The sequence below is a fragment of the Thalassotalea fusca genome (assembly GCF_053485835.1).
The window spans coordinates 57,672-143,177 of record NZ_JBQRUN010000009.1 but is presented as its reverse complement, the minus strand read 5'-3'; the positions used below and the strand labels follow the sequence as shown (position 1 = coordinate 143,177).

General features: G+C 42.3%; 83 protein-coding genes (1 of these 83 cut by a window edge). 59 read left to right on the top strand and 24 right to left on the bottom strand.

Going from position 1 to position 85,506, the window contains the following annotated elements; translation table 11 throughout:
* Nucleotides 1-1,000: IS110 family RNA-guided transposase (locus tag ACSLUK_RS12995; RefSeq protein ID WP_448549093.1), on the bottom strand; the 1,000-nt coding region annotated here is incomplete at its 3' end.
* A 238-nt stretch (nt 1,001-1,238) separates the two neighbouring features.
* On the opposite strand from ACSLUK_RS12995, the gene ACSLUK_RS12990 reads away from it, so the two are divergent.
* The 11 genes from ACSLUK_RS12990 (at nt 1,239) to ACSLUK_RS12940 (ending at nt 6,974) form a co-directional block, all read left to right on the top strand.
* The gene (locus ACSLUK_RS12990; RefSeq protein WP_448549092.1) at nt 1,239-1,472 is read left to right on the top strand and encodes an RH3 domain-containing protein; all 234 of its coding nucleotides are present in this window, start codon (nt 1,239-1,241) and stop codon (nt 1,470-1,472) included.
* Complete coding sequence (locus ACSLUK_RS12985) at nt 1,459-1,710, top strand: type II toxin-antitoxin system RelE family toxin (RefSeq protein ID WP_448549091.1); 252 nt, start codon at nt 1,459-1,461, stop codon at nt 1,708-1,710. Before ACSLUK_RS12990 ends, ACSLUK_RS12985 begins: the two co-directional genes overlap by 14 nt.
* A 136-nt stretch (nt 1,711-1,846) precedes the next feature.
* Entirely contained in the window at nt 1,847-2,080 is a 234-nt protein-coding gene (locus ACSLUK_RS12980; RefSeq protein WP_448549090.1) for a CDGSH iron-sulfur domain-containing protein, read from the top strand.
* 515 nt (nt 2,081-2,595) lie between these two features.
* Complete coding sequence (locus ACSLUK_RS12975) at nt 2,596-2,958, top strand: hypothetical protein (protein ID WP_448549089.1); 363 nt, start codon at nt 2,596-2,598, stop codon at nt 2,956-2,958.
* Between the two features lie 50 nt (nt 2,959-3,008).
* Nucleotides 3,009-3,413 (top strand): GNAT family N-acetyltransferase, encoded by a 405-nt coding sequence (locus ACSLUK_RS12970; RefSeq protein WP_448549088.1) that lies wholly within the window; start codon nt 3,009-3,011, stop codon nt 3,411-3,413.
* 295 nt (nt 3,414-3,708) lie between these two features.
* Nucleotides 3,709-3,885, top strand: a complete 177-nt coding sequence (locus tag ACSLUK_RS12965) for a hypothetical protein (protein ID WP_448549087.1) — start codon at nt 3,709-3,711, stop codon at nt 3,883-3,885.
* A 146-nt stretch (nt 3,886-4,031) separates the two neighbouring features.
* Entirely contained in the window at nt 4,032-4,409 is a 378-nt protein-coding gene (locus ACSLUK_RS12960; RefSeq protein WP_448549086.1) for a hypothetical protein, read from the top strand.
* 198 nt (nt 4,410-4,607) lie between these two features.
* Nucleotides 4,608-5,207 (top strand): class I SAM-dependent methyltransferase, encoded by a 600-nt coding sequence (locus tag ACSLUK_RS12955; protein ID WP_448549085.1) that lies wholly within the window; start codon nt 4,608-4,610, stop codon nt 5,205-5,207.
* A 57-nt stretch (nt 5,208-5,264) separates the two neighbouring features.
* Nucleotides 5,265-5,492, top strand: a complete 228-nt coding sequence (locus tag ACSLUK_RS12950) for a hypothetical protein (protein WP_448549084.1) — start codon at nt 5,265-5,267, stop codon at nt 5,490-5,492.
* A 193-nt stretch (nt 5,493-5,685) separates the two neighbouring features.
* Nucleotides 5,686-6,345, top strand: a complete 660-nt coding sequence (locus ACSLUK_RS12945; protein WP_448549083.1) for a DUF1801 domain-containing protein — start codon at nt 5,686-5,688, stop codon at nt 6,343-6,345.
* Nucleotides 6,346-6,476: 131 nt separating this feature from the next.
* On the top strand, nt 6,477-6,974 hold the full coding sequence (locus ACSLUK_RS12940; RefSeq protein ID WP_448549082.1) for a DUF3016 domain-containing protein: 498 nt from the start codon (nt 6,477-6,479) through the stop codon (nt 6,972-6,974).
* Between the two features lie 107 nt (nt 6,975-7,081).
* On the opposite strand, the gene ACSLUK_RS12935 is transcribed toward ACSLUK_RS12940, so the two are convergent.
* Nucleotides 7,082-7,405: a hypothetical protein gene (locus ACSLUK_RS12935; RefSeq protein ID WP_448549081.1), complete on the bottom strand. Its 324-nt coding sequence runs from the start codon at nt 7,403-7,405 to the stop codon at nt 7,082-7,084.
* A 285-nt stretch (nt 7,406-7,690) separates the two neighbouring features.
* On the opposite strand from ACSLUK_RS12935, the gene ACSLUK_RS12930 reads away from it, so the two are divergent.
* Nucleotides 7,691-8,176, top strand: coding sequence for a DUF3016 domain-containing protein (locus ACSLUK_RS12930; protein WP_448549080.1), 486 nt, complete (start codon nt 7,691-7,693; stop codon nt 8,174-8,176).
* A gap of 22 nt (nt 8,177-8,198) precedes the next feature.
* On the opposite strand, the gene epmB is transcribed toward ACSLUK_RS12930, so the two are convergent.
* On the bottom strand, nt 8,199-9,212 hold the full coding sequence (gene epmB / locus ACSLUK_RS12925; RefSeq protein ID WP_448549079.1) for an EF-P beta-lysylation protein EpmB: 1,014 nt from the start codon (nt 9,210-9,212) through the stop codon (nt 8,199-8,201).
* A 39-nt stretch (nt 9,213-9,251) separates the two neighbouring features.
* Here epmB and efp point away from each other — a divergent pair, with 39 nt between their 5' ends.
* Nucleotides 9,252-9,821 (top strand): elongation factor P, encoded by a 570-nt coding sequence (gene efp / locus ACSLUK_RS12920; RefSeq protein WP_448549078.1) that lies wholly within the window; start codon nt 9,252-9,254, stop codon nt 9,819-9,821.
* 471 nt (nt 9,822-10,292) lie between these two features.
* On the opposite strand, the gene ACSLUK_RS12915 is transcribed toward efp, so the two are convergent.
* Nucleotides 10,293-12,614 carry a S9 family peptidase gene (locus ACSLUK_RS12915; RefSeq protein WP_448549077.1) on the bottom strand — a complete coding sequence of 774 codons (2,322 nt, stop codon included), beginning with the start codon at nt 12,612-12,614 and terminating at the stop codon, nt 10,293-10,295.
* Nucleotides 12,615-12,792: 178 nt separating this feature from the next.
* Here ACSLUK_RS12915 and ACSLUK_RS12910 point away from each other — a divergent pair, with 178 nt between their 5' ends.
* The 4 genes from ACSLUK_RS12910 (at nt 12,793) to panP (ending at nt 17,265) form a co-directional block, all read left to right on the top strand.
* Nucleotides 12,793-13,740 carry an ABC transporter ATP-binding protein gene (locus tag ACSLUK_RS12910; protein WP_448549076.1) on the top strand — a complete coding sequence of 316 codons (948 nt, stop codon included), beginning with the start codon at nt 12,793-12,795 and terminating at the stop codon, nt 13,738-13,740.
* A gap of 1 nt (nt 13,741) precedes the next feature.
* Nucleotides 13,742-14,515 carry an ABC transporter permease gene (locus tag ACSLUK_RS12905; RefSeq protein WP_448549075.1) on the top strand — a complete coding sequence of 258 codons (774 nt, stop codon included), beginning with the start codon at nt 13,742-13,744 and terminating at the stop codon, nt 14,513-14,515.
* Nucleotides 14,515-15,204 carry a tRNA (guanine(46)-N(7))-methyltransferase TrmB gene (gene trmB, locus ACSLUK_RS12900; protein ID WP_448549074.1) on the top strand — a complete coding sequence of 230 codons (690 nt, stop codon included), beginning with the start codon at nt 14,515-14,517 and terminating at the stop codon, nt 15,202-15,204. Before ACSLUK_RS12905 ends, trmB begins: the two co-directional genes overlap by 1 nt.
* Before the next feature lie 420 nt (nt 15,205-15,624).
* Complete coding sequence (gene panP, locus ACSLUK_RS12895; RefSeq protein WP_448549073.1) at nt 15,625-17,265, top strand: pyridoxal-dependent aspartate 1-decarboxylase PanP; 1,641 nt, start codon at nt 15,625-15,627, stop codon at nt 17,263-17,265.
* A gap of 258 nt (nt 17,266-17,523) precedes the next feature.
* Here panP and panC read toward each other — a convergent pair whose 3' ends face one another.
* The 7 genes from panC to sfsA all read right to left on the bottom strand — a co-directional run bounded on the left by panC (nt 17,524) and on the right by sfsA (nt 23,687).
* Nucleotides 17,524-18,375, bottom strand: a complete 852-nt coding sequence (panC, locus tag ACSLUK_RS12890) for a pantoate--beta-alanine ligase (RefSeq protein WP_448549072.1) — start codon at nt 18,373-18,375, stop codon at nt 17,524-17,526.
* 7 nt (nt 18,376-18,382) lie between these two features.
* Nucleotides 18,383-19,177: a 3-methyl-2-oxobutanoate hydroxymethyltransferase gene (gene panB, locus ACSLUK_RS12885; RefSeq protein ID WP_448549071.1), complete on the bottom strand. Its 795-nt coding sequence runs from the start codon at nt 19,175-19,177 to the stop codon at nt 18,383-18,385.
* Nucleotides 19,178-19,208: 31 nt separating this feature from the next.
* The gene (gene folK / locus ACSLUK_RS12880) at nt 19,209-19,700 is read right to left on the bottom strand and encodes a 2-amino-4-hydroxy-6-hydroxymethyldihydropteridine diphosphokinase (protein WP_448549070.1); all 492 of its coding nucleotides are present in this window, start codon (nt 19,698-19,700) and stop codon (nt 19,209-19,211) included.
* A 38-nt stretch (nt 19,701-19,738) separates the two neighbouring features.
* Nucleotides 19,739-21,172 carry a polynucleotide adenylyltransferase PcnB gene (pcnB, locus tag ACSLUK_RS12875; RefSeq protein ID WP_448549069.1) on the bottom strand — a complete coding sequence of 478 codons (1,434 nt, stop codon included), beginning with the start codon at nt 21,170-21,172 and terminating at the stop codon, nt 19,739-19,741.
* 154 nt (nt 21,173-21,326) lie between these two features.
* Entirely contained in the window at nt 21,327-22,220 is an 894-nt protein-coding gene (gene gluQRS / locus ACSLUK_RS12870) for a tRNA glutamyl-Q(34) synthetase GluQRS (protein WP_448549068.1), read from the bottom strand.
* 11 nt (nt 22,221-22,231) lie between these two features.
* Nucleotides 22,232-22,672 carry an RNA polymerase-binding protein DksA gene (dksA, locus tag ACSLUK_RS12865; protein WP_448549067.1) on the bottom strand — a complete coding sequence of 147 codons (441 nt, stop codon included), beginning with the start codon at nt 22,670-22,672 and terminating at the stop codon, nt 22,232-22,234.
* Nucleotides 22,673-22,949: 277 nt separating this feature from the next.
* Nucleotides 22,950-23,687, bottom strand: coding sequence for a DNA/RNA nuclease SfsA (sfsA, locus tag ACSLUK_RS12860; protein WP_448549066.1), 738 nt, complete (start codon nt 23,685-23,687; stop codon nt 22,950-22,952).
* Between the two features lie 195 nt (nt 23,688-23,882).
* Between sfsA and pepB the strand changes: the two genes are divergently transcribed.
* Nucleotides 23,883-25,175: an aminopeptidase PepB gene (gene pepB / locus ACSLUK_RS12855; protein ID WP_448549065.1), complete on the top strand. Its 1,293-nt coding sequence runs from the start codon at nt 23,883-23,885 to the stop codon at nt 25,173-25,175.
* A gap of 71 nt (nt 25,176-25,246) precedes the next feature.
* On the opposite strand, the gene ACSLUK_RS12850 is transcribed toward pepB, so the two are convergent.
* The 3 genes from ACSLUK_RS12850 to ACSLUK_RS12840 form a co-directional block, all read right to left on the bottom strand.
* Nucleotides 25,247-25,654: a hypothetical protein gene (locus ACSLUK_RS12850; protein WP_448549064.1), complete on the bottom strand. Its 408-nt coding sequence runs from the start codon at nt 25,652-25,654 to the stop codon at nt 25,247-25,249.
* A 116-nt stretch (nt 25,655-25,770) separates the two neighbouring features.
* Nucleotides 25,771-26,310: an RNA 2',3'-cyclic phosphodiesterase gene (thpR, locus tag ACSLUK_RS12845; RefSeq protein WP_448549063.1), complete on the bottom strand. Its 540-nt coding sequence runs from the start codon at nt 26,308-26,310 to the stop codon at nt 25,771-25,773.
* Nucleotides 26,311-26,337: 27 nt separating this feature from the next.
* The gene (locus ACSLUK_RS12840; RefSeq protein WP_448549062.1) at nt 26,338-26,817 is read right to left on the bottom strand and encodes an acyl-CoA thioesterase; all 480 of its coding nucleotides are present in this window, start codon (nt 26,815-26,817) and stop codon (nt 26,338-26,340) included.
* 184 nt (nt 26,818-27,001) lie between these two features.
* Here ACSLUK_RS12840 and hrpB point away from each other — a divergent pair, with 184 nt between their 5' ends.
* The 4 genes from hrpB to ACSLUK_RS12820 all read left to right on the top strand — a co-directional run bounded on the left by hrpB (nt 27,002) and on the right by ACSLUK_RS12820 (nt 33,665).
* Complete coding sequence (gene hrpB, locus ACSLUK_RS12835) at nt 27,002-29,530, top strand: ATP-dependent helicase HrpB (RefSeq protein WP_448549061.1); 2,529 nt, start codon at nt 27,002-27,004, stop codon at nt 29,528-29,530.
* Between the two features lie 70 nt (nt 29,531-29,600).
* Nucleotides 29,601-30,665, top strand: coding sequence for a CNNM domain-containing protein (locus tag ACSLUK_RS12830; RefSeq protein WP_448549060.1), 1,065 nt, complete (start codon nt 29,601-29,603; stop codon nt 30,663-30,665).
* A gap of 4 nt (nt 30,666-30,669) precedes the next feature.
* The gene (gene mrcB, locus ACSLUK_RS12825; protein WP_448549059.1) at nt 30,670-33,027 is read left to right on the top strand and encodes a penicillin-binding protein 1B; all 2,358 of its coding nucleotides are present in this window, start codon (nt 30,670-30,672) and stop codon (nt 33,025-33,027) included.
* 242 nt (nt 33,028-33,269) lie between these two features.
* The gene (locus ACSLUK_RS12820; protein WP_448549058.1) at nt 33,270-33,665 is read left to right on the top strand and encodes a hypothetical protein; all 396 of its coding nucleotides are present in this window, start codon (nt 33,270-33,272) and stop codon (nt 33,663-33,665) included.
* A gap of 90 nt (nt 33,666-33,755) precedes the next feature.
* On the opposite strand, the gene hemL is transcribed toward ACSLUK_RS12820, so the two are convergent.
* The 4 genes from hemL to ACSLUK_RS12800 all read right to left on the bottom strand — a co-directional run bounded on the left by hemL (nt 33,756) and on the right by ACSLUK_RS12800 (nt 38,310).
* The gene (gene hemL / locus ACSLUK_RS12815) at nt 33,756-35,042 is read right to left on the bottom strand and encodes a glutamate-1-semialdehyde 2,1-aminomutase (protein WP_448549057.1); all 1,287 of its coding nucleotides are present in this window, start codon (nt 35,040-35,042) and stop codon (nt 33,756-33,758) included.
* 29 nt (nt 35,043-35,071) lie between these two features.
* Nucleotides 35,072-36,079, bottom strand: coding sequence for an aspartate carbamoyltransferase (locus ACSLUK_RS12810; RefSeq protein ID WP_448549056.1), 1,008 nt, complete (start codon nt 36,077-36,079; stop codon nt 35,072-35,074).
* Between the two features lie 126 nt (nt 36,080-36,205).
* Nucleotides 36,206-36,631 carry a CopD family protein gene (locus ACSLUK_RS12805; protein ID WP_448549055.1) on the bottom strand — a complete coding sequence of 142 codons (426 nt, stop codon included), beginning with the start codon at nt 36,629-36,631 and terminating at the stop codon, nt 36,206-36,208.
* Nucleotides 36,631-38,310 (bottom strand): chloride channel protein, encoded by a 1,680-nt coding sequence (locus tag ACSLUK_RS12800; protein ID WP_448549054.1) that lies wholly within the window; start codon nt 38,308-38,310, stop codon nt 36,631-36,633. Before ACSLUK_RS12800 ends, ACSLUK_RS12805 begins: the two co-directional genes overlap by 1 nt.
* On the opposite strand from ACSLUK_RS12800, the gene ACSLUK_RS12795 reads away from it, so the two are divergent.
* From ACSLUK_RS12795 to ACSLUK_RS12780, 4 genes are all read left to right on the top strand, one after another.
* Entirely contained in the window at nt 38,259-39,134 is an 876-nt protein-coding gene (locus tag ACSLUK_RS12795) for a DUF6776 family protein (protein WP_448549053.1), read from the top strand. The two genes, ACSLUK_RS12800 and ACSLUK_RS12795, sit on opposite strands and share 52 nt — an antisense overlap.
* Nucleotides 39,135-39,187: 53 nt before the next feature.
* The gene (gene erpA, locus ACSLUK_RS12790; protein WP_448549052.1) at nt 39,188-39,529 is read left to right on the top strand and encodes an iron-sulfur cluster insertion protein ErpA; all 342 of its coding nucleotides are present in this window, start codon (nt 39,188-39,190) and stop codon (nt 39,527-39,529) included.
* A 509-nt stretch (nt 39,530-40,038) separates the two neighbouring features.
* Nucleotides 40,039-41,130 carry an efflux RND transporter periplasmic adaptor subunit gene (locus tag ACSLUK_RS12785; RefSeq protein ID WP_448549051.1) on the top strand — a complete coding sequence of 364 codons (1,092 nt, stop codon included), beginning with the start codon at nt 40,039-40,041 and terminating at the stop codon, nt 41,128-41,130.
* A gap of 23 nt (nt 41,131-41,153) precedes the next feature.
* Nucleotides 41,154-44,294: an efflux RND transporter permease subunit gene (locus tag ACSLUK_RS12780; protein WP_448549050.1), complete on the top strand. Its 3,141-nt coding sequence runs from the start codon at nt 41,154-41,156 to the stop codon at nt 44,292-44,294.
* Nucleotides 44,295-44,347: 53 nt separating this feature from the next.
* Here ACSLUK_RS12780 and ACSLUK_RS12775 read toward each other — a convergent pair whose 3' ends face one another.
* Both ACSLUK_RS12775 and ACSLUK_RS12770 read right to left on the bottom strand, forming a co-directional pair.
* A complete protein-coding gene (locus tag ACSLUK_RS12775; protein WP_448549049.1) occupies nt 44,348-46,132 on the bottom strand; it encodes a lipase family protein in 1,785 nt (594 codons plus the stop codon).
* Between the two features lie 95 nt (nt 46,133-46,227).
* Nucleotides 46,228-47,652, bottom strand: a complete 1,425-nt coding sequence (locus ACSLUK_RS12770; RefSeq protein WP_448549048.1) for a hypothetical protein — start codon at nt 47,650-47,652, stop codon at nt 46,228-46,230.
* Between the two features lie 263 nt (nt 47,653-47,915).
* On the opposite strand from ACSLUK_RS12770, the gene ACSLUK_RS12765 reads away from it, so the two are divergent.
* Nucleotides 47,916-49,319 (top strand): M20/M25/M40 family metallo-hydrolase, encoded by a 1,404-nt coding sequence (locus ACSLUK_RS12765; RefSeq protein WP_448549047.1) that lies wholly within the window; start codon nt 47,916-47,918, stop codon nt 49,317-49,319.
* An 83-nt stretch (nt 49,320-49,402) separates the two neighbouring features.
* Here the strand turns inward: ACSLUK_RS12765 and ACSLUK_RS12760 are convergent, their stop codons facing one another.
* Nucleotides 49,403-50,575: an HD-GYP domain-containing protein gene (locus ACSLUK_RS12760; RefSeq protein ID WP_448549046.1), complete on the bottom strand. Its 1,173-nt coding sequence runs from the start codon at nt 50,573-50,575 to the stop codon at nt 49,403-49,405.
* Nucleotides 50,576-50,641: 66 nt separating this feature from the next.
* Nucleotides 50,642-51,649 (bottom strand): GGDEF domain-containing protein, encoded by a 1,008-nt coding sequence (locus ACSLUK_RS12755; RefSeq protein WP_448549045.1) that lies wholly within the window; start codon nt 51,647-51,649, stop codon nt 50,642-50,644.
* Between the two features lie 292 nt (nt 51,650-51,941).
* On the opposite strand from ACSLUK_RS12755, the gene ACSLUK_RS12750 reads away from it, so the two are divergent.
* The 10 genes from ACSLUK_RS12750 to ACSLUK_RS12705 all read left to right on the top strand — a co-directional run bounded on the left by ACSLUK_RS12750 (nt 51,942) and on the right by ACSLUK_RS12705 (nt 61,319).
* Complete coding sequence (locus ACSLUK_RS12750; RefSeq protein WP_448549044.1) at nt 51,942-52,574, top strand: tetratricopeptide repeat protein; 633 nt, start codon at nt 51,942-51,944, stop codon at nt 52,572-52,574.
* A gap of 187 nt (nt 52,575-52,761) precedes the next feature.
* Complete coding sequence (gene rnr / locus ACSLUK_RS12745) at nt 52,762-55,188, top strand: ribonuclease R (protein ID WP_448549043.1); 2,427 nt, start codon at nt 52,762-52,764, stop codon at nt 55,186-55,188.
* Nucleotides 55,189-55,208: 20 nt separating this feature from the next.
* Nucleotides 55,209-55,961, top strand: coding sequence for a 23S rRNA (guanosine(2251)-2'-O)-methyltransferase RlmB (gene rlmB, locus ACSLUK_RS12740; RefSeq protein WP_448549042.1), 753 nt, complete (start codon nt 55,209-55,211; stop codon nt 55,959-55,961).
* 133 nt (nt 55,962-56,094) lie between these two features.
* On the top strand, nt 56,095-57,192 hold the full coding sequence (locus tag ACSLUK_RS12735) for an ABC transporter substrate-binding protein (protein ID WP_448549041.1): 1,098 nt from the start codon (nt 56,095-56,097) through the stop codon (nt 57,190-57,192).
* Between the two features lie 173 nt (nt 57,193-57,365).
* Nucleotides 57,366-57,773 carry a 30S ribosomal protein S6 gene (gene rpsF / locus ACSLUK_RS12730; protein ID WP_448549040.1) on the top strand — a complete coding sequence of 136 codons (408 nt, stop codon included), beginning with the start codon at nt 57,366-57,368 and terminating at the stop codon, nt 57,771-57,773.
* A gap of 7 nt (nt 57,774-57,780) precedes the next feature.
* Nucleotides 57,781-58,089, top strand: coding sequence for a primosomal replication protein N (priB, locus tag ACSLUK_RS12725; protein WP_448549039.1), 309 nt, complete (start codon nt 57,781-57,783; stop codon nt 58,087-58,089).
* 9 nt (nt 58,090-58,098) lie between these two features.
* Complete coding sequence (gene rpsR, locus ACSLUK_RS12720) at nt 58,099-58,326, top strand: 30S ribosomal protein S18 (RefSeq protein ID WP_074500237.1); 228 nt, start codon at nt 58,099-58,101, stop codon at nt 58,324-58,326.
* Between the two features lie 20 nt (nt 58,327-58,346).
* Complete coding sequence (gene rplI / locus ACSLUK_RS12715) at nt 58,347-58,799, top strand: 50S ribosomal protein L9 (protein WP_448549038.1); 453 nt, start codon at nt 58,347-58,349, stop codon at nt 58,797-58,799.
* 217 nt (nt 58,800-59,016) lie between these two features.
* Nucleotides 59,017-59,502, top strand: a complete 486-nt coding sequence (locus ACSLUK_RS12710) for a hypothetical protein (RefSeq protein ID WP_448549037.1) — start codon at nt 59,017-59,019, stop codon at nt 59,500-59,502.
* 146 nt (nt 59,503-59,648) lie between these two features.
* A complete protein-coding gene (locus ACSLUK_RS12705; RefSeq protein WP_448549036.1) occupies nt 59,649-61,319 on the top strand; it encodes an EAL domain-containing protein in 1,671 nt (556 codons plus the stop codon).
* On the opposite strand, the gene ACSLUK_RS12700 is transcribed toward ACSLUK_RS12705, so the two are convergent.
* Complete coding sequence (locus ACSLUK_RS12700; protein ID WP_448549035.1) at nt 61,270-62,217, bottom strand: 1-aminocyclopropane-1-carboxylate deaminase/D-cysteine desulfhydrase; 948 nt, start codon at nt 62,215-62,217, stop codon at nt 61,270-61,272. The genes ACSLUK_RS12705 and ACSLUK_RS12700 overlap by 50 nt on opposite strands.
* Nucleotides 62,218-62,337: 120 nt before the next feature.
* Between ACSLUK_RS12700 and ACSLUK_RS12695 the strand changes: the two genes are divergently transcribed.
* The 12 genes from ACSLUK_RS12695 (at nt 62,338) to ACSLUK_RS12640 (ending at nt 73,416) form a co-directional block, all read left to right on the top strand.
* Complete coding sequence (locus tag ACSLUK_RS12695) at nt 62,338-63,240, top strand: MSHA biogenesis protein MshI (RefSeq protein WP_448549034.1); 903 nt, start codon at nt 62,338-62,340, stop codon at nt 63,238-63,240.
* Nucleotides 63,240-63,848 (top strand): PilN domain-containing protein, encoded by a 609-nt coding sequence (locus ACSLUK_RS12690; RefSeq protein WP_448549033.1) that lies wholly within the window; start codon nt 63,240-63,242, stop codon nt 63,846-63,848. The genes ACSLUK_RS12695 and ACSLUK_RS12690 overlap by 1 nt, the downstream gene beginning before the upstream one ends.
* Nucleotides 63,845-64,570 carry a hypothetical protein gene (locus tag ACSLUK_RS12685; RefSeq protein WP_448549032.1) on the top strand — a complete coding sequence of 242 codons (726 nt, stop codon included), beginning with the start codon at nt 63,845-63,847 and terminating at the stop codon, nt 64,568-64,570. The genes ACSLUK_RS12690 and ACSLUK_RS12685 overlap by 4 nt, the downstream gene beginning before the upstream one ends.
* On the top strand, nt 64,563-64,886 hold the full coding sequence (locus tag ACSLUK_RS12680; RefSeq protein ID WP_448549031.1) for a hypothetical protein: 324 nt from the start codon (nt 64,563-64,565) through the stop codon (nt 64,884-64,886). The genes ACSLUK_RS12685 and ACSLUK_RS12680 overlap by 8 nt, the downstream gene beginning before the upstream one ends.
* A gap of 14 nt (nt 64,887-64,900) precedes the next feature.
* Entirely contained in the window at nt 64,901-66,571 is a 1,671-nt protein-coding gene (gene mshL / locus ACSLUK_RS12675) for a pilus (MSHA type) biogenesis protein MshL (RefSeq protein WP_448549030.1), read from the top strand.
* Between the two features lie 6 nt (nt 66,572-66,577).
* Nucleotides 66,578-67,474 carry an ExeA family protein gene (locus ACSLUK_RS12670; RefSeq protein WP_448549029.1) on the top strand — a complete coding sequence of 299 codons (897 nt, stop codon included), beginning with the start codon at nt 66,578-66,580 and terminating at the stop codon, nt 67,472-67,474.
* A gap of 1 nt (nt 67,475) precedes the next feature.
* The gene (locus ACSLUK_RS12665; RefSeq protein ID WP_448549028.1) at nt 67,476-68,654 is read left to right on the top strand and encodes a tetratricopeptide repeat protein; all 1,179 of its coding nucleotides are present in this window, start codon (nt 67,476-67,478) and stop codon (nt 68,652-68,654) included.
* 2 nt (nt 68,655-68,656) lie between these two features.
* The gene (locus ACSLUK_RS12660) at nt 68,657-70,375 is read left to right on the top strand and encodes a GspE/PulE family protein (protein ID WP_448549027.1); all 1,719 of its coding nucleotides are present in this window, start codon (nt 68,657-68,659) and stop codon (nt 70,373-70,375) included.
* A 54-nt stretch (nt 70,376-70,429) separates the two neighbouring features.
* Complete coding sequence (locus ACSLUK_RS12655) at nt 70,430-71,671, top strand: type II secretion system F family protein (protein WP_448549026.1); 1,242 nt, start codon at nt 70,430-70,432, stop codon at nt 71,669-71,671.
* The gene (locus ACSLUK_RS12650) at nt 71,671-72,177 is read left to right on the top strand and encodes a hypothetical protein (RefSeq protein WP_448549025.1); all 507 of its coding nucleotides are present in this window, start codon (nt 71,671-71,673) and stop codon (nt 72,175-72,177) included. Before ACSLUK_RS12655 ends, ACSLUK_RS12650 begins: the two co-directional genes overlap by 1 nt.
* A gap of 130 nt (nt 72,178-72,307) precedes the next feature.
* Nucleotides 72,308-72,940, top strand: a complete 633-nt coding sequence (locus ACSLUK_RS12645; RefSeq protein ID WP_448549024.1) for a type II secretion system protein — start codon at nt 72,308-72,310, stop codon at nt 72,938-72,940.
* 32 nt (nt 72,941-72,972) lie between these two features.
* Nucleotides 72,973-73,416, top strand: a complete 444-nt coding sequence (locus ACSLUK_RS12640) for a type II secretion system protein (RefSeq protein ID WP_448549023.1) — start codon at nt 72,973-72,975, stop codon at nt 73,414-73,416.
* 76 nt (nt 73,417-73,492) lie between these two features.
* Here the strand turns inward: ACSLUK_RS12640 and ACSLUK_RS12635 are convergent, their stop codons facing one another.
* Nucleotides 73,493-75,166: a PglL family O-oligosaccharyltransferase gene (locus tag ACSLUK_RS12635; protein ID WP_448549022.1), complete on the bottom strand. Its 1,674-nt coding sequence runs from the start codon at nt 75,164-75,166 to the stop codon at nt 73,493-73,495.
* 205 nt (nt 75,167-75,371) lie between these two features.
* Between ACSLUK_RS12635 and ACSLUK_RS12630 the strand changes: the two genes are divergently transcribed.
* From ACSLUK_RS12630 to mreD, 10 genes are all read left to right on the top strand, one after another.
* Nucleotides 75,372-75,884 carry a type II secretion system protein gene (locus ACSLUK_RS12630; protein WP_448549021.1) on the top strand — a complete coding sequence of 171 codons (513 nt, stop codon included), beginning with the start codon at nt 75,372-75,374 and terminating at the stop codon, nt 75,882-75,884.
* A 75-nt stretch (nt 75,885-75,959) separates the two neighbouring features.
* Complete coding sequence (locus tag ACSLUK_RS12625) at nt 75,960-76,457, top strand: prepilin-type N-terminal cleavage/methylation domain-containing protein (protein WP_448549020.1); 498 nt, start codon at nt 75,960-75,962, stop codon at nt 76,455-76,457.
* Nucleotides 76,423-77,043 carry a type IV pilus modification PilV family protein gene (locus ACSLUK_RS12620; RefSeq protein ID WP_448549019.1) on the top strand — a complete coding sequence of 207 codons (621 nt, stop codon included), beginning with the start codon at nt 76,423-76,425 and terminating at the stop codon, nt 77,041-77,043. The genes ACSLUK_RS12625 and ACSLUK_RS12620 overlap by 35 nt, the downstream gene beginning before the upstream one ends.
* Nucleotides 77,043-77,807, top strand: a complete 765-nt coding sequence (locus tag ACSLUK_RS12615) for a PilW family protein (RefSeq protein ID WP_448549018.1) — start codon at nt 77,043-77,045, stop codon at nt 77,805-77,807. Before ACSLUK_RS12620 ends, ACSLUK_RS12615 begins: the two co-directional genes overlap by 1 nt.
* On the top strand, nt 77,797-78,252 hold the full coding sequence (locus ACSLUK_RS12610) for a type II secretory pathway component (RefSeq protein ID WP_448549017.1): 456 nt from the start codon (nt 77,797-77,799) through the stop codon (nt 78,250-78,252). The genes ACSLUK_RS12615 and ACSLUK_RS12610 overlap by 11 nt, the downstream gene beginning before the upstream one ends.
* A gap of 208 nt (nt 78,253-78,460) precedes the next feature.
* A complete protein-coding gene (locus ACSLUK_RS12605) occupies nt 78,461-78,976 on the top strand; it encodes a hypothetical protein (RefSeq protein ID WP_448549016.1) in 516 nt (171 codons plus the stop codon).
* Between the two features lie 182 nt (nt 78,977-79,158).
* A complete protein-coding gene (locus ACSLUK_RS12600; protein WP_448549015.1) occupies nt 79,159-82,740 on the top strand; it encodes a DUF6701 domain-containing protein in 3,582 nt (1,193 codons plus the stop codon).
* 321 nt (nt 82,741-83,061) lie between these two features.
* The gene (locus ACSLUK_RS12595) at nt 83,062-84,102 is read left to right on the top strand and encodes a rod shape-determining protein (protein WP_448549014.1); all 1,041 of its coding nucleotides are present in this window, start codon (nt 83,062-83,064) and stop codon (nt 84,100-84,102) included.
* 80 nt (nt 84,103-84,182) lie between these two features.
* Complete coding sequence (gene mreC / locus ACSLUK_RS12590) at nt 84,183-85,037, top strand: rod shape-determining protein MreC (protein WP_448549013.1); 855 nt, start codon at nt 84,183-84,185, stop codon at nt 85,035-85,037.
* Nucleotide 85,038: 1 nt separating this feature from the next.
* A protein-coding gene (gene mreD, locus ACSLUK_RS12585) for a rod shape-determining protein MreD (RefSeq protein WP_448549012.1) crosses the window boundary here: on the top strand, nt 85,039-85,506 show its 5' portion. It continues 12 nt past the right edge of the window; only the first 468 of its 480 coding nucleotides appear in the window; its start codon is at nt 85,039-85,041; its stop codon lies beyond the right edge, outside the window.

Genomic DNA, 85,506 nt, shown 5'->3' with positions numbered 1-85,506 from the left:
TCAACATAAAATAAACGCAGCGCCCGAGCTTATGCGCAAGTGCAGAGAGTGCTTTTGCTTTACTCATTCGCTTTTGTAATTTTTCAATATATTGGTTGGCATTTGAATTATGCCGCAACAGGAGAACAGCGGCTTCAGAGAATGCCCATTTGAGATGGGCGTTGCCGATTTTATTTCCTTGAGTACCGTAGGTTTTGCCAGCAGATTCGGCCTTGCACTTCACAAGGCGTGCGTATGACGCAAACTTTTGTACAGAAGGAAAGCGGTCGATATGACCAATTTCATAGATAATCGTTAATGCGAGAATACGACCAATACCATTAACCGTTTGTAGAATACGTAAATGAACGGGGTTATGCTGCTTTGCCATTTTTTCAATATAATGCTCAAGGGGCTTGAGTTCTTTTTGGTAATAGTCGAGCAGCGCCATATCTAAATTAATCGAGCGTTGGACCACAGGATCAGGGAAGTAATGGCGCATTTTTTCTCTGTCACAGACATTTTTTAAATTAACATTGTGAGCAGGGAGATTGTATTGACTTGCGGTATTAGCAACATGAGCCTTTAAGTCGGCACCATGGCGAACGATTTTGGTTCGTCGCCTTAGCAAGTCGCGTGTAGCGCGCATTTCTTTGTCGTAAACGTAGGCTAAAGGAAAGTTGCCACCGCGGATAAGTTTAGCGATTTTATAGGAATCAATTTTATCGTTTTTTGCCTTGCCTCCATGTATAGCTTTCATATAGAGCGCATGACCGAGAATAAAATCAATGTTGTGCTGCTGACAAAAGTCACAGACCCAATACCAGCAATGCATACATTCAACGCCGACAACAATATTGCCGAGGTAAGGATTTAACAGCTGCAGTAAAGTATCGGGGTTATCTTTAATCTTTTGGTGTACGAGGATGACGCCTGTATCATCAATAATACAGACATAAAGTAGTCTGGCATGTAAATCGATACCACAGTAATACGGATGCATGTTATTGTAGAAATTCATTGAGCTTTCTCCTATTGGTTTGCTTACCTTGAAGCTTAGTCAATGGCTAGCTTCAGGGAGGAGGCTCAATGAGTATCAAGTCAATCAATAAGGACGTAAAATCATAGGCTTGGCGCAGGGTGGCAGTGTAGCCTATAATTTTCTGCCTATTATTAAAGCGTTAGTTGCCCCTCGAGCTTGGTGATGTCATGATGTTATGGTGCTATAGTGTTATTCATTATTTAGGTGGAGCAAAATTATGAGTAATTTATCCAAACGTTCAACCGTGTATTTTGAACCAGAAATACATCAAGCACTTAAAATTAGAGCCGCTTCAACTCATCTTTCAATTTCGGAAATAATTGACGAAGCAGTTCGTCTATTGATGCGAGAAGATCAAGAAGATTTAGCTGCTGTTTCAGAGCGAGAAAACGAACCTGAGATTTCATATGAAGATTTGCTAAATGATTTAAAATCACATGGCAAAATATAAGGTTACTTTCAAGAAGTCGATAACTAAAGATTTACGGACTATTCCTAAAAGCGATATTAAAAAGGTCCTTCATAAAATAGATTCGTTAGCCGAAAACCCTAGAGGTGAAGGCTGTGTCAAGCTATCTGGAAAGGATAGCTATCGAGTAAGGCAAGGTCTTTATCGAATAATATACGATATTAGAGATAACTTGCTTGTGGTCAGTGTTGTTAAAATAGCGCACAGATCTAGTGTGTAGAAGAGTAACTAACAAGAGAATGAATCATGATTCGCCATAGTTTCTCATTTTTAGTTGCAAACAGCGCAATAAAATTGCCAAACTAGCTCATACGCTATTGAAGCGCTATGATTGTATCAAATTATGGTGAACTATTATGACTAAACCAATACGAGCTTCCGATTCTCCTTTTGCAGTAGAAGTTGAAGAAGGTAAAGATTACTATTGGTGCTCTTGCGGCAAAAGCGAGAAACAGCCTTTTTGTGATGGTTCTCATAAAGGTTCTGAATTTTCGCCAGTAAGATTTACCGCTACAGAGTCTAAAAAAGTGTTTTTTTGTGGCTGTAAACTAACTGCATCACAACCAATGTGTGACGGCAGTCATAAATAACCATAACAAAGGTTTTAAAGTTAGACTCGCAACTGTTTGCTCGGTTCCGCTCCACATCTTAGCAAACTATTTCAGGCATTATGCCACTATGGAGATTCTTACAGTGAATTTTTTGAAATGTATTAGTTTCCAAAAGCCTTGCTTATTTCTATTAAAAATACCTTTAAGCTCACTAGCCCCATTTTACTTTTTATATTGTGTATGGAAGTTACATTCGACTTTTTTCAAGGGAAGCCAGTCTCACTATTCTTAACCTTGGACTTCATTTTAAATTTGTTATCTCAAAGGCTAATGCTTGTTATTTATACAATTGTATTTCTATTTTCATTCTGGACTAATATCGTGCCTATTCGAAAGCAGGTGTAGCTGCATAACGAGCCAATTAATTAGATTCACCAAAGCTGTTATACTATTTGCTGAGCAGTTCGCCTGACAGTCAATGACTCACTTATTATTGGATAACACCAATTTTCAATCGCACCGAGTGGTGCAAACTGACCATTAAGGACAATGAAATGAAAAAATTAGGAATGTTAATTTTATCATTAACAGCATTCGCATCTTCAGCCGCTGAAAATTTGGAATTGAATCTCAACCTTTATTTAAACAACCAGTTGGTAAAATCTCAGGTTGTGAAAGCACAAGAAGGTAAAATGTATACAGTTAAGGCAGATAAAATTATTAAATTTGACGTTACTCCAACACTAAAAGATAACATTGTAACCTTAACATCAGTCATGCATAAATATGAAAACGGAACTTACAACAAATATCAAGAACCTAAGTTAATGGTTAAGCTTAACGAAGCAGGAACCATCGAAGTTGGTGCTGAGAATGTTGAAGTTTATAAAATTCAAATTACTGCAAAAAAAATATAGCAAGACGATAAGCGTAGCGTTGATATGCCTGAGGGGAGCTGAAAAATCACATGGAAATTCGTACTATTTCTTGGGAGCAAACAATCCCGCTTCGTCACAGTGTGCTTTGGCCAACTAAACCGCCTGAATATTGCCATGTAGAAGGTGACCATGATGCATTGCATTTTGGTGCTTTCATTAATGATGAACTTGTTTGTGTTGCTTCGGTATATTTGGCGTCAGATAAAGCTCGCTTGCGTAAATTTGCTACTAAAGTTGATTTTCAAAGCAAAGGAATAGGCTCTAAAATGTTAACGTTTATTCTTCACTCGCTTAAAAGCACTGATGCAAGAGTTTTTTGGTGTGATGCTAGAGAATCAGCGCTAAGTTTCTATCAGCGTTTTGGTATGCAGCCGTATGGGGAGCGTTTTTACAAAGCAGATGTATCCTACTTTAAAATGGAGGTTATTTTATAGTTTATCATAATGGCTTATAACAAGCGCATTAGAGACGGGCTGTTAACAGTTGGCTCGGTTCCGCTCGCATAACATTTTAGCCAACATTTACTCGCCTCCAAGAGGCGTGATGCTTTTCGAGAATTCGATGAATACATTTCAAAAATTTATAGCAATAGAAAGCACCGTTGTTATTTCCATCTTCCTATACACGGGAGGGTATTTTCATGCACTAGCGCATTTAATCCTCACAATTTACTTAATTAACCACTTGAAAGGTGTTAAAACTGATTTCGTAAATAAGGAGTGATGTCAGATGGAAGTCGTTGGTGTTATTTTGGTGATAATAGTAATTTTAGGGCACTTTGTTGAGGGCTTTGCCGCTTTCAATTTAATTCAGTTTTTTCGCGGCAAAGAAACGCCTTTAGAGAAGTTGGCCAAACGTAATAGGAATAAAAAAAGCAAAACAAAAAATAGAAGCAAGCGTGAATAACAAGCGATGCATAGATGGGAATCGTAATAGCTGGCTTGGGGTATTTGAGTCTAATGAAATATGAGCAAAAATAGGCAGAATTAGGTGAGTTTTTTGTGGGTAACACCGGATCCGAAAATTCTGGCTCACGCAAATATAGGTAATCTATGAATAAGCAATTCAGAGATAGTAAGTACTTAAATGAATCAGGTTCTAAAACTGGAAACTGGTATATGAATCGCCTCGATTACTTTAAGTTTCATGAATATCCCGAATATAAGAAACATATGTCTTTTGCTTTAATTATTGGCATCTTTTTGTATTTTTTAGGCATTACGGTATTAGCTCATAGCTTTATGGCTTCCATTCCATTTTTTTATCTAGGTTATGTAGCAATTCTAACTTTTAATTTGTTACGTACTAAAACGTGCTTATATCGAGGTTATATTCTTTACCCTAAAAGAATCATTAATTTTTTCAGAGCGAGGGCAGTTGAAGTGGATTTAAACGACTTTGATTCAATTGCAACTATGAGCAAAAAATAAGACACAACACATATGAGCATTAACGCTGTTTATTGGGGATTGTGTGCTCTATCAATACTGGAGCCCGTTGCTTACACTTTATCAACAAATTTGGCATTGATGCCTGCTTTCTGCAAGATATAATCGAATCATTACGCTTTTGTTTGCCGTTATTGTTCAAGGTAACTGAAGGACTTTAGTAATACTTAATGGGCACATATGGATCCTAAACTGACAGGTTTGGCGTACGATCAAATTACACATTTGTGGCAACGCGACAATTTTGATCGCAACAATGGTATTGCTCAACATAAGCGAGCAATTACTTTTGCGAAAAATCGCGGTAATGCACTTGATATAGGCTGTGGTTGTACTGGTCGGTTTATTGATTTGTTGATTGAGGAAAAGTTTAGCCCTGTTGGCATTGACGTATCTGCAAAGATGATACGTTTAGCTAAACAACGCCATCCTAATGTGCCATTTCATTGTCAGGATATCTGTTACCTAGAAGCGGTTGAACAGTATGATTTCATCACTGCCTGGGACAGTATTTGGCATATACCGCTTAATGAACAGCGACACGTGATGTCACGCATTGTGAGGAGCCTAAAACCTCAAGGTATCTTGATTTTCTCATACGGTGGTCTTGATAAGGCTGATGAACATCAAAACACCGCGATGGGGCCTGAAGTATATTACTCAACATTGGGGACGAACGGCTATATAGCGCTACTCATTGAGTTAGGGTGTATTGTACGTCATATTGAGTATGAGCAATCGTCTGACATGCACGCACATATCATTGCCGAAAAGCTATGATCTTAATCTTGCCAACATATTAATGGAATATTCGATAGAAACCTTTGGAAGTATCCAATGAAACATCAATACATCGCCTGTATTGCCATGCTACTACTGACAACAAGTTGTGCGTCAACGGTAGACATAAAAAATAGGGTTGACAATCATTACAAAGCCGCTGCTTATTTGGAGTCAATTGGTCAAAAAGACATTGCACAGGAAGAGTACAGACAAGCGCAAAAAGAACTTGAACTTGGCAATCAGCTCATTCCCCTGCTTATTGATATTTTTGACCATTTCTAATAACACTATTGTTGTTTTTCATTTGATGTCGTAGCGAATCTCTTCCTGATGTACTGCGAACGCTTAGCTCGGAAAAATGCATTCCAATCAGCTAAATTAAAGTGGTTGATTTTTTATCGTGACCTGTGCATCTTATTGCAGAGCGTATATTTTACAATGCGCTTTGAAGGAATATTCTGGGCAGGGAGTCATCATGAAAAACAATCCGAAAGTTTGCGACTACATTAGAAACTTAACCACTTGGTCTGAGGAAATTAAGTTGCTGCGTCAAATTCTTCAGGCGAGCGAATTGCTTGAAGATTTCAAATGGATGCACCCGTGTTACACCCTTAATAACAAAAACGTAGCGCTTATTCATGAGTTTAAAGGCTACTGTGCTATTTTATTCCACAAAGGAATATTGCTGAAAGATCAACAACGCATACTCGTAAAGCAAACTGACAACGTACAATCGCAGCGCCAATTGCGATTCAGCAGCGTAGACGAAATCGAACGTCATGCTTTAACTATTCAATCTTATATAGAAGAAGCAATTCAAATTGAGCGACTTGGGTTGAAATTGCCTGTAGTTGAAAAGCAAAACATAGCACTACCTGAAGAATTGAAAACTACTTTTGCTAAAAACGTAGCGCTTGAGGTAGCGTTCAATCAGCTTACTAAAGGTCGACAAAAAGGCTATTTATTACACTTTACGCAAGCCAAACAGTCAAAGACACGTTTGGCACGAATTAATAAGTGTTCAGGTAGAATTATGGCAGGTAAAGGCTTGAACGATTGCATTTGTGGCTTGTCAAAGAAGATGCCAAATTGCGACGGTTCGCATAAGTTTACGACTGAAAGTCACGAGGTATAGCTTCTTTTTTGGGTAACATGCAATGTTTTTTTGGGTGGAGACAATTTTTTGTAACAAGTTAACAAATAATTACACTAAAAATGGAATAAATGCGGTCTAATATAACAGAGGTAATTAAAGAGGAAGATAACATGAAAAAGTTTAGTAAAACGATTGTTGCGATGCTGTCGATGTTTATCCTATTGCCAAATGCAATGGCTGGTACGTCAGAAGTTACCTGGACATCTCCTGAAAAATATCGAGATATTAGACCCGCAACTGAAAGTAAAAAGCGTTTCGAAGATAGTGTGATGAAAAATCTCGAAGCACACATTGTTGAGTTGGCGGCAAAATTGCCTGAAGGCCAAATGTTAAAAGTAAATGTAACAGATGTTGACCTTGCGGGAGACGTGAATTATAGCGGGAGTCGTCAGATACGTGTTGTGAAAGATATATTCTTCCCACGCATTAAATTTGGCTACAAATTGGAGTCTGCTAATGGAGAAGTTATTTCACAAGGCGATGTCGATTTAAAAGATATGAACTTCTTACACCACAATAGGTTAAAGTATCGTAATGACAGATTTGGTTACGAGAAGAAAATGTTAGATGACTGGTTCAATGACACATTCTATGAAAAGCAATCGTAGTTATATCTATATCAGCAGTTAAAAAAGCTAACTTCTTGGAAGTTAGCTTTTTTTGTGAAGTCTGGAATTTTCACCCACTGCTGCTGATATTATCGAACGGCGAAAAATTACTTTTTATTGATAACTTCGCCTTGGTAACTCTGCTCAAATTGGGCAAGTACCATAAATAACTGTTCTATGCGCTTTACCAAGCTAATTAACAATGATTCATTGTGATTTTGTTGCCAAACCAATAAGTCGTCGGCAATTTCTTCCACGTAGGGTTGGAAGGTATTGGCGTTGGCTTTAAAACCAGCGTCAGGAGTAAATATTGCCTTAAAGCCCGCTTGCTTTTTCTCACGAAGATCGGCCAACGTAGCATCGGCTACTAGCGATTTTTTCAATATCAGTGAAATGTTATCAATTAACTGTTGATTGATGTTGGTGCTCATTGTGCCATGTTCCGAAAGTTTAAAAACGCGTATTATGCCAAAGTCACGATTCAATTGTTAGTGATTGATTAGCGACTACTGTGTCGTAGCTTTCAGTTGACACACAAAAACTCCATTCGAGTCATTTCAATCGACACAAACTGTTACAGAATTCATTCCTGTTCGCTTGAATAAATTTAATAGTTAACATATGTTTTACAAAATGAAGTGTGGCGTTCAATTTTGCATTGAACTGGCTATGTATAATTATTTTTTAATCAATTGTTTCTACTAAAAGGAGTTTTTATGAATAAAACAATTTTTCTTACGTCAGTAATGGCTGTTGGATTACTCGTAAGCGCACCAAAAGCGCATGCTGATGTTGATGTTAGTTGGGTTGCACCTGAAACTTTTAAAGATATTCGAACAACAGGAAGTGAGTCTCAAAGCCGATTTGAAGCACGAGTATTTAAAACATTTGAGAAGCATATTAAGAAGCTTGGCAAAAAGATGCCTGACGGAACCAAGCTTGTTGTTGAGTTTGTTGATGTGGATTTAGCTGGTCACCCCGCAGGGATTAGACAGATGACATCAGCTGCGTTTCCTCGATTAGAGTTTAATTATCAAGTTATCGATGAAAGCGGAAATGTGGTGTTGAATGGGAATGAAAATATTCGTAATAACAATTATTTATCTCATCGTAATTCAAAATACCAAAAAGCGTTTTTAGGTTATGAAAAGTATATATTCGATGCATGGTTTTACTCTAAAGTATTTGCGGCATTTGAATAAGCAAACATAGCCAATATCTTGATTACAGTGCCAACGGTGTCTTGTTGGCCTCTCCGCCGATCTCACGCACCGCTTTGGGCATCAAAAATCCCGGTAGAATCGCCATCATTTCTTTTACGGTGGCAATCGCTTCCGATTCCGGAATATCAAAGTGTGCAGCACGTTGCACTGCGTCACACAAATGCAGATAGTAAGGTTGAATACCGTTGTCAAAGAGTTTTTCACTCAACTGGGCTAATACGTTGGGGCAGTTATTAACCCCTTTAAGTAATACGGATTGGTTTAGTAGCGGGATTCTCGCTCTTCGTAAAGGCTCTAAGGCAGCAACAAAGTTGTCGTCAATTTCATTAACATGGTTTATGTGAAACACCACGACAGACTTTAATCGGCTATTTTTGAGCAATTCGGTTAAAGCCATAGTGATGCGCTGCGGGATAACAACAGGTAGGCGGCTATGGATTCTAAGTCGCGTCACATGAGGGATTTTTTCGAGTTGGTTAACCAGCCAAGTCAGGTGTTCGTCGCTGGCCATTAGTGGATCGCCACCGCTGAATATCACTTCATTAATATCTTCGTTGTTGGTGATGTAATCCAAAGCTGATTGCCAACGCGCCTTATTTGGACTGTTGTCTGCATAGGGAAAGTGCCTGCGGAAACAGTAGCGACAATTAACTGCACATCCTGATTTCACAATCATTAATACACGATGACGATACTTGTGCAAAAGCCCTTCGGCCACCGTATCGTGTTCTTCAAGTGGGTCAGTGAAATAACCAGGTGTATCAATGAATTCGTCACTGTGGGGCATAACTTGCTTTAGCAGTGGGTCGTTAATGTCACCTTTTTTCATACGAGTGATAAACGGGCGAGGAACGCGTACAGGGAAAAGTTTTCGCGCATCAAAATGTTGGCGGTATTTTTCAGGACAAATATCGACTAACTGAAGGAGTTCTTCAGGATTTGTTACAACGTTTGCTAACTCTTTTTGCCAAGAAGTGTGCAATTGATCATGAATTTGGGTTATTATTTGCGGCATTTCTGACAATCTCTGTATAAATAAAGAGCATAATTAATTATGGCTAATTTCAGTACTAACCAATTTAAAGCTGGTCTTAAGTTAATGATCGATGGCGAACCTTGTAACGTATTAGAAAATGAATACGTAAAACCAGGTAAAGGCCAAGCGTTCAACCGTGTTAAAATTCGCAAGCTAATCTCAGGTAAAGTTTTAGAAAAAACATTCCGCTCTGGCGATTCATGTGAAGGCGCAGATGTCATGGATTCTGAGTTAGGTTATTTATATTCTGACGGTGAATTCTGGCATTTTATGAATAATGAAACCTTTGAGCAAGTTGCAGCTGACGAAAAAGCAGTAGGCGATGCAGTTAAATGGTTAAAAGAAGAAGACGTTTGTATTATTACTTTCTGGAATGGTTCTCCGATTTCAGTAACACCGCCAAACTTCGTTGAATTAGAAGTAGTTGAAACTGATCCAGGCCTTAAAGGTGATACCGCAGGCACTGGCGGTAAGCCAGCAACATTAAGTACCGGCGCTGTTGTACGTGTACCATTATTCGTACAGATTGGTGAAATTGTAAAAGTAGATACGCGTTCAGGTGAATACGTGTCACGTGCGGGTAAGTAGTTTACTTATAGCAATATAAATCGATACTGATTTCTGAAAGCCTGCATATTTGCAGGCTTTTTTATGCGCGGAACGTCGCTATCATATCCGATTTTATCGCACATCTTTGGCTTGGCGATAGACGCGCTCACACTTCGACTGCTTCGCGCTCAGTGCGAACGCTAAAATATTCACCCTTGAGTAAGTGATAGCCTTAAGTGTTGTAGCCGAACGTTCAAAATACTCCGTTCGCCCAGAGTAGGAGGAACGACGTATCGAAGGGGCATTTACACTTCGACTGCTTCGCGCTCAGTGCGAACGCTAAAATATTCAGTCTTGCGTAAGTGATAGCCTTAAGTGTTGTGGCCGAACGTTCAAAATATTCCGTTCGCCCAGAGTAGGAGGAATTACGTATCGAAGGGTGGAATCGCTGAAAAACAAAAAAGGGGACTGTTACGTCCCCTGAATATTCAATCTACTGATTCAACAAAGTTACTTTTTGTTTTTTAGATGCTCAATAAAATAATCTGCCATCATCGTTTTCAAATGAAGTGTAGTGCCCGGCCCTTCATAAATGCCATGACTACGGTTAGGGTACGACATAAAATCAAACTGACGATTGTGTTTAACCAGTTCGTTAATCAAACGCTCTGCACCTTGGTAATGTACATTGTCGTCGCCTGTACCATGAACGAGTAACAACTTACCTTGTAAGTTCTTCGCGTGTGTAATAGGCGAACCCTGTTTGTATCCTTCTTCATAGTCTGGCAACAAGCCTGAATAGCGTTCCTGATAAATGGTATCGTATAAGCGCTGATCTGGCACTGGCGCTAGTGAAATACCAACATGGTATTGCTCTGGGTAGCGGAATAGCATGTTGAGTGTCATCGAGCCGCCACCTGAGTGACCCCAAATGCCAACACGATCAGTGTCGATAAACGACCAGCGTTTTGCCATTTCTTTTAATGCATCTGATTGATCTCGTGATGATTTTACGCCAACTTCACCATAAATAGACTTACGCCAATCTCTGCCTTTCGGGGCTCTAGTGCCTCGGTTATCGATTGAAGCAATGATGAAGCCTTGCTCGGTCATCATTTGATCCCAAAGGTAAGAACTGCCACGCCATCTGTCTTGAACTGTTTGTCCCCATGGTTCGCCGTAAACGTAAAAAATGATGGGGTATTTCTTAGTTTTATCGAAGTTTGCTGGCTTCATTAAGTAACCATCTAATACAACTCCGTCTTGTGCTTTAACTTGGAAAAACTCAGTGCTTGGTCGATTTAGCTTGCTCAATTGATTAATAAGCTTTTGATTGTCCATCATTAAGTGTTTTTCTTGATGGCCATCTACTTTAATCAGGCGTTTTTGTGCAGGTTGTTCAAACGTGGAGTGTGTATGAATCGCCCACTCACCGTTGTCAGACATTTGGTAGCTATTTGAACCGGCAAACGCTTTAGGCGTAACCCGCTGATTAACCACAGAGGCATCAAGTTTACTTCTGTAAAGGTAACGCTGGGCGACGTTGTCAGGCGACGCAATAAAGTAAAGCCAGCCATTGTCTTCATCGATTGCCTGAATGCTGACTACGTCAAAGTCTCCGTTAGTTAGGTTAAGGACTTCTTTGCCATCACGCGAGATTCGGTAAAGATGACGCCAACCCGAACGTTCACTCGTCCAAATAAAGCTATTGCCGTTATCTAACCATCTTGCATCGTCGTAAAAGTCGAGGAAATGTTCCTCTTCTTCGGTCATGATTTTTGTAAAGTTACCGTTAGAGGCATTGGTTAGATACAAGTGATTAGTATCTTGCTTGCGGTTAACATGCTGAATTAACACTTGCTCGCTGTTGCCTGACCAGTTCATGCGCGGAATGTACATGTTGCGAGAATTGTTCGGTAAATTTGCCCACACAGTTTTGGTGCTTGATACGTCAACAATACCTATTTTAGCCAAGGCATTAGTTTCACCAACTTTTGGGTAAGGGAATTTGGTAATGGTAGGGTAAAGTTCATCGGTATTGTTGATCATGATGAAGTCTTTACTACCGCTGGTATCTAACTGCCAATAGGCAATCTTTTGACCATCAGGGCTCCAACGAAAGCCATCTCGAATGGTAAACTCTTCTTCGTAAACCCAGTCGAATAAACCGTTTATACGACCGTCTTGTGCATCATTAGTGAGTTGTTTAATGTTGCCTGTTGTTAGCGATTCGACAAAAATTTCGTTACCTGTGACATAAGCAACGTTTTCGCCGTTTGGTGAGAATTTCGCAAACATCAATGCGCTAGGTTCGGCATTCTTACCCCCAAGCTGCTTGAGTGTATTTTTAGCTATATCAAGTACCCAATAGTCACCTCGACTATTTGAACGCCATACCCGCTTACTGTTGGTGTAGATGAGTAACTTAGAACGGTCTGCCGACCAGATGTAATTATTAATCTTAAGTGGTGCTTCTGCGCCTTCTGGCGTAAGCTGACTGGCAGAAATAAGCACTTCGCGAGCTAAGGTTTCTGGATTATACAAAACGATATCTTTGCCTATGCTGACTTCCTTGCCTTCATCGTTTTGTTTTTTAGCGGCAGAAGATTCAACAGCTGTATAGCCTGAACCATCTTCTAACCAGCGAATACGGCCAATGTAATCAGAGCTGAACTCATGATCTTTATAAATTCGCTCAAGTGTTAGTGATTGAGTGGATGATTGTGCTTCTTTTGCCGGCGTTGATGCCGACATAGTGGTAGTTTGACAGCCTGCAATTGCCAGCGATATTGAAGCGAGCGCAAACCATGTTGACAGTTTAGTGTTATTCATATGTATTCCCCTGAAATAGCTCAGATACTTTAAATTGTATACAATTCAAAGGCAACATTAGCGGTCGGAGTTTTACTACTTAATATCGCAAATAATTTTGAACAATGATGAAAAAGTGTGGTTGAAATCTACTGATTTGCCCTTATTTTATCTGAACATGTTGTTTTAGGATCTTAATATGCAGTATGCACTCGAAATTACTGGGTTAGAAAAAATCTATAAAGGTGGCTTGCAAGCGCTACGAGGAATCGATCTTAAGGTAAAAAAAGGGGATTTTTTCGCATTGCTTGGGCCAAATGGTGCCGGAAAATCAACAACGATTGGTATTATTACTTCATTGGTTAACAAAACCAAAGGCAAAGTTTCTGTGTTTGGGCACGACATTGACACAGAATTAGAAGCCGCAAAAAGTCATATTGGTTTGGTTCCACAAGAATTCAACTTTAACCAATTTGAATCACTCACCAAAATATTGGTGAATCAAGCCGGATACTATGGTGTTGAGCGAAAGTTAGCACATGAACGTGCTGAAAAATACCTCAAAAAACTCGACTTATGGGACAAAAAAGACACTGCGGCTAGAATGTTGTCGGGTGGAATGAAGCGTCGATTAATGATCGCCAGAGCCTTGATGCATGAGCCCAAAATCTTAATCCTAGATGAGCCAACTGCTGGCGTAGACATTGAACTGCGTCGTTCAATGTGGGAATTTCTCAGAGAGTTAAACCAGCAAGGTATTACGATTATCTTAACCACGCATTATCTGGAAGAAGCAGAAATGCTGTGCCGCAATATTGCGATTATTGATTCAGGTGTCATAGTTGAAGACACCGACATGAAATCGTTACTGGCTAAGTTAGACTTAGAAACATTTGTATTGGATTGCCGACAAACGGATATCACGCCAAAACTGGATGGTTTTCAATATCGAGTAGTAGATGATCACACTTTTGAAGTCGACGTGAGAAAATCGCAGAGCATTAATCAAGTGTTTGCGCAATTAACTGATCAAGGTATAGACGTATTAAGTATGCGTAACAAAAGTAATCGCTTAGAAGAGTTGTTTGTGAGTCTTGTTGGCTCTGGACAAACAGAATCCGCAAGTCAACAACAGGGAGCCAAATAACATGTCGTCAACTCGTAATTTGGTGGCTTTGAAAAGCATCATGCACAAAGAGGTGCATCGGTTTATGCGCATTTGGGTGCAAACCTTGGTACCACCAGCAATTACAATCAGTTTGTATTTTGTGATTTTTGGTTCATTAATTGGATCACGCATTGGTGAAATGGGCGGGTTCGATTATATGTCGTTTATTGTACCTGGCCTGATCATGATGAGCGTTATTACCAATTCATATTCAAACGTTGCCTCATCGTTTTTTAGCGCGAAATGGCAACGCAATGTCGAAGAAATGTTGGTAGCGCCAGTACCTAACTGGGTCATCGTAGCTGGTTATGTTGGCGGTGGTATGGCACGAGGTATTCTGGTGGGATTAATTGTAACGTTTGTTGCATTATTTTTTGTCGATATTCAGATACACAACATTTGGGTGATTATTGCGACGGTAAGTTTGACCTCGGCCACGTTTGCGCTAGGTGGATTGATTAATGCTATTTTTGCTGGCTCATTCGATGATATTTCAATTATCCCAACCTTTGTATTGACGCCATTAACGTATTTAGGTGGTGTTTTTTATTCAATCAGCTTGCTACCTGAATTTTGGCAAGGGGTGTCGCAAGCCAACCCGATTGTTTACATGGTTAATGCATTTCGCTATGGCTTTTTGGGAATAACGGATGTTGATTTAACTATCGCGTTTGGCGTGCTTGGGGTATTCATTGTTGCCTTATTTGCTATTGCGATGACACTTATCACCAAAGGCATAGGGTTAAGAAGCTAATGGTAACAGCTGATACACCGCAAGGGGATTCTAAAGCGATTGTAACCAATCAAACTGGTATACATGACAATCTCGAAAGCATCGTAAACAAACACTTGGCACACCCTTCACAAAAGCCGTATCAGGAGCATACTGTTGCGGCATTTGAAGAGGTGAACGCTAAAGTTAATGCGCATAATGGCCCGATAATCTTAGACTCGTGCTGTGGTGTTGGACAGAGTACTCGCTTAATTGCTAAGCAGCACCCAGATGCGCTTGTTATTGGTGTAGATAAGTCAGCACACCGCATTAATCGCAATGTAGAAGAGGTTGCTGCTGAAGATGGTAAGCCGGTTGAAAATTATGTGCTGGTGAGAGCTGATTTGAATGATTTTTATCGTTTGGTGGTTCAACATCAGTGGCAGGTAGCTAAGCACTATATTTTGTATCCGAACCCTTGGCCTAAGTCTAAACATATTCGTCGACGCTGGCACGGTAGTGCGGTATTTCCTGAAATCATACAAGTGGGACAAGCAATCATATTGCGCAGCAATTGGCGCTTATACTTGGAAGAATTTCAGTTTGCGGCACAATTAACGGGCTTGCATGGCAGCATTACTGAAGTAGAAGGCAGTGCGCCTTTAACACCGTTTGAAGCCAAATATAAAGCGAGCGGGCAAACTTGTTGGCAGCTTAGTTTCCAGCGCTAAAATCAATTGCTTTTTATCTCTAATTATTCTTTGTTAATTATTAGTCATATTTACTTTATTGTGGTGAATATGACTAATCACTTTTTCCCATTTAAATATTGTGTATATTGTTAAGTTATTGTTTTTACTTGTTTTGTTTGGGTTGGCACAAAGGTTGTAATGTTCGTGTAAAGTTAATGAGGAGAACAGAACATGACTGACAATATCAAAAAAAATGTAATGATGATGGCATTAAGTAGCTTAGCAATCGTTGAATTAGGTTTGGTGTATTTAGCAACATTAATGTCATAAGCAGCGAAATAACGCAAAAAAGCGAGACTTTTGCTGCATTTTTTATTAAAGTGCCGCTCTTATTTGAGTTATCTTTTGGCTTGTGTTCTAGTTAAATCTGAAGAACCGAGTGCAATATAGTGAAAGAGTATGACGGCATCGAAAAATGTGGTTCAGGCAACGGCGACGGAAGAGTCGTTAATTCGCATCTTTACCATACCAGAAGCGCCTAGTTCAACGATTGGCAAAATAGAACAAGAAATCTCGCAAAACCTTGCGGGCTTTTTGAACGAGCATATCGTTGCCAAGGAACAATTGCTAAGTGAAATTGAAAAAGATTTCGCTGATTCGCAGATACCTGAACAACCTACTTTTGTTTCTGATCATATGCGTCACCTGCTTGATAAGTTAGTGGCACAATCAGTACACACCTCAAGCCCGAGCTTTATTGGGCATATGACATCAGCACTTCCTTACTTCATTCTTCCATTGTCTAAATTAATGGTGGGACTGAACCAGAACTTGGTAAAAATTGAAACGTCCAAAGCTTTTACGCCGTTGGAACGCCAAGTATTGGGGATGATGCATCGCCTTGTTTATCGCAATAGTGACGATTTTTATCAATCATGGATGCATAGCGCCAATCACTCGTTAGGCGCGTTTTGCTCTGGCGGTACTGTGGCCAACTTAACGGCACTGTGGGTCGCGCGTAATAATCTCCTAAAGGCTGATGGTAATTTTAAGGGTGTAGCCCGTGAAGGCTTGTTTAAAGCGCTTAAACATTATCAGTACGATGGCTTAGCAATCTTGGTATCGTCACGCGGTCATTATTCACTGAAGAAATCTGCGGATGTTTTGGGTATAGGACAGGACAGCGTGATTGCCATCCCTACGGATGAGAATAATAAGATTGACCTTGATGCTTTACGGGACAAGTGTGATGAGCTAACACGCAAAAATATCCGCATATTGAGTATTGTTGGCGTAGCAGGCACTACGGAAACGGGTAATGTTGACCCCTTAGAAGAAATGGCAGAAATTGCGCGTAAGTATCAAACACATTTTCACGTGGATGCTGCTTGGGGTGGGGCAACGCTTTTGTCATCGCGTTATCGTTCGTTATTAAAAGGGGTGGAGTTAGCTGACTCGGTCACTATTGATGCGCACAAACAAATGTATGTACCTATGGGCGCTGGACTCGTCGTGTTTAAGAATCCTGCATCGGTAGCCGCAATCGAACATCACGCAGAATATATACTTCGTAAGGGCTCAAAAGATTTAGGGAGCCATACGTTAGAAGGCTCGCGACCAGGCATGGCGATGCTGGTTTATTCAAGCCTGAATATTATTAGTCGACCGGGTTATGAATTGCTGATCAATCAAAGTATCGAAAAAGCGAAATATTTTGCCGAATTAATTAGCGCACACGCTGACTTTGAGTTAGTGACCGCACCTGAACTGTGCTTATTGACGTATCGCTATAACCCTCAAAATGTACAAGCGTATTTGAACCGTTGCTCAGACGAACAAATGCTTGAAGCAAACGAATACCTTGATAAATTGACCAAATTTGTTCAAAAACGTCAACGTGAAAACGGTAAGTCGTTTGTTTCGCGTACGCGTATTGAAGTTAAACGTTATAACAACCAGAAAATTTTGGTCTTTAGAGTTGTGTTGGCAAACCCATTAACGTCGAAGGCAATTTTGCAGGATATTCTGGAAGAGCAAGTTGAATTGGCACAAGAAAGTGAAACCTTTTTACCAATGCTTCATCAGCTTTCTGCGCAATAGCACGCGCTTTAATAATTAATAAGAAACCAGCAATAAATGCTGGTTTTTTTTATGGGGAGATAATGGCGAATCGTTAGCCTAATCCGAATGTCCTGAGCTTGACGAAGGGGCTGAGTAGGAGGTACGACGTATCCATTTCTCCGTTCATCCCGAGTAGGAGATACGACGTATCGAAGGACACCCAATGCGAGCGCTCACACTTCGACTGCTGCGCGCTCTGCGCGAACGGTCGGCTCTATCCGAATGTCCTGAGCTTATCTATGTGTTTCGAGTTACCTGTAGATTATCGATTAAACGGGCTTTTCCACAATGCGCTGCGGCTAGAATAACTAATTCGGTGTCATCTTCGCTTGCTGGTTGAAGCGTGCGCGCGTGACAAATGTGGATATAGTCTGTCTTTAGTCCGGCATTGTCGATATACGTCGCCGCTTGCTTAGCAAGACCGATGAAATCGGTGTTATCTTGTATCGCTTCGGCTAACCATTGAATATTCTGTGCCAGTGCAGGCGCAATCTTTAACTCTTCTTCAGTTAAGTAGCCATTACGAGAACTCAATGCTAAACCTGATTTTTCTCTGACCGTTGCTACTGGAACAATCTCGATTGGCATCGATAAATCTTCTACCATCGTTTGAATAACCTGTACCTGCTGATAATCTTTCAGGCCAAAACAGGCAACGTCAGGCTGCACAAGGTTAAACAACTTACACACGACGGTTGCTACGCCACGAAAATGCCCCGGGCGACTCTCGCCACAATAGCCTTCGGATACGTTTGGTACTTCAACATAGCTTTGCTTGTCTAACCCTTTAGGGTAGATAATTTCTGGCGTCGGTGTGAAAAGTAAGTCTGTACCTTCAGCGCGTAACTTTTCTTGATCGGCTTCCATCGTACGCGGGTAACTATCGATGTCTTCGTTGGCACCAAACTGCATAGGGTTTACGAATATGCTCGCTACGACCTTGTCAGCGTGCTTGTGCGCCTCTGTAATTAATGAAATGTGTCCCGCGTGAAGGTTACCCATCGTAGGTACAAACGCAATTTTATGACCTTCACGACGCCATTGTGAAATAACGTCACGTAAATCGGAAATATTACTTACTGTTTTCATCGTCAGATTACTTAAAAATATGCTCTGGGCCAGGGAAGTTACCCGCTGAAACTTCACTAATGTATAGTTCGATAGCTTTTTTAATATCGCCAGTATCGACCAAAAAGTTACGAGAGAATTTAGGCATATAGCTGCACGATATACCTAATGCATCGTGCATAACCAAGATTTGGCCGTCAGTATCTTTACCTGCACCAATGCCAATCGTTGGAATATCAATAGCGTCGCTGATCGCTTTACCTAGTTCACTAGGAATACATTCAAGTACCAGCAATTGTGCACCAGCCGCTTCAACCGCTTTCGCGTGTTCTATCATTTGCTCGGCTTGTGCCTGATCGCGGCCTTGAACTTTGAATCCACCAAATACGTTGACCGACTGCGGTGTTAACCCTAAATGTGCACACACTGGGATACCACGTTCTACCAAACCTTTAATCGTGTCTACTAACCACGCACCACCTTCCATTTTGACCATGCTCGCACCTGCCTGCATTAGCTTGGTTGCATTGGCATAGGCTTGTTCTTTCGTCGCGTAGGTCATAAATGGCATATCACTGATGATTAAGGTATTTTCAACGCCACGTTTCACACATTGTGTGTGATAAGCCATGTGTTCGATATCTACAGGTAGCGTATCATCTTGCCCTTGTAATACCATGCCTAGTGAATCACCGATTAAAATAGCGTGAATACCTGCCTGATCGAAGAGTTTTGCAAAGCTGGCATCGTAAGCAGTGATTGTTGAAATCTTTTCACCCTGCGTTTTCATTTTGCGTAGGGTAGCGGTTGTAATTTTCGCCATGTGTATTTCCAAATATTAAGACGGAACAATTCTAACGTAATTTACTATGAATTTTTAGTCCATTTGTTGGGATATTGTTAGCAAGTGATTTGATCTCGCTTTGATCGGGCAATATTAGATCGGGGGCAATTTCAGCAAGTGGCAGCAGAACAAATTCACGCTCTTTCATGCCGTAATGAGGAACGATGAGCCTTTCGCTGTTAATCACTTGGTCACCGAACAACAGAATGTCCAAGTCGAGTGTTCGAGCACCCCATCTTTCTTCTTTACGCACTCGTCCGCCCGCTAACTCTATCGCTTGAAGTGCATCTAAAAGTTCAATTGGCGATAATTCAGTAGCCAACTTAACCACTGCATTCATATAATCTGGTTGGTCTTGTGGTCCCATTGGACGGCTGAAATACAAAGACGATGAAGCGATCAGTTGCGTTCTAGGGATACTTTCTAACGCAATCAACGCTTGTCTTATTTGCTGTTCGGGATCTCCTAGGTTACTTCCTAAGCCGACAAAAGCTATCTGCATGATTTAGCCTCAGTTTGTATGATTGTTCTGGCAATACCCTAATTGGTACTCGTATCTTTTGATGCGCTTGTACGTGTGCGGCGTCTCTTGCGAGTAGTTCGTCGTGGTGCCCCAGACTTACCAACGCTTTTGATCATCAATTGCTGTGTTTCAAAGTTACTTGATTGAAAATCTGTCCACCATTTCGCCAGTTCGGTAAGTTTACTGCGCTCATTCTCATGTTCAACTTCTGCCAATAGCAATAAGAAGTCATAACCCGCGCGAAACTTAGGATGTTCTAATGTTTTGAATGCACGTTTGCCTTCGCGCTTTGACAATTTGTCTTGTAGCATCCAAATGTCTTTAATAACGGCTTGGAAACGTTTCGGAATCGCGATGCTTTGTTGTTGCTCTGACATGATTTCACTGTAAGCAGCAAAAAATGCGTCTTGTGGTGTCAGTTGGCCATCTTCACGAAGTCGCTTAGCTAATGTTTGTAGTGGATACCATAGCATCACCGCAAATAAAAAGGCCGGTGTTACGCGTTTGTCACGGTTGATGCGATCGTCTGTGTTGAACAATGCTTTAGCGATTAAAGCTGGCAAATAGGGCTCTGATTGATCGTTAAGCGTGCGCTCAACAATCGGGAAAAAGTGCTCGAATAATTGGTAGTGCCTAAGCTGGGCGAAGTTCTCGCTTGCTTTGCCCGACAAAAACATTTTGTTGAACTCTTCAAACATTCTTGCTGGAGGAATATTGTTAAGCAATGGTGCCAATTCTAAAATTGGTTGCTCTGTGGCCTTCGCGATTGTCATGTCGAGCTTAGTCGCGAATCGAATGGCGCGTAACATACGCACTGGATCTTCGCGATAGCGCGTTTCAGGATCACCAATGAGTTGTATCGTGCGATCCTCGATATCCTTTACACCATTGGCAAAGTCATACACCTTAAAATCAGAAACTGAGTAATAGAGCGCGTTTATAGTAAAGTCGCGTCGTTCTGCGTCTTCTTCAATCGTGCCGTATATGTTATCGCGAAGTAGCATGCCGTGTTCACTTTGCTTAGACACTTTTTGGCATTTAGCCTTTTCATCTTCATTGTCATGATGACCTCGAAATGTTGCCACTTCGATAATTTCTCTACCAAAAACAATGTGCGCTAAACGAAATCGACGACCAATTAATCGGCAATTTCTAAAGAGCGATTTAATTTGTTCAGGTGTAGCATTTGTTGCAATATCAAAATCTTTCGGTTGCAATCCCAGCAAAATGTCACGTACACCGCCGCCAACTAAGTAAGCCTCGTATCCATTATTATTTAGTCGGTACATGACTTTCAGCGCGTTAGCTGATAGTTGCTTGCGAGAGATTGGGTGCTGCTCCCGCGTAAGAATTTTTGGTGATGCAAAGTCGACTTTAGCAACGGATTTTGTGCCTTTGGCGAGTACCTTTTTGCACAAATTGATAACACGATTAATAATAATAAACCTCAATAACGCTATATTCGCCGAGTATAGTCGGCATTAGATAATTTTTTACTCTGCAAAGCGACGCATTCATGATTGTGTCGTTTTGAATAGATTTTCTGCCGCGCGATCATATAACAGAGTGACAAAAAAGAGAATGAAAAAACGACAATTTCACTGGTTAAAGTGTGATTTCTAGTTGTTTGGGGACGTTTTCGCGTTGCCAATGGTTAATTGCCCATTGAATTATTTCATCCACCGTAGCGTCTATTAGCGCTTTTTCTGGCTGTTGACCTAAAAATGCCAGTGCGTGTATCAACGAGGGTTGTGGGTTATTGATGGAAATGGCTGGCGCCTTGTTTTGCTTGCTTAGTTTATAACCTTCATCGGTTACCGCTAAAGGGACGTGCCCGAATTGTGGTGCAGGCTTATGGAGAATTTTGTAAAAGCTAAGCTGTCTAGCGGTGGGTTCAAGTAGATCACAACCGCGAATAACATGTGTGATTTGTTGAAATATGTCATCTAGTACCACGGCCAATTGATAGGCAAACAAGCCATCTCGGCGCAAAATAATAAAATCTTCGCCAGCTAATTTTGCATCACAGCTAACGTTACTTTGGAAAATATCTTGATATTGTGCGTATTGGTAGGGGTTTATAACCCGAATGGCACTGTGCTCTTTAGGACGTTCAAGTGTTCTGCAATGCCCTTGGTATATACCACCTATTGCCTTGATTTGCGCACGTGTGCACTGGCAGTAATATGCTGTTTTTTCATCGAATAACTGTTCGATTACCGACCAGTAGTAGTCAGATTGCTTACTTTGGTATAGGACGTCTTCATCCCAGTACAAACCGTGAGCTTCAAGTGTTGTAAGAATGCTTTTATCAGCGCCGGGCTGTTCTCGTGGGGGATCGATGTCTTCGATGCGGATAAGCCACTTACCTTGGTGATGCCGTGCATCAAGAAAGCTAGCTAGAGCAGCAATAAGTGAACCAAAATGAAGTTCTCCAGAGGGAGAGGGAGCAAAGCGACCACGATAGGATTCGGGTCGCTTTATTGATGACGTTAACATCTGTTAGGCAATTAACCTGCCATTTGACGTTCTTTGATCTCTGCTAAGGTCTTACATTCGATACAAAGATCGGCTGTCGGTCTTGCTTCTAATCGACGGATGCCAATTTCAATACCACATGTTTTACAGAAGCCAAAATCATCTTCTTCGATTAGTTGTAGTGTTTTCTCAATCTTTTTGATGAGTTTACGTTCACGGTCACGCGTACGCAATTCAAGGCTGAACTCTTCTTCTTGAGCAGCGCGATCAACAGGATCAGGGAAATTCGCAGCTTCATCTTGCATATGCATTACGGTGCGATCTACTTCTTCGCGAAGTTGAGCACGCCAAGCTTCAAGAATTTTCTTGAAGTGCTTTAATTGCTCGGCGTTCATATATTCTTCGTTAGGCTTTTCTTGGTATGGCTCAACGCCGGCTAATGCCAAAATACCTAATGCTTTTTTGTTTGGCATGCTTATTCTCCTAATGCTACATAGACCATCACGTGCGAACTTTTATTTGTTGCTCAGCACCTACTGGTTGCAATTGCCAATTATTAATAGATCTGAATTTCAGACTATATTGTGTTGTCTATTCTCAATTTCAAGGAGTTAACCAAAAAAAATTGCAAATGCTAACTCTCCAAATACAACAATGACCCTAGCCACAATGATTTAGTAACTAGCGCAAGCTAGCTCTTTTAGCAAGTTTTTAGGGCTGTAGTCAATTCTTTTCGTCGGCAAAAGCAGCTTAACCATTAATTATGACATCAATTTTCGAATTTAGTGCGATTTCGCTTATTTTTCCAGCTTGTTCAGTTCTAATATCGGTACATGCCATTTTATAGGCAATGACTTCTACACCAGCCTTTGCTGCTTGAATCAGAAGTTCGCTATACGTTGGATCGAGGTGTGCGGCTGCGCTAACGCTATTAATGCCTGTATGTAAAACTGCAAATAGTAAGACTGCGCGTTTACCTTGTTGCGCAATTTCCATGAGTTCGCGTAAATGTTTTTGTCCGCGCGTTGTTACGGTATCTGGGAAGTAACCTTGTTGATTTTCTAACAATGTAACGCTTTTCACTTCAACATAGGTTTCGTTGGCGTTTTCGTCTACAAGCCAAAAATCTACTTTGCTGTTTTCGTTGCCGTATTTAACTTCGCGTTTGAGTTGTTGAACATTTTTTAGCTCTTTTATTTTGTCATCTAATATAGCCTGTTCTGCGAGCTGGTTGGCCCTGATGGTGTTGATGCAAATCAGATGGTTGTCAGAGGTTTGTGTGAACTCCCAGCTGTGAGGATATTTACGCTTAGTATTACTGGATGTGCTGTACCAGATTGTTGATTGTGAGGCAGCACAGCCTGTCATGGCACCGGTATTAGCGCAGTGAATCGTAGACGTTTCTCCATTCTCGAAGGTAACATCGGCAAGAAAGCGTTTATAGCGTTTAAGTAAGGTGGCAGATTGTAATTGCAGTGTAATAGGCATAAGCGTTTGGCGTTTATTTGATTCGTTTGAGCTGTAGTGAGCAATAGTGAGGCATGATAGCGTGTCGTGAATGTTTGTTCTAACTGATCTTTAATCTTTCTATTTGGTATTTAATGTGAGCTATGCCCTTGAATTGCACGATATTGTAACAATTAATAAATGAAGCGAATAATTTCTCAATGTTAAGGAATTCCAATGACTCAAGTAGCCAATATTATTTTGTCGTCAGCAACCACTGACACTTCATGGCAAGCCAAAAACTCAGTTCAGATCATCAAAGGTGATATTTTTATTGTTGTAGATGAAAAGCACCCACACCGTATGAGACAAATACAAAAAGCTGGGCGTTCTATCGAAAAAATGGGCGTAGCGCATGCAAGATTAATTGGCGAGCAGTGGTGTACAGACAGTCAATGGGCGTTTGCGCTGGGCTTTACTTGTGTGGATAAGCTTACCAATGTTGAATTTACCGGTGAAGAACAAACGATTAATGAATTAAACGATAAACTTGCCGTGTATGCGTGGAGTCGTGACTTAACCAATCAAACACCAGCACAGTTATTCCCACTCTCGCTTGCAGAAAAAGCATCTGAGTATATTAAGGCGCAGGCACCGGCTTACGTTACGTCAAAGGTGATTAGCGGTGAAGACCTAGTAGAAGCTAACTGGATGGGTATTTATAACGTAGGTAAAGGCAGTATTAATCCCCCTTGTTTAGTCGAAATTGATTACAACCCCGGTGGTGATGAAAGTGCACCTGTCGCGGTAAGTCTTGTCGGCAAAGGGATTACCTTTGACAGTGGAGGCTACAGTATCAAACCGAGTGAAGGTATGTTTGATATGAAAGCGGATATGGGGGGCGCGGCAGTGGTTACAGGTGCTTTGGCGTTGGCCATTCGTCAAGGTCTTAACAAGCGCGTGAAGTTATTTTTATGCTGTGCTGAAAACATGGTTAGCCGTGACGCATACAAGCTAGGAGACATCATAACTTATAAGAATGGTGTTACTTGTGAAGTGGCCAACACTGATGCCGAAGGTCGCATAGTTCTGGCAGATGGCTTAATGGCAGCCAGTGAAACTAAGAGTCCGATAATCATTGATGCCGCGACGTTAACGGGAGCGGCTGTCTCTGCTACGGGGGGTGACTACACTGCATTGTTCGCTTTGGATCAAGACGCTGCTGAATCTGCCAAACAGTCAGCGGCAAAAGTCAATGAACCTATCTGGCAATTGCCATTGGAATCTTGGCATCAGGAAAAATGTCCTTCTGCCTTTGCTGATACAGCAAATAGCCGCACACAAAAGGGCGGTGGTGCTGGTGGTGCGAGCAATGCAGCAGGCTTCTTATCGCGTTTCGTGCGTGATGATGGCAAGGGCTGGGTACACTTAGACTTGGCTGGTGCATACAATGGTACGGCAAACGGTTATTGGGCAGCTGGCGCGACAGGTATTAGTATTGCTACGATTGCTGACATGATGACAAAATAGTAACCAGTATCCATCATAGTCAATATGACAACGTACTATTTGGCATGAGAAATGTGTAAATTGGTGCTCAGCTATCTAGTGCGTTGTGATACGTAATCGGTTAACCAAGACTTTGCGGCATATATATCAGCAAATACATGGAAGGTAACATCACATGCGTGGTATATGCGTTTTAGTTGCATTTGCTGAATATCGGCAAGGTTGCTGTCGATGATGACACTGGCATTGGCTATCATGCCATGTTCGACACGGTATTTAGTCATCTTAATGAGCGCGGCTTCAGCGTCAGGTGAAAACACACTGTTGCCATAAAATGTAGCTAGTAACCCCCATGGTCTTCCTGACAATATTTTGCAAGCATCGTACATGTCTTCAAGATATCGTTCAGTAACATCGTCAGTAAAAGGCCCGTGAGCGTCCACAACGAGTATTTGCCCGTCGGGCGTTATCTTGTATTTTCCTTCCGCAGCTAAATTCATCCTATTTTACCGTTTTGTTAGGTTGTTTAATAAGGGGAAGCTAGCATTAGCATGATTAAATCATGCTGCCAAGTAAGCAGATTTTTATAATTTTTCAAGAATTTCTTTAAGTAAAATCAAGTGTTTGATTTTATACGCCAAGTTTTCAGTGGCGTGTATTTTACGCCATTTTTCGTACTGACCGATTCATATAAACTGAGCGAATGAATGTTGATTGTTAATGAAAAGGGCGAGTATTCAGGCATATATTTTGCCTTTCTAGCGACTGTTAAATGGGGAAAGTAAGGGCGATTTTCCTGATGAATTTTCAAGTCATTTGCCGCTTGTGATAGGTTGTTGGCGAGTTTACGAAATACTTCTGGGAATAGGGTGAATCCGAGGTATAACACTTGTGGTTTTTTAAATAGCCCAATGCAATTTGCGATGACGATATTGTCATCGCGCGATAACGTTGAATAAGTGTGAAACCAATTATCGACAATATTATTAAGTGCTTGCGCGTGAGGGTTAGAAATATTTCCCATGAAACATAGTGTGATGTGAAAATTATCTGCCATAACCGGACGAAAATGTTCAATGATCGGTTGTCGTATAGCTTCTATGCGTTTTTTATCCGAGGGAAGAATGTCTAAGGCATAAAATAAGCGCTTATTCATAGAAATCGTGACACGTGAGCTGATTAATTACTTCCATCCTAACTTGCTTTCAAAGTCGGAATCGAGTTTTTTAGCAAAATCTTTCGCTGAAATTGCCACCTGCTCCAGCTTTTTATCTTCTTCTGTTTCTGGTTGATAACTGTCGACTGTAATTGGAAAACCTGACTCATCAATTGCCATAAATGTGATAAAGCAGCGATTAGTGATTACCGTACGGTTATTTTTTGGATCGCCCGCACGCACGACCACATATATATGCATACTACTTTTTCCCGTATGAATTATTCGAGCAGTTATGGTGACCATTTGACCGACTAAAATTGGGCGGATAAAACGAATACCGTTGGCAGACACTGTGACGCAATAACGGCGACTCCACTGAGCGGCGCAGGCGTAAGACGCCTGATCGATCCATTTCATCACCATGCCGCCGTGTACTTTACCGCCAAAATTAACATCTGTGGGTTCCGCTAAAAAGCAAAACTCGACTTGATTGCTCTGTTTCATATTTGGGTCTAATTTATTGAAACCTATTAATAACTATAGACATTAATTACTCATTGGCGAATTGACGTCCTGTACAAGACCCTAAATTAAGCACCGAACTTGAGAATATCGCTGCGGAATTCACTCACCGTTTTAAGGGGCATGTCGCAGGCAGTATCTATTTTGATATACTTGCGCACCACATATGACAGACTCAGGTTTTTTGACTTTGCTGCCAATAGATGACTATTTACCCGAACTGATTGACCAACTGACCAAACACACTAGCTTAGTTTTACAAGCTGAGCCCGGTGCAGGTAAGTCAACGGCAGTGCCGTTAGCGTTACTTAATGCAGACGCGTTTGCTGATAAAAAAATTGTCATGCTAGAGCCTCGACGCGTCGCTGCGAAATCTATTGCGCATTACCTTTCATCACTATTGGGCGAAAAAGTCGGACAAACAATCGGTTATCAGGTAAGAAATGAACACAAAGTTTCTTCAAGTACCCGGCTGGAAATTGTCACGGAAGGGGTACTAACTCGCAGATTACAGCAAGATCCTGAATTAACAGATATTGGCTTGGTTATTTTTGATGAATTTCATGAGCGTTCAATTCATGCTGACTTGGCACTAATGTTGTGTTTGGAAGTTCAGGAGGCTTATCGTCAAGATCTCAGAATGTTGGTGATGTCGGCAACTATTGATGGTGAACAAATCGCTCGCTATTTAGGACGTGTGCCAGTCATGAATTGCCCGGGGCGAACACATCCAGTAACCGTTAAACATCATGCTAGCACGCAATCGCCACTTGCGGCGCAAGTTATTAAAGCGTTAGGTCGGGTCCTTGCTGAAACCCTTGATGGGGATGTACTCGTATTTTTGCCGGGGCAAGCTGATATCAAGCGCTGTCTTCAATTAGCCGACGAATCACTACAAGGACAGGCAGAATACTTGCCGTTGTATGGCGGGCTAACTCTTGCGCAACAGGAGCGCGTGCTGCACAGAAATACTGATATGCGTCGCAGAGTAATTTTCTCAACCAATATTGCTGAAACTAGTTTGACCATTGAAGGGAGCACGACAGTCATTGATTCGGGACTGGAAAAAGTCTTGGTATATGATGTTAAGAGTGGCTTAACGCGACTTGATACTGTTTTTATTTCACAAGCTTCTGCAATACAACGGGCTGGTCGTGCTGGCCGCTTACAAGCGGGACAGTGTGTGCGTTTATGGAGTGAATCTGCACATAACGCATTTAAACCATTTCAGCCTGAGGAAATAACCACGGCAGAGCTAACGAGCCTTGTGTTGGAACTCTCTGCATGGGGAATTACTCACTATCAGGATGCTAACTGGCTAACGGCTCCGCCAATACATCACTTCTCGGTTGCTTGTGAACTCAATCAATCGCTGGGACTTGTTGATGCAGACCATAAAATTACGCCTGTTGGACAAAAGGCGTTGACCTTAGGTGTCGAGCCCAGACTCGCCTGCATGATGTTGAGCTGTGTTAGCGACATAGAGAAGTCGCTGGCTTGCCTAGTAGCAGCTTTGTTGTCTGAACGAGATATTTTGCCTCATGCACATGGATCAGATCTTACTGATCGAGTAGTAGCCATCATCGACTATATCAACGACAAAAACGGTGCTTCAAAGACAATCGCTATCAATAAAGGGGCTGCTGAACAAGTTAAGCAATTAGCGCGAAATTTTGCGAATAAAATTAACATACGTTTAGTCGTCGAAAACCTTGATTTAATGGCCGTGCAACAGCACATTGGCCCATTGTTATTACGCGCATTTCCTGACCGACTTGCTAAAATACGGTCGAAGCATTCTTCTCGATATTTACTTGCCAATGGGCGAGGCGTCTCACTTAAATCAACTGACTCGGTACTTGGTGAGGAATGGCTCGTAGTATGTGACTGCGATGGAAAGAATAAAGACGGCATCGTTTATAGTTGCGTGCCTATTTCCTCCGAGGCATTTATGACGAGTATTGCCGACAAGCTTCGTGAATCTACGCATTTTCGATTAGATGATAAAAAAGAAACTGTTATCGGCAGGCGAACCGTACACTATCGATCGCTCACTATTCGCGAGGAGAGGCTCGATAAGATTGCGCCCGAAACATTTGTTACATGCGTTGAAGATATTGTGCGTGAAGAGGGGTTATCATTTATTAATTGGACACCACGATGTCAATCTTGGGTAGCCCGCGCCAAATGGTTAGGTCTGTGGGATCCATCATTCCCTGAAGTTTCAGAGCAGCGCTTACTCGATAACCTCGATGCTTGGTTACTGCCTTATATTTCAGATATCACTTCGTTGAAACAACTAAAGCAGCTAGATATTTATGATCTGTTAGTCGCTAACCTGACATGGGAACAACAGCAATACTTGGATGAGCATGCGCCAACTCACTATGTTACACCGAGTGGCAAAAATATCGCGATTAGGTATGACGAACATCAAGGGCCAACAGTGTCGGTTATTTTACAGGAAATGTTTGGAGAATTAGCGTCACCCAAATTAGCACAGGGGCAAGTCTCATTAAGATTTGAGCTATTGTCTCCCGCTAAAAGGCCCATTCAAACCACCAGTGATTTAGGGAATTTTTGGCGTTCTTCCTACTTTGATGTGGCAAAAGATATGCGTGGTAGATACCCTAAACACCGCTGGCCAGAAAAACCGTTGGAAGAAAAAGCAGGCCGTTCAATAAAACGTAGATAATTATCGTTAAAACTATTGATCAAAATAGTTTACAATTGGGCTTCGAACTAGGAGATTTTTAACCACAGTCATGACCTTACTTATAATTTATCTTGTAATTGCTATCGGAGTTTCATTTGTTTGTTCAATCCTTGAAGCTGTTTTACTTTCAGTGAGTCCCAGCTATGTTGAACAAGCACTAAAAGACAAACCGCGCGGCGGGAAAGTTTTGAACGGCGTGCGTGAAAACTTAGACAAATCAATTTCTAGTATCCTGATATTGAATACCTTTGCCCATACGATGGGTGCTGCCGGCGTTGGTGCTCAGGCAATCAGAGTGTTTGGCGAAGAGAAAGAAACCCTTATCGCCTTCTTACTGACCTTGGCTATATTGTATTTCTCAGAGATCATTCCTAAGACAATTGGTGCTAAATTCTGGCGTAGCCTTGCAATTCCTTCTGCCTACGTGATTTCCTTTTTGGTTAAATTGGTTTACCCATTAGTTTGGTTGTCATCTCAATTGACCAAGCTATTTAGCAAAGGCAACGAAGATGTAGTGAGTCGTGAAGAAGTGCTGGCGTTTGCGGCATTGGGACACAAAGGCGGTGCAATTGCATTGCAAGAAAACCAGTTGTTCGAGAACATTTTGAATTTACGCGATGTAAAGGTGCAAGACATTTTGACTCCGCGCAGCGTTGTGCACGCGATTGACGAGTCAACCACAGTGTCAGATGCGTTAAGTATGGAAAACACGGCAAACTTTACCCGTATTCCGGTATATCAAGGCAATATTGATAGCATCACAGGCGTAATCATTAAAGGTTCGCTATATGAGAGTGAACGGTTAGGGAATGGTGGCGCTACCGTTGCGACACAGGCGGTTGAAATTTTCAGGGTGTCAGCAAGCTTACCAGTATTCGTACTGCTCGATTTATTTATCAAGCGCCACGAACATATTTTTATCGTGGAAGACCAATTTGGTCAGACGCTTGGGGTGGTTACGTTAGAAGATGCGATTGAAACCTTGCTGGGTAGAGAAATCGTGGATGAGAGTGATCAGGTTGAAGATATGCAAGAACTTGCAAAATCAAACTACCGTCAACGACTAAAGTCAAAATTTAATAAAGTGTCAGGGTTAGACAAAGGAAAGTCATAGATCTATGCCTAAAAAGCCTGAAGTGTCGGGTAAAGGCCCTGCGAAAAAAAAGCCCGCTAAGCACACTGCATCTGTTAGCGAAACTACTGCGCCGTCTAAAAGGCGCTGGTTGCTAGTTACCACCCTAAAGTTGATGGTCGTCAGCGTAGTGGTGTTAGCATTTTATACGCTCTACCTCGATAGCGTTGTTAAAAACAAGTTTGAAGGACAACGCTGGCACATTCCTGTGCAAGTCTACGGAGATATTCCTTCGTTTTATCAAGGTGCCGCTATCGATATGGCACAGTTAAAACAGCACCTACTTTTATCGGGTTACAAAAAGGTAAACACTCCCAGTCGCGCGGGAGAGTTTGCTATGTCAGCATCGCGCATTATCATTTTTCGTCGAGCATTTGACTTTGGTCAGGGCAAAAGCGAGGCTCAGCTAGTAACCATTGATGTCAAAAATGCCCGAGTAGTTGATGTTTATCTTAATGATGAAGCTGTGCAACAGGTAAAGGTGGAACCTTATCTTATTGCACGCATTGTTCCAGAGAGCAAAGAAGACAGGGTCTTGGTGCCGTTACAACAAGTACCTGAGGCGCTTTTAGATACGCTACTGTTGGTTGAAGATCGTGATTTTTATTTTCACAAAGGTATTTCACCAACGGGGATCGCACGAGCACTGTATTCTAATTTGAAAGCTGGTCGCACAGTGCAGGGTGGCAGCACATTGACGCAGCAACTCGTTAAGAACATGTTTTTAACGCGTGAAAAAACTCTGACGCGTAAGTTTAACGAAGCGATAATGTCATTGTTACTTGAATACCGCTACAGCAAAGATCAGCTACTCGAAGCCTATATTAATGAAGTTTATCTTGGCCAACATTATGCAAACGGCATCTATGGATTTGGCCTAGCTGCACAATTCTATTTTGGCAAACCTGTTGAACAACTGACTATTGAACAAATGGCGACATTGGTTGGGGTGATAAAAGGGCCGAGCTACTATGATCCATGGCGCTATCAAGAACGCGTCAAATCACGCCGTGATGTCGTGTTGCAACTGCTGTTTGAACATGACTATATCGATAAACCAACCTTTATCTCCGCAATTGAATCACCGCTCAGCGTGAAAAAACAACGGCGAATGGCACAAACCAAGCAGAGCTTTCCGGCATATATGCAATTGGTTAAACGCGAACTTGCTCAAATTTTGCCTCCTACGAGTCAGCAATCTGGTATTCGTGTATTTACGCACTTTTCATTGCCTACGCAATTAAATGTGGAGGCCGCTATCGACAATGTATTGCCTAATCTGACACAAGTAGCGGATGAAGAGCTGCAAGCAGCCATGGTAGTGTCTGATATCACCAACGGTGGCATTGTTGCTATTGCGGGGGGCAAAGAGTCTGGATACGCCGGATTCAATCGGGCACTCAACGCCCAACGTCCTATAGGCTCGCTTATTAAGCCGGTAATTTATATTGCCGCACTAGAACGTTACCAACAGTATCAACTGGGGACGATTCTGGAAGATAAACCCATCGTGTTAAGTACGGAAGAAGGGCAGGAATGGCGGCCGAAAAATTACGATGGCCAGTATCGGCAGCACGTGTCTTTATTGGAAGCGCTAGTGTATTCTTTAAATGTTCCTACGGTAAATCTTGGCATGAAGCTAGGGCTAGACAGCGTGCTTGATGTGATGCATTTATTGGGGGCTGAAGACGACATTGTGGCACGCCCTTCCATTCTGCTCGGTGCGGTTAACATGTCACCACTTGCGGTAAATACGATGTATTACCCGATCGCGAATCACGGAAAGCATCGAGAAGTGACGGCTGTTGAACGCATTTATTCGTCTAGGGGCGAACTTTTATGGCAAGGCGCAAGTGAAGAAGTCCCTTACTTTTCAGAACAAGCGTCATTCTTGCTTGATCATGCGATGACTAAAGTCACCACGGAAGGTACTGCGAAATCATTATCTTGGCGTGTGAAAGGAAAAACACTTGCGGGCAAGACTGGAACCACTAACGATCAGCGTGATAGTTGGTTTGTTGGCTACGATGAAAAGCATCTGGTGACGAGCTGGGTTGGCTATGATGACAACCGACCAACTAAATTGACCGGCAGTAGTGGAGCGCTGGTGGTTTTTGCGGATTTTATCAGACGTCAACCAATCGCTGATCGAGAAAGTATCGTACCAGAAAACATTGCCAACGTTTTATTTGATGTACAATCAGGCAAACCGCTACCGGATGATTGTGATGGTGGCGTGCAATATCCTGCGGTAACGATTGGGTTACCTTACGCACTTGAGTGTCAGTCTAAGAGCAAGTCAACCGATGAACGTTCATGGTTTGAAAAATTATTTGGTTCGTAAAAAGAACCATTTAGCTACAACGCTGTCATAATTACGTAACACTCGTTTGAATAATGGTATTTCTGCTACTAAAGTTAATACCGATTAGTATTAATAAATGCTAATTGGTATTGAGAGTGTTGCTAGTCATTATGGCGAGTTTGCAACGCCATAATATCGATAACAAATTATATCGGTAACAAGTAATATCTGTAGTAAAAAGTAGCAGTATTAAATAATAAAAAGTATCGCGGAGAGTTGAAATGAAGCATCGCTTGAGTTTCGCTTATTTCAATTTACTTTCTGACAATATTGTAGAAGTAGTAGTCGATGATGGTATCGAAATGACTATGGAGATGATTGATGAGTGTCATGATTTTATCAGTGAGCATATGACTGGTGAATTTGGCATGTTAATCAATCGAGTGAATAACTACTCTTACACGTATGAAGCTAAACTTAGTGTTGCTTCGTATGACGGATTAAAAGCAATTGCTTTTGTGTATTATTCTCCGACTAGCAAGGAGCTAAGTCATGAGCTGTATCAACTTCGCATTACTGATAAATGGAATTATCGCTTGTTCTCTGGTTTAGAACTGGGATGGCAGCAAGCATATGAGTGGCTACAACAAGAGTTATCAGTGGTAAATGTAAGCTAACAATAATTAGTGCGTTAATAAAATTGACGAAAGAAAAAGAGCCGCTATTGAAGCGGCTCTTTCTATTTGTATTGATGTCTGAAATCGGCACTAGTCCGTAAGCTTTGCAAAACAGCGGTCGGCAGCTGCCAATGTGAAGTCAATATCTTCAGCGGTATGTGCGGTTGACAAGAAGCTCGCTTCAAATGCTGAAGGCGCTAAATACACCCCTTCTTCGAGCATTAAATGGAAAAACTTCTTAAACATTTCTGCATCACACGCCGTGGCTTGTGCAAAGCTGTTTACTGATGGTTCGTCAGTGAAAAAGAAGCCAAACATTGCGCCCACATAGTTGATCGCCAGTGAGATACCGTTTCGTTCTGCTGCCGCTTTAAATCCCATAGCGAGTTTTTCTGTGGCTGCGCTAAGCTGCGCGTGTTTATCACCCTGACATAACTCAGTTAATGAGGCTAAGCCTGCTGCCATCGCAATTGGATTGCCTGACAGAGTACCTGCCTGATAAACAGGGCCTACAGGGGCAATGAAATCCATGATCGCTTTCTTGCCACCAAAAGCACCAACGGGCATACCACCACCGATGACTTTACCAAGCGTGGTGAGGTCAGGTTTGATATTGTAGTGTGCTTGTGCACCGCCCAATGCGACTCTAAAGCCGGTCATTACTTCATCAAAAATCAATACACTTTGGTATTCGTCACAAATTGCACGCAAACCTTCCAAGAACCCTTCAACCGGCGGTATACAGTTCATATTGCCTGCTACTGGTTCAACAATGATACAAGCGATTTGATCACCGACTTCCTGGAAAACCTGTTTTACCTGCTCAAGGTCGTTAAAACTCACCGTTAAGGTATGCTTGGCGAAATCTTCAGGGATACCTGGTGAGTTTGGTACACCCATAGTTAAGGCGCCAGAACCTGCTTTAACTAGTAATGAATCAGCATGGCCATGGTAGCAGCCTTCAAATTTAAGAATCTTGTCACGTCCGGTATAGCCTCTTGCTAAACGGATAGCACTCATTGTTGCCTCAGTGCCTGAGCTCACCATACGCAGCTTTTCCATTGACGGGACGATTTCTCGCACTTTCTCTGCCATGGTAATTTCAAGCGCTGTAGGGGCACCAAAACTTAAACCATTTTTAGCGGTTTCAATGACGGCTTCCAAAATCTTAGGGTGATTATGTCCCAAAATCATGGGCCCCCAAGAACCTACATAATCGATATAAGCTTTGTCGTCGGCATCATAAATACGAGCACCATCGGCACGCTTGATAAAACAAGGTGTGCCGCCAACGCCATTGAAGGCTCTAACGGGAGAATTTACGCCACCAGGAATAATTTCCTGAGCGTGAGAAAACAGCTGTTCAGAATTTTGCATGTTATTTACCTTGCGATTATCTATCGGTGTTATTTGTTGCTATGCCAAGTGACCGGACGTTCGTACTGGCTCAGTTTATCTTCAACGCCAAGCGTTAATGCGAACAATGCCATGCGAACCAATACGCCATTTTGCGCTTGTCTAAAGATAGCGAGGTTATCAAGATCATTGAGGTCGGTATCTAGCTCGTTCGCTTCTGGACGTGAGTCGCGCGGTAACGGGTGCATAATTATGGTGTGCTCTTTACAATATTGACGGTAAAGCTCTTTATTCAGACTGAAGTGACCACGATACAGATCGGCTTCGGCGGCACTAGCGAATCGCTCCTGTTGGATGCGCGTTTGATAAATGACATCACATGCTAGGTTGCCTTCGAGCTTGTCAGTCATCACTACTTCATGCCCAGCGTTAGTTAACGTTGAAACTACATTGTCAGGCATTTGTAGGGCGTCAGGAGCAATCATAGTTACTTTAACATTCTTATATAAGCTCAGTAGCTTCGACAATGAATGGACTGTGCGGCCATGTTTTAAATCGCCCATTAGCGTAATATGTAAGTTATCGAGTTGCTTTCCAAACGGCATCATTTCTGATTGTATTGTAAACAGGTCGAGTAGCGCTTGAGTTGGATGCTCATTGGCTCCATCACCACCATTGATAACCGGGACGCTACTGCCTTGCGCAAACTCTTCAACGGAGTGCATCGTTGGATGACGCATCGCAATCACATCTGAGTAACCGCTGATTATACGCGCGGTGTCATATAATGACTCACCCTTGCTCAATGAAGAATTTTCTTCACCAACAGTTTCACGTACAAAGCCACCCAACAAATTAAACGCGGCGCCAAAGCTTACTCGGGTTCGGGTACTTGGCTCGAAAAACAGGTTGTTTAATATCGCGCCTTCAAGCACATAACAACGTTTTAGTCGGCGAGCATATGGCGCCATTTGTGCTGAAACGTCAAGAATACGGGAGATAGCTTCTCGATCGAATTGTGAAACCGAGAGAATATGACTGCCTTCAAAAGTCATCATAAGGAGCACCTTAACAATGACAGACAAAGCATTTAACGCCGCTTTATCTGTGGAAAGTAAATGAAAATTTCTGGCGCAGGAATATAGCACACTGCGCCAAAATAATGAATCTTACCTTAATAAAAACTAGGGTTTAACATAGGCTAAAATCACGACGCCAAATAGAATAAAAACAGGCAGCTCGTTGAAAATTCTGAAAAATCGAGGTGAGAATTTATTCTCGTCTCGTTGAAACATCGCGACCAATTTAAAACAATAGGTATGGTAGACAACCAGCACGAGTACAAGCGTGATTTTGATATGGAGCCAACGTGCTTGTGCGAACCAGTCGCTGCCGTACTGAAAAATGATGGCAATGCCAAGTATAATGGTCAACAGTGCAAATGGGGTAACAAATTTTAGTAGGCGCTGCTCCATGCCTTTTAACCGTTCTTTCACGGAGTCTTCTGATGCTTCCGCGTGATTTACAAATAACCGCGGTAAATAGAATATGCCTGCAAACCATGCCACCATAAAACTCACATGTAAGGCTTTGAGCCATAAGATTGTCATTAGCGTGTTTTTCCTTCGAGTAAATATCGTCTGATTTGTTGAAAAGGTACTATGCCGATTATGTCATCGGTTGTGTTCTCATAAACATAAACGCCACCGTGTCGATTGTTTATAAGTAGCCTATAGGCCTCAGCAAGCGTGGCCTGACTCGATATCGGGAATAAAGGATAGTACTTAATATTTCCTGCGTCATCCTTGTTCAAGTCCTGATCAAGAATGTGAAATAGCGTATTGTCTTGTTGTTTTTTCAATACTTGTAAAGACTCATTTTCGATATCGTTTTTTGCATCAACCAGTGCTTGCTCATCGACAACTTCGCGCACATTAAATTGTGTATTCATGATCCCCAATACGCCAATTCGTTGTAGTGATTTTTCAATAGGTGGCTTACGGTAACTGAGTCCCTGCACTTCTAGCTGCATCACAAAGATTGAACGGTTTTTGAAAAACTGCCCCGAGGCAACACAGGAGGTGGTAATGACTATCATAGCGGGCACAATAATCTCTAATTGATTAGAAAGCTCAACTACGGCCAGTAATGCCGCCAATGGGGCATTCAACGTAGCCGCCATAAAGCCAGCCATGCCAATTAGAGCATAGTCAGTATGCAAGTGCGCACCGGGTAAAAACTGCTGTGCAACAACGGAAGCACTTACGCCAGTTATTGCACCAATCGTTAAGATGGGACCTACTACGCCACCGGGAATACCTAAGCCTAATGCGGCAACCGTCATTATTATTTTAGCGGCCAACATTAAGCTTAATAATTTGACAGTTAATGTTTGCTCTACGGTTAAATCGAACGGAATAAACGCCATTGAATGAGAAAAAGGAATGAATATGCTGAGCGCACCGGTGATTAAGGCTGCAACAACAAATCGCGTATATATGGGGTATTTATTGGCTCGCTCAATGGTTAGTACTAATAATTGGTTAAAAACATAGGCAAGAATCCCCAAAATTATGCCAAGGCCTATGATAATGGGATAATGGCTCATGGATAAATTCAGTGGCTGTAAATATTCAAACTCGTGCGAAGGGCCGAGTACTGAGCTGGTGATCATCGAACCCATAATAGAAGCAATCATCACGGGAATAAAAATGTGGACCTTGTATTCTCGCAAGATAACTTCCATGACAAATATTACTGCCGCGATTGGCGTGTTAAAACATGCCGAAATACCCGCGGCAATACCACAAGCGCTGAGCGTTCTGATGGCACTATTTGGTAAATTAAGCTTACTGCCGATAAAACCACTACACGCAGCGCCTAAATGAACGGCAGGGCCTTCTTTTCCTACTGAAAAGCCAGAAGCAAGTGCAACGGCACTACCCACAAATTGGTGCAGGGTATTGCGAAAAGGAATGACACCGTGTCTTACTTTAAGTTGGTGTAGTACAAAGGGAATTCCTGTACGTAAGTATTTATAGCCTGTAAGCGTTGCAAACAATAATATGATGAGCGCCCCTAAAAAGGGTAATTCGAAACGACTTAAATATTCAACGGTGATATACTGGCTCTCTATTTGAGCAAAGAACGCCATAAGGTGGTTAATGCTCAAAATAAATAAGACGACGAGAAACGCTGACGCCACGCCACCAATAGCGGCGAGCAGGCATAATTGCCATGAGGTTTGCGGAAGTGCCAAATGCTTGCGGAGATCTTGAAGCACTGTCATATGCGTTGTCGCTTAATATTATTATTGGTTGTGGTGATTATACTTTTCAAATGAGCTGGTTAGCAAAAATAAATCTCAAATCGGTGGTTCAACAATTTGGTGCCTACCGAACATCGATGTTACTTTTTATTGTGATGGCGTTATGTTTCTATGTCGGCTATCGCGTAGGCAACTTTTATCATGCCTACCAAACAGACATGATAGGCAAACAAGAACGCCGATTGGAAAAACTCTATCAGGAGCATGCAGACAATATTCGTCGAGTCCATACGCTTGAAGTTGAGTTGGAAGTAGAGCGCTTAGCGAATCAGCAGATTCAAACAGCGCTGAAAGATATTGAAGTTGACTATTTCCAAGCTAAAAAAGAACTCGGTTTCTACGAAAAAGTGATGGCTCCTGAAAAGCAAGCTGATGGTTTAGTGGTGGATTCATTCACTATTTCTCCCACGGAAAGCGCTAATCATTTTCGCTTTCAGGTAGTGTTAGTGCAGCAAAAAGTGAAAAAGCGTTTTGCAAAGGGCTATATAGAATTAGAACTTGTTGGCAGTTTGGCTGAAAAACCAAGCAAGTTGTCGCTCGAGAAAGTCTCTAGTTTAACGAAAAAAGATCTATCGTTTAGCTTTCAGTACTTCCAAATAATCAAGGGCGAGTTTACATTGCCAGAAAACTTTACGCCTGAATTGGTGAGCCTAGCAGCAGTATTGCCCAAAGGTAAGTGGCAGAAATTTCATCGAATTGATCAAGATTACGAGTGGGCACGAGCGATTAATGAGTTAAATGCTACTGCAAAACTGAGTCCGGTGATGTCGCCAATACTTGATTAAATTGGTCAAGTTTTAGATAATAACATCCGTTGTTAAATTAATAGAAAGTGACTATGTCAAACCCTGAGTTACCCATTAAATTTTCTGATGCTGCAGCTACTAAAGTGCTGTCGTTGATTACAGAAGAAGAAAATCCAGATCTTAAGTTACGAGTTTATGTAACTGGTGGTGGTTGTTCTGGCTTCCAGTACGGATTTACGTTTGATGAAAAAGTCAATGAAGGCGATATGACCATTGAGAAAAAAGGCGTCACTATGGTCGTAGATCCAATGAGCTTACAATACCTAGTTGACGGTGAAGTTGACTATGTTGAAGGCCTTGAAGGAAGCCGCTTCTTAGTGAATAACCCTAATGCTTCAACAACTTGTGGTTGTGGTTCTTCTTTTTCAATATAGACATTAAACATATCAATGTTCAAAAGTCGGCATTTGCCGACTTTTTTGTTTTTGGCCTAAACAGAACTTCTTCTTTATTGCACTTCGCGTATATAAATGTAAGTTTTGTGGTTTATACCAATCCGCATAAAGAATTGCCCACTTAGAATGACATGGGCGACATTAGAACAAACGAAATAAGTGTAGATATAGTTGCTCTACATTAAGCTTATTTTGTGTAGTTATCATGTTGCCCATGCATTCCCAAAGGGCGAGTTTTAAAGGCTTATATGCTGCGTTATTGATTTTAACAAGGGAACAACCATTCTTTGCAATCAATGCCTTGCCTCTAAACCTTTAAATTCTCGCTAAGAGAGCAATTTCTTATACGGATTGGTATTATTTGTACGTTTTTGGTGGTAATTGTGTGCTGCTGGTTACATATTGTTGCCATTATCATTTAGACTAGCGTAGTCCCGCGAAGTATCATAACCAACATTTTCGACCTCTTTCAAAATAAGGGAATACAAATGACTCAATATCAAAAAGGACGTGAGTGGCTCGCCGAGCGTCCATATATTATTGCCTTACTCATCACCCTATTGCTTGTGTTGTGGATGGTTTCAGGTGCAATGAATGCCACAGAACTAGCAACAGATAAAGCTAAAGCGGCAGATGTAGTTGCCAAAGTGCAAGTACAAACATTTAACGCTCAGGTGGTTAATGACAATGTCACTATCTATGGCCGAACCGAACCACAGCGAACTGCTACCCTCAAGGCAGAAATTTCGGGTCGTGTTGAAAAAGTGCTCGCTAAAAGAGGCGCTAAGGTCGCTAAAGGGGATGTTATTGCTCACCTCGCGATTAATGACTTAGATGCTCAATTAGCGTATAGCCGTTCACTACTCAAACAGAGAGAAATTGAATATAAAGGCGCACAAAGACTTAATGCCGATGGTTACCAAGGCGAGGTGCAATTATCAAATGCCGAAGCAAATCTCGCGGCAGCGAAAGCGGACGTTAAACGGCTGGAAATTGCGATTGCCCGCACTGTGATCCGTGCTCCATTCGATGGCGTGATGAACACCCGTTACATCGAACAAGGTGACTATGTGCAAGTAGGCGACGACATCGCGATGATTGCTGATTTGCAACCTTTAGTTGTGCGAGGCTATGTCACCGAAAAACAAGTGGGCCAACTTGCGGTAGGTCAACAAGCGCATATTCAGTTGCTAAATCAATCTCAGGTCACAGGCAAGTTAAGGTATATAGCGAGTGTCGCAGATGAGCAAACCAACACTTTTAAAGTTGAGGTAACTATCGCAAACCCAGACATGAAATTATTGGCAGGGATTAGCAGTGAAATCTCCATTCCCCTTCAACCCGTTGATGCGATCAAACTGTCACCTGCGTTATTAGCCTTGGATGAAGACGGCAATATAGGTGTGAAAACTGTTGTCGACGGCCAAGTGGTGTTTACGCCCATCAATGTCGTTAAAAGTGAAACCAGCGGCATTTGGTTATCGGGGTTAGGCAAGCAGGCTGATGTAATCACATTGGGGCAAGGTTTTGTCCGAGCAGGTGATACCGTTAATGCGGTGTATGCAAGTGAACAACTGTAATAACGGTTAAGCGAGAGAATAATATGTTGACCATAATCGATGCTGCACTAGCAAGGACGCGCTCCGTTATTATGATTTTTATCCTGCTGCTTATTGCAGGAGGCGTAACGTATAACAATATTGCGAAAGAGTCGAATCCTGACATAACCATTCCAATGATTTATGTATCGATGGTATTAGATGGTATTTCTCCCGAAGATGCCGAGCGTATGTTAGTAAGGCCAATGGAAAAAGAGCTGAAAACCATCGCCGGGATTAAGGAGATGACGGCCAATGCGAGTGAAGGCCACGCTTCAGTTACTTTGGAATTTATCGCTGGCTTAGATCCTAAAGAAGCATTGGCTGACGTGCGTGATAAAGTGACGCTTGCCAAGGCTAAATTACCGTCTGAAGCTGAAGAACCCGAAGTACATGAAGTGACTATGGCTAATCAGGTCGCTGCTGTTACAGTGATCCTTTCTGGGCCCGTATCAGAAAGGGGCCTGCTCACCATTGCGCGTGATCTACGTGACAAGATTGAAGGCATGCAAGAAGTGCTCGAAGTGGATATTGGCGGTGATCGCGAAGATATGGTCGAGATTATCGTTGATCCATTACTGATGGAAAGTTACGGGCTGGATCAAAACGATATATATAACCTTGTTGAGCGCAACAATCGTCTGGTGCCAGCCGGTACTATGGATAATGGTAAAGGGCGATTCGCGATAAAAGTGCCTTCGGTGTTCGAGTCGGTGCAGGATTTATTAGAGTTGCCGATCAAGGCTGATGGTGATCGGGTAATTACTTTTCAAGATGTTTCTATTGTTAGGCGCGCCTATAAAGATCCATCAACATTCGCACGCTTAAATGGTCAGCGTTCAATTTCACTTGAGGTAAAGAAGCGCTCGGGTGAAAACATTATATACACGGTTGATAAAGTCAAAGCGCTTGTTGAAACGTCAAAATCGCGTTGGCCAGAGCAAGTTAGTGTTGATTATGTTGGTGACCAGTCGATTGAAGTTAAAGATACTTTAAGCGACCTACAGAACAATGTGTTGTCTGCGGTACTATTAGTGATTATTGTGATTATTGCTGCGCTTGGTTCGCGTAGTGCTGTGCTTGTTGGCTTAGCTATACCCGGCGCATTTTTAACGGGCATTCTTGTTTTAGCAATAGCAGGGCTCACTGTAAATATCGTCGTGTTATTTGGCTTAATCATGGCGGTGGGTATGCTGGTTGATGGCGCCATAGTGGTGACTGAATTTGCAGACCGACAGATGAATGAAGGTATGGCACGCGGCAAGGCATATGGATTAGCTGCCAAGCGTATGGCGTGGCCGATAATTGCGTCAACCGCGACGACATTGGCTGCCTTTGCTCCACTCATGTTTTGGCCGGGTATGATGGGTGAATTCATGAAGTATTTACCAATCACCCTGATTGCTGTCTTAACGGCCTCTTTAGCAATGGCATTGGTATTCGTGCCAACTATAGGAAGTGTGATCGGAAAATCGAGACGCCATACGGATAAAGAGCAAGCGCAAGTAAAATATGCTGAACTAGGGGAGCTAGATAAGCTCTCTGGTTTAACTGGCCGTTATATCCGAATGTTGAAAGGGGCAATTGCGCATCCTTGGAAGGTGGTGTTAGGTACTATTGCCGCTTCTGTACTGGTCATGATGACATACAGTGCTTCAGGTTTAGGGGCGGTATTTTTTCCAGAGGTAGAACCCAATAGCGCCACCATGATTGTACGTTCTCATGGTGATTTATCGGTACATGAAAAAGACACAATAATGCGCGGTATTGAAGACAGGTTATTGGATCTTGAAGGGATAGAGTCACTTTATACGCTAACTGGTGGTAACGATATTGTTGGCTCATTTCAGGTTAACTTTGTTAATTGGCAGCGCCGATTACCTGCTAATGACTTAATAACAGAAATTCATCATCGCACCGACGATATGGCCGGCGTCGAGATTGAAGTGCGCAAGAATGAAAATGGTCCTCAAAGTGGCAAAGACCTCGTAATTGAGTTGAGTTCACGCTTTCCTGATGAATTGAGCGACGCAGTGAAGACCATTCGTAGCGCCATTGTGACTAACGGTCAGTTTACCGATATTGAAGACTCTGCACCAAAACCCGGAATCGAGTGGCAGTTAAAGATTGATCGCAGTAAAGCTGCTACCTATGGAGCCGATGCGGCAATCGTAGGATCTACTGTACAAATGGTGACCAATGGATTAAAGCTAGGTGAGTATCGCCCTGATGATGTTGATGACGACTTAGACATACGCGTGCGTTTCCCTCAAGAAAAGCGCAGCATAGGCCGTTTGGATGAGTTAAGGGTCAAAACAAGTGCGGGTTTAGTGCCTGTCAGTAGTTTTGTGGAACGAGTTGCTGCTGCCAAGGTGGATACCATTCGTCGCACAGATGGTAAGCGTGTGGTCACTATTCAGGCAAACTTAGTTCCGGGCGCACAGTTACTTAAAGAACTTCCTTTACTTGAAGCTGCATTACCCACCTTAGCCATTTCACCAACGGTTGAAATCGCGGTAAAAGGGCAAAACGAAGACCAACAGGAATCTCAGGATTTTCTAGTGAATGCATTCGGCGTGGCGTTATTTGTTATGGCCATTATATTAGTCACGCAATTTAACAGCTTCTATCAGGCATTTTTGATTTTGAGCGCTGTTGTGTTCTCGACGGTTGGCGTGTTTTTAGCGCTGTTTCTCGTACAGAAACCGTTTGGTATCGTAATGGGCGGAATTGGTGTGATTTCGCTTGCGGGTATCGTGGTTAACAATAATATTGTGCTAATTGACACCTATAACGTACTAAGAAAAGAAGGGTATCCAGTGGTGGATGCGATACTTCGCACGGGTGCGCAACGCTTACGTCCTGTTATGTTAACCACAATTACGACGATACTTGGTTTGCTGCCTATGGTATTACAGGTAAACTTGGACTTTTTCAATCGTACGGCAGTATTTGGTGCCCCTTCAACGCAATGGTGGACGCAATTAGCGACGGCAGTAGCGGGTGGCTTAGCTTTTGCCACACTACTTACCTTGGTGCTAACACCTTGTTTGATCGCATTGCGAGATCGCAATCGTAGTGCCAGACAGAAGGCGGGTAAATTGTCGATATTAGCGCGAGCGCGCAAACTAACTGACGCTGCCTAGCGGCTTCAGTTTACAAAAAAGGCAAGTGCGAATGAACGCTCTTGCCTTTTTATTTATAGTTGCTGGTGTTCAACGGCTGTTGAATGTTCGAATTGCGGCGTTAAAATTTCAACGACTTCCGGGTGCAGCTCTTGCCTGCTAACGGAGTGTGATACAACTGCGAAATGGGCTAATGTACCAGACACATCTTTTTGTGTTGGCGTTGCATCCTTGTCGATTGGTGTTAACTCTCTATCTATTGATCGCAACTCTTTATCTACTGGTTTCATCAAAGGCACATCGAATTCTTTGAACAGCAAATCATAACTCTTCAGTAAGGTTTGTAACCTAATCGCCAATTTTCGGATGGGGGTCATGTTGCCTCTTAGTGTTAACAAATGCGCTGCAAAGCGTTGCAGACTGTAACTCTTGGTGCCAAAAATTTCATCTAGCTTTTTGATAGTGAGAGATAGCCCTGACTTAAAACGTGCGAGTTCTGATTGGGGCGCTAGCAATGTAGCACATATTCTTAAGAGGTTCTTTTGTGTAGGGTTGTGCTCATAGTCTTGCTCAGCTTGTTCGAGTTGCTTGACTAACAAATGAAATCCATCGAGGTCACCACAATGGTAGTATTCGTCTTTGTCTGTCACATCAACATGAAATAGCTGTGCTCTGAAATGATCGGATAATTGGTGTCCTGGCGAGATTCCAGTGTTGTCAAAATTCTCAATTTGATTGTTTAACAATGCATAAAAGATATCAACGAAAGGCCCACTCGCTTGATGAATATCAATAGCGAAGAAGTCAATAATGCGGTTTAGCTCTGGTGCAATGTCTCCTAATAGTGGCGTTAAACTATAATCTTGCTTCTCATTTCGCCTTGTAAGTGCATCACATATACAGGATATGTCTCGGAGTAACGAATCGGTGAGTTCGTTAATTTTATCTTTAAGCTCTTCACTGACAAAACGTCGGTTGTTTTGTGGCATTACGTGACTGACGCTATCGTCAGAAGGATAATATATCGCGGAGTTTAGTTTCTCGATAATTTGTCTGAACTCAATGAGCAGGTGTTTTACGTTGTTGAGAAATGTGATTGTTGCGGGGTAGATTATATCCCCGTCGTCTTTCTCCAATTTGTAGTCTGCGGAATTGAAGAGAAGCTTGAGCACACTGGGTTTAGCAAACACCTCTATCAATTTGTTGATGCCCGTCATAAACGCTGTTTGCTTAATTTCCTGTAGGGCTTGTTGCATTGCTGGCGTATGATCGCTGGCAAGTTTATAAGCCGATACTAGATCATACATAGAAAAATCCGCAATGACGCGTTGAGTTAAATCGAAGTCATTGGTGACATTAATAATGCGGCAGTCTTCATGCAGCACACTGCAATCTAGTTGGTGTTGATGATTAAAGAAGGGCGTTGATAGATAGGTGATGCTCTTAATTTGCCAGTCATCAGGCCACTCGGCGGCTTGCGCGGCTCGTTTAGTGAATTCGTTCAAAACATTGCCACCATGCGAATGGCCAATCAGGTGGAATGCAACAGATTTACTTTTATAACCTGCATAGTAAGCTTGCTGTCCCATGCTACCACATAGTCGGTTGGCTAGGTATGCGCCCGCGATTTCTCTGTTTTCTTTGGTATTATCACCACTCCAACCATGTGCATCGAACAATGCGAGATGAGGGAATTGCTCGCATAAGTCTTTTAACCCCTGAATAAACTTTTGATTATTTGCCCAATAATTGTTGCTGCTATCGTAACTCGCTGCACGAGTCACTTCATTGGGGCTCAAGCAAATTGGGTCAACGGTTCCTGCTACTAATACGAAAATGTGTTTTGTGTCATTGCTCATAATATCTGTCCTTTTAAATAATAAGCGTATAGTGGTTAAGCGTACGAATCTCTACAGTTAGACTTACTGTGCTTTAAGGCTATTTTGCACTCCTTTTAACGGTAAACCCCGTCTATGATAGTTTCTGGGCCGTAGTTCATTGGTTGTGCCAAAGGCAATGCGTTTTGTAGTTCCGAGAAATCTCGAGGGGCGTACTGGTACTGGACAATAGTTGTTTCTAGTAAGGCCATGTCCATCAAAGTTTGGGCGACTAAACCAGCGCAAAAGTAGTCCTCTTTATTTGGGTTATCTATTTCCATTAATCCCATGACGTAAAGCCCATCCATGTCGTTTGTGTACGGTTTGCCATCGTTTGCCAAGATTAACTTTCTGACTTCAGGCCAATTGTCACGCATGATTGCCCGAGAAGTATCTGTGTGCATTGCTTTTCGATAACTGATGACCGCGCCATCATCTTTATTGCTGTAGTCGGCTAGTGCGCTCTTGAGGTTATTTAGCTGAATACCCATTTGGACTTTATTTTGACGTAGAACACCTGCGTGTTCGCTTGACGTAGCTTGCCACACACATGGATTTCCGTCGTTGAACTCTGGCTCTTTAATAACGATGGCCACATGCGAATATCGGCTTTGCGTAAATCGCCTAATACGCAGTGAATAAGGTTGTGAGCCCGCGAACAGAATTAGGTCGCCTGTTTCAGCTTGTTCGATTAAATCGTTCAGTTCTATGTGCGGCGTTTTGTTAGGGTCAACGCAGGGGATTTGCCAAAACATGGGGATAGAAAGCTGGCTAATACCATCAAGCCCCTGCAAGAGTTTCGGTGGCTCGGTCGTTTCACTGCACTGGACTTGGTGTTGCTTGAGTTGAGAAAGCTTGGTTAGCTGTGATAGCAGCATCGCTTGGTGCTGACATACTTGCTGAAACTTGTCATTTAGGTAATAGCAAAGGAGTTTGCCGACGCGTTTTGCCGCGAGCTTTTCTATTTGTTCTTTAAAGAATGGTAAAAGGTTACTCAGTAACAAGTTATCTTTAACATGAAAGTCCAATGCCTTGATTTCGCTTTGAGCCATTTGGTACTCGAGATGCGGGTGCTGTTCAGAAATGTTGAGTGCTATTGTTAACTGTAGTGAAACATTACGAGCCGAGACCGAAAACTTGCCATTGGAGTCTAATTGGTGTGTGAATAACAGTGGAATGCTATTGCCCTTCAACTGAAAATTGTCGCTACTAAGTGTTAATTCCGTAAACGTTAGGCGAAGGAAAATTGTGCGTTCGCTCAGGCATAACCGCACTTGAGATTTTGATTCCAAACTTGCCAGCCCTGAAAGTGTGGGATGCTCAAAGCTGACTTGCACTATGGTGTTATCTGAGGCTATTTCACCAGTGATTTCTCGCTCAATATTTAGCGGTTCTAGTATTGGCAACGTTAGGGAAGATGATTGATAGCCACTGCGAATTACTTTCGATAATTGATTTAATTGTTCTGTAAAAAAGTCGTGTAACGAAGTCGCGTGTTCCATAGTGCTTTTCCTTCCTTGTGAGTGGCGAGAACTATTGGATGTATTAATAGTTATAAGTAGCACTGAAAACAGTGGGATGCGGTTAAGTCTAGTATAGATTTTAGGATTGTGAGAAGGTGAACGTGTTTTAACTTTTTATACGAAGTAGGCTGCGTTGATTTGTCTAAAAAACTATTAACTACTCACACTAACGATGTTGCAGTTTTTGGCAAAATTTTCAATACTATGGCTCTATTTCAACGCCCAATATTATACGGACAATTATGCTAACCTTTAAAAAGCTCTCCATTCCTTTATTGTTATGTACGCTACTACCCGCTACTTCGATAGCTAAAGACGTATTAAATGATGCCGAACGTAATACTATGGCCTTATTACAAGAAAAAGTAAGTAAGGATTCACTTTCTTATGAGTTGGTTGAATCGCTGACTACTGAAGTCGGTCACCGTTTAATGGGATCTGATGGCGATAAAAAATCTATCGTTTGGGCGGTCGATAAAATGAAGGCGTTAGGATTTGATAAGGTTTGGACAGATGAAGTCACCGGAACATTATGGCGACGTGGCGATGCACAAGCGAATATTATCGCACCTTATCCGCAGAAAATGGTAGCAATTGCATTAGGTGGCAGTGTTGGAACTGGTGAGCGTGGCCTTACACAAGAAATCGCTCATTTTGAAACCTTAGCTGATCTTGAAGCGGCGCCAGACAATAGTTTAGTGGGTAAAATTGCTTTTATTTCCTATCGTATGTCACGTCATAAAGACGGCAGAGGCTATGGTCAAGCCGTAGGTGCACGAGTTAACGGTGCAGCGATTGCCGCTCGTAAAGGCGCTTCTGCGATGTTGATGCGTTCAGTCGGAACAGATAACAATCGATTGGCGCACACTGGGGTTATGCGTTATCAAGATGGAGTAGAGAAAATTCCTGCGGCGGCTATTTCTAATCCTGACGCTGATTTATTGGTGAACCAACTCAAGCGCGGTAAACCTGTGAGTGTCTTTTTAAAATTAACGCCGAAGACAGAAGAAAAAATTGTTGCGCGTTCGGCCAATGTGATTGGTGAAATTACTGGCAGCAAGTTTCCCGAGCAAATTGTCGCCCTAGGTGCGCATTTAGATAGCTGGGACGTAGGAACTGGCGCTGTTGATGACGGCATGGGTGTTGGTATGGTAATGGCTGCCGCGTATCACATTGCACAACTTGAAAAGCGCCCTGAACGTACTATTCGCGTTATCCTTTTTGCCGCCGAAGAAGTTGGTTTGCTAGGGGCTAAGCAGTATGTTAAAGATTATAGTGAGCAAATGCCAAATCATGTGCTTGGTGCTGAATGGGATTACGGCACTGGTAAAATTTATAGAATGCGCACAGGTGTTGGGCAATCAGCGTTGCCTGCGATGGCAGAACTCGCTGGTTATTTGGCTCCGTTAGGTGTTGAATTAAGCGGTGACAACAATGCCAAAGCACAGTCAGATATGAGCTTGTTAAGCAATGAAGGTATGCCAAGCGTGAATTTTTCACCTGATGGTTCAACCTATTTCGACTATCATCACACTGAAAATGACACGTTAGATAAAGTAGATCCTGAAACAATGAAACAAGCGACAACAATCTACACGTTGTTCGCCTACTTTGCAGCACAATCGGGTGTAGACTTTAGCAAGTAGATATTCTGGTTAAAGGGATGAGCGGTTAAAAGTACGATCGCTTATCCCTGATGCTCTAGTTGATAATGAATAATAAAATTCAACTAACCTTCCATCAGTAAGAATTCAACAATTTTATTCATGTCTAAATGATATTGATCGGCTTTAACGGCTTTTAAAATAAAGTCGTCTGACTTAGATAGATCAATGTCTTCCGTCATGATGTAACGATTTTGTTCGCAATTAAAAAAAGACCTCACGTTAGGATTAGTTGGATCATTCTTATTGCGACTTTCGACAATCGCCAGCCTGTGTGTGTTGAGTTCGACCAGTGAGCCAATTGGGTACACGCCCATGCATTTAATAAACAAATCAACGAGGCGTTGATCTAGTTGTCTTTGCAGTGCCAATTGGCGCAAAATTCGAAAAGCCTTAATGTGTGTGTAACCTTCTTTATAGCAGCGGCTGGCAGTGAGAGCATCGAAGATATCGCAAATACTTACCATACGCCCATAAATCGAAATACTCTCTTCAGTGAGATTATAAGGGTAACCACTGCCATCGAGTTTTTCATGATGAAGCGCGGCCACTTCTAAACTCAGCTCAGAAATGCCGGGGGTATTTTCAATAATCTCTATAGAGTGATTAACATGGCTTTGCATGATGGCCATTTCTTGCGGCGTGAGCTTGGATGGTTTATTGAGAATTTCCTCTGGCACCATAATTTTGCCCACATCATGCAAAAAAGCGCCTACGGACAAGGCTTGAATTATTTGGCGGTCAAGCTTTAAGTACTTGGCAAAAATTGTCATCAACACAGAGACAGATACAGAATGCTCAAGCAGGTACTCGTCTTTTTTACGAATGCTAATTACACACGTTAGTGCGTCAGGGTTTTTAAATATGGTTTCGATGGTTTTGTTGGTGATGTCGATAACTGGACTTAAGTTGAGTTCTCTACCTAGTTGAGCATCTTCAAATACTTGGCGTTGAATTACTTTACTTTCATGAAACAGCTTTTTCGCCTTGTTGATTTCTAATATTACGGGAGAACGTTCGGCTTCTTTGGTGGTAGCTGTGCCTTGTTCTTCGTCTAAAACCAGAGTTTTTGATGTGTCTATAAGCAGTGACTCGACGCCCTTGGCAATGAGGTTCTGAATGACAGCCTCATTTTTGACGTGACCAGATTGAGTCAAACTATAGGTACCTTTTTGCCTGACGATATCAACGACGTATTGACCAATCTCTAGTTCGGAAATTTCAACTTCAACAATCATAACAGGGGATAGCCAGCCTCTCCGTGCACTTTCAGCCCTACCAATGTGCAGAAATAGTTAGTTGCTTTATTGTGAGTATACTTTCTTATGTAAATATAGCTGCTTATCGGCATTTTTTAATAATTCATCCATGGTATTTTTTCCATCACTGGCAGCCACACCGCAACTAATAGTTATTGGCAGTAGTTTGCCTTCATACGGCATCGGGTTTTGTTCAAAAAATGTGGTGAGTCGTTTGCTCGCTAATAGTGCTTCCTGATAGGTTTGGCTGGCCAACGTAATGACAAATTCATCGCCAGCGTAACGAAAACACTGGTCGTTTTCTCGGATAAGTTCTTGCAGTTGTGTGGCAACGTATGACAGCACTTTATCGCCGCAGTCGTGGCCGTAGGTGTCATTAATTTGTTTAAACTTATTACAATCAATAAATAAGATAGAAAATGGCACGTTATAGCGTTGCTGGCGTATCAATTCGTTTGAAATAGCACTTTCCATAAGTCGTCGGTTGGCAACGCCTGTCAATCGGTCATAGTTCGCCATATATTCCAAATGTTCTCGCATCATTACGTTACTGAGACATAAGCTCACTTTCACTGCAAGCTGCTCTAAATGAAACGTCCCAAGGCCAGGAACGTAGCGGTCAGGATCTCTATCAGCAAACACTAAGCTGCCGATAAGCTTTTGTTCAATCACTAGTGGTAAGAACGCTAAAGAACCTGCTGCTTGAATTAAGGCGTTGGGGAGTATTTCTTGGTATGGCGTAAGTTCATTCGCCAATACGGGCAAGCGGTTGGAATGGATTTGTTCGAGTGCGCTATGTGAGATACTTTTTGCAAACTTCTTGTGCCATTGGCTGTGCATAATTCCATTGATCAAAAAATTAACAGGCAAAGGTTCAACAATAAGCAAACAACTATCGGTTAAATGAAATTTCTCAGCGATTAGTTCGAATAGTCTGGTAAGCAGACTATGGCTTGATTGACAGGCCAGTATTTCTGTTTCAATCTCAAACAGTTTACGCGCAATCAGTTCATTTTGTTGAGAATGTTTAATTAGTTGATCAATAGTCGACATCTACACAAACCATGACGGATTTTTGACCATTCTTACCATAATCTGATAATTGTTCAAGTAAACAATTTGGCTTTGTGCGTAATACCAATGTATAGCTGGTGACAATTTAACTCGAAGTTCAGGTTGGTATTATTATTGCTGATAATTATTGATAGTATTGTTGGATATATCGCATAGGGGAGAGTAAGCCCCATTGAATCAGTAAGCGCATGTTGGTAACTCAAGTATTCGCTATAATGGCCGATATAAAACAGGCAAAGTAATTTAGCTAGAAAATTTTATGTGGAAAGCAATGATGAAGTGTGTTCAATTCGTTTTGGTACTGATGACAGTCACGTTCTCTCTAAGTGCCAACCAGGCGTATGCGCAAAATTTGCAGGCCGTTCAAATTTACACTGATAATCAATTGCTTGATTTAATCAAAGAAAACAAGCATCTGAGTCAAGTGGTAATTGATGAATGCCAACTTGTGCAAGACATACAGGCACGTGCTGTTAAGGCTGATTTACCGTCTTATCAATTCTTGTGGGGAGATATGCTGGCCTTTGGTGTGTGCGTGAAAAAAAATGTGCCGCTTGGACTACATTATATGCGCGAAGCTGCTAATCAGGGGCTATCAGAGGCTCTTGAGCAACTTGGGCGCTATTATCATGTAGGTAAATTTATGCAGCCTGATATCAACAAGGCGATAGTTTACCTCAAAGAAGCGGCAACATTAGACAACCTTAAGGCACAAATTCGCCTCGCTCAAATTTACAATGCTGGCCAAGGAAGTCCGTTGGATTTTCCTGAGTTGTATGCACAATTACACAATGCTGTTACTGGCGACAAAAAAACTCATAAACAAGTTAGCCAGCTTATGTCGGAATTAGCCGAGAAAATGCCTGAACGCGTGGTCAACGAAGCGAAGAAAGGCAGGTATTGATATATTGTCGGTTTTGCATTTCAGTTGTTAGATTCAGGTTGATGACCTATTTTTTGCAAAATTTTTAACAATTACTATGTTTTTATTTGGCAAAAAATAAGTGTGATTCTTGCCTTGGCGATTATTTAGTAGGCACACTTTGGCCAACTAGGATATAATCAACAAAAAACACAATGTTAGATAACTAGTGATCAAAAAAGACCCTTTTTACGAACGAGAATCTCAAAAATACGAACATCCTGTCGCCAGTCGCGAACTCATCTTAGCAACCATAGAAAAAGCTAAAGCGCCACTTACGTTCAAAGCACTTTGCAAAGTGCTCCAATGTTTCGATAAGACACAACACATTGGTTTGAAGCGGCGATTAAGAGCCATGGAAAACGAAGGTCAACTGGTATTCAATAAGTTCAAGCAATACGCTATTCCGCCAAAAAACCATGTGATTACAGGAACGGTTTCTGGCCACAGAGACGGTTTTGGCTTTTTGATCCCAGATATTGGTAGCAAAGATCTATTTATTTCCTCACATGAAATGCAGCGTGTACTACACGGTGATGTTGTTGAGGCGATAGTGGTTGATCGCACTGACCGAAAAGGGCGAAAGGAAGTAAAAATTCTTGATGTCATAAAACCTCGCCAAGCTGATATAGTTGGGCGCTTTTTTGTTGAACACAATGTTGCTTTTGTTGTACCAGACGATGCTCGAATCAAACAAGACATCATTATTAGTCCTGACAAAAAGCAAGGTGCCCGACATGGGCAAATGGTCGTTGCTAAAATTATCCAACGACCTTCAAAACGCGCTAATGCGGTAGGCGAAGTTATTGAAGTGCTAGGGGAGCACATGGCGCCCGGTATGGAAATCGATATTGCGCTACGCGCGCATGATTTACCACACGAATGGCCAGCCGCTGTCATTGAAGAAACAAGTGTTATTGCCGATGATGTGCCTGACGAAGCCAAACTGCCAAGGGTAGATTTACGCCACTTACCGCTTGTGACAATAGATGGCGAAGATGCCAGAGATTTCGATGATGCCGTTTATTGTCAGCCTAAGAAATCAGGTGGTTGGCGTTTATGGGTCGCTATTGCTGATGTGAGCTACTATGTAAGGCCGGGCACTGCACTCGATGACGAAGCCATTGCTCGTGGTAATTCCGTGTATTTTCCTAGCCAAGTGATCCCGATGTTACCGGAAAAATTGTCGAACGGCTTATGTTCGCTAAATCCTGACGTTGATCGCTTGTGCATGGTGTGTGAAATGACAATTAGCGCTAATGGCAAATTGTCCGGGAGTAAGTTTTATCCGGCAGTGATGAAATCACACGCAAGATTCACTTACACTAAAGTCGCCGCGATATTAGATGGCGATGCCCAACTTTCAGCGCAGTATCAGCAGTTTGTTCCTGATTTACAACATTTACATCAAATGTATCAGGCGCTTATTGAAGCGAGAAATCAACGAGGTGCTATCGCATTTGAAACAGAAGAATCGCGCTTTATTTTTAACAGTGACCGAAAAATCGAGTCAATTGAATCTGTTGCACGAAATGATGCGCATAAAATCATTGAAGAATGTATGATTTTAGCGAATGTTTCTACCGCAAAATTCCTTGAAAAACACGAAGCTCCGGGGCTATTTCGTGTTCACGACAAACCAAGCGAAGACAAATATAATAACTTTATCAGTTATTTAGGTGAACTGGGCTTACAGCTTACCTATAGCGAAGAGCCTTCTCCTGCTGATTACAGTAAAATTATTGAGCTTATTGGCGAGCGACCAGACCAAGAGCTTATTCAAACCATGCTGTTGAGGTCGATGAAGCAAGCGGTTTATCAAAGCGAAAATATTGGCCATTTCGGGCTGGCATTAGCGTCCTATAGCCACTTTACTTCTCCTATTCGTCGATATCCGGATCTTGTAGTGCATCGTGTGATCAAAGCGATATTACAAGGGCAGGAAAATTCTGAAGCTAATGATGGGTGTTACAGCTACACGCCGGAAGAAGTCATTCAACTAGGTGAGCACTGTTCGATGACAGAACGTCGAGCAGACGATGCCACACGTGATGTCTCTGACTGGCTTAAATGTGAGTTTATGCAAGATCATGTGGGTGACAAATTCACTGGTGTTGTTTCAACGGTGACAAACTTTGGTTTATTCGTTCGCCTGTCTGAGTTACATATTGAAGGCTTAGTGCATATCACTTCATTAGGGCGAGACTATTATCATTTTGATGACGTCAGAATGTGCTTGTCGGGTGAAAAGAGTGGTGTGTCTTTTAGGGTAGGAGACGTACTTGAAGTACAAGTAGCTGCGGTTAATTTGGACGAAAAGAAAATTGACCTACAGTTGTCGGGTAAAGATGCCATTATTCAAAAAGCGCGACCGCTAACTGCAACCTCGCCCAAAAAGCAAGGTAAGAAAGTTAGTAAAAGAGAAGAGCAAATAAAAAAAGATGTGGCCAAGCCAGAAGGCAAGGCAGGCAAGAAATCTAAAAAAAACAAAAAATCTAAAAACGGTGTCGAGAAAAAGGCAAAACCTAAGGCAGAAAAACGCCAGGCTCGCAAGAAAAGACCTGGAAAAAATGCACGAAAGCGTGCTGATAAATAGTAGATTGAAAAGACGATAACATGGCAAAACAAGACGAAGTAGTTTTAGGTATTCACGCAATTAGCGCACTAATTAAACGCTCACCAGAGCGATTTAAAGAGTTGTTTTTCTTGAAGGGGCGTGAAGATGAGCGCTTATTACCTATTGTAAACTTGGCAAGGAAACACGGCATTCCAGCGCAGTTTGTTCATCGCAAAGTGCTGGATGAAAAAAGTAGAGGCGAACAGCATCAAGGAGTATTGGCGCGTGTTACGCCGGGCAAAACGTTTACCGAGAATGATCTTGACGATATTTTAGCGACCTGTGAGCGCAATCAAGCCGATCCTTTCTTACTTATTCTAGATGGTGTAACTGACCCACATAACTTAGGGGCATGTTTAAGAAACGCTGACGCAGCTGGCGTACATGCAATTGTGGTCCCTAAAGATAATGCCGCACGTATTACATCAACGGTGCGTAAAGTGGCAGTAGGTGCCGCGGAAACGATTCCTTTGGTGCAAGTTACAAATCTTGCTCGGACAATGAAGGCATTACAAAAACAGGGAATTTGGATCATTGGCACAGCGGGAGAAACGGATACCTGCATTTATGACGTTGCACTTTCAGGGCCTATGGCGTTGGTGATGGGCGCAGAAGGCAAAGGCATGCGCCGTTTAACGCGTGAAAACTGCGATCAGTTAGTTAAGTTACCGATGGCTGGCGAAGTATCGAGTCTAAACGTAGCGGTAGCGACTGGCATTTGTTTATATGAAATTGTACGCCAAAGACGTTAATCAACACGCACTAATAACCGACTATGATAATTCGAGTGAGAAATACTTAGCTAGATTTGTTATTTCTCATTTGTAAGTATATGCTGACATAGAGTCGCCGCTATAATTTTTGGGGGCTCTAAGGTTGGTGTAGATGAAGTATTGTTGCTTGATAATGCTAAGTTTCTTGTTCTCCAGCTTCGCATTTGCGCAAGCTATAGACCCTATTATTCTTGGCGTTTCTAACGCGCAATCTGGCCCCGCGGAAAAATTAGGCAACCGGTTAAACCAGGGCGCACAACTGTACTTTAAACAGCTCAACGCCAATGGCGGCATTCATCAACGTCCTGTTCAACTCGTAAGTCTAGATGACGGTTATGAGCCATTTCGTGCCGTAAAAAACACTTATCAATTGCTCAATCGTTCAGACGTTTTTGCCCTGTTTAATTACGTTGGCACGCCGACATCACACGCCGTTTTACCTTTAGTTGAGAAACACGATAGTTTGTATTTAATGCCATTTACTGGTGCAGAATTCCTACGTTTTCCTGTCAAAGACTATATTGTCAACTTACGCGCGAGTTATTATCAAGAAGCAGACGCTCAAATTTCTTATTTGTTTGACAATTTAAGCATCCAAAAGCTTGGGTTATTGATTCAATCCGATGAATTTGGTAAAGCGGTTGAGCAAGGCTATCTCAAAGCCTTGTCACTACGCGGTTTAGCACCGGTGGTGACTACGCGTTTTCGGCGCAATACTGAAGATATTTCACTAGCGCTGCAGGTATTACAACAAAACAGCGTAGATGCTGTCGCATTTGTGGGAACTTATAAACCTTTGGCTGAGCTGATTAATTTAGGTTACAAACAAGGCTTTCAACCCATTTACGCCACCGTGTCTTTTGTTTCAAGCCATGACTTATTTCAAGGTATTGAGCAACCGAGCCATGTGCTGGTGACGCAAGTGCTTCCAGAGCCAGCAACGTGTGATCTTGAAATTTGCAATACATTTATAAAACAAGCCCACGCGAGTGGCATAAAAGATGTCGATCCTGTTGTCTTTGAAGGCTATATGAATGCCTATGTGTTTAGCGAAGTCGCTAAGCTGTGCCATAAGCTCACCAAAGCGTGTTTCAAAGAACAATATCGACAATTCAAAGCTAACCTTAATGGGCTTGCTGTAAAATATGACGCACAAACTCATCAAGCGATGAATGACATTTATTTCTCTATTTTCGACTCTCGAGACTAGATCGTTATCAAACTAAGCAAATAGTTCATGGGTAGCACGTACTAATGCTTGCCTTTATTGGTGAAATTCCCTACAATACGCGACCTTAAATCAGCCTGAACATTTTTTGTTCCTTGCCTTAACACTGGTGTTGGCTGAGCCAGATATGAGGCTACAACCGTAAGGAGCTCGTAATGCGTCATTACGAAATCGTATTTATGGTTCACCCTGATCAGAGTGAACAAGTACCTGGTATGATTCAGCGTTACACTGATTTAATCAGTGGTGCTGAAGGCACAATCCACCGTCTAGAAGACTGGGGTCGTCGTCAACTAGCATACCCAATCAATAAATTGCACAAAGCACACTATGTTCTTATGAACGTAGAAGCGCCACAAAGCGTTATTGATGAATTAGAAACTTCTTTCCGTTATAACGACGTTGTGATTCGTAACATGATCATGCGCACGAAAAACGCGGTTACTGAAGCATCGCCTATGGCTGCTGCTAAAGAAGACCGTCGCGAAGTGAAGAAAGAGGTTACTGAAGCGCCTGCAGCTGCTACTGAAACTGAAACAGAAGAAGCTGTAAGCGAAGAATAAGTAATCCGTGTCTGACAATTGCTTCGTGTTGGTAGGTCAGGTGGTGAAAGCCCCGAAATTATCAACAAGCCCTGCAGGGTTTCATCATTGTCAGTTTTCTATTGAACATCGTTCGATGCAAGTAGAAGCTGATATGGATAGACAAGCATATGTTCGCATGCAAGTTGTTGCAAGTGGACCGTGGGCACAACACTTAACTCGTGATTTAACTGAGGGCTGTAATATCAAAGTGTCTGGTTTTATTAATCGGCACGAAACAAGAAATGGTACGCCGCTACTTGTATTACATGCTCAACAGATTGAAATGATTAATTAGGAGAAATCCATGTCTCGTTTTTTTAGACGTCGTAAGTTCTGCCGCTTCTCAGCGGAAGGTGCTAGCGAAATCGATTACAAAGATATCGCTACATTAAAAAACTATATCACTGAAAGTGGTAAAATCGTTCCTAGCCGTATTACTGGTACAAGTGCTAAATATCAACGTCAACTTGGTCGTGCGATCAAGCGTGCTCGTTACTTAGCATTATTACCATATACTGATTTACACAAGTAACCTAATAAGGGGTTTTGAAAATGGAAGTAATTCTTCTTGATAAAATCGCCAAATTAGGCGGCCTTGGTGACAAGGTATCAGTAAAGTCTGGTTACGCTCGTAACTTCCTATTACCTCAAGGTAAAGCTGTATTCGCATCAAAAGCTAACATCGAGCACTTTGAAGCGCGTCGTGCTGACCTTGAAAAGAAACTTGCTGAAGAATTAACAGCAGCTGAAGCACGTGCAGCTAAATTAGCTGAACTTGCTGAAGTAACTATTGCTTCTAAAGCTGGTGACGAAGGTAAGTTATTTGGTTCAATCGGTACTCGTGACATCGCTGATGCGATCACTGAAGCGGGTGTTGAAGTAACTAAAGCTGAGGTTCGTTTACCATTAGGTACTATCCGTGAAACAGGTGAATTCGATATCGTAATTCACTTACACACAGATGTAGATGCTACTGTTAAAGTAATCGTTATCGCTGAAGCGTAATCGTATTTCTTTGGCAAAAAGGGCTGATAACTTAGGTTATCGGCCCTTTTTTATGTTCACTACGAATGGAAACATACGAGGTCGGAGTCTGAGGGATCCCGATAGCTCAGGGTCCAAGGATGCGCTTAGTGTTAATAAGTGCAAATAAAAACTATTCGCATTTGTTGTTGTTTGCGTTTATGATGTTGCTTTCTACAAGCATAGGTCATTAAATCAGATGAAACAGTCAATCATATTCGGTTTTACCATATTAAGTACGTCATTAGCTGTTAATGCTGCTGATAATCAATGGGATGCGTATTATCAAAAGGCTTCGCAGGCTCAGCAACAAATTGATGCGGGTAAATTGCAAGAAGCTAGCGTAGCGGCCAAAGAGTTAGTAGCAATATCAAAATCACTCTTACCAGAAGTTGTGATGAAAAAGCCTATCTGTAAAGCGTATTTATCGGCTGCGATTAGTGCTGCTGATCAAATGTTAACAATTACGGTGGATGAAATAGAGCGCGACTATCATGCCGATGGTAAGCTACCGCCAGTCAAGGATGCGGCTTGCTACCATGCGAAAGATTTACTCGTTCATCCTGCAACAGTGGTGGTGTTAGCGGCTAATCAGGCACATGATCAAAAAACACAAGAGCAGATGCATCATGAAATTGAAGAAGTGTTAGAGCACTTTGGACAGGTTAAACAAATCGCACAATAGTCACTTCAGATATAACTTGTTCGAAACGCTGATAAATTGTCAGCGTTTTACTGCACTAAATTCAAGTTTTCGCGCATTAACTTGTTCGTTATTCATCGTCTACACTAAAGAAAAGCCCTAAACTGACGATATTATTATCTCAGCTCATGAATAACGAAAAGAACAAGTTGCCTATTTTTGCTAACACTACGTCCGAACGTATCATATTTCGGCTGCGTCTGATTTGCGTATTGGCCCTAGCCATTTGCCTGCTAGGCGTAATTGTCGTTAACTATTTTTCATTAACAAGTGCAACGGTGGCTCTGGGTGTCGTAGGTTTATTTCTCATCATAACGCTTGTTTATTTACAAACGTGTATTGATGCAAAACAAGGTAAGCGTTTGTTGCACTACCAACAATTGGAGCACTGGGCACACGCCGCCAAAATATCCGGCAATATTCGCGATATTGATGACGACTGTGATGTCGCTGGCATGATCAATACCTTATTGTTAGAACTTAAAGAAGCCCGAAATAATGACGTATTGCTTGATCAAACGATGCGCGAACGCGCCTTGCTCGATTTGGAAACCGGCATAGGTAATCGCGAATATTTCAATAGCCGACTAGAGGCATTACTAAAAGAAGAAGAAGCGCAAGGTGCGGTGTTATTGCTACAGTTTAATGACTGTGAGCTGGTGCATGCGCTATATGGTCCACAACAGGCACTGTCGGTATTAGAAGGGCTCATTCAGGCGTGCCGGTGTCGCTTGTCACATTTATCGAACTATTTCATTGCACGACGCGGCCAGTTTGAGCTTGCGATTTTGATCCCAAACATCTTTGCGGATGAGGCTGAAAAACTGGTTAAACGCCTATTTAAAAACTTAATGTCGGTACCGCTGCCTGTGGGCATACATAACGAAGAATTTGTGCACATCGGTGTAAGTTTTTTCACAAGCAAACATAAGCCTTATCAGGTGATGTCAGAAGCCGATATGGCGTTGCGATCAGCGCAGCTACAAGGGCCAAGTCATTGGTTCATGTTTGACGAAGGCGATATTGAACGAGGACAAATCAAAGGCTCTTTGAAGTGGCGCACCATGTTGGAAAAGTCAATTGAAAAGAATGCTTTTGTTATTTTCTTTCAACCGGTTATTTCGTGCGACCATGGCACGATAATACATCATGAAGTGCTATCCAAAGTGCGTAACCATGATGGCAATTTGATCAGTGCGCGCGTGTTTTTGCCAATGGCACGAAAATGCGGGTTAACTAAAGAGATTGATTTACTTGTTCTTGAGCAAGTCTGTCGATTGCTTAGTTACGAAACAAGCCAACATGAAGATTGCAGTATTAACTTGTCTATTGAATCGTTGCTTAACAAAGACTTCGTGGAAAGCTTAATTGCGATACTTATCAAGAATCGCACCATAGCACCGCGCATTTATATTGAGGTGAGTGAATATCATCTTGCTAATCACCTTGCTGAGCTTTCCCCTGTGCTTGGACGTATTGGCGAATATGGCGTGAAGTTGATCGCTGACAAAGTTGGACAGTTTGTTGTGAGTGCACAGTACCTCAAAGAGTTACCGGTACAGGCAATAAAATTACATCGCAGTATTGTCATTGACATTCACCGCAAAGTTGAAAATCAAATATTCGTGCAAAGTATAACGGCCATTAGCCGACCTAGAAATATTGCTTTGTATGCGTTAGGCGTTGAAAGCAAAGATGAATGGATGGCGCTCGTTCGTCTTGGCATAGATGGTGGACAAGGGCACTTCTTCACTGAGCCGGTGGCGCAGGTAGCGAAGGCCATTCACTTGCCTGAATAATACCGCGTTCTATAAACCCGCCAAGCCCTTGGATGCCTCCCGTGTGTAGCAAAACAATGCGATGCCCGCGCGTAAAATGCCCTGAACGAATCAAAGACAATAGCGCTAATACCATTTTACCTGAATACATTGGCTCAATAGGAAGCTTGCATTGCTGATAAAAAGCCTGCATTTGCAGCAAGTCATCAGCCGAAAACTTACCATAGCCACCGCAATGAAAATCATCGAGCAACTGCCACTGATCACAATGTTGATATTGCTCACCTAGCAATAACTCAATCTCGTGAACTAAATAGCCATTATGCTTTAACACTGGAATACCAAGAATCTGGTGCTTATTGTTGTCGGCTTTAACTAGGCCTGCTATGGTGCCACCACTACCCACAGGGCAAATCAGTGTATCATAACCATCCAGTTGCTGTACTAGCTCATCTAACACTTCGCCAACCCCCATAAGCGCGGCTTGATTACTCCCGCCTTCTGGAATTATTTGGTGATCAGGGTATTGCTTGCTAAGCGCAGCCAGATATTCAGGCTCATTTCGTCGTCTGTAAGTCGCTCGGTCGACAAATGTTAATGTCATCCCCCAATTTCTAGCCCAGGTGAGCGTATAGTTGTCTTGATAACTGGACTCACCTCGTATGATGGCATGGCTGGAAAACCCTTGCGTATATGCCGCATAAGCGAGTGCATGGATGTGATTAGAATATGCCCCACCAAAACTTAATAGTTTGTTTATATTTTGTTTTCTTGCGCTTTCTAAATTGTACTTGAGCTTTCGCCATTTGTTGCCTGAAATAATCGGGTGAATTAAATCATCGCGCTTGACGAACACTTCGATACCATACTCGGTAAATAAAGGATGGTTTAGTTTTTGTACAGGAGAAACGTTAGGCATAAAAGTGAATGATTTTCTTTAGTTATTCCCACTACCATTGGTTAAAAAACTTGCGTAGACATGATAATCAGGGATAATGAAACTAGGACGATTTACAGTTGCTAATAATAATATCGATAAATGTCACTAAAAGCACGTTTGCAAAGTTTTGCATCTAAACCGAAAGAAAGTCCTTGTATTGGACTGTCATTAAAACAACAACACCTTGATGTGTCAGTTGTCACGCCTACTCGTGCTATAGAAACCTACCAATTTTCAATGCTAGACGGTCAATATGACAACGCGATTGCCAGTCTCGCCGAAATGAAAGTTAAAGGGCACTGTAGCGTGGTGCTTTCATCTAAACAATCACACATCGTGCAGGTGGAAAAGCCTAACGTACCTGAAGCAGAGATAAATCAGGCACTGAAATGGCAAATTAAAGATCAGGTGTCAATTCCGCCTGAAGATATGATTGTTGATTATTATGATACAGAAGTGACATCAGGAGGCGTTGAACGCGTCAATGTGGTTTGCGCCTCAAAAGCGCAATTGTCGAATATAGTTGAGTTAGCTTGTAAGCATGATCTAGCTGTAGCGCAAATCACCATCGAAGAGTTTGCATTTGCGCAACTCATCCCTCATCAAGAAGACGCTTGCCTGTTACTTTGCCAGCAACCCGGCGAAGAAATGCTTATTCTCGTGGTCAAACAAGGCCAACTTCATTTTCAGCGTCGTCTGCGTGGTATGGCTAATATTGCCGAGCGCAGCGAAGAAGAATTATCGATGGGGATGATTGACACCTTAAGCCTAGAGATCCAGCGTTCATTAGATTATTTTGAGCGTCAACTGAAACAGGCACCCATTAAGTCGATACAAGTGTTAGTGCCAATGAAAAACGAGGGGTTTCTTGCACGAAAGCTGGCTGAAAATGCGACCAGTGAAGTGCATTTGTTTACCATGCCAGAAGGTAGTCATGAATATCGCGAGTACGCAGCCACTATTGGTGCTGCAATGGCAGTCGAAGCAGAGGCGCGACGCTAATGAAAAAATTGACTATCAATCTATACCAAGACGAATTAATCGTTAAACAACCCTTGATTACATTGCCCAAAGTCGTTGGTTTTTGGGGCGTGTTGCTTGTTATTATGCTTGGCTGGTCAATGTTTACTGCGCAACAGTTATCAATGCACAATGGTGAATTATCTAAGGCAGAATCGGTCAAACGTCAAAATGATGCACGTATCAAACTACTTCAGCAACAAGTGTTAGATAACAAAGCAAGTGCTGAATTAGTTACTGAGTTAAATAATTTGGACTTTGTGATAGAAAACAAACAGCAATTACTAAGTCAATTAACCGCGACAGATACTACCTACACAGCGGGCTACTCGCAAGCAATGACACAGTTATCAACATTACACCATAAAGACATTAGCCTAGAAAAAGTAGCCATAGATCGTAATACGATGACATTTGCGGGAGTTGCTCGACAACCAGAGGCAGTACCAAGTTGGTTAGCGCGATTTGAAGGCGCAACATTTTTGAAAGGCCAGTCTTTTAGCTACATGAACCTACAAGAAAACGAGCAAAAAAATACCCAATTTGTAGTGAGCTCGCGTAATGGTGCGGAGCGAGGTAAGACACAATGAGTCAATGGAAAGTCTTTTGTGACCGGTTCTTAAACATAACGCCAAGAGAGCAATACTTGATTATTGGTTCAGGTATTATGCTGATCTTTTTCAGCTTTTATAATTTGTACTTAGACAATGCATTAACGCAAGTCGACTCGGTTGAGCAAAAAGTAAAACAAATCCGCAGCACTAACCTTGCCGCGTTAAAAACAATCGACGTGTTAGAAGAAGCGTTGGAAACAGATCCAAACGCAAGTGTTGAAAAACAAATCACGCGTAAACAGCGTAAACTGGCAACGATTGACCAACGCTTACTTACATTAACAACAGAGCTCATAAACCCAACGCAAATGCGTGCGGCCTTAATTGATTTACTGGCATTGCAAAAAGGGGTCTCACTGGTATCGTTAGAAGTGTTACCCGCTCAGCCGTTGACAACGAAAACATCTCAAGGTGAGCAGAACAGCCAGTCATCGGCAAATACGCCAACAACCAATACGCCAACAACCAAGGTATCAAAAAATAATGAAGTTGCTGGTATGGTGCTTTATAAGCATAGTATGCGCTTAACCTTGTCGGGTGGTTACTTTCAGCTTCGTGATTATCTGGCGCAAGTAGAAACATTGGATTGGACATTTTTCTGGCAAAGTTTTGATTACCAGTTAATGGAATACCCAAAAAGCCAGTTGGTCATTGAAATATATAGTTTAAGTACGAATAAGGAGTTTATTGGTGTTTAACATTATCTTATTCGTTATTAGCTGCACAATGTTATTATTTAGCGCAAGTAGTTTCGCCCAAAGCGACCCAACAAGGCCTTTGGGGCTTGTCAGTGGCGGCCAGCAAATTGTCCAAAAAGGTGCGTTAAGGCTGGAAAGTATTATTCATCGTGAGCAGGGAAAAACTGCCATAGTGAACGGCCAAATGGTAAAGGTGGGAGACACATTTGGCGCTTATCAAGTGCGAGCAATTGGCGATAAAAGTATCACATTAGAATCTCCTGAAAGAGCAGTAACACTAAACCTGTTTTCAGGGGTGACGGTTAATTCAAAATGATAAAAAAAATGTCTATGAGAAAATTGAGTACCAAAGTCTATTGTATGGCAGCAATGTCGATGTTGCTTGGTTGTCAGTCTGTGCCCGATGCACCGAAAGAGATTAACCAAACTTTGGATAACGCTATTGCTGAAAGCGAGAAACAACGCACACCAAAGCCGCTGACACAATTACCGAATGCAATCCAACAAGACTTAATGCAGTCGAGCTTAAAAGAAGCACGCCATGGTTTGTTATCTGAAAAACGTCTCGATATTGCCGCGACAAAAGTTGACGCGCAGGCGTTTTTCTCCGCTTTGGTTGATAACTCTGATTACAGTGTCGCCGTGCATCCCGATGTTAGCGGTGCGATTTCACTCAATTTGAAAGACGTGACGCTTGGTGAGGCATTGGATGTTATTGAAGAGCTATATGGCTTTGATATTCGTCGCCAAGGGCAAATTATTCAAATATTCCCCGCTGGCATTCGCACAGAAACGATTCCGTTAAACTATTTATTCGTTAGACGTTTTGGCGCGTCAAGCACCTCAATTAATTCAGGTGGTGTGTCGCAAAACGATCCTAATAGTAATGGCAATGGCCGAAACAACAGCAACAATAATAATGCTCAAGGTAATCGTAGCGGCCAAAATAACCCTAACGGACGTAACAGCCAAACGGGTAATAGTGGTATTAACATTTACACCGAAAATGAGTCAGATTTCTGGAAAGATTTAAAAGAAACGCTTGAAACATTAGTAGGCTCTGATGACGGACGTTCAATTATCGTTTCACCACAAGCTGGACTCGTAACGGTTAAAGCACTGCCACATGAAATTAATGCAGTAAAATCGTTTATCAACAACACGCAAGATCACTTAAGACGCCAAGTGATTATTGAAGCTAAAATCATGGAAGTAACGCTCAATGATGACTATCAGCAAGGCGTTCGTTGGGAAGAAGTGCTAGGTAATATTGGCAGCACAGACTTTTCATTGGCGACCAACGGCGTGATCTCTGGCAACACGATTTCTGCTACCATAGGTGGCCTAACTGGCCTCAGTTTTACCAATACTGATTTCTCAGGCGTGATTACTTTGCTTTCTACTCAAGGCAATGTGCAAGTATTATCCAGCCCAAGAATTACAGCGACAAATAATCAAAAAGCTATCATCAAAGTTGGTGAGGATGAATACTTTGTAACCGAAGTATCAAGTACTACCACCACTGGCACAGCGACTACTACTACACCAGAGGTAGAGTTAACACCGTTCTTCTCAGGTATCGCCTTGGATGTGACGCCACAAATCAATGCCAATGGTGAAGTCATATTACACGTTCACCCATCAGTTACTGTCACGGAAGAACAAACTAAAACGATTCGATTAGGTGATGATTCTTTTGCATTACCGTTAGCACAAAGCAGCGTTCGGGAATCAGATACCATCATTAGAGCAAAATCTGGTGAAATCGTGGTTATTGGCGGGCTTATTGAAACGCGCAAAGTGGATTTAGAGTCAAAAACACCATTGCTAGGCGATATTCCACTAATGGGTGAGTTGTTTAAGAGTAAAAGCCAAAAAACACAAAAGAAAGAATTGGTTATCATGTTAAAACCAGTGGTTATTGGTCAAGATACGTGGAAAGACCAGTTGAAAGAAGCACGAGCATTGCTCAAGCAATGGTTTCCTGAAGAATCAGAGTAACTAAAGGTGTACCTTTATCATTTTGGTTTAACAGAGTTACCGTTTACGTTGACGCCCAACACCAGTTTTTATCTGGGGTTGGCGCCTCATGACGAAGCGCTCGCTGTGTTGCTAACGGCACTTAAAACTGGTGAAGGCTTTATCAAGGTTGTCGGAGAAGTTGGTACGGGAAAAACACTACTTTGCCGTAAACTGCTCAATGAAATACCTGAACACTTTGTGACAGCGTACGTACCTAATCCTTATCTGAAACCGGATGAATTACGCCGTGCCGTAGCAGTTGAACTAGGCGTCAAACAGGCACAACGCATGTCTGCGCAACTACTCACACAACGTATCCAGCAGCGCTTGCTAGAGTTACACCAGCAAGGGCATTCTGTGGTAGTTATTCTCGATGAAGCACAAGCACTTCCAGAAGAAAGCTTAGAAGCATTACGGCTATTTACTAATCTCGAAACCGAAACGAGAAAATTGTTACAAGTGGTGTTATTTGCCCAGCCGGAATTGGACGAGCGATTAGCGACTAAAGCGTTTAGACAATTGAAGCAACGCATTACATTTTCATATCGGTTGCGTGCGATGACAGAACAAGAAGTACGTAGTTACATTCAGCATCGATTACATGTTGCAGGATACAAGGGCGCAGATTTGTTTAATGATGCCTTGTATAAAAAAATTGCAAAAGTATCCGGTGGTATTCCACGACTCGTTAATATTATTTGTCACAAAATGCTGATGCTAAGTTATGGTCAGGGAACGTACCAACTGACCAAACAACAGCTTAAAGCAGCTGTGGAGGATACAGAAGGAGTTACCGCATTTTCGGTCAATAAAAAATTGGCCATAGCCAGCTTTTCCGGGATATTTTTAGTGTTATTTATGTTTTTGTTATACGGAGTTTAGATTGAGCGTTATCAACCAAATGCTAAAAGACTTAGATAAACGCCAACACGAAGCGGAGCAGGCAGCAGTTGTGCCTCAAACAAACGTAGCCAGTAAGTCGCCAATTCATTGGGTTTATATCGTGGTAGGCATACTCATGCTTAACGCTGGCGGCTGGTATGTGTGGTCCTTGTATTCAGAAGTGCAGTCGTTGAAAAATGTGCAGGCGAGCACTATTGTTAAGCAATCCCCTGCATCTCCGGCATCACCAGTTATCGAAACTGATTCAACTCGTAACGCATCATCTCCAGAAGCAAGCGCTGAAAAAGAAAAAGTGGCTATTGAACAAGGCGTTAATAGCGTAAACGGTGTTGCTGAAAATGCGTTGGCGGAAACTGTGGAAAGTAGTGAACAGCAGGTTCAGCAAATTCAGCAAAAAGCTCAAACGGTTGCGCAGGGTAGCGTAAACACAAACGGACCATCGTCACTGCCTAGCCCAGAAGTCGCCAACAATAAACCATTCAACCCCGAATCAAACGATTTAAAAGAAGCCACGAGTAAACCTACGTCTAACAATGTTGACAATGAGCAACAATCATCCGCAAAACTAAGTATCTCCCGGCGTGAATTTACACCCGAGGAATTTGTTGCCAATAAATATCTAAGTGCCGAAAAAGCAGTACAGCGCAATGAGTTGGCGAAAGCTGAGAAGGCGTTGGAGGAGGTTTTGCTTGTCGATCAACGGCACAAAGCGGCAAGAAAACAACTTGCAGCGCTTTGGTTTGGTCGCCAATCGTATCAAGCAGCTATCAATCTTCTCGCGCAAGGGCTAGCATTAGATCATGAAGATAGCGAAATGCGCATGATGCAGGCACGAATTTACCTATCACAAGGTGACTCGGCACAAGCATTGGAACGATTGAAAGTGCAAGTTGAAGTGCCAGACAAAGAATATCAATCGCTACTTGCGTCTGTTGCGCAACAAGTAGGTGATATTCAAACTGCGCTAGCAGCATATAAACAATTAACCTTATTAGAACCACAATCGGGCAAGTGGTGGTTGGGGCTAGCGGTTGCCCATGATCGCGGTGCTGAATTCGACAAAGCAAGACAGGCTTATCAAATGGCGATAGCACAGCGCGGTTTGTCATCGGAATCTTTAGTGTTTGCCCAGCAACGTATTAGTGAGTTAGGAGAATAACTATGGCAGCGCCTAAGTTAAAAATGCGACTTGGTGATTTGTTAGTACATGAACAAATCATTTCTAATGAGCAACTCATGCAGGCTTTAAACAGTCAGAAAAGTACTGGCAGAAAGCTCGGTGATACCTTAATTGAGCTAGGACATATTGGCGAGCGCCAGCTATTAGAGTTCTTAGCTCAACAACTTGCAGTACCATTTTTAGATATTAGCCAACGTCGCATTCCTAATGAGGTCGCTACACTGTTACCTGAGGTTCACGCGCGCCGATTACGGGCACTAGTTATCGAAGATAATGGTGACTCTGTGCTTGTGGGCATGAGTGATCCTGCTGATTTGAATGCACTTGACCAGTTAGAGCAAACACTTTCACCAAAAGCTATTAAGCTTGCGGTTGTGATGGAGTCACAGCTATTTGAAGCGTTTGATGGCTTGTATCGCCGCACGGCTGATATTGAATCGTTTGCCAGTCAGCTGGAAGAAGAATATCAGGAATCATCTGATTTTGACTTAAGTACAAGCATTATCGACGAAGGTGGTGATGCAACCGTTGGCAAGCTTTTGCAATCGGTTTTTGAAGATGCTGTGCAAGTGCGAGCATCGGATATTCACATCGAACCCGACGAAAATCTATTGCGCATTCGCCAACGTATTGATGGTTTATTGCAAGAAAACGTACTTAAAGAAAGCAAGATTGCTGCTGCGATGGTGTTACGACTAAAACTCATGGCAGGCTTAGACATTTCAGAAAAACGTTTGCCGCAGGATGGGCGTTTTAACCTGAAAATCAAAGGGCATAACATCGACGTACGTATGTCGACTATGCCTGTTCAGCATGGCGAATCAGTGGTTATGCGTTTGCTAGACCAATCGGCCGGATTGCTTTCACTAGAAGAAACAGGGATGCCTGCAGCGTTAGTCGAACGTGTCAGACATCAAATTACCCGACCACATGGCATGGTGCTAGTAACGGGGCCAACCGGGAGTGGTAAAACAACAACCTTGTATGGTGCACTGAGCGAACTGAATCAGTCATCGAAAAAAATTATTACCGTTGAAGATCCGGTTGAATACCGCTTACCGCGTGTTAATCAGGTACAGGTTAACAGTAAAATAAATCTGAGCTTTTCAGGTGTGTTACGTACTGCATTACGTCAAGATCCCGATATCATTATGGTTGGTGAGATGCGTGACAGCGAAACCGTTGAAATTGGCTTACGGGGTGCGTTAACGGGCCACTTAGTGTTATCAACCTTGCATACTAATGATGCGATCACGAGTGCCCTGCGCCTCATGGATATGGGGGCTGCTGGATTCTTGGTGGGGAGTTCATTGCGAGCGGTGATTGCACAGCGATTGGTGCGAAGAAACTGTGAAAATTGCACGCAAGACTATCATCCCACTCAACAAGAAGTGCTATGGCTCACTAATTTGGCGGGCGACGGTGCCAAAACGGTTAGCTTCAAAAAGGGCACGGGATGTCAATCGTGTCAATATACCGGCTACCGTGGGCGAATAGGTGTTTTCGAATTGCTTGAAATGAATGAACCCATGATGGCAGCCATGAAGCGGGAAGATGCTGAGGCATTTACCGAATTAGCCAAGAAACACCCCAGATTCAGACCATTGTCTTTAGCCGCGTTTGATTATGCAACACAAGGCGTGACTAGTGTTGAAGAGGTGCTAAGGCTGGTTGAAACGGTTGATATTGCGGACGACTAACAAAATTGAACAACGACTATTAATTAACGATTCTCGAGTTGAAACAGAACGATAATGGCGGCATTTAATTATACAGGCAGAGATGCAAGTGGTGCATCGGTGAAAGGGGCAATGGAAGCGAACAGCAGTGCAGCTGTCGCTGAAAATTTGTCGCGTCAGCGCATTGTACCTATTTCTATTGAACCTGCTAATGAAAATGCGAAGGGCGCGAGTGACGTGGCCAATTTAGATATTGGCGAGTTACTGGGGTTTGAAGCCATCAAGCTCGATGAACTCATTGTATTTTGTCGCCAAATGTACGCTTTGGTGAAATCGGGGGTACCGATTTTACGTGCTATTAATGGCATGGCTGACTCCACACCTGCGCCTAAATTGAAAGAGGCGCTGGGGGAAATAGCGAGTCAGTTAGAGGGTGGTTATGCGTTATCTTCTGCGTTGAATCAGCATCCAAAACTATTTTCTCCGCTATTTGTGTCGTTAATTCATGTGGGGGAGAATACGGGTAAACTAGATGATGCGTTTATAAAACTAGCCAGCTACTTTGAACGGGAACAAGAAACACGAAAACGCATTAAAACGGCAATGCGCTACCCGTCGTTCGTAATCAGCGCAATAGTCATTGCAATGGTCATTTTAAATATTTGGGTAATTCCAACCTTTGCCAATATGTTTGCTAAGCTGGGGGCCGATTTACCTTGGGCGACTAAAGCGTTAATTAGCAGTTCTAATTTTTTTCTGGATTATTGGCCACACATGCTAGTTGCTTCAATTTTCCTTTTCTTTGGTACCAGAAACTATCTAAAAACTGAAAAAGGCCGTTATCAGTGGGATAAGCGTAAAACTCATATGCCGATTGTCGGTAATATTATCGAGCGTTCTATTCTTGCGCGTTTTTCACACAGTTTCGCGATTGTACTTCGTGCAGGTGTGCCAATGACAGCTGGACTAACGCTGGTTGCGGACGCGGTAGACAACAGTTATATGCGTGAAAAGATCATTGCTATGCGAAAGTCGATCGAAAGTGGTGAAAGCTTACTACGCTCCTCTGTTGCCAGTACGTTATTTACGCCTTTGGTGTTGCAAATGATTGCTGTGGGCGAAGAAACTGGCCGTGTTGATGAGTTACTAGAAGAAGTTGGCGATTATTACGAGCGTGAAGTGGACTACGATTTAAGTACACTCACCGCTAAAATTGAACCGATCTTAATTGCTATTGTAGCGGGTATGGTATTAATACTGGCGTTGGGTATCTTCACGCCAATGTGGGATATGATGTCGGCATTCAGGGGGCGCTAGTGTCACGGCAGTCGGCATTTGAAAAGCGCGAAAAATCGCTTGGTGAACAAGTGATCATTGTTGTCTTGTTAGCGGCGATGATGGCGTTGTTTTTGTATTACTTTTTCAAGCAAAGCGATGAGCTGAGGCAAGCTGGGTTTGGCAACCTAGCACATAATTTTTCAGCGAAAATAACGGCTATTCGCGCTCAGTGGTATATGGATAAACAGCCACAACTGGTGTTCGTACGCGAAAACACCAGCCAAAACGGCAGCAATCAAGGGTATGGTGTACCTGTTAATGCTAAAGGTTGGGTAGATGTTGGCGATACAAAGGTAGGTTGTGAAAAAATTTGGCAATTTGTAATGGGCACTGCACTCGTTTTTATGAAGCAGCCGATTGCGGTAATTTCAGTGGAAGATACTGAACATGGTCATGCGCGCAGGTGTCGATACAGCTTACCGGATGGTGAGTTTTTTGAGTATCATCCAAACACTGGCAAGGTGGTGGCTAACCCGCATAATTGAGTGAATTGCGGGGATTTACCGCGACTAAAACAAAAATAATAAAAAAAAGTGTTAATTGCTGCTGTAATTGAGTGACTTATTTACAGAAAAGTGGTTAGAATTAGAGTAAGGGTCAACGAAAGAGATTGATATGAACAGTATAAATAAACAGTCTGGTTTTACTTTGATTGAATTAGTCATTGTTGTGGTGATTCTTGGCTTTTTAGCTGTTACCGCTATTCCACGATTTATCGATTTAACTGACCAAGCACAACAGGCAAATATTGAAGGTATGGCCGGTGGCTTTGCAACAGGTGTGTCTTTGGCGCGTGCTCAATGGGAAGCCAATAGCCGTGAGCAAGATAATACCAATAGAAATGTTGTTGATTATGACGGTACGCAGGTGTTGCTGACCACAGGTGCTACGGGCATTCGCGCTGGTTATATTGTAGCTTCAACAGCGGGTCAAAATGATGGCAATACACTCGATGGCAGTTTTGACGCGGCAAACTGTATTGACATCTGGAACAGTATTTTACAACAACCGCCGGGCTTAACGAGCTCCATTGCAGTTCTCAATGGCAATAATGGTGATTCATTTGACTATTTAGCGGAAAAAGCCGGTACTGGTGCTAGCACAGAATGTATTTTCTACCTTAAAGAAACATTGAACCGTGATGTTAATGGTGATTTTGTTTCACCTGGCGCCGTTTCCACAGTTGGCAATAACTTTTCTTATTCGCCTGCAACTAGTGCTGTTGCAGTCACAATTAACGCAAATTAATACACCATAATTAATAATAAACAGGTATGCATATGAAAGTAGTAAAACAATCACAAGGTTTCACACTAATCGAATTAGTTGTGGTTATTGTTATTTTAGGGATTTTAGCGGCAACGGCAGCGCCTAGGTTCATCGACTTAACTGGTGATGCCAGAGCGTCGGTAATGGAAGCTGTTGAAGGGTCAATTAACTCAGCGATGGATTTGGCGCATGCTAAAGCGTTAGTAGATTCACAAACGGCATCTACTGGTAGCATTACGGTGGCGGGTACAACAATTTCACTTGCCTACGGTTATCCAACGACAAATGCGATAAGTTCATTATTAGAATTAGATGCCGAAGATGTAACTGAATCTTCGGCAGGTGTATTCCAACATACTAATGCGACAACGCCAGCAGATTGTCAGGTAGAGTATGTACAAACAGATGATGTGAATGATCGTCCTGAACTAACAGGCACTTATGATGGTTGTTAATAACCATTTTAAATGAAAAAAACCGGCTTAATTGCCGGTTTTTTTATTGGTATTGTGCTCTCGTTAATCCACTCTACTAGTTACCTATTTCAACATAGATTCGATTACCCCAATCATTGTGCAGTGGATAAGTATTCTGCGCTTCACTAAGTACTCGTGCTGCTTCTTCGACTCTTCCCATATGAGTGAGGGATAAAATCACATTATTATAAAGTGAAATGCGAGGTGTGTGCTGCATCTCATTTGTAGCCCAAGCAATGTACACCTGTAACTTATTAGCGTCATTATGTGTCATGCCTTGCTGCAAAATGTAGTTATGGGTATTAAGTTCTAGCCGTTGCTTCCAAGGAAGTGGATTGATAACACGTTGTAAAATCTCTATCTTTTTATAGCCTCCACCTTCAAAGGCGCTAATGAGTATATTGGTGTGTAGGGTTGTTAGAAAAAATGGTACAGCGAGTATGGCAATAACCAGTGAAAAACTCTTTAATGCGAATGAAGCATTGAACTGGTAATTAACATTGCAATTGTTGTCTTGTTGTTTGATGTACCATATGAGCATTAACAAAACTACCCAGTGGCTCAGGGATAAATAGAATGGCCAACCTGTTTGACTATGTAGCACGATCGGAATAATAAGACCTATCAACGCTAACCTAAGTGGCCAGGCGTACACTTTGGCAATGAGTCGGCAAAACCCAACGAAAAGAGCGATAAATGCCACCAAAGGTAGTACACCACCTTCAATGGCCCAAAACAGCACTTCATTGTGTGGATGGCTTAACCGTAGAATGGGTTCTGCTAGGGCCGGATCATCGCGTTTCATTTGATTATGAAAATCTAAATACGCACGCTCAAAATTACCGTAACCATAGCCAGTTAAAGGTTTAGCGGCGATCATAGCCAGACTGACTTTATAGATATCAATGCGTTCACCGGCATTGCTGTACACTTCTGCTTCTCGCTTAACCGTATTTGAGTGCTGTAGTGCAAAAAAACCTGAGATAAATGAACTGGTGACTACCACTATAACAATAAGTGCGCGTTTCTTTTGTTGAGTAAACATATACCAGCTAACTAACGCCAAACCGACAATACTGCCCAAAAAGCCAACCCTAGATTGTAGTAGTGTTAGGATAAAAGGACTTACAATCAAACAGCTCCAAAGAACTAATTGGTAAAGTTTGGGTTGTTTTTTACGACTAATGAGAAAACAGGCGAGAATCAGCCCTGTCGCTTGAAAGCTTCCTGCAACATTTGGCTGCACTAAACTCCCATGTGGCCTGTGTCGTGTTGGATCATAACCTAACCAATCGCCTTGCTCGAAAAATAAAAATTGAATCAGTCCGAATATCGCTTGGATAGCAATCGCGGCGACGATCAAAATGAGTACATTATCTAGTTGACGTTGATTGGTGTATATTCGGTTTAAGGCTAACCACAGAAATATACTTCCTAGAATAGCGAGCAGCCGTGGAATTGCCAGTTCTGCATGTTCATTGGAATAAAGTAACGGGATTGCTAAGCACAAAAGCGCCAATGACATAAATATGACGAACTGATCCAAAACGATTTCTTTGCGCTGAGCGATACGCCAAACACCAATAGAAATGAGCAGCGAAATAATAAGCCAACCTATGGTATTGAATGACATGTAGAGCCCCATTCCAACAGGCGTAGGTAAAAGCACATGCATGCCAATGAGAAAGTAGCTGGCCAATAGCCCGTAAAATACGCGATGTAAAGTCAAAATGGAGCCCAATCAAAACTAGTAGCAAAAGAGTACGTGGCTTTATAATACAAAACAAGTGGTTAGTTCTGCTATGCAGGCATTTGGTGCTGTAACTTCTTATTGAAATACTTTATGCTGGAGAAACCTAAATAAAGGGGCTGATGATGCTTGTTGAGCGCATGGCAATGTCAGCACGTGTAAAGAGTTTTTGTAAAGAGTTTGAATGAAAACGTGTAATTTAACGAAAGAGAACGGGTTTACGTTAATCGAGCTGATCGTTGTTATTGTCATCTTAGGCATATTGGCGGCCACTGCTGCGCCCAAATTTATTGATCTCAAATCTGATGCGCACACCGCAGTGCTTAAAGCCATTGAAGCTTCAATGGAAGGGGCGGCCGGATTAGTCTATGGCAAGTCATTAGTAAAAGGTGTGCAATCTTTCGATTCGGGCGACGGTAAAACAGTGAATCTTGGCGATAAAGATGGTGATGGTACAGACGATGAAATTACCGTACATTATGGTTACCCGCGAGGTGAAGATGATGATTGGCGGTTGTTGATTGATATTGATGAAAATAAATACAAATATCTGCAAACGACCTTTGGCCATATTATCATCTATCCGGCGGCAATTTATTCGAGCGCTCCAACAAGTTTAACAGACCCCTGTATTGTTGTTTATACGCAGGCATCAGCGAGTGCTAAACCAACGATTTCGATAAATGAATGCGACTAATTGCCTAGCGGAATAGGTGTGAATACGCGTTAGATTAAACTAATCTATAAGAGAGCTCGATTGAAATAATCACCCATGATTCGATTACAAGCTAACAAAAAGGGATTCACCCTGATTGAATTAATTGTCATGATCCTTGTACTAGGCATCATGGCCGCAACGGTCGTGCCCAAGTTCTTTGATGCCAGAGGTACTGAAGAGGTTACCGTACAAAATCAGTTGGTGAGCATGCTGCGCAATATTCAATTACGACGCATGCAACAAACCGTGCAAGAACAGTGTTTTGATGTGCGTGTCACTGAATATAAAATTTCTATGTTAGCAACAGAAGTCGGTAATGGACCTAATTGCGATACTAGTGATGCAAGCATACATACCACTACTACGCTGACATTAGAATCTGGCGGAGAGGTATCTTTTGATGTCTCTGGTGGTGACTATACATTTAGTTTTGACGGTATGGGACGACCAACTGGCGCGTGTGCCTCATCATGTGTTATCACAGTGATTGGGCAATCTAATAGGCAAGTGAGCATCAATGCACAAGGGTTTATTGAAAGTGTCGGTAGCTAATCGTATGCAACGTAATCAAGGCGAAATGCGCAGCGCTGGTAAAGTGGCGGGATTTACGCTGATTGAAACCATTGTTGGTTTGGTTGTATTGGCGTTATCTTACGCAGTGATTAGCCAGTTCATATTTCCTGCCATTACGCGCCACGCCGATCAGTTGCATTCAATACGTGCCGCTGAGCTTGGGCAGTCTGTGCTGAATGAAATACTAACACGGGCTTATGATGAGAATTCAGATCATGTTAGTGGTGCTTTAAGGTGTGGTGATACAGCCAATGGTGCACCAGAGTGTACTGCCGTTGGAAATTTTGGCCCTGATCCTGATCCTGATCCACTTATAGATCCAGACGAAACAGATAGCCCTGATAATTATAACGATGTCGATGACTATCATGGTGCTAGTTTTCCAGGCAGTGATATTGATGAAAGTTATGAAGGGTACATTGTCGATATCGATGTTTGTTACGATCCCGATTACGATGACAGCTGTGATAGTAGCAACAGGAATGTTGCAAAGCGCGTTCGTGTGACTGTTACCACGCCGCTGGGTGACAGTATTGTATTTGCGTCTTATCGGAGTAATTTCTGATGAAGTTTGCCAAATTAAATTATGGCTGGTGTCGGGCTAAATCAGCGGGCTTTACCCTGATAGAAATGATTACCGTTATAGTTATCTTGGGTGTGTTGTCAGTAGGGCTCAGTGGCTTTCTTCAATTTGGCGCGCAAATTTACGTCGACACCACGTTACGTGATCATTTAATCTCATCAGGGCGATTTGCCGTTGAGCGCTTAAATCGAGAGGTTCGCCATGCGTTACCTAATAGTCCGAGCTTAAATGGTACGTGCTTGGAGTTTTACCCGATTGAAGCTGCGGCCACCTATATTGATATTCCCGTATCACCTGAAGCTAAATCACATGATGTGACTTTGGTACCATTTGATGACACTAACTATTCAGATAGTCTGCAAATCGCCGTTTATACCGTTAATCCAAACGATGTTTATAGTAGTACCGATCATATTTTTTCAATTGCCTCTCATGACTTTACCACTGACCCCAATTCTTGGGTAGTTACCCGAGATAGCGACGATTATTTTGCTGCTGATTCACCTTCTAAGCGCGCCTATTTCATTGGGCCATTAGTGAGTTATTGCATTACAGGTGGTACGCTCGTACGTCAACAAGGTACCGATAGTGCCGTAATGGCGAAATCGCTCGATGCTTCATCAAATTTCGTTGTTTCTGCACCTACACAAACAAGAAATGGCTTGGTAGAAGTTGAACTAGTGTTTAGTGCGCTTAACGAGACCATTAATTTTAATAACACGATACAGGTGCCTAATGTTCCTTAGCGATCGTTCTACATACTCTGCGTTAGCTAAAGCGTCGTGTTCGTCTCAACGCGGCAGTGCATTGGTTATAGCTATTTTCGTTATTATCGTCATGACACTGTTAGGTGTAGGCTTAGTGAACATGTTGAGTACCACTTCAGAGTCTATTGCGTATGAGGTGCTAGGTACACGGACATATCACGCAGGGCAAACTGGCTTGCAATGGCAACTGCAAAATACCTTCCCAATTGCTGGTACGGGGAGTTGTAACAATGGTGATGAGACTAGACAATTAGCTGGTGTTTCAGGACTATCACAATGTCAATTCACCGTGAATTGTACTTCAACAAATGTTAATGGTGTAACGCATTATAATATTACGAGCAAAGGGCAATGCGATGATCTGAGTGGCAGTGTTATCACCACTAGGCAATTTGCTGTTGACGCCAAAGAACTCGAAGATTAACGCATCATTAACCTTGTTTTAATGTTTTTGGTGTCTCAAGTGTTAGCTTTTTTTACAGTTCTTATTTTTAAAAAGTGTTAGGTAACGATTATTTGTTGTAAAACAACGGCTTTTTTTTATTGGCACGAAATTTGTTTGATTTATTGTACATTTCTTAAAGTTATTTATCATTGCAGTTGTTGAAGTAGTTCAAGGACGAGGGGATATAATGATTAAACTTACAAAACTTATCTTAGTGTTGGTTGCGCTGTTGTGCGCAAGCCAAGCGCGTGCCGGTCTAATCCTAAGCGATTTAACAGAAGACAATTACATTGTTCACGAAAACCTTCAGTGGGCATGGGCATCGCCGGTAAATTCAGAGTTTTTTAATGGCAACGTGCTCTATGCGCCTGAGCTACATGCAGGGTGGCGTTTTGCGACAGACGACGAACTTAATGTTTTAAAGTTTGAACTCACCTTAGCTGACTTTACTCGCGCTGATGGTAGCTATATTCATGCGGTCGAATATTGGAATTCATTGTTCGACAACGTGTCAGATTGGGATAACTATATCAACTTTGAGAACAATCAAGTTTCAAGCCGTTGGGTTAATGGCGCTAATGAATATTTTGAGACGTTCTATGTACGTGATATTCCACAGGTGAGCGAGCCTAATGGCGTGTTGATATTTATTCTGATTTTAGCCGTTTTATTGTACGTGCCACGATTACAATCAAATAAATAATTTAACCCACAAATAACTAAAACTAATTTAAAGTCAGTTTCGTTTCATGAAAATTATACCCTGAAGGATGCAGGGTTTTTCTTTTTCTCACTTCTTTTATTCATAACATCTTGTTTCGATTAGACGTTAGTAGCGTTTTTACAGTATATTAAGGTTACAGTGTATCTTTTGGTTAAGATGTAATGCATTACCTTTTTCGTCTAATAGTCTTACTGATTTTTTCTCTTCCTTTGCTGTCTTGGGCAGCAGACTGCTTAGACGTGTTTCCTGATGTTTCGACTAATTACGGCGATCAATTGATATTACCCAGTTACAAGTTTTCTTCGGGGGTAGATGGCGACATAGCGGGCGGAAATCTAGCCGTTGCGGCAGGCAATTACGACGATATATATGTATCTAAAAATGGAAGCGTTTTCTTTACGCAGTCAGATGCGGAGTACCGAATCGATAGCCTATTTATGGAAAAGGGGTCTACCGCACAGTTCGTCGCTGGTGATTATTGGATAAATGATCTTCATTTTGAGAAAGACAGTACACTCGCTGTTGTTGGCGCAGGCACGGTCAGAATTTTTGTACAAAATGCGACGTTTGCTAAAAATGCCAGAATAAATGATGCCGGTGGTTATCTTATATTCGTTAGTTACGACGATATTTCGGCAGACAAAGATTTTCGTTTTACTGGTGCCATGTACGCGGTAGATGACATTAGTGTCGATAAAAGTGCTGTTATCTTAGGGGCTGTAACTGGTGACAGTGTCGATTTAGGTAACTCATTTAGCGAAACCTATGATCCTGATTTTATCAATAACGCCGATTTTGACGGCATGTGCGGCGCAGGTGGCTCTAATCCTGCTGTACTGGAATTACACTACAATTTTAATGAAGGAGCAGGCCAAACCGCCTCAGACAGTAGTGGCAATGGGCGACATGGCACTCTAGGTAATTCTGCGGGCATAGATGGTAACGATCCAACATGGACGTGTGAAGCATCGGGTTACACGCTTGATTTTGATGATACGCGATACCATTTTGTGCAAACTCCTGCGTTTTCGCCACCGACCATAGGTGCCGCGAGCTTTTGGGTAAAGGTGCCGCAGTTACCTGCCACTCAACAGCGAATCTTTGGTTTTAGCAATGGTTGGGAAGTGCGCTGGTTAAATGATGGTACGTTAATTTGGGATGGTAACTTAGCGGGTCAAAACACCAACATGCGCGGTGTTAATCTGTTAACTGAAATAGACACTTGGGTACACTTAGTATTTGTGACCAATGTTAATAGTGGCAATTGGGCAATCTATAAAAACGGTGTGTTGGAAAATAGTGGAACTGAATCACTTACCGCCGAAACATCAACGGTGCTATCGATAGGTGCAAGTACCTGGGCTTTGGGAAGTCAACATTTCAAAGGAGAGCTTGACGATTTTCGAATCTACTCCGGCGAGCTTACACAAGATGAAATAACCGCTTTGGCTGCCAATCCACCTGGCAATTGCCCGCTTAATCATTACCAAATTATTCACGATGGCAGCGGCTTAACCTGTGATGCGGAAAGCGTGACGATAAAAGCGTGTAGTAACAGCTTTGATGGCACGTGCACGCTAAGTGCTGAGCATGTTACCTTGGATTTTATTGCCAGTGGAGCGGGTGACACAGTGACTAAGTCTGTTGCATTTACCGGTAGCACGAATGTCAGCTTTAATTATATACATGCCGAAAATGTTACTTTGTCGATTGCCAATGATAACCCTGATGCCAATGCCGGCTATGTTTGTAATGACAACAACGCCGGCAGCTGTAATATAGCCTTTGCTGACACTGGCTTTGTTTTCAGCAATATTTCAACGCAAACCTCCAATAAACCTTCATCAAACATCACGATTACTGCGGTTGAAACTAATGCTCAAACAGGACAATGCCAAGGAAAATTAATAGGAAACAATACGATCCAACTCGGTGCTGTGTGTGAAAATCCGTTGCAGTGTAACGGTCATCAGGTAAACATTAATAATGGTAGTGATAATCCGATAGCAACGGTCAACAACGCGGCCGCGGTTAGTTACACCAATGTCAGCTTAGATTTTGGTGATAGTCAGTCTTCATCTGCGACATTTACGTTGAATTATCCGGATGCAGGGCAAATGCAATTAAACGCGCGTTATAATTTACCTGATCCCGACACTGGCGAGCCTAGCAATGAGTATATGAGAGGCACTAGTAATAGTTTTGTCGTGAAACCTTATGGCTTGTTTATTGATGTACCAAATAACACTGCGACAAAGGAGGATTTCGAGGAGGATCCTGCGGGCGTAGTAACGTTTAAAAAGGCAGGAGAAGATTTTGCTGCGACGATTACCGCTGTTGCTTGGACACAAGATAACGATGATGACCTGAGCGATAACCCCATAACGCCTAACTTTGGTAATGAGATAGCAGGTGAAACTCTTAACTTAACGCATCAACTAGTGACACCTGATCCTACTACGTATTCCGATGCTGAAGTGGGAATATTATCGGGTGATGCGGCATCGGCGATTAGTATGACAAACGGCTCATCAGGGGACTTAACCTTACGTTGGAACGAAGTTGGCATTATCGAATTGAACGCAGAGCTGTCAGATAAGGACTATTTTGGCGAGGGCAATTTAACGGGGCAAGTGGAGTACGTCGGCCGCTTTTATCCAGATAGTTTGTGGCAATCAATAGAGTCTGGTGACGAAGGCAGTATTGTCGCCCAGCACAAAGAGTTAGGGACTTGCGAGCAAAATTGGGCATATAGTGGTCAATATACGCTTAACGTTGACGGTACGGTAACGACAGACGGTGCCATCAAATATGATTTACTGCCCATTTATACCATCACGCCGTATGGCGTGAACAGTGGCCCTAATGATCCTAGCCCATACAAGATCAAAAATTACGTTTACGCGGGCCTGAACAAGATCTCCACCTACGAGATTATTGTACCCACCACGGATGACCAACAACTTCAAAAAGGCTCTTTAACTCAAAAAGTGGCGGTAACCGCTACTATGACATCCAGTAGCCTCGAGTTAGAAACCGATGAAGACTTCTTAACCTATACCTTTAATCAAAATGATCATTTTGTTTACCAACACAGTGCATTAAGTTATCTCAATGAATTTGACGCCAACATTCGGTTAGCCGTTAATTTGGACACGTTCGATGAAGCCGATCTGGTACCACTATATAAACTTAATGATGAAGATATTGTATTAGATAACCTCAAAATAAGAACTGGCCGATTGCGCATTGAGAGTAATTATGGCCCTGATACGTCAGACTTAACGGCGCCTTTGGTGTTGGAGTACCTTAATGCGGTAGGCAATTTTGTGGTAAACACCGATGACAGCTGCTTTGTACCTAAATTGGGCAATCGTGTTGATACTGGGAATCTTCACTCCGGAGGCTTAGCATTGGGTGATTACCGATTAGTGCCTGATAATACGGATAGTATGAATAAACTGACGAGAACAAGTACCCAAATACAATCCGTGTCTGAGCAGCCGTTTACCACTGGAAAGTTTGATAAATTTGTATTTGATAAGACAAATGCAACTTTTACCGACAACGCCAATACGGGAAATCTTACGTGGGAACTCGAAGTGCCCGAATGGCTCAAATTTGATTGGGAGCTCAGTGATAGTGATGAAGCACCAACACAAAACCCTACGGCAGAGCTTCAATTTGGTACCTATCGCGGTAATGATCGTATTATTTCGTGGCGTGAAATTCATCCCAATTAATAGTCACCATGACAATGTGGTTGCTATGGTCAATTTAGTGTCAAAGGCTTTGGCAGACAGAAATCGTTTGGTTGATTTTTAGTCATAAAAGTTGCGAAAACAAGATTCCCATCAATTAATTATACGCTTCGCTGCCAGATTCCATCCGTGTTTTGTTCATTTCTCACAAAAATAACAAAAAAATGCGAATTTTCTTTCATTTTTTGGTAAAACGAACAACACATCTTGCTGAGTCTAGGGTATGATTAGCAGCATATAAAAAGAATTTCATTATGTTCAGGCTCTGTAGCCTACCTGACGTTTAAAGGACATATACACCTTATGTTTAAAAAATTACGCGGCATGTTTTCTAACGATCTTTCAATAGATCTAGGAACGGCGAATACTTTGATATATGTAAAAGACCAGGGCATTGTACTTAACGAGCCTTCAGTAGTAGCAATTCGTCAAGATCGTGCTGGCGGTTCGAAAAGCGTAGCCGCGGTAGGCTCTGCGGCTAAACAAATGTTAGGGCGTACGCCAGGTAACATTGAAGCGATACGACCAATGAAAGACGGCGTTATTGCTAACTTTTTTGTCACAGAGAAAATGCTGCAGTACTTTATTAAACAAGTACATAGCAATAACTTCTTACGTCCAAGCCCGCGCGTGTTAGTTTGTGTACCATGTGGTTCTACACAAGTAGAACGACGCGCTATTCGTGAGTCGGCATTGGGTGCAGGCGCACGTGAAGTTTATTTAATTGATGAGCCTATGGCAGCAGCGATTGGTGCTGGTATGCCGGTATCAGAAGCAACAGGCTCAATGGTTGTTGATATTGGTGGTGGTACGACTGAAGTTGGTATTATTTCACTAAATGGTGTGGTTTATTCCTCGTCGGTTCGCATTGGTGGTGATAAGTTTGATGATGCAATTATCAACTATGTACGTCGTAATTTTGGTAGCTTGATCGGTGAAGCTACTGCTGAACGCATTAAACACGAGATTGGTTCAGCCTATCCAGGCGAAGAGCTAATTGAAATCGAAGTGCGTGGTCGTAATTTAGCTGAAGGTGTACCGCGCAGTTTTACATTGAATAGCAATGAAATACTTGAAGCATTACAAGAGCCGCTAACAGGCATCGTAAGTGCAATCATGGTGGCGCTAGAGCAATCACCGCCAGAATTAGCATCAGATATTTCAGAGCGTGGCATGGTATTAACTGGTGGTGCGCTGCTTAAAGACCTTGATCGCTTGCTAATGGAAGAAACGGGTATCCCAGTAGTTGTGGCGGACGATCCACTAACGTGTGTAGCTCGTGGTGGAGGTAAAGCGCTCGAAATGATAGATATGCACGGCGGCGACTTGTTTGCTTACGAATAATTTGGCAGAAAGTGGCAACGTAGTTGCCACTTTTTATATCTCCATAGTGTGCAACACACGATAGCAACTACGCGACATCAATGAATCCTATTTTTAAGCATGGCCCATCTCCGCAAAACCGACTGATATTCGTGTTGATTCTTTCGGCCCTGTTAATGTTCTTAGATCACAAAATGGCGAGCTTTGATACGGCCAGAGGTTACTTACAATCAATGGTTAGCCCGCTACAATACCTTGCATCTGCCCCGAAAAACATGTTGGATTGGGCAGCTGATAATTTGACAACACGACGCAACTTAATGCAACGTAATGAACAGCTTACTGCCAATGAAACCATTCTCAAAGAACAACTATTGGAGCTGGATATAGTCAAGCGAGAAAATGCTCGCTTAAGAGCATTATTGTCTTCGCCGGTTCGCGCTGATAGTAAGAAAATGGTTGCAGAGATTTTATCGGTAGATAGTGACCCTTATTCTCATCAAGTCGTTATTAACCGTGGTGCTAACGATGGTTTGTATGAAGGCCAACCTGTTGTTGATGAAAATGGTGTAGTTGGGCAAGTGTTACATGTAGGAACCATTTCTAGCCGTGTATTATTGATCACTGACGTGACTACAGCTGTGCCCGTGCGAATATTGCGAAATGGTGTTCGCTTGGTTGCTAATGGCACTGGAACAATTGATCGCCTCGCCCATAACTTTGTTCCTCACAGTACTGATATCGAAGAAGGCGATGTATTGGTAACCTCAGGATTAGGTGGCAAATTTCCTGAAGGGTATCCGGTGGCAAAAGTTACCGTGGTGATCCAAGATGAATCACGTCCATTTGCCCGCGTACAAAGTGAGCCAATTGCACAGATAGACCGCTTGCGTTATTTATTACTGTTGTGGCCAGAACATAAAGCCAATTTATTCTCTCCAAAGGAGGCGTTGTAATATGTTGGCTAATAACGGCATTATTCTCATTTTCACCATTCTAGTCGCATTAATGGCAAGTATTATGCCCTTGCCAATGTCTACCGATGTGTTTCGTCCTGATTGGGTGCTGGTGGCATTAATATATTGGTGTATGGCATTGCCTAATCGTATTAATGTAGGGAGCGCGTGGTGCGTTGGTTTTTTACTTGATGTTTTACTTGGTTCAACATTAGGTGTGCATGCCGCAGCAATGGCGTTAGCAGTATATATTGTGGCAGGAAACTATCAGAAAATTAGAAATTTCTCGCTTTGGCAACAAGCGCTTATAGTTGGCGTGCTATCGGCACTTTATCATCTGTTGGTGTTTTGGTTTCAGCGATTCATGACAGACATCGTATTCTTGCCTAGTTATTTATATCCCGTTATGACCACGATAATCTTGTGGCCGTGGGTATTTTTATTACTTCGCAAAATTAGGCGACACTTT

Coding starts and splice junctions, on each gene's coding strand:
- ACSLUK_RS12990 (WP_448549092.1), top strand. CDS start 1,239: ATGAGTAATTTATCCAAACGTTCAACCGTGTATTTTGAACCAGAAATA.
- ACSLUK_RS12985 (WP_448549091.1), top strand. CDS start 1,459: ATGGCAAAATATAAGGTTACTTTCAAGAAGTCGATAACTAAAGATTTA.
- ACSLUK_RS12980 (WP_448549090.1), top strand. CDS start 1,847: ATGACTAAACCAATACGAGCTTCCGATTCTCCTTTTGCAGTAGAAGTT.
- ACSLUK_RS12975 (WP_448549089.1), top strand. CDS start 2,596: ATGAAAAAATTAGGAATGTTAATTTTATCATTAACAGCATTCGCATCT.
- ACSLUK_RS12970 (WP_448549088.1), top strand. CDS start 3,009: ATGGAAATTCGTACTATTTCTTGGGAGCAAACAATCCCGCTTCGTCAC.
- ACSLUK_RS12965 (WP_448549087.1), top strand. CDS start 3,709: ATGGAAGTCGTTGGTGTTATTTTGGTGATAATAGTAATTTTAGGGCAC.
- ACSLUK_RS12960 (WP_448549086.1), top strand. CDS start 4,032: ATGAATAAGCAATTCAGAGATAGTAAGTACTTAAATGAATCAGGTTCT.
- ACSLUK_RS12955 (WP_448549085.1), top strand. CDS start 4,608: ATGGATCCTAAACTGACAGGTTTGGCGTACGATCAAATTACACATTTG.
- ACSLUK_RS12950 (WP_448549084.1), top strand. CDS start 5,265: ATGAAACATCAATACATCGCCTGTATTGCCATGCTACTACTGACAACA.
- ACSLUK_RS12945 (WP_448549083.1), top strand. CDS start 5,686: ATGAAAAACAATCCGAAAGTTTGCGACTACATTAGAAACTTAACCACT.
- ACSLUK_RS12940 (WP_448549082.1), top strand. CDS start 6,477: ATGAAAAAGTTTAGTAAAACGATTGTTGCGATGCTGTCGATGTTTATC.
- ACSLUK_RS12935 (WP_448549081.1), bottom strand. CDS start 7,405: ATGAGCACCAACATCAATCAACAGTTAATTGATAACATTTCACTGATA.
- ACSLUK_RS12930 (WP_448549080.1), top strand. CDS start 7,691: ATGAATAAAACAATTTTTCTTACGTCAGTAATGGCTGTTGGATTACTC.
- epmB (WP_448549079.1), bottom strand. CDS start 9,212: ATGCCGCAAATAATAACCCAAATTCATGATCAATTGCACACTTCTTGG.
- efp (WP_448549078.1), top strand. CDS start 9,252: ATGGCTAATTTCAGTACTAACCAATTTAAAGCTGGTCTTAAGTTAATG.
- ACSLUK_RS12915 (WP_448549077.1), bottom strand. CDS start 12,614: ATGAATAACACTAAACTGTCAACATGGTTTGCGCTCGCTTCAATATCG.
- ACSLUK_RS12910 (WP_448549076.1), top strand. CDS start 12,793: ATGCAGTATGCACTCGAAATTACTGGGTTAGAAAAAATCTATAAAGGT.
- ACSLUK_RS12905 (WP_448549075.1), top strand. CDS start 13,742: ATGTCGTCAACTCGTAATTTGGTGGCTTTGAAAAGCATCATGCACAAA.
- trmB (WP_448549074.1), top strand. CDS start 14,515: ATGGTAACAGCTGATACACCGCAAGGGGATTCTAAAGCGATTGTAACC.
- panP (WP_448549073.1), top strand. CDS start 15,625: ATGACGGCATCGAAAAATGTGGTTCAGGCAACGGCGACGGAAGAGTCG.
- panC (WP_448549072.1), bottom strand. CDS start 18,375: ATGAAAACAGTAAGTAATATTTCCGATTTACGTGACGTTATTTCACAA.
- panB (WP_448549071.1), bottom strand. CDS start 19,177: ATGGCGAAAATTACAACCGCTACCCTACGCAAAATGAAAACGCAGGGT.
- folK (WP_448549070.1), bottom strand. CDS start 19,700: ATGCAGATAGCTTTTGTCGGCTTAGGAAGTAACCTAGGAGATCCCGAA.
- gluQRS (WP_448549068.1), bottom strand. CDS start 22,220: ATGTTAACGTCATCAATAAAGCGACCCGAATCCTATCGTGGTCGCTTT.
- dksA (WP_448549067.1), bottom strand. CDS start 22,672: ATGCCAAACAAAAAAGCATTAGGTATTTTGGCATTAGCCGGCGTTGAG.
- sfsA (WP_448549066.1), bottom strand. CDS start 23,687: ATGCCTATTACACTGCAATTACAATCTGCCACCTTACTTAAACGCTAT.
- pepB (WP_448549065.1), top strand. CDS start 23,883: ATGACTCAAGTAGCCAATATTATTTTGTCGTCAGCAACCACTGACACT.
- ACSLUK_RS12850 (WP_448549064.1), bottom strand. CDS start 25,654: ATGAATTTAGCTGCGGAAGGAAAATACAAGATAACGCCCGACGGGCAA.
- thpR (WP_448549063.1), bottom strand. CDS start 26,310: ATGAATAAGCGCTTATTTTATGCCTTAGACATTCTTCCCTCGGATAAA.
- ACSLUK_RS12840 (WP_448549062.1), bottom strand. CDS start 26,817: ATGAAACAGAGCAATCAAGTCGAGTTTTGCTTTTTAGCGGAACCCACA.
- hrpB (WP_448549061.1), top strand. CDS start 27,002: ATGACAGACTCAGGTTTTTTGACTTTGCTGCCAATAGATGACTATTTA.
- ACSLUK_RS12830 (WP_448549060.1), top strand. CDS start 29,601: ATGACCTTACTTATAATTTATCTTGTAATTGCTATCGGAGTTTCATTT.
- mrcB (WP_448549059.1), top strand. CDS start 30,670: ATGCCTAAAAAGCCTGAAGTGTCGGGTAAAGGCCCTGCGAAAAAAAAG.
- ACSLUK_RS12820 (WP_448549058.1), top strand. CDS start 33,270: ATGAAGCATCGCTTGAGTTTCGCTTATTTCAATTTACTTTCTGACAAT.
- hemL (WP_448549057.1), bottom strand. CDS start 35,042: ATGCAAAATTCTGAACAGCTGTTTTCTCACGCTCAGGAAATTATTCCT.
- ACSLUK_RS12810 (WP_448549056.1), bottom strand. CDS start 36,079: ATGATGACTTTTGAAGGCAGTCATATTCTCTCGGTTTCACAATTCGAT.
- ACSLUK_RS12805 (WP_448549055.1), bottom strand. CDS start 36,631: ATGACAATCTTATGGCTCAAAGCCTTACATGTGAGTTTTATGGTGGCA.
- ACSLUK_RS12795 (WP_448549053.1), top strand. CDS start 38,259: ATGAGGTTTGCGGAAGTGCCAAATGCTTGCGGAGATCTTGAAGCACTG.
- ACSLUK_RS12800 (WP_448549054.1), bottom strand. CDS start 38,310: ATGACAGTGCTTCAAGATCTCCGCAAGCATTTGGCACTTCCGCAAACC.
- erpA (WP_448549052.1), top strand. CDS start 39,188: ATGTCAAACCCTGAGTTACCCATTAAATTTTCTGATGCTGCAGCTACT.
- ACSLUK_RS12785 (WP_448549051.1), top strand. CDS start 40,039: ATGACTCAATATCAAAAAGGACGTGAGTGGCTCGCCGAGCGTCCATAT.
- ACSLUK_RS12780 (WP_448549050.1), top strand. CDS start 41,154: ATGTTGACCATAATCGATGCTGCACTAGCAAGGACGCGCTCCGTTATT.
- ACSLUK_RS12775 (WP_448549049.1), bottom strand. CDS start 46,132: ATGAGCAATGACACAAAACACATTTTCGTATTAGTAGCAGGAACCGTT.
- ACSLUK_RS12770 (WP_448549048.1), bottom strand. CDS start 47,652: ATGGAACACGCGACTTCGTTACACGACTTTTTTACAGAACAATTAAAT.
- ACSLUK_RS12765 (WP_448549047.1), top strand. CDS start 47,916: ATGCTAACCTTTAAAAAGCTCTCCATTCCTTTATTGTTATGTACGCTA.
- ACSLUK_RS12760 (WP_448549046.1), bottom strand. CDS start 50,575: ATGATTGTTGAAGTTGAAATTTCCGAACTAGAGATTGGTCAATACGTC.
- ACSLUK_RS12755 (WP_448549045.1), bottom strand. CDS start 51,649: ATGTCGACTATTGATCAACTAATTAAACATTCTCAACAAAATGAACTG.
- ACSLUK_RS12750 (WP_448549044.1), top strand. CDS start 51,942: ATGATGAAGTGTGTTCAATTCGTTTTGGTACTGATGACAGTCACGTTC.
- rlmB (WP_448549042.1), top strand. CDS start 55,209: ATGGCAAAACAAGACGAAGTAGTTTTAGGTATTCACGCAATTAGCGCA.
- ACSLUK_RS12735 (WP_448549041.1), top strand. CDS start 56,095: ATGAAGTATTGTTGCTTGATAATGCTAAGTTTCTTGTTCTCCAGCTTC.
- rpsF (WP_448549040.1), top strand. CDS start 57,366: ATGCGTCATTACGAAATCGTATTTATGGTTCACCCTGATCAGAGTGAA.
- rpsR (WP_074500237.1), top strand. CDS start 58,099: ATGTCTCGTTTTTTTAGACGTCGTAAGTTCTGCCGCTTCTCAGCGGAA.
- rplI (WP_448549038.1), top strand. CDS start 58,347: ATGGAAGTAATTCTTCTTGATAAAATCGCCAAATTAGGCGGCCTTGGT.
- ACSLUK_RS12710 (WP_448549037.1), top strand. CDS start 59,017: ATGAAACAGTCAATCATATTCGGTTTTACCATATTAAGTACGTCATTA.
- ACSLUK_RS12705 (WP_448549036.1), top strand. CDS start 59,649: ATGAATAACGAAAAGAACAAGTTGCCTATTTTTGCTAACACTACGTCC.
- ACSLUK_RS12700 (WP_448549035.1), bottom strand. CDS start 62,217: ATGCCTAACGTTTCTCCTGTACAAAAACTAAACCATCCTTTATTTACC.
- ACSLUK_RS12695 (WP_448549034.1), top strand. CDS start 62,338: ATGTCACTAAAAGCACGTTTGCAAAGTTTTGCATCTAAACCGAAAGAA.
- ACSLUK_RS12690 (WP_448549033.1), top strand. CDS start 63,240: ATGAAAAAATTGACTATCAATCTATACCAAGACGAATTAATCGTTAAA.
- ACSLUK_RS12685 (WP_448549032.1), top strand. CDS start 63,845: ATGAGTCAATGGAAAGTCTTTTGTGACCGGTTCTTAAACATAACGCCA.
- mshL (WP_448549030.1), top strand. CDS start 64,901: ATGAGAAAATTGAGTACCAAAGTCTATTGTATGGCAGCAATGTCGATG.
- ACSLUK_RS12660 (WP_448549027.1), top strand. CDS start 68,657: ATGGCAGCGCCTAAGTTAAAAATGCGACTTGGTGATTTGTTAGTACAT.
- ACSLUK_RS12655 (WP_448549026.1), top strand. CDS start 70,430: ATGGCGGCATTTAATTATACAGGCAGAGATGCAAGTGGTGCATCGGTG.
- ACSLUK_RS12645 (WP_448549024.1), top strand. CDS start 72,308: ATGAACAGTATAAATAAACAGTCTGGTTTTACTTTGATTGAATTAGTC.
- ACSLUK_RS12640 (WP_448549023.1), top strand. CDS start 72,973: ATGAAAGTAGTAAAACAATCACAAGGTTTCACACTAATCGAATTAGTT.
- ACSLUK_RS12630 (WP_448549021.1), top strand. CDS start 75,372: ATGAAAACGTGTAATTTAACGAAAGAGAACGGGTTTACGTTAATCGAG.
- ACSLUK_RS12625 (WP_448549020.1), top strand. CDS start 75,960: ATGATTCGATTACAAGCTAACAAAAAGGGATTCACCCTGATTGAATTA.
- ACSLUK_RS12620 (WP_448549019.1), top strand. CDS start 76,423: ATGCACAAGGGTTTATTGAAAGTGTCGGTAGCTAATCGTATGCAACGT.
- ACSLUK_RS12615 (WP_448549018.1), top strand. CDS start 77,043: ATGAAGTTTGCCAAATTAAATTATGGCTGGTGTCGGGCTAAATCAGCG.
- ACSLUK_RS12610 (WP_448549017.1), top strand. CDS start 77,797: ATGTTCCTTAGCGATCGTTCTACATACTCTGCGTTAGCTAAAGCGTCG.
- ACSLUK_RS12605 (WP_448549016.1), top strand. CDS start 78,461: ATGATTAAACTTACAAAACTTATCTTAGTGTTGGTTGCGCTGTTGTGC.
- ACSLUK_RS12600 (WP_448549015.1), top strand. CDS start 79,159: ATGCATTACCTTTTTCGTCTAATAGTCTTACTGATTTTTTCTCTTCCT.
- ACSLUK_RS12595 (WP_448549014.1), top strand. CDS start 83,062: ATGTTTAAAAAATTACGCGGCATGTTTTCTAACGATCTTTCAATAGAT.
- mreC (WP_448549013.1), top strand. CDS start 84,183: ATGAATCCTATTTTTAAGCATGGCCCATCTCCGCAAAACCGACTGATA.